This window comes from Micromonospora sp. NPDC049645 (genome assembly GCF_040675155.1).
GTDB lineage: Bacteria > Actinomycetota > Actinomycetes > Mycobacteriales > Micromonosporaceae > Micromonospora.
The window spans coordinates 1-113,772 of the sequence record NZ_JBFAOI010000005.1 but is presented as its reverse complement, the minus strand read 5'-3'; the positions used below and the strand labels follow the sequence as shown (position 1 = coordinate 113,772).

General features: G+C 72.2%; 105 protein-coding genes (1 of these 105 only partly in view). 45 read left to right on the top strand and 60 right to left on the bottom strand.

From position 1 onward, the window contains the following. Window positions 1-30: the start of a S1 family peptidase gene (locus tag AB0J33_RS14190; RefSeq protein ID WP_363613418.1), read on the bottom strand. The gene continues 831 nt to the left of window position 1, outside the view; only the first 30 of its 861 coding nucleotides appear in the window; it begins with the start codon at window positions 28-30; its stop codon lies beyond the left edge, outside the window. 171 nt (window positions 31-201) lie between these two features. On the opposite strand from AB0J33_RS14190, the gene AB0J33_RS14185 reads away from it, so the two are divergent. Then, on the top strand, window positions 202-1,389 hold the full coding sequence (locus AB0J33_RS14185) for a low temperature requirement protein A (RefSeq protein ID WP_363613416.1): 1,188 nt from the start codon (window positions 202-204) through the stop codon (window positions 1,387-1,389). 10 nt (window positions 1,390-1,399) lie between these two features. On the opposite strand, the gene AB0J33_RS14180 is transcribed toward AB0J33_RS14185, so the two are convergent. From AB0J33_RS14180 to AB0J33_RS14125, 12 genes are all read right to left on the bottom strand, one after another. Further along, window positions 1,400-1,972 (bottom strand): nucleosidase, encoded by a 573-nt coding sequence (locus AB0J33_RS14180; RefSeq protein WP_363613414.1) that lies wholly within the window; start codon window positions 1,970-1,972, stop codon window positions 1,400-1,402. Window positions 1,973-2,010: 38 nt separating this feature from the next. After that, complete coding sequence (locus tag AB0J33_RS14175) at window positions 2,011-4,824, bottom strand: Hsp70 family protein (protein ID WP_363613412.1); 2,814 nt, start codon at window positions 4,822-4,824, stop codon at window positions 2,011-2,013. Between the two features lie 102 nt (window positions 4,825-4,926). Then, entirely contained in the window at window positions 4,927-5,385 is a 459-nt protein-coding gene (locus tag AB0J33_RS14170) for a GNAT family N-acetyltransferase (RefSeq protein ID WP_363613410.1), read from the bottom strand. 105 nt (window positions 5,386-5,490) lie between these two features. Further along, window positions 5,491-6,042 carry a DinB family protein gene (locus tag AB0J33_RS14165; RefSeq protein ID WP_363613408.1) on the bottom strand — a complete coding sequence of 184 codons (552 nt, stop codon included), beginning with the start codon at window positions 6,040-6,042 and terminating at the stop codon, window positions 5,491-5,493. Window positions 6,043-6,169: 127 nt separating this feature from the next. Further along, entirely contained in the window at window positions 6,170-6,895 is a 726-nt protein-coding gene (locus AB0J33_RS14160; RefSeq protein WP_363613406.1) for a dihydrofolate reductase family protein, read from the bottom strand. Next, complete coding sequence (gene ribA, locus AB0J33_RS14155) at window positions 6,892-7,584, bottom strand: GTP cyclohydrolase II (RefSeq protein WP_363613404.1); 693 nt, start codon at window positions 7,582-7,584, stop codon at window positions 6,892-6,894. Before ribA ends, AB0J33_RS14160 begins: the two co-directional genes overlap by 4 nt. Before the next feature lie 58 nt (window positions 7,585-7,642). Beyond that, complete coding sequence (locus AB0J33_RS14150; RefSeq protein WP_363613402.1) at window positions 7,643-8,581, bottom strand: lysylphosphatidylglycerol synthase transmembrane domain-containing protein; 939 nt, start codon at window positions 8,579-8,581, stop codon at window positions 7,643-7,645. A 66-nt stretch (window positions 8,582-8,647) separates the two neighbouring features. Then, window positions 8,648-9,466 (bottom strand): class I SAM-dependent methyltransferase, encoded by an 819-nt coding sequence (locus tag AB0J33_RS14145; protein WP_363613400.1) that lies wholly within the window; start codon window positions 9,464-9,466, stop codon window positions 8,648-8,650. After that, window positions 9,463-10,509 (bottom strand): glycosyltransferase family 4 protein, encoded by a 1,047-nt coding sequence (locus AB0J33_RS14140; protein WP_363613398.1) that lies wholly within the window; start codon window positions 10,507-10,509, stop codon window positions 9,463-9,465. Before AB0J33_RS14140 ends, AB0J33_RS14145 begins: the two co-directional genes overlap by 4 nt. After that, on the bottom strand, window positions 10,506-10,904 hold the full coding sequence (locus tag AB0J33_RS14135; protein ID WP_363613396.1) for a 6-carboxytetrahydropterin synthase: 399 nt from the start codon (window positions 10,902-10,904) through the stop codon (window positions 10,506-10,508). The genes AB0J33_RS14140 and AB0J33_RS14135 overlap by 4 nt, the downstream gene beginning before the upstream one ends. A gap of 2 nt (window positions 10,905-10,906) precedes the next feature. After that, a complete protein-coding gene (locus AB0J33_RS14130; RefSeq protein WP_363613394.1) occupies window positions 10,907-11,890 on the bottom strand; it encodes a dehydrogenase in 984 nt (327 codons plus the stop codon). A gap of 195 nt (window positions 11,891-12,085) precedes the next feature. Then, complete coding sequence (locus AB0J33_RS14125) at window positions 12,086-12,682, bottom strand: helix-turn-helix domain-containing protein (RefSeq protein ID WP_363613392.1); 597 nt, start codon at window positions 12,680-12,682, stop codon at window positions 12,086-12,088. 76 nt (window positions 12,683-12,758) lie between these two features. Between AB0J33_RS14125 and AB0J33_RS14120 the strand changes: the two genes are divergently transcribed. Together AB0J33_RS14120 and AB0J33_RS14115 are read left to right on the top strand one after the other, a co-directional pair. Further along, on the top strand, window positions 12,759-14,333 hold the full coding sequence (locus tag AB0J33_RS14120) for a bifunctional NAD(P)/FAD-dependent oxidoreductase/class I SAM-dependent methyltransferase (protein WP_363613390.1): 1,575 nt from the start codon (window positions 12,759-12,761) through the stop codon (window positions 14,331-14,333). A gap of 256 nt (window positions 14,334-14,589) precedes the next feature. Then, window positions 14,590-16,272, top strand: coding sequence for a hypothetical protein (locus AB0J33_RS14115; RefSeq protein WP_363613388.1), 1,683 nt, complete (start codon window positions 14,590-14,592; stop codon window positions 16,270-16,272). 173 nt (window positions 16,273-16,445) lie between these two features. On the opposite strand, the gene AB0J33_RS14110 is transcribed toward AB0J33_RS14115, so the two are convergent. From AB0J33_RS14110 to AB0J33_RS14100, 3 genes are read right to left on the bottom strand one after another with little or no spacing between them, the layout of a single operon-like run. Continuing rightward, window positions 16,446-17,213, bottom strand: a complete 768-nt coding sequence (locus AB0J33_RS14110; protein ID WP_363613386.1) for a nucleotidyltransferase domain-containing protein — start codon at window positions 17,211-17,213, stop codon at window positions 16,446-16,448. Between the two features lie 40 nt (window positions 17,214-17,253). Then, window positions 17,254-18,594, bottom strand: coding sequence for a hypothetical protein (locus AB0J33_RS14105; RefSeq protein WP_363613384.1), 1,341 nt, complete (start codon window positions 18,592-18,594; stop codon window positions 17,254-17,256). 5 nt (window positions 18,595-18,599) lie between these two features. Beyond that, window positions 18,600-19,076, bottom strand: coding sequence for a hypothetical protein (locus tag AB0J33_RS14100; RefSeq protein WP_363613382.1), 477 nt, complete (start codon window positions 19,074-19,076; stop codon window positions 18,600-18,602). A 125-nt stretch (window positions 19,077-19,201) separates the two neighbouring features. Between AB0J33_RS14100 and AB0J33_RS14095 the strand changes: the two genes are divergently transcribed. Then, window positions 19,202-20,047, top strand: coding sequence for a copper resistance protein CopC (locus tag AB0J33_RS14095; RefSeq protein WP_363613380.1), 846 nt, complete (start codon window positions 19,202-19,204; stop codon window positions 20,045-20,047). Between the two features lie 247 nt (window positions 20,048-20,294). Beyond that, entirely contained in the window at window positions 20,295-22,700 is a 2,406-nt protein-coding gene (locus tag AB0J33_RS14090) for a ricin-type beta-trefoil lectin domain protein (RefSeq protein ID WP_363613378.1), read from the top strand. A 67-nt stretch (window positions 22,701-22,767) separates the two neighbouring features. Here AB0J33_RS14090 and AB0J33_RS14085 read toward each other — a convergent pair whose 3' ends face one another. Beyond that, window positions 22,768-23,727, bottom strand: a complete 960-nt coding sequence (locus tag AB0J33_RS14085; RefSeq protein ID WP_363613915.1) for a hypothetical protein — start codon at window positions 23,725-23,727, stop codon at window positions 22,768-22,770. Between the two features lie 171 nt (window positions 23,728-23,898). Beyond that, window positions 23,899-24,285, bottom strand: a complete 387-nt coding sequence (locus tag AB0J33_RS14080) for a DUF2267 domain-containing protein (protein ID WP_363613376.1) — start codon at window positions 24,283-24,285, stop codon at window positions 23,899-23,901. 181 nt (window positions 24,286-24,466) lie between these two features. Between AB0J33_RS14080 and AB0J33_RS14075 the strand changes: the two genes are divergently transcribed. The 4 genes from AB0J33_RS14075 to AB0J33_RS14060 all read left to right on the top strand — a co-directional run bounded on the left by AB0J33_RS14075 (window position 24,467) and on the right by AB0J33_RS14060 (window position 26,798). After that, window positions 24,467-24,799 (top strand): nuclear transport factor 2 family protein, encoded by a 333-nt coding sequence (locus tag AB0J33_RS14075; RefSeq protein WP_363613374.1) that lies wholly within the window; start codon window positions 24,467-24,469, stop codon window positions 24,797-24,799. A 32-nt stretch (window positions 24,800-24,831) separates the two neighbouring features. Continuing rightward, window positions 24,832-25,668: an oxidoreductase gene (locus AB0J33_RS14070; protein ID WP_363613372.1), complete on the top strand. Its 837-nt coding sequence runs from the start codon at window positions 24,832-24,834 to the stop codon at window positions 25,666-25,668. A 227-nt stretch (window positions 25,669-25,895) separates the two neighbouring features. Beyond that, the gene (locus AB0J33_RS14065; RefSeq protein ID WP_363613370.1) at window positions 25,896-26,315 is read left to right on the top strand and encodes an ATP-binding protein; all 420 of its coding nucleotides are present in this window, start codon (window positions 25,896-25,898) and stop codon (window positions 26,313-26,315) included. A 105-nt stretch (window positions 26,316-26,420) separates the two neighbouring features. Next, window positions 26,421-26,798 (top strand): nuclear transport factor 2 family protein, encoded by a 378-nt coding sequence (locus tag AB0J33_RS14060; RefSeq protein WP_363613368.1) that lies wholly within the window; start codon window positions 26,421-26,423, stop codon window positions 26,796-26,798. A 1-nt stretch (window position 26,799) separates the two neighbouring features. On the opposite strand, the gene AB0J33_RS14055 is transcribed toward AB0J33_RS14060, so the two are convergent. The 4 genes from AB0J33_RS14055 to AB0J33_RS14040 all read right to left on the bottom strand — a co-directional run bounded on the left by AB0J33_RS14055 (window position 26,800) and on the right by AB0J33_RS14040 (window position 31,089). Beyond that, window positions 26,800-27,330: a hypothetical protein gene (locus AB0J33_RS14055; protein ID WP_363613366.1), complete on the bottom strand. Its 531-nt coding sequence runs from the start codon at window positions 27,328-27,330 to the stop codon at window positions 26,800-26,802. A 40-nt stretch (window positions 27,331-27,370) separates the two neighbouring features. Then, entirely contained in the window at window positions 27,371-27,853 is a 483-nt protein-coding gene (locus AB0J33_RS14050) for a molybdenum cofactor biosysynthesis protein (RefSeq protein WP_363613364.1), read from the bottom strand. Between the two features lie 146 nt (window positions 27,854-27,999). Beyond that, window positions 28,000-30,102, bottom strand: a complete 2,103-nt coding sequence (locus AB0J33_RS14045) for a PQQ-dependent sugar dehydrogenase (RefSeq protein WP_363613362.1) — start codon at window positions 30,100-30,102, stop codon at window positions 28,000-28,002. A 39-nt stretch (window positions 30,103-30,141) separates the two neighbouring features. Further along, a complete protein-coding gene (locus AB0J33_RS14040) occupies window positions 30,142-31,089 on the bottom strand; it encodes a LamG-like jellyroll fold domain-containing protein (protein ID WP_363613360.1) in 948 nt (315 codons plus the stop codon). A gap of 132 nt (window positions 31,090-31,221) precedes the next feature. On the opposite strand from AB0J33_RS14040, the gene AB0J33_RS14035 reads away from it, so the two are divergent. Continuing rightward, window positions 31,222-32,256, top strand: a complete 1,035-nt coding sequence (locus AB0J33_RS14035; RefSeq protein WP_363613358.1) for a LacI family DNA-binding transcriptional regulator — start codon at window positions 31,222-31,224, stop codon at window positions 32,254-32,256. A gap of 15 nt (window positions 32,257-32,271) precedes the next feature. On the opposite strand, the gene urtE is transcribed toward AB0J33_RS14035, so the two are convergent. The 6 genes from urtE to AB0J33_RS14005 form a co-directional block, all read right to left on the bottom strand. After that, a complete protein-coding gene (gene urtE / locus AB0J33_RS14030; protein WP_112625517.1) occupies window positions 32,272-32,964 on the bottom strand; it encodes an urea ABC transporter ATP-binding subunit UrtE in 693 nt (230 codons plus the stop codon). After that, window positions 32,964-33,860 carry an urea ABC transporter ATP-binding protein UrtD gene (gene urtD / locus AB0J33_RS14025; protein ID WP_363613356.1) on the bottom strand — a complete coding sequence of 299 codons (897 nt, stop codon included), beginning with the start codon at window positions 33,858-33,860 and terminating at the stop codon, window positions 32,964-32,966. The genes urtE and urtD overlap by 1 nt, the downstream gene beginning before the upstream one ends. After that, complete coding sequence (gene urtC / locus AB0J33_RS14020; RefSeq protein ID WP_363613354.1) at window positions 33,857-35,044, bottom strand: urea ABC transporter permease subunit UrtC; 1,188 nt, start codon at window positions 35,042-35,044, stop codon at window positions 33,857-33,859. Before urtC ends, urtD begins: the two co-directional genes overlap by 4 nt. After that, a complete protein-coding gene (gene urtB / locus AB0J33_RS14015; RefSeq protein ID WP_363613352.1) occupies window positions 35,041-35,928 on the bottom strand; it encodes an urea ABC transporter permease subunit UrtB in 888 nt (295 codons plus the stop codon). The genes urtC and urtB overlap by 4 nt, the downstream gene beginning before the upstream one ends. 72 nt (window positions 35,929-36,000) lie before the next feature. Further along, window positions 36,001-37,245 (bottom strand): urea ABC transporter substrate-binding protein, encoded by a 1,245-nt coding sequence (gene urtA, locus AB0J33_RS14010; protein ID WP_363613350.1) that lies wholly within the window; start codon window positions 37,243-37,245, stop codon window positions 36,001-36,003. Between the two features lie 421 nt (window positions 37,246-37,666). Beyond that, window positions 37,667-38,749: a substrate-binding domain-containing protein gene (locus AB0J33_RS14005; protein ID WP_363613348.1), complete on the bottom strand. Its 1,083-nt coding sequence runs from the start codon at window positions 38,747-38,749 to the stop codon at window positions 37,667-37,669. A 96-nt stretch (window positions 38,750-38,845) separates the two neighbouring features. Here AB0J33_RS14005 and AB0J33_RS14000 point away from each other — a divergent pair, with 96 nt between their 5' ends. Beyond that, a complete protein-coding gene (locus AB0J33_RS14000) occupies window positions 38,846-39,514 on the top strand; it encodes a MarR family winged helix-turn-helix transcriptional regulator (protein ID WP_363613346.1) in 669 nt (222 codons plus the stop codon). A gap of 701 nt (window positions 39,515-40,215) precedes the next feature. Here the strand turns inward: AB0J33_RS14000 and AB0J33_RS13995 are convergent. Genes AB0J33_RS13995 through AB0J33_RS13970 form a run of 6 tightly spaced genes read right to left on the bottom strand, consistent with a single transcriptional unit; the run spans window position 40,216 to window position 44,736 of the window. Next, window positions 40,216-40,932 carry an urease accessory protein UreD gene (locus AB0J33_RS13995; protein WP_363613344.1) on the bottom strand — a complete coding sequence of 239 codons (717 nt, stop codon included), beginning with the start codon at window positions 40,930-40,932 and terminating at the stop codon, window positions 40,216-40,218. After that, window positions 40,932-41,714, bottom strand: a complete 783-nt coding sequence (gene ureG, locus AB0J33_RS13990) for an urease accessory protein UreG (protein WP_363613342.1) — start codon at window positions 41,712-41,714, stop codon at window positions 40,932-40,934. The genes AB0J33_RS13995 and ureG overlap by 1 nt, the downstream gene beginning before the upstream one ends. After that, entirely contained in the window at window positions 41,704-42,396 is a 693-nt protein-coding gene (locus tag AB0J33_RS13985) for an urease accessory UreF family protein (RefSeq protein WP_363613340.1), read from the bottom strand. The genes ureG and AB0J33_RS13985 overlap by 11 nt, the downstream gene beginning before the upstream one ends. Further along, window positions 42,396-44,099, bottom strand: coding sequence for an urease subunit alpha (locus AB0J33_RS13980; protein ID WP_363613338.1), 1,704 nt, complete (start codon window positions 44,097-44,099; stop codon window positions 42,396-42,398). Before AB0J33_RS13980 ends, AB0J33_RS13985 begins: the two co-directional genes overlap by 1 nt. Continuing rightward, the gene (locus AB0J33_RS13975; protein WP_363613336.1) at window positions 44,096-44,437 is read right to left on the bottom strand and encodes an urease subunit beta; all 342 of its coding nucleotides are present in this window, start codon (window positions 44,435-44,437) and stop codon (window positions 44,096-44,098) included. Before AB0J33_RS13975 ends, AB0J33_RS13980 begins: the two co-directional genes overlap by 4 nt. Continuing rightward, a complete protein-coding gene (locus AB0J33_RS13970) occupies window positions 44,434-44,736 on the bottom strand; it encodes an urease subunit gamma (RefSeq protein ID WP_091398934.1) in 303 nt (100 codons plus the stop codon). Before AB0J33_RS13970 ends, AB0J33_RS13975 begins: the two co-directional genes overlap by 4 nt. 385 nt (window positions 44,737-45,121) lie before the next feature. On the opposite strand from AB0J33_RS13970, the gene AB0J33_RS13965 reads away from it, so the two are divergent. Beyond that, complete coding sequence (locus tag AB0J33_RS13965; RefSeq protein WP_363613334.1) at window positions 45,122-45,931, top strand: hypothetical protein; 810 nt, start codon at window positions 45,122-45,124, stop codon at window positions 45,929-45,931. A gap of 55 nt (window positions 45,932-45,986) precedes the next feature. Then, complete coding sequence (locus AB0J33_RS13960; protein WP_363613332.1) at window positions 45,987-46,391, top strand: hypothetical protein; 405 nt, start codon at window positions 45,987-45,989, stop codon at window positions 46,389-46,391. A 22-nt stretch (window positions 46,392-46,413) separates the two neighbouring features. Here AB0J33_RS13960 and AB0J33_RS13955 read toward each other — a convergent pair whose 3' ends face one another. Then, a complete protein-coding gene (locus AB0J33_RS13955; RefSeq protein WP_363613330.1) occupies window positions 46,414-47,589 on the bottom strand; it encodes an LLM class flavin-dependent oxidoreductase in 1,176 nt (391 codons plus the stop codon). Between the two features lie 175 nt (window positions 47,590-47,764). On the opposite strand from AB0J33_RS13955, the gene AB0J33_RS13950 reads away from it, so the two are divergent. Genes AB0J33_RS13950 through AB0J33_RS13925 form a run of 6 tightly spaced genes read left to right on the top strand, consistent with a single transcriptional unit; the run spans window position 47,765 to window position 53,382 of the window. Next, a complete protein-coding gene (locus tag AB0J33_RS13950) occupies window positions 47,765-48,742 on the top strand; it encodes an aliphatic sulfonate ABC transporter substrate-binding protein (RefSeq protein WP_363613328.1) in 978 nt (325 codons plus the stop codon). Further along, a complete protein-coding gene (locus tag AB0J33_RS13945) occupies window positions 48,739-49,572 on the top strand; it encodes an ABC transporter permease (RefSeq protein ID WP_363613326.1) in 834 nt (277 codons plus the stop codon). Before AB0J33_RS13950 ends, AB0J33_RS13945 begins: the two co-directional genes overlap by 4 nt. After that, complete coding sequence (locus AB0J33_RS13940) at window positions 49,545-50,276, top strand: ABC transporter ATP-binding protein (RefSeq protein ID WP_363613324.1); 732 nt, start codon at window positions 49,545-49,547, stop codon at window positions 50,274-50,276. The genes AB0J33_RS13945 and AB0J33_RS13940 overlap by 28 nt, the downstream gene beginning before the upstream one ends. Window positions 50,277-50,290: 14 nt before the next feature. After that, on the top strand, window positions 50,291-51,697 hold the full coding sequence (locus tag AB0J33_RS13935; protein ID WP_363613322.1) for a selenium-binding family protein: 1,407 nt from the start codon (window positions 50,291-50,293) through the stop codon (window positions 51,695-51,697). Then, complete coding sequence (locus AB0J33_RS13930) at window positions 51,694-52,323, top strand: hypothetical protein (RefSeq protein ID WP_363613320.1); 630 nt, start codon at window positions 51,694-51,696, stop codon at window positions 52,321-52,323. Before AB0J33_RS13935 ends, AB0J33_RS13930 begins: the two co-directional genes overlap by 4 nt. 42 nt (window positions 52,324-52,365) lie before the next feature. Beyond that, the gene (locus tag AB0J33_RS13925) at window positions 52,366-53,382 is read left to right on the top strand and encodes a methyltransferase (protein ID WP_363613318.1); all 1,017 of its coding nucleotides are present in this window, start codon (window positions 52,366-52,368) and stop codon (window positions 53,380-53,382) included. A 90-nt stretch (window positions 53,383-53,472) separates the two neighbouring features. On the opposite strand, the gene AB0J33_RS13920 is transcribed toward AB0J33_RS13925, so the two are convergent. Next, the gene (locus AB0J33_RS13920) at window positions 53,473-54,324 is read right to left on the bottom strand and encodes an alpha/beta hydrolase (protein ID WP_363613316.1); all 852 of its coding nucleotides are present in this window, start codon (window positions 54,322-54,324) and stop codon (window positions 53,473-53,475) included. A 179-nt stretch (window positions 54,325-54,503) separates the two neighbouring features. Here AB0J33_RS13920 and AB0J33_RS13915 point away from each other — a divergent pair, with 179 nt between their 5' ends. From AB0J33_RS13915 to AB0J33_RS13905, 3 genes are read left to right on the top strand one after another with little or no spacing between them, the layout of a single operon-like run. Next, window positions 54,504-54,824, top strand: a complete 321-nt coding sequence (locus tag AB0J33_RS13915; protein ID WP_363613314.1) for a hypothetical protein — start codon at window positions 54,504-54,506, stop codon at window positions 54,822-54,824. Continuing rightward, the gene (locus AB0J33_RS13910; RefSeq protein WP_363613312.1) at window positions 54,818-55,105 is read left to right on the top strand and encodes a hypothetical protein; all 288 of its coding nucleotides are present in this window, start codon (window positions 54,818-54,820) and stop codon (window positions 55,103-55,105) included. The genes AB0J33_RS13915 and AB0J33_RS13910 overlap by 7 nt, the downstream gene beginning before the upstream one ends. A gap of 55 nt (window positions 55,106-55,160) precedes the next feature. Next, window positions 55,161-56,042 carry a metallophosphoesterase gene (locus tag AB0J33_RS13905; RefSeq protein WP_363613310.1) on the top strand — a complete coding sequence of 294 codons (882 nt, stop codon included), beginning with the start codon at window positions 55,161-55,163 and terminating at the stop codon, window positions 56,040-56,042. A gap of 272 nt (window positions 56,043-56,314) precedes the next feature. Here the strand turns inward: AB0J33_RS13905 and AB0J33_RS13900 are convergent, their stop codons facing one another. The 5 genes from AB0J33_RS13900 to AB0J33_RS13880 all read right to left on the bottom strand — a co-directional run bounded on the left by AB0J33_RS13900 (window position 56,315) and on the right by AB0J33_RS13880 (window position 60,638). Beyond that, on the bottom strand, window positions 56,315-56,899 hold the full coding sequence (locus AB0J33_RS13900) for a hypothetical protein (RefSeq protein WP_363613308.1): 585 nt from the start codon (window positions 56,897-56,899) through the stop codon (window positions 56,315-56,317). Between the two features lie 118 nt (window positions 56,900-57,017). After that, complete coding sequence (locus tag AB0J33_RS13895; protein WP_363613306.1) at window positions 57,018-58,241, bottom strand: exonuclease domain-containing protein; 1,224 nt, start codon at window positions 58,239-58,241, stop codon at window positions 57,018-57,020. A 9-nt stretch (window positions 58,242-58,250) separates the two neighbouring features. Beyond that, window positions 58,251-58,955, bottom strand: coding sequence for a DUF6218 family protein (locus AB0J33_RS13890; protein WP_363613304.1), 705 nt, complete (start codon window positions 58,953-58,955; stop codon window positions 58,251-58,253). A gap of 251 nt (window positions 58,956-59,206) precedes the next feature. Beyond that, window positions 59,207-60,445, bottom strand: coding sequence for a helix-turn-helix transcriptional regulator (locus AB0J33_RS13885; protein WP_363613302.1), 1,239 nt, complete (start codon window positions 60,443-60,445; stop codon window positions 59,207-59,209). Continuing rightward, window positions 60,432-60,638, bottom strand: a complete 207-nt coding sequence (locus AB0J33_RS13880) for a hypothetical protein (RefSeq protein WP_363613300.1) — start codon at window positions 60,636-60,638, stop codon at window positions 60,432-60,434. Before AB0J33_RS13880 ends, AB0J33_RS13885 begins: the two co-directional genes overlap by 14 nt. 177 nt (window positions 60,639-60,815) lie before the next feature. Here AB0J33_RS13880 and AB0J33_RS13875 point away from each other — a divergent pair, with 177 nt between their 5' ends. Together AB0J33_RS13875 and AB0J33_RS13870 are read left to right on the top strand one after the other, a co-directional pair. Continuing rightward, a complete protein-coding gene (locus AB0J33_RS13875) occupies window positions 60,816-62,174 on the top strand; it encodes a hypothetical protein (protein ID WP_363613298.1) in 1,359 nt (452 codons plus the stop codon). Between the two features lie 41 nt (window positions 62,175-62,215). Continuing rightward, on the top strand, window positions 62,216-62,749 hold the full coding sequence (locus AB0J33_RS13870) for an NUDIX hydrolase (protein ID WP_363613296.1): 534 nt from the start codon (window positions 62,216-62,218) through the stop codon (window positions 62,747-62,749). A 115-nt stretch (window positions 62,750-62,864) separates the two neighbouring features. On the opposite strand, the gene AB0J33_RS13865 is transcribed toward AB0J33_RS13870, so the two are convergent. The 3 genes from AB0J33_RS13865 to AB0J33_RS13855 form a co-directional block, all read right to left on the bottom strand. Next, on the bottom strand, window positions 62,865-63,788 hold the full coding sequence (locus AB0J33_RS13865) for an APH(6)-I family aminoglycoside O-phosphotransferase (RefSeq protein ID WP_363613294.1): 924 nt from the start codon (window positions 63,786-63,788) through the stop codon (window positions 62,865-62,867). Window positions 63,789-63,886: 98 nt separating this feature from the next. Continuing rightward, a complete protein-coding gene (locus AB0J33_RS13860) occupies window positions 63,887-66,274 on the bottom strand; it encodes a discoidin domain-containing protein (RefSeq protein WP_363613292.1) in 2,388 nt (795 codons plus the stop codon). Window positions 66,275-66,398: 124 nt separating this feature from the next. Further along, window positions 66,399-67,451: an NAD-dependent epimerase/dehydratase family protein gene (locus AB0J33_RS13855; protein ID WP_363613290.1), complete on the bottom strand. Its 1,053-nt coding sequence runs from the start codon at window positions 67,449-67,451 to the stop codon at window positions 66,399-66,401. 248 nt (window positions 67,452-67,699) lie between these two features. Here AB0J33_RS13855 and AB0J33_RS13850 point away from each other — a divergent pair, with 248 nt between their 5' ends. The 12 genes from AB0J33_RS13850 to AB0J33_RS13795 all read left to right on the top strand — a co-directional run bounded on the left by AB0J33_RS13850 (window position 67,700) and on the right by AB0J33_RS13795 (window position 80,950). Then, window positions 67,700-68,779 carry a sugar transferase gene (locus tag AB0J33_RS13850; RefSeq protein ID WP_363613288.1) on the top strand — a complete coding sequence of 360 codons (1,080 nt, stop codon included), beginning with the start codon at window positions 67,700-67,702 and terminating at the stop codon, window positions 68,777-68,779. Continuing rightward, window positions 68,772-70,328 (top strand): oligosaccharide flippase family protein, encoded by a 1,557-nt coding sequence (locus AB0J33_RS13845; protein WP_363613286.1) that lies wholly within the window; start codon window positions 68,772-68,774, stop codon window positions 70,326-70,328. The genes AB0J33_RS13850 and AB0J33_RS13845 overlap by 8 nt, the downstream gene beginning before the upstream one ends. Next, window positions 70,325-71,173, top strand: coding sequence for a class I SAM-dependent methyltransferase (locus AB0J33_RS13840; protein ID WP_363613284.1), 849 nt, complete (start codon window positions 70,325-70,327; stop codon window positions 71,171-71,173). Before AB0J33_RS13845 ends, AB0J33_RS13840 begins: the two co-directional genes overlap by 4 nt. Then, window positions 71,173-72,024, top strand: a complete 852-nt coding sequence (locus AB0J33_RS13835; protein WP_363613282.1) for a methyltransferase domain-containing protein — start codon at window positions 71,173-71,175, stop codon at window positions 72,022-72,024. The genes AB0J33_RS13840 and AB0J33_RS13835 overlap by 1 nt, the downstream gene beginning before the upstream one ends. Continuing rightward, the gene (locus AB0J33_RS13830) at window positions 72,024-73,079 is read left to right on the top strand and encodes a glycosyltransferase family 2 protein (RefSeq protein WP_363613280.1); all 1,056 of its coding nucleotides are present in this window, start codon (window positions 72,024-72,026) and stop codon (window positions 73,077-73,079) included. Before AB0J33_RS13835 ends, AB0J33_RS13830 begins: the two co-directional genes overlap by 1 nt. Next, window positions 73,076-73,333: a hypothetical protein gene (locus AB0J33_RS13825; RefSeq protein ID WP_363613278.1), complete on the top strand. Its 258-nt coding sequence runs from the start codon at window positions 73,076-73,078 to the stop codon at window positions 73,331-73,333. Before AB0J33_RS13830 ends, AB0J33_RS13825 begins: the two co-directional genes overlap by 4 nt. Next, window positions 73,326-74,486: a glycosyltransferase gene (locus tag AB0J33_RS13820; RefSeq protein WP_363613276.1), complete on the top strand. Its 1,161-nt coding sequence runs from the start codon at window positions 73,326-73,328 to the stop codon at window positions 74,484-74,486. The genes AB0J33_RS13825 and AB0J33_RS13820 overlap by 8 nt, the downstream gene beginning before the upstream one ends. Beyond that, a complete protein-coding gene (locus AB0J33_RS13815; RefSeq protein ID WP_363613274.1) occupies window positions 74,483-75,799 on the top strand; it encodes a hypothetical protein in 1,317 nt (438 codons plus the stop codon). Before AB0J33_RS13820 ends, AB0J33_RS13815 begins: the two co-directional genes overlap by 4 nt. Further along, on the top strand, window positions 75,796-76,725 hold the full coding sequence (locus AB0J33_RS13810) for a glycosyltransferase family 2 protein (RefSeq protein ID WP_363613272.1): 930 nt from the start codon (window positions 75,796-75,798) through the stop codon (window positions 76,723-76,725). The genes AB0J33_RS13815 and AB0J33_RS13810 overlap by 4 nt, the downstream gene beginning before the upstream one ends. 18 nt (window positions 76,726-76,743) lie before the next feature. Then, entirely contained in the window at window positions 76,744-77,943 is a 1,200-nt protein-coding gene (locus tag AB0J33_RS13805; RefSeq protein ID WP_363613270.1) for a glycosyltransferase, read from the top strand. Continuing rightward, complete coding sequence (locus AB0J33_RS13800; protein WP_363613268.1) at window positions 77,943-80,000, top strand: hypothetical protein; 2,058 nt, start codon at window positions 77,943-77,945, stop codon at window positions 79,998-80,000. The genes AB0J33_RS13805 and AB0J33_RS13800 overlap by 1 nt, the downstream gene beginning before the upstream one ends. A gap of 86 nt (window positions 80,001-80,086) precedes the next feature. After that, window positions 80,087-80,950, top strand: coding sequence for a TylF/MycF/NovP-related O-methyltransferase (locus AB0J33_RS13795; RefSeq protein WP_363613266.1), 864 nt, complete (start codon window positions 80,087-80,089; stop codon window positions 80,948-80,950). Window positions 80,951-81,031: 81 nt separating this feature from the next. On the opposite strand, the gene AB0J33_RS13790 is transcribed toward AB0J33_RS13795, so the two are convergent. Beyond that, window positions 81,032-82,027 carry an LCP family protein gene (locus AB0J33_RS13790; RefSeq protein WP_363613264.1) on the bottom strand — a complete coding sequence of 332 codons (996 nt, stop codon included), beginning with the start codon at window positions 82,025-82,027 and terminating at the stop codon, window positions 81,032-81,034. Between the two features lie 247 nt (window positions 82,028-82,274). On the opposite strand from AB0J33_RS13790, the gene AB0J33_RS13785 reads away from it, so the two are divergent. The 6 genes from AB0J33_RS13785 to AB0J33_RS13760 all read left to right on the top strand — a co-directional run bounded on the left by AB0J33_RS13785 (window position 82,275) and on the right by AB0J33_RS13760 (window position 88,160). Further along, window positions 82,275-82,424, top strand: a complete 150-nt coding sequence (locus AB0J33_RS13785; protein ID WP_363613262.1) for a peptidase — start codon at window positions 82,275-82,277, stop codon at window positions 82,422-82,424. After that, the gene (locus AB0J33_RS13780; RefSeq protein ID WP_363613260.1) at window positions 82,421-82,963 is read left to right on the top strand and encodes a hypothetical protein; all 543 of its coding nucleotides are present in this window, start codon (window positions 82,421-82,423) and stop codon (window positions 82,961-82,963) included. Before AB0J33_RS13785 ends, AB0J33_RS13780 begins: the two co-directional genes overlap by 4 nt. Then, complete coding sequence (locus AB0J33_RS13775; protein WP_363613258.1) at window positions 82,953-84,509, top strand: glycosyltransferase; 1,557 nt, start codon at window positions 82,953-82,955, stop codon at window positions 84,507-84,509. The genes AB0J33_RS13780 and AB0J33_RS13775 overlap by 11 nt, the downstream gene beginning before the upstream one ends. 6 nt (window positions 84,510-84,515) lie before the next feature. Beyond that, on the top strand, window positions 84,516-85,379 hold the full coding sequence (locus AB0J33_RS13770) for a choice-of-anchor P family protein (RefSeq protein WP_363613256.1): 864 nt from the start codon (window positions 84,516-84,518) through the stop codon (window positions 85,377-85,379). Between the two features lie 6 nt (window positions 85,380-85,385). Beyond that, entirely contained in the window at window positions 85,386-86,558 is a 1,173-nt protein-coding gene (wecB, locus tag AB0J33_RS13765) for a UDP-N-acetylglucosamine 2-epimerase (non-hydrolyzing) (protein ID WP_363613254.1), read from the top strand. A 126-nt stretch (window positions 86,559-86,684) separates the two neighbouring features. Then, on the top strand, window positions 86,685-88,160 hold the full coding sequence (locus AB0J33_RS13760; protein ID WP_363613252.1) for an acyltransferase: 1,476 nt from the start codon (window positions 86,685-86,687) through the stop codon (window positions 88,158-88,160). A 70-nt stretch (window positions 88,161-88,230) separates the two neighbouring features. Here the strand turns inward: AB0J33_RS13760 and AB0J33_RS13755 are convergent, their stop codons facing one another. From AB0J33_RS13755 to AB0J33_RS13740, 4 genes are all read right to left on the bottom strand, one after another. Then, window positions 88,231-89,439 (bottom strand): putative sulfate exporter family transporter, encoded by a 1,209-nt coding sequence (locus AB0J33_RS13755; protein ID WP_363613250.1) that lies wholly within the window; start codon window positions 89,437-89,439, stop codon window positions 88,231-88,233. Further along, on the bottom strand, window positions 89,439-89,585 hold the full coding sequence (locus AB0J33_RS13750; protein ID WP_363613248.1) for a hypothetical protein: 147 nt from the start codon (window positions 89,583-89,585) through the stop codon (window positions 89,439-89,441). The genes AB0J33_RS13755 and AB0J33_RS13750 overlap by 1 nt, the downstream gene beginning before the upstream one ends. 375 nt (window positions 89,586-89,960) lie before the next feature. Further along, window positions 89,961-91,835, bottom strand: coding sequence for an adenylyl cyclase (locus tag AB0J33_RS13745; RefSeq protein WP_363613246.1), 1,875 nt, complete (start codon window positions 91,833-91,835; stop codon window positions 89,961-89,963). Window positions 91,836-92,194: 359 nt separating this feature from the next. Then, a complete protein-coding gene (locus AB0J33_RS13740) occupies window positions 92,195-92,962 on the bottom strand; it encodes an alpha/beta fold hydrolase (RefSeq protein ID WP_363613244.1) in 768 nt (255 codons plus the stop codon). A gap of 59 nt (window positions 92,963-93,021) precedes the next feature. Here AB0J33_RS13740 and AB0J33_RS13735 point away from each other — a divergent pair, with 59 nt between their 5' ends. Next, window positions 93,022-96,060 carry a BTAD domain-containing putative transcriptional regulator gene (locus AB0J33_RS13735; RefSeq protein ID WP_363613242.1) on the top strand — a complete coding sequence of 1,013 codons (3,039 nt, stop codon included), beginning with the start codon at window positions 93,022-93,024 and terminating at the stop codon, window positions 96,058-96,060. A gap of 7 nt (window positions 96,061-96,067) precedes the next feature. On the opposite strand, the gene AB0J33_RS13730 is transcribed toward AB0J33_RS13735, so the two are convergent. The 9 genes from AB0J33_RS13730 to AB0J33_RS13690 form a co-directional block, all read right to left on the bottom strand. Continuing rightward, on the bottom strand, window positions 96,068-96,622 hold the full coding sequence (locus AB0J33_RS13730) for a dihydrofolate reductase family protein (protein WP_363613240.1): 555 nt from the start codon (window positions 96,620-96,622) through the stop codon (window positions 96,068-96,070). Between the two features lie 73 nt (window positions 96,623-96,695). After that, window positions 96,696-97,286: a hypothetical protein gene (locus AB0J33_RS13725; RefSeq protein WP_363613238.1), complete on the bottom strand. Its 591-nt coding sequence runs from the start codon at window positions 97,284-97,286 to the stop codon at window positions 96,696-96,698. A 17-nt stretch (window positions 97,287-97,303) separates the two neighbouring features. Next, window positions 97,304-99,151 carry a prolyl oligopeptidase family serine peptidase gene (locus AB0J33_RS13720; RefSeq protein WP_363613235.1) on the bottom strand — a complete coding sequence of 616 codons (1,848 nt, stop codon included), beginning with the start codon at window positions 99,149-99,151 and terminating at the stop codon, window positions 97,304-97,306. Then, a complete protein-coding gene (locus tag AB0J33_RS13715) occupies window positions 99,152-100,930 on the bottom strand; it encodes an N-acetylglutaminylglutamine amidotransferase (protein WP_363613233.1) in 1,779 nt (592 codons plus the stop codon). Window positions 100,931-101,029: 99 nt separating this feature from the next. Next, window positions 101,030-103,699 carry a carboxylate--amine ligase/circularly permuted type 2 ATP-grasp protein gene (locus AB0J33_RS13710; RefSeq protein ID WP_363613231.1) on the bottom strand — a complete coding sequence of 890 codons (2,670 nt, stop codon included), beginning with the start codon at window positions 103,697-103,699 and terminating at the stop codon, window positions 101,030-101,032. A 172-nt stretch (window positions 103,700-103,871) separates the two neighbouring features. Next, the gene (locus AB0J33_RS13705; RefSeq protein ID WP_363613229.1) at window positions 103,872-105,224 is read right to left on the bottom strand and encodes a cellulase family glycosylhydrolase; all 1,353 of its coding nucleotides are present in this window, start codon (window positions 105,222-105,224) and stop codon (window positions 103,872-103,874) included. 101 nt (window positions 105,225-105,325) lie between these two features. Then, window positions 105,326-106,192 (bottom strand): hypothetical protein, encoded by an 867-nt coding sequence (locus tag AB0J33_RS13700; protein ID WP_363613227.1) that lies wholly within the window; start codon window positions 106,190-106,192, stop codon window positions 105,326-105,328. A 135-nt stretch (window positions 106,193-106,327) separates the two neighbouring features. After that, a complete protein-coding gene (locus AB0J33_RS13695) occupies window positions 106,328-106,930 on the bottom strand; it encodes a dihydrofolate reductase family protein (RefSeq protein ID WP_363613225.1) in 603 nt (200 codons plus the stop codon). 114 nt (window positions 106,931-107,044) lie between these two features. Then, window positions 107,045-108,316: a GDSL-type esterase/lipase family protein gene (locus tag AB0J33_RS13690; protein ID WP_363613223.1), complete on the bottom strand. Its 1,272-nt coding sequence runs from the start codon at window positions 108,314-108,316 to the stop codon at window positions 107,045-107,047. Between the two features lie 119 nt (window positions 108,317-108,435). Between AB0J33_RS13690 and AB0J33_RS13685 the strand changes: the two genes are divergently transcribed. Continuing rightward, window positions 108,436-111,711 (top strand): BTAD domain-containing putative transcriptional regulator, encoded by a 3,276-nt coding sequence (locus tag AB0J33_RS13685; RefSeq protein ID WP_363613221.1) that lies wholly within the window; start codon window positions 108,436-108,438, stop codon window positions 111,709-111,711. 15 nt (window positions 111,712-111,726) lie between these two features. Here the strand turns inward: AB0J33_RS13685 and AB0J33_RS13680 are convergent, their stop codons facing one another. Both AB0J33_RS13680 and AB0J33_RS13675 read right to left on the bottom strand, forming a co-directional pair. Continuing rightward, entirely contained in the window at window positions 111,727-112,209 is a 483-nt protein-coding gene (locus tag AB0J33_RS13680; protein WP_363613219.1) for an SRPBCC family protein, read from the bottom strand. Continuing rightward, the gene (locus AB0J33_RS13675; RefSeq protein WP_363613217.1) at window positions 112,206-112,547 is read right to left on the bottom strand and encodes a metalloregulator ArsR/SmtB family transcription factor; all 342 of its coding nucleotides are present in this window, start codon (window positions 112,545-112,547) and stop codon (window positions 112,206-112,208) included. Before AB0J33_RS13675 ends, AB0J33_RS13680 begins: the two co-directional genes overlap by 4 nt. Window positions 112,548-112,655: 108 nt before the next feature. Between AB0J33_RS13675 and AB0J33_RS13670 the strand changes: the two genes are divergently transcribed. After that, complete coding sequence (locus AB0J33_RS13670; RefSeq protein ID WP_363613215.1) at window positions 112,656-113,633, top strand: aldo/keto reductase; 978 nt, start codon at window positions 112,656-112,658, stop codon at window positions 113,631-113,633. The last annotated feature ends 139 nt before the right edge of the window (window positions 113,634-113,772 follow it).

Here is a 113,772-nt window from a genome sequence, read left to right as displayed (position 1 = left end):
GACGAGGGCGGCCAGCGGGGAGCGACGCATCCGAACCTCCGAAGAGATCGAGCCTGGTGGATGCGGTCAAGCATCGCCCGGCGTCCGGCGCCGTGGCAACCTCCGTCCGCCCTCTTCCCCGATCGGCGGGGAATCGTCGATCCGGGGACGGGCCGCGCCGGTGCCGCCGATAATCCTCGGAGACACAGCGGGAGGCCGGGCATGACCACCGGAGGCACCGCGGCGCTGGTACGTCGTCTGGACGGGTCGACCCGGGCGACGCTGCTGGAGCTGCTCTTCGACGTGGTCTTCGTGGCCGCGCTCGCGCAGGCCTCGAAGCTCCTCGCCGACCAGGACTCCTGGACGCGCAGCCCGCCGGTGTTCCTGATGCTGACGGCGATCTGGTGGACGTGGTCGGTCACCTCCACCACCACGGAGTTCTACGACCCGCAGCAGCGCCCCATCCAGGCCATCCTGATGGTGGCCATGGTCGGCTCGGTCGGGATGGCGGCAGCGCTGCCGATGGTCACCGGAGCGCAGGCCACGGCCTTCGCCCTGGCCTACGTCGGCACCCACGTGGTACGCGGCATCGTCCTGGTCAGCACGTTGTACCGGCTGCGGCACCGCTCAGCCATGGCGAGAGCCACCCGGTTCCTGTTCTGGTTCCTGGTGTCCGGCGTCCTCTGGATCGTCGGCGCGGTGACCGAAGCCGGGAGGTGGTGGATCTGGCCCACCGCTATCGTCATCGACCTGCTCTCCGCGGCGGCGCGCTACCCCACACCGTGGCTCGGCCGTGTGCCTCTCGACCAGTACGACCGGACCACCGCCCACCTGGGTGAGCGGTACCAGCAGTTCGTCATCCTGGCCCTCGGCGACATCATCCTGGTGCCCACCCTGGAACTCAGCCGCAGCGAATTCGACCGCCTCAGAATCACCGCCCTGCTCTGCGCGTTCGCCATCATGCTGCTGCTCTGGCAGATCTACGTGTATCGGGCCGGCGAGTTACTCGAGACCGCGGCCGCGTCAGTGCCCGGCCGGTCCACCCGGATCGCTCCTTACACCCATCTGGTGCTGCTGGTCGGCGTGACCGTCACGGCGGCCTCCTTCGACCTGGTCGTCGACCGTCCGACCGGAACGACACCGACGCGGTGGCTCATGCTGATCATCGGCGGGCCGCTGGTGTTCGTGCTCGGCCGGGCACTGTTCGCCTACCTGCTGTCCTCCCGCGTGCCGTGGCGGCGGGTGTCGTCGCAACTGCTGCCCCTGCTGGTGCTGCCCTGGGCCGGCGGCTGGCCACCGGTGCTGGTCACCGCGATCGTGGCCCTCGCGCTGGCCGGGCACGTCCTGGTCCCGAGGGCCGGTGTCCGGGAAACCACGCGCGGGCTCAGACAGCGACGAGCCGCCCAATGACGTTCGGTGATCAGGCCAGGTGCCGGCCGGCCCACTCGGCGAGATCCCGGGCGCACGCGTCCACCGACTCCCGCCAGGACCGGGCCGCGCCCTCCCCCGCCTCGTCGCTGACCTGCTTGACCAGCCGGCACGGCACACCGGCCTGCGCGGCGGCCCAGGCCACCGCGTACCCCTCCATGTCGACCAGGTCGGCGCGCTGCGCCAACCGGTCGCGCTGCGCGTCGTCGGCCACGAAGGTGTCACCGGTGGCCAGCACCGCGCCCTCGGCCGCCAGCGACAGCGGCGCCCCGTACGTCTCGCCGGTGAGCGTACGCAGCAGGTCGGTGTCCAGGTCGTGCTGGAGCACGGTGGCGACCTCGTGGATGCCGGCCAACCCGGGACGCAACGCGCCGGCCGTACCCAGGTTGAGCAGCAGGGCGGGGCTCGGCCCGGCGGCCAGCACCGCGGCCACCGCGCTGGCGGCGTTCACCTTGCCCATGCCGGTCAGCAGGACCGGCAGCTCGGGCGGAAGGTAACGGGCCTCCTCCCCGACGGCGAGCACCACCAGCGGACGATCGGGCCGGACCGTACCTCGAAGATTCACCGGAGCATCGTACGAGCCGACCACGTGGGCCGTCGACGTCAGTCGTCGGTGAAGCGGTACAGCACGAAGTCCTTCTCCGCGCCGCAGGCGATCACGTGGGTGTTCCACGAGCAGGACGAGCTGCGCACGTCCTTCAGCTCACCCAGCTCATCGACCGCACCGGACCTGGTCCACACCCCGGCCAGTACCCGGTTGTCCGCGACCACGCTGGGGGCCTTGGCGAAGACCAGCAGGTTACCTTCGTCCAGGCGGACCGCCACTCCGCCCCGGTCCCGCAGCACCGGCTTACCGGCCGCGTCGAAGATGGTGACGGTCGGTTCCGGGGATCCCCGTTGGGCGAGCACCTGCTCACCCAGGGGGACCAGTTCCGTCACGCCCGGCGCCGACCACTGGATCGCGCGCTCACCCTCGGTGGCCGCCACCACCTCGGTGCGCTCGACGTCACTGTCCGGCACCTGTAACAGGCAGGCCCGGCGCTCGCCGCAGGCCACCAGCTCCGACGGGCGGTACTCGTCGTTCCCGGAGCGGTACAGCACCACCGGCTCGGCGTCGGAACCCAGGTCGTACGCGAGCAGCTGGTAACCGCCCTCGTTGGCGGCCACGTACAGCCGGTCTTCGTGGGCGACCACCAGGTCGTCGAGGTCGGCGACGCTCCCCCACTGCCGCAGCACCGCGCCGGATGCCATGTCGAGCAGCCGCACCGACCGGTCGGCGCCCACCTGGACGAGTCGCCGGCCCTTGCTCCCCCACGGATCGCGGGGCGTGCCGTCGAGGAAGGCCGGCCCGCCCGCCGCCGCGTCGGTGCCCACCGGCCGGACCACGGTGCGCCCGCCGATGTACCGGTCACGGGGGGTGGGTTGGGTCCACTTCGCCGAGCCGTCGGTCAGTCGCAGGCCGACCAGCTGGTCCGCGGCCCGGTCCACCAGCACCGCCGTCTCGTCGGCGAAGTAGACGTCGTCGTCACCGCGGACCGCGCGCTGCCAACGCTGCCCGCCGGTGCGACCGTCGAGGACGGCCAGCGGGCGCAGCGCGCTGTCGCCCGGCGCGTCGGCGAGGACCGCGACCGCACCGGGGACGGCGACGATCCGCTCCCAGTCGTCGGCCCGCACGTCGGTCTGCGCGCGCCACAGCTCACGGCCGTTGCCCGCGTCCACGGCCACCACCTCGAGCCGGTCGTCCGGCAGCGGGAACGCGAGGTAGGCCCGATCGTCGAGCACCGCCGTCCACATGTCGGCCGGCCGCTCGGCGCCGGCCGACGGCCGGGACAGCTCGCGCAGCGACCCGAACTCCAGATCCGGGTAGCGGTCCCGGGTCAGGTAGAGCGCTGCCGCGCTGGCCACCCCGGCCAGGGCCAGCACCGCGCCGAGCACCACCCATCGGGTCCGCCGCCAGCCGGGCGCAGCCGACGCCGCAGACGGAGAGCCGGACCAGCCCACCGCGGGGGGCGGCCCCGGCGGCGGGGACGGCGTGACGCCGGGCCAGCCCGGCCCCGCCGGCGGCGTCGATCCCGGCCGGGGCTGCGGTGGTACGACCGGCGCGGCGGCTCCCACCGGCGCGGGCGGGCTGCCGGGTCCCGGCGCGGGCGGGCCGCCGGGACTCGGCGCGGGCGGGCCGCCGGGACTCGGCGCGGGCGGGCTCACCGGACTCGGCGCGGGCGGGCTCACCGGACTCGGCGCAGGCGGCGGTCCCGCGTACGCCGGCACGGGCAGCGGCCGACCCAGCGGCAGGTCGGTCAGGGCACCCTCGGCCACCGGTAGCTCCGGCTGGTCCAGCACCGTCGGCGCGATCCCCAACTCGGCGTGCAGCATGCGGGCCACCAGCGGGATCCGTGACGACCCGCCCACGAGGAACAACCCGGCGAGCTGATCCGGGCCGAGACCGGCGGCGGCGATCACCTCCCGGGCCCGTTGCACCGCACGGTGCAGCAGCGGTGTGGCCACCCGCTCGACGTCGGCCCTGGTCAGCTGAACTGTCTCGGTCACTCCCGGCACCGCGACCGGTGCCACAGCAGACCGCGACAGGGTCTCCTTCGCACCTCGAACCTCGTCCCAGAGCCGCACCTGGTCGCGGCGCTGCGCCGGATCCGCCGGTCGGGTGAGCCGGGCCCACTGCGCGGCGTGCCGCTCACCGACCAACTCGCCCACCCGCCGCACCAACGCGGCGTCGAGGTCCAGGCCGCCCAGGTCCGGCAGGCCACCGTCGGCGACCACACTGAAGCCGGAGTCACCCCAGGGGTCGGCGCCCTCGTTGCGTAGCACCGCGACGTCGAGAGTCCCGCCACCGAAGTCGAACACGGCGATCGCGCCGCCGACCGGCACCGGCCGGTGCAGCACCTGTGTGTAGTAGCGGGCGGCGGCGACCGGCTCGCGCAGCAGGCGGGTGCCCGGCGGCGTCGGCCCGGCGAGGGTGTGCTCGGCGGCCTGTGGCCAGCCCGCCCGCAACAACGCGTCGGCGAGCACCTGTCGCCGCGTCGCGTCCCAGGCGGCCGGGCAGGTGACCACGGCCGGGGGCAGGAAACCCACGGCGCCGACCGCGGCCCGGGCGACCGCGCCCAACACCGCGGCGAGCAGGTCGGCCGGCGGGAACGCGCGGTCGCCGAGCAGCACGGTCGGCTCGTCCACCCGACGCTTCGGGTTCGCCTCGAATCGGGCCGGGTCCGCCTGCGCCAACCGGCGGGCGTCCCAGCCGGTGTGCAGGGTGCCGTCCGGGTCGGCGTACACGGCGGACGGACTGAGCGGTTGACCGTCCATCAGCAACGGCCGGGTCCGCCCGTCGGGCCAGCGCAGCACGGCGACCGTGTTGGACGTGCCGAGGTCGACACCGAGAGCGAAACCCTCGTGCTGGCCTGCCATTGCCCGATACCTCCGCCGCGACGAGGGGAACTCGATCCCGCATCGTACGCAGGCCGCGCCGCACTGCTGATCACTCGGTCCGGGGTGGTCGGCGCGGTCCGGTCAGTGGGTGGAGTGGACGCCCACCACCTCGTCCTCGCTGGTCTCCCCGGTCAGCTGGAACCCCAGCTTCAGGTAGAACGGCTCCGGGCCGTGCGGCCCCGGCTTCCACGTCGTGTAGACCCGGTCGTGCCCGCGTCGGCGGGCCTCGTCGCGGACGGCCTGCACCGCGAAGCGGCCGTATCCTCGGCCCTGCTGCCCGGCCGCGATGTTCAACCGCCACAGGCCCGAACGCCTGTCGTCCGGGTGGGCCGGGTCCCACACGATGTCGAAGAAACCCATCAGGAAGCCGACGATCTGGTCATCGTCGACGATCAGACGGGGCCACGCGACGTCGGGCTGCGCGTACGCCTCGGCGAGGGACCACGCGACCGGAGACGAGAACTTCTCCTGGTCGGGCCGCACGCTCAACCGGCACGCGGCCTCCACATTGTGTTGGGTGATCTTCACCAGTCGCGGCACGTCCGTCACCCTACCGATCGGGGTCTCGCAACAGGCGTGCTGTGCCACCTCGCCGGGCGGGCTGACCCGGCCGCTGACCGCACCGGACACCCTCGCCGCGCTGGCCTAGTGTCGAGCGGGCGGGCCGTCCGGGTCGGTCCGGGCGGCGCGGAGCAGCCGGAGCTGACCGAGCTCCGCGACGTTCTTCATCAGCTCCGCGTTGACCCAGCCGATCGTGTGCGTGACGGTGTGGTCGGTCTGGTCCGGCCAGGGGAACGTCGCGATGCGGTCGAGGTCGCTGTCGCTGAGCTGGTCGAGCAGACTGAGCCATTCGGCGCGCAGACCACGCAGCCAGGCGACACTCGGCTCGCCCGGGCCGGGCCAGGCGACGGCCGTGCGCGGCCGCCCCGATCCACCACGGAGATGGTCCATCGTCACGGTCCACCACCAGCCGACGTGCCAGGTGAGCCAGCCGATCGTCGGCACCGGGATCGGGTCGGGTTCGGTGTCGGCCCAGTCCGGGGTCCAGGTGCCGTCGCTGCTCTGCCGCACCGACCAGCAGTGCACGGCCGGTTCCCAGAGGAAGTCGGCGGGATCGAGTCGCTCAAGGTGATATTCGAAGAGCGCCCACGTCAGGTCGAACTGCCAGCGAAGGAGGGCCAGGGGCGCTACGGACATCGGGAAATCCTGTCGAAGCCCAACCCGGCCGTCCACCAATTAACCCCACCCCAACCCTCCCCGCCCGAACGGGTTGATCATGAGGGTGGCGGGTTCTACGGAGATCGAATCCCCGCCACCCTCATGATCAACCGGCCGGGCTGGTGGGGTTGGTGGGGCAGCGGGCGGAGAGGGCGTAGCGGAGCAGGACCACGTCGCCGATCTGGCGGGCCTCGGCCAGGCGGGCGCGGCGGCCCGGGTGCCAGGGGAAGCGACCCTCGCCGACGAACCGGGGCGCCCGGGCGTCACCGACGAAGAACGGGGCGACCACCAGGTGCAACTCGTCGGCGAGACCGGCGGCCAGGAACTGGGCGTGCACCGTTCCGCCGCCCTCCACCATCAACCGTCGTACCCCCCGGGCGGCCAGGTCGGCCAGCAGCCACCCCGGGTCGACGGGCTCCCCCGCGTTGACCACGGTGGCCAGTCCACCGATGCGTTCCCGGGTCTTCTCCAGCGCCCCGGTGGCGCAGTAGACGAGCCGAGCGGGTTCACCGGCGGTGAAGAACCGGGCGGTCGGGTCGAGGTCACCCCGGGCGGTCAGGGTGACCTTGGTGGGCGAGGCCGGTCGACCGGCGGCCACCCGCTCGGCCCGACGGGTCGCGGAGCGCACCAGCAGCCGAGGGTCGTCGCGGCGCACGGTGCCGGCGCCGACCAGGATCGCGTCGCAACTGGCCCGCACCGCGTCGACCCGGTCCAGGTCGTCGTCATTGGACAGCATCAACCGCTGCTCGGAGGCGTCGTCGATGTACCCGTCGATGGAGGCGGCGCAACTCAGCAGCACGTACGGCCGGGTCGGCTCCGGGGGGCAGCTCATCGGGAGACGGGCCAATGGGGAGTACGACCGGTGCCCAGCTCCGTCGCCTCGGCCGCCTCGACCTCGGCCGCCTTCGCCGCCTTCGCCGCCAGGTAGTCGGCGTTGGCCGGCGAGAGGAAGACGCTGGTGAGGACCCGTTCGGCGATGTCCACGCCCAGCCGGGTCAGCTGTTCGGCCTTGTCCGGGTTGCTGCTCAGCAGTCGGATGCGTGGCACGCCCAGGGTGGCCAGCATCTGCGCGGCGGCGCTGTAGTCCCGCTCGTCCTCGCCCCGGCCCAGCGCGACGTTGGCCTGGTAGGTGTCCAACCCGGCGTCCTGTAGCGCGTACGCGTCGAGCTTGGCGTACAGGCCGATGCCACGCCCCTCCTGGCGAAGGTAGAGCAGGAAACCGCCGGTCTCGGCGATCCGCTGCACCGCCTCGCGCAGTTGCGGGCCGCAGTCGCAGCGTTGGCTGCCGAACACGTCGCCGGTCAGGCACTCGCTGTGCGGGCGGACCAGTGGGGCCTCTCCCCCGGCGGCCAGCCGGTCCAGCGCACCGGCCCAGTCGCCGAGGCCGAGGGCCAGGTGCTCCCGACCGTCCACCAGGCCCTTGAACGTGAACACCCGCACGGTCGTGGTGTAGCCGTCCGGAAACGCCAGCGGCACCGTGACCTGCGTGCGGATCGTGGCAACCGGCAATGCTTCGGGCATGGGACTCCTTCGTCCAGCGCCGCCGCCGTCCGGCGACGCGTACCGTCTCACAACCGACTCAACAGCCGCCGCCGGACGCGGCTTCCCGGGCGGCGACCGGGTTCCGCCGCCGCCGCGCCAGCAGCACCGCGGCGCCGGGCAGGCTGGCCACCAGGATCAGTGCACCGTAGACGGTGGCGGTGGCGACCCCCTCGGCCGCGCTGAGGCCGGCCGCGCCGAACACCCACGCGGCCACGCCCTCGCGGGGCCCGAAGCCGGCGATGTTCAACGGTAGGCCCATGGCGAGCAGGGCGAGCAGCGTCAACGGCAGCAGTCGGGACAGCGGGGCGTCCGACCCGGCGGTGCGCGCCGCCACCAGGAAGGTGGCCAGGTGACCGGCGACCATCACCGCCGAGGCGACCAGCACCCCGAACCAGGTACGCCGCGCCAGCAGCCCGGACCGCACGTCCGCCACGGCGGTACGCAGGGGCGTCGCCCAGCGTGCCCCGCCCTCGTTCGGCAGGCCCCTGGCCAGCAGCACGGCGGCCAGCCCGGCCGCGACGAGCAGCGCGGCGGCGACCGGCAGGTACGGCCGGACCGGGGACGGGAAGGCCGCGAGCACCACCAGCGCGACGCCCAGCAGAACCACCTGCCCGGCGGTACGTTCCCAGACCACCGCGCGGATGCCCCGGCTGACGTCACCGGCGTCGCGGCCGTGGCGTACCGCCCGGTGCACGTCGCCGAGCACCCCGCCGGGCAGGGTGGCGTTGAGGAACACGGCCCGGTAGCAGTGCGCCACCGCGGTCGCCAGCGGCAGGCGTACGCCGAGGCCCCCGGCGACCAGGCTCCACCGCCACGCCGCGCAGACCGTGGTGAGCACCCCGATGACCAGCGCGGCGGCCAACGCGGGCAGGTCGATCAGTCGTACTCCGGCGAGGAACGGGCCGGTGCCCACCTGCCACAGCAGGACGGCGAGCAGACTCACCCCGCCGACCACTCGTGCCCAGGCCCAGAACATCGGCGCCGGCCCTCCCCTTGAAGATCGTCCACTTGCCCTAGTCCACGTACCCAGGGCGTGAACGGTTCATCCACCGGCGAGGATGTCACTGTGTTCGACCAGCACGGTGAGCCGGCCGGCCGCCGCGTCGGCCAACCGACGGCGGGCGTACGCCTCGGCCGGACCGGCGAGGTCGGGGCGCTGCTCGCAGGCCGCCGCGAGCCAGCCCCGGAACCACTCGGCGGCCAGGTCGGCCTGCTCCGGGCCGAGGCGCCACGGGCTCGGTCGTTCCCGCACGTCGATGTCGTGCCGGGTGAACGCGGCGAGGGTGGCGGCGGCGGCGTCCGGGCCGAGCAGTCGCCGGCCCTCGACGGTACGCCGCTGGTGGTCGTTGAACGCGGCCTCGACCGCCTCGTCGAGCGGGTCGGCCGGGGTGAGCCGGACCCGACCGGTCACCGAGAGGGCGAACAGGGTGGGCCGACCCGCGCAGGCGGCCACCACCCGTTCGATCTCCTCGGCGCTGAGCATGTCCAGCAGCGCGGACGCGGTGATCAGGGAAGCGTCGGCGAGGTCGGCGGCGGTCAGCCGGGTGAGGTCGCCGCAGCGGGTGCGTACGGTCACCGGGGCGCCGTCGGCGGCGCTCACCCCGGTCATGCCCTCGGCGGCACGGGCCAGCAGGTCGGCGTCCCGGTCGTGCAGCACCCAGCGCTGTGGCCCGGGCAGCCGGACGGCCAACCAGCGGCTCATCGAGCCGGTGCCGCTGCCCAGGTCGTGGATCACCGTCGGGGCGTCGCCGGTCAGCCGGGGGCGGACGACGTCCAGCAGGTCCTCGGCGCGCGCCGCCGCGTCGGCTGGTTCGCGCAACCGCAGCCAGTCGGCGAACGGCAGGGTCTCCTCGGCGGTCATTCCGCCACCTCCTTCAGCACGGCGGCCAGCAGCGCGGTGGTCCTCGGCCAGTCGGTCAGGGTGCCGCGCCGGGCGAGGGCGGCCCGCCGCAGTCGGGCGCGCAGCGCGTCGTCGTCCAGCCAGCGGGTCAGGGCGGCGGCCAGCGCGGCCGGGTCTTCGGGCGCAACCAGCAGTCCCGGCCGGTCACCGCCGGGCGCGTGGCCGAGCGCCTCGGGGAGACCGCCCACCTCGGTGGCCAGCACCGGCAGGCCGCGGGCCAGCGCCTCGGTGACGACCATGCCGTACGTCTCGCCCCTCGACGGCAGCACCAGCAGGTCCGCGGCGGCGTACGCGGCATCCAGCGCCGCACCGGTCAGCGGGCCGACCAGTCGCACCCGCTCGCCGAGGCCCGCGCCGGTCAACCGGTCGCGCAGCCGACGCACGAGGTCCGGCTCCCGGGTCAGCGAGCCGGCGCAGACCATCGTCCAGGATCGTCCGACCAGCGTGGCCAACGCGTCGACCAGCACGTCGTACCCCTTGTGCTGGGCGACCGCCGCGACGCAGAGTAACCGGTCGCCGGTCGCCGAGCCGGCGGCGGGCGGCGCGGGCCGCACCCCGGGCGGCGCGGCCCGGATCCGCTCGGCGAGCGTCGGGTGCCGGGCCATCAGGGTGCGCCGGGTCCACTCGCTGGTGGTGACGACGGCCCGCGCGCTGGTCAGCGCACGGGCCTCCGCCTCGTCGTCGAACGGCAGGTGCACCAGGATCACCAGGCGCAGCCGACCGGCGTGCGGGGCGAGCAGGTCCGGCACGGTCGAGGCGATCAGGCCGTCGATCAGCACCACCGCGTCGTCGGGCACGCCGGCGAGCACCCCGGCCAGCGTCGCCCGGTCGGCCGGGTCGGGGTGCGGCCACCCGCCGGGCACCGGATGCTCGTGGACCGACCAGCCGCGCTCGCCCAGCCCGGCGCAGATCCGCCGGTCGTAGGAGTTGCCGCCGCTGGGCGTCGCCGGGTCGTCGATGTCACCGGGCAGGACGACGTGCGCCGCCCGACCCGCATCGATCACAGCGACCGCTCGTAGCTCGCCCACGCGATGTGCGACTCGTGCAGGGTGACCGTGATGCCGGTCAGGTCGCGCGCGCCCGCGCCCAGCTCACCGGCGTGCACCCGGTCGACCAGTCGGTCCGCGACGGTGCGGGCCAGCACCTCGGTGGTGGTGTTCACCCCGGCGAACGCCGCCTCGTCGTCGAGGTTGCGGTAGGTCAGCTCGGCCAGCACGGCCCGCAGCTGCTCGGTGGCCAGGCCGATGTCGACGACGATCCCGTCGGCGTCCAGGTCGGGTCGGCGGAACGTCGCGTCCACCACGAACGTCGCGCCGTGCAGGCGTTGGGCGGGCCCGAACACCTCGCCCCGGAAACTGTGGGCGATCATCATGTGGTCCCGAACGGTCACGCTGAACACGGTCACTCCCCGTCGTCGTAGGTGATGAGGTGGCAGAGGGCGGGCAGCTCACCCGAGCTGAGTCGGGCGAGCACGTCGGGCAGCTCCGCGAACCGGGACGCGCCGGTGATCAACGCGTCGAAGGCCGGGTCGTCGAGCAGGTCCAGGGCGAGCGCCAGCCGGTCGGTGTAGCTGCGCCGTCCCCGTCGGGCGGGTGCCACCATGCCGACCTGGCTGCTGCGTACGGTGAGTCGACCGGAGTGGAACGCCCCGCCCAGCGACACCTGCACCGGCCGGTCGCCGTACCAGCTCAGCTCGATGACCGTGCCCTCCGGCGCGAGCAGGTCCAGCGACTGTTGCAGCCCGGCGGCGGTGGCGCTGGCGTGCACGACCAGGTCCCGGTCGCCGCTGGCGTCGGCCGGGCTCGCGAAGTCGACGCCGAGCGCACCGGCCACGCCGGCCCGGCGCGCGTCGGTGTCGACCAGCTCGACCCGCACGCCGGGAAACCGGGCGAGCAGCGCCGCCACGCAGCAGCCCACCATGCCCGCGCCGATCACGGTGACCCGGTCACCGACCAGCGGCGCCGCGTCCCACAGCGCGTTGACGGCGGTCTCCACCGTGCCGGCGAGCACCGCCCGGGCGGCCGGCACCCCCTCCGGCACCGGCACCACGGCGCTCACCGGCACCACGTACGCGCTCTGGTGCGGGTGCAGGCAGAACACCGTCCGGCCGCGCAGGTCCGGGGGGCCCTGCTCGACCACCCCGACGCTGAGGTAGCCGTACTTCACCGGGCCGGGAAAGTCGCCGTCCTGAAACGGGGCGCGCATCGCGGCGTGCTGGTCGGTGGGTACCCGGCCGGCGAAGACCAGCGTCTCGGTGCCCCTGCTGACCCCGGAGTAACTGGCCCGGACCAGCACCTCGTCCGGCCCGGGTTCGGGCAGCGCCACCGGCCGGATCTCGGCCGCTCCGGGTTCACGCACCCAGCAGGCGTACGCCTCGCGGATCACCGTCGCGCACCTCACCTCTGCTCCGGGCCGAACCGTTCGGCCATCTCGGGTCCCGGGTCGGGTCGTCGATCATAAACACGGAGGTACGGCGCGCACAGTTCGAAGCAGGCCGGTCCGGCCCTCACGGCACGAGGTCACTGATGCCGGGGTGTCCCGACGGCGAGGATGCCCCCGATGCCATGCGGTCGGAGGTGGTCAGCCCTGCTTCTCGCCGGTGGCGGGGCGGGCCCGGACGTGCAGCCGCTCCCCCTGCGGCCCGAAGAGACTGAGAGCTTCGGCGGTGCCCGGGCCGGGGTTGAAGAAGAGATGCGGGATACGGGTGTCGAACTCGGCCACCTCGCCCGGGGTGAGCGTCAGATCACGGTCGCCGAGCAGCAGGCGGAGCCGGCCGGAGAGCACGTAGAGCCACTCGTACCCCTCGTGGACCTGCGGGACCCGACCCCCGGCGGACGGGTCCGGCGGGAAGATCTGCTTGAACGCCTGGACGCCGCCCGGTCGGCGGGTCAACGGCAGGTGCGTCACGCCGTGGATGACGATGGGTTTGGGGCGTACCCGGGGGTCGCCGGTGGCGGGGGCGTCGACCAGTTCGTCAAGCGCGACCTGGTAGGCCCTCGCCAGCGGGAGCAGCAACTCCAGGGTGGGCCGACGACTGCCGGACTCCAGCCGGGACAGGGTGCTCACCGAGATGCCGGTCAGGTCGGCGAGTTGGGTCAGCGTGGTCCCGCGTTGGTGACGTAGGGCACGCAGCCGGGGGCCGACGGCCGCCAGCGCGGCACTGTCCTCGTTTGCCATAACGGCAAGGATAGTTGCCACCCTGCCGGTGGCGACGGATGGTGGGCGCAGCCGACGACGCACGAGGGAGATACCGGTGGACGAGAACTACGACGTGGTGGTGGTGGGCGGCGGCGCCGCCGGGCTCAGCGGGGCGCTGGCGCTGAGCCGGGCCCGACGGTCGGTGCTGGTGATCGACTCCGGTGAGCCGCGCAACGCGCCGGCCGACCGGATACACAACTACCTGGGCCGGGAGGGGACGCCGCCCGGCGAGCTGCTCGCGGTCGGGCGGGCCGAGGTGGCCGGGTACGGCGGGCAGTTCCGCGCCGGGCGGGTACGGACGGCCACCCGGGACGACGACGGGTTCCGGCTGAGCCTCGACGACGGGGAGTCGGTGCGGGCCCGGCGGCTGCTGGTGACCACCGGGTTGACCGACGAACTGCCCGACGTGCCCGGCCTGGCGCAGCGGTGGGGGCGCGACGTGCTGCACTGCCCGTACTGCCACGGCTGGGAGGTGCGGGACCGCCGGATCGGCATCCTGGCGACCGGGCCGCTGGCCGTGCACCAGGCCGAGATGTGGCGACAGTGGAGCCCCGAGGTGCTGCTCCTGCTGCACGACGCCCCGGCGCCGGACGCGGAGACCGCCGAGCGGCTCGCCGCCCGGAGCATCGCGGTGGTGCCGGGCCCGGTCGCCGCGGTGGAGGTGACCGATGACGCGCTGACCGGCGTACGGCTCGCCGACGGTCGGGTGGTGGCGCTCGACGCGATCGTGGTGGCGACGCGGCTGACTCCCCGCGCGGATCTGCTGGTGGGGCTGGGGCTGGCCCCCGAGGAGGTGACGATGGGTGAGCACGTGATCGGTGCCCAGATCCCGTCCGACGGCACCGGCGCGACCACCGTCGCGGGGGTCTGGGTGGCCGGCAACGTGGCCGACCTCCGTGGTCAGGTGATCACGTCCGCCGGGGCCGGCCTGAACGCCGCAGCCGCCATCAACGCCGATCTCACCGCCGAGGACACCCGCGCGGCGGTGGCCGCGTACCGGCAGTTGCGGGCCACCGCGTTCGAGGAGCCGGCGTGGGAGGAGCGTTACCAGTCCCGCCCGACGGTGTGGAGTGGACGGCCGAACCCGCAGTTGGTCGCCGAGGTCGCGGACCTGACCCCGGGACGCGCGCTGGACGTCGGCAGCGGCGAGGGCGCGGACGCGGTGTGGTTGGCCGAGCGCGGCTGGCGGGTGACGGCGGTGGACATCTCCACCACCGCGCTGGACCGGGCCGCCGCGCACGCCGACACCGTCGGCGTGGCCGACCGGATCGAGTTCACCCACGCCGACCTGCGCGACAAGCCGCCCACCGAGGAGGCGTACGACCTGGTGTCGGCGCAGTTCATGCACCTGCCCGTGGTGCAGCGGCGGGAGTTGTTCGGCCGGCTGGCCGCGGCGGTGGCGCCGGGCGGCGTCCTGCTGATCGTCGGGCACCATCCGTCGGATCTGTGGACGTCGGCGCGCCGGATGCACATGCCGGACATGATGTACACCGCCGAGGACGTGGCCGCCGATCTGGACCCGGCCGACTGGGAGGTGCTGACGGCCCAGGCCCGTCCCCGTCCCGCCACCACCCCCGACGGCGAGGAGATCACCCTGCACGACGCGGTCCTCGTCGCCCGCCGTCGTTAGCAGCCGTCCCGCGCCCACCGCGACGACCTGCGTCGATCATGGAGTTGTCCGGGATGACAAAGGTGGTGGAGCACCACCTTTCCGGCACCGCGAGTCCATGATCGGCGCGGGATCGGGGGAACGCGGGCCGACAACGTGAGAGGTGGTGGGGCAGGACTTCGCATGAGGTCCGCGCGGCGGTAGCGTTGCGCCACACTGACGGCCCGCGGGGCAGGCGACCGCCGACCCTGACGCCCGATCGTACGGAGGATGGTGCATGTCCATCGGCGCTGAGCCGCACGCAGCACGCGACGATGCGGCCTCGCGGCCGAGCTTCGAGCTCGCCCTGCGCGGCTACGACAAACGCCAGGTGGACCGGCACCTGGAGCAGCTCGACGGTCAGATCGCGATGCTCAGCGGAGAGCACGGCCGATCCGCCGTCCGGGTCCGTGAACTGACCGCGGAGGTACAGCGGCTGCGTGCCGAGTTGGCCGAACTTCAGGAGCAACCCGTGCAGGTGGACCGCGCCTCGTTCCATGACCTGGGCCCGATGGTCGGCGAGATCATGGCACTCGCCGAGAAGCAGGCCGCGATGATCACCGAGTCGGCCACCGACCGGGCGAACGAGCTGCGCAGCGAGTCCGAGCGGATCCTCGCCGACACCCGTGAGCGCGCCGCGCAGGCACGTCAGGACCTGGCCGAGGAGCTGGCGGCCCGGCGGGCCGAGCAGGAGCAGGCGCACGAGGAGCGGCGCACCCTGGCCGAGGCGGAGCTGACCGCGATCCGCGAGCACGCCGAGCAGCTGCGGGCCGACGGTGAGGCCGCCCACGAGCGCGCCCAGCACGAGGCCAAGCGGATCACCGAGCAGAGCGCGCAGCAACTCAACCAGACCCGGGTCGCCGCCGACGCGCTGATGAAGTCGGCCCGTACCCAGATCCAGCAGGAACTCCAGTCGGCCCGCGCCAAGAACCAGCAGGAGATGGCGCAGTGGCAGGCCAACGTGGAGCGCGAGGTCAACGAGAGGCGCACCGCCGCCGAGCAGGACATCGCCGAGCAGCAGGCCGCCGCCGAGCAGGAGCTGGCCGAGCAGCGCAGCGCGACCGAGCAGCAGATCGCCGCGCTGCTGGCCGAGGCGCAGCAGCACGTGACCGAGCTGCGCAACCGCGCCGACGAGCAGGCCGCCAGCCAGCAGCAGCAGATCGCCGCGCTACAGAAGGAGCTTGACGAGCGCCGGCAGGAGGCCGCCGAGCTGCACGCCGAGCTGGACACCGGCCGCCAGCAGCTCGCCGAGATCCGCCAGGAGGGCGAGGCACTGGAGAACGAGCTGTCCCGGATGCAGCAGCGGCTCAGTGAGGTCCGCCGGGACCTCACCGCCGAGAACGCCCGGCTGGACGAGGCCCGTCGGGCCGGGGACTCCGCCGAACGGCACGCCAAGGAGGTCCGGGCCCGCGTGCAGCGGGAGGCGAAGCGGGTGGCCGACCTGGCCGCCGCGGCGGTGATGGCCGCGGCCGCCGGCGGTACGGAGACCGCCGAGTACCCGATGGTGGGGTCCCGCTCCGGCGCCGACCGGTCGGCCCCGGACCGGGTGAGCGTCGAGCGGCTCACCGTGGACCGCGTCGGCGTCGACCGGCCGGCCGCGGAGCGACCCGTCCTGGACGACACGGACGCCGATCCCGCCACTTCCGACCGCGCACCGGTCGGCAGCGGCGGCACCGACCGCGTACCGGTCGACAGTGGCCCTGCCGACCGGAACCCGGCCGAGCGGGCGAACGGCGAGCACGGTGGCGCGCCGGCGGTGCCGGACGATTCGGTCACCTCCGACCGTACGGCGGCCCGGGAGGTCGAGGCCGACGACGCCGAGCCGACCTTCCCCCGGCGCCTCGACACGGACACACCGACGCCCGTGCCGTTCCTGGCCTTCGGACAGCCGATCAGCGAGAACGGCGCCGCCCGGCACTGACCTCGGCTGCACCGCACGGCGGTCCTGTGGTGCGGTGATCGACTCGGGTTCCTTGAAGGTGGCGTGTCGGACACCGCCGGAGAGCGCGGTTTCCGGGAACCCGAGTCGATCAACACGCGCGGGCGATTCCGTGCCGAATCCACTGAGCGCCGGTAAAGCCACCCGCGTAACGGCTACCCGGCGATCTCGTCGCGTACCCGCTGCTGGAAGGCGCGGGCCTGCGCCCCGGTGGGCGGCGGCCCGCCGCGCCGCGCGGCGACCGCCCGGACGATCACCTCGGCCCGCTCGCCCGCGTCGATGAGCCGCTGACCGGCTGCCACCTTCGCGAGCCAGACGCCGTCACGGTGGCGCACCAGCGACCGGCAGGCGCCGAGCACGGCGTCCTCGGTGCCGGGTGCGGGCTGGTCGTCCGGCGGTGTCGGTAGCGCCAGCCACCAGGTCAGCGCCTCGACGAGCAGCCGGCGCAGGTCGTGCGGGGCGAGGTCGGCGAAGACCTCCCGCGCCGGCGGCCCGAGCAGCGGCAGCCCGCTCTGGTGCAGGATGCTGCGGTCGAGGCCGTACCAGAAGCGGCCGTCCGCGACCGGGCGGTCGGCGGGGTCGAGGGTGCGGCGGAACGTCATGCCGGCCCCGGTGTTGAGTTCGACCTCGAAGCCGGGTTCCGGGGTGCCGGAGGCGGCCACCTTCCGGTCGTAGGCGACCAGCTCCAGCCCGCGCGCCGGGCAGGGCAGCGCCTCGTGCCGCAGTCGCGCCACCAGTGCCCGCTTGGCCTCGTCGGTGAGCGGCCCGGCGCTGACCAGCGCCACGTCCACGTCGCTGCGGCCGGCCTGGTACGCGCCCAGCCCCACCGAGCCGGCCGCGTACGCGCCGACCAGGTCGGCGCCGAGCACGTCCTGGGCGGCGGTGACCACGGCGTCGAGGTAACGCTGAAGATCGGAGTCCACGACCGGCCATCATGACGCACGAGTGGTCAGCCGGGTGGGGCTACCCCGCGTAGAGCAGCAGCAGACCGGCGACGGTGTAGGCGACCATCAGCGCCAACAGCGGGAGTTGGCCGGCCACCGCTCGGGCCCGGGGGAACAGGTACAGGGCGCGGTCGTGGGCGAGCAGCGTGCCGAGCAGGTGCCCGAGGATGATGACGGTGATCTGGAGGGTGGCCACCCCGGAGGGCGTGACCAGCTCGGTGTGCGGTTCCCAGTCGGCGGTGCCGAACCAGTTGGCGCCGGTGCCCAGCGGGTCGGAGAGCAACGCGACGGTGCGCTGGCCCTCCAGGATCAGCAGCGAGTAGTAGTGCGCCACCACGTACCCCACCGCGATCGGCACGATCGAGTGCGCGATCTCGCCCGGCACCTGACGGGCGTCGGCCGCGCCGGTGCGTCCGATGCGCGCCGCGGCGCCGGTGGCGGCGAGGTACGCCACCGCGACGGCGGCGATGACGAGGCTCAGCCCGGCGCTGCCGGTGACCGCCGGGTGCAGGCCGTTCTCCTGGCTGAAGCGCAACCAGCCGGGCGCGTTGGAGAGGCTGTCGTACATGGTCGAGCCGAGCAGCACGATCACCACGGCGACCAGCCCGGGGCGGGGCCGCAGGCCGGCGATGCCGTCGAGCGGGTTGCGCCACACCAGCACGCCGTCGGCGGCTCGGCCGAGTGGGGCGAGCTGACCGACCAGGGTGCTGTACGCCTCGAACGGGTCGGCGCGGTCGAACCAGCTGGCACCGAACAACACCGCCCCGACCAGCAGGACCGTCGCGTACCCGGCCAGCCAGGCGGTGATGACCGGCAGGGTGGCCCGTTGCGGGGCGACCAGTTCCAGCCAGAGGAACCCGAACAGGGTGACGGCGGCTGGCCACCATCCCACGCTGTCGGGCAGCTCACGCAGGCCTCGGTTCGGGTCGCGTCGGGCGGCCAGCGCCGCGAGCAGGTGCACCGTGCGCAGCGGGTTGACCGCCCGCCAGACCGGGCCGAACAGCAGTGACAGCGGGGCCAGCCCGACCCAGAGCAGGACGTAGAGCGCGCCGGCGGTGGGGTTGTCCGGGGTGTCCGGGCCGCCCAGCAGACCGAGGCAGAACCAGCCGCCGGCGAGCAGCCCGAGCCCGCGCAGCACCCACCGGAACGCGGGCGCGTCGACGAGCCGGGCGAGCCAGCCCGGCACCGGGCGGCCACCGGTCGCGTCCCGATCGAGTCGGGGTTCGCGCCAGAGCAGGCCCAACGCGAGGAACGTGACGACGAGGGTCAGTGCGGCGGCGACGACGAGCTGCGGCAGCGTGATCGGCAGGTCCTGGCGGCCACCGACGCCGTGTGCCAGCAGCGCGGGAGCGGTCGTCATGCCGCTCAGCGGACGACGAGCTGGAACAGCACCAGCCCGCTGTCGTGCGTCTCCACCTCGAACAGGCCGGTCTTGTCGGCGCGGAACTCCACCGAGCCGGGCGTGCCGGCGGGCAGTCGCGCGCCCAGGTCGTAGCCGTGCACGTGCAGTTCGTCGGCCACGTCGGAGGTGACCGTGATCCGGACCAGCTCGCCCTTACTGACGGTGACGCGCCCGGTGGGCGGATCGACGCGTCGTTTCGCGATCGTCACGGTGATCTGCTGGTCGACCGCGGGGGTGCTGGCGGCGGCGCTGGGTGTGCCGGTGGGCGTCGCGGCCGGCGTGGTGGCGGCGGCGCTCGTCGGGGCGGCGGACGTCGGCGTCGTCGAGGGGGTGGCTACCGAGGGGTCGTCGTCCTGCCCGCAGCCGGCGAGGAGCAGGGCGGTGAGCGCGGTGGCGGCGAGGGCGGCGGAGGTGCGGGCGACGGGGGTACGGACGAGCACGGGCGGACTCCGAACGACGCGAGGGGGGACGGTTGTCGAATTGATCGTCGGGGAGGAGAACTCTACGTCTTGTTCGGCGACGGGGAAATGACCATGATGAACGAATGCGATCGAGGCTGGTCACTGTGCGTAAGGTCCTGAGTCGTGGCGTGGCGGCGCTGGCGGCGACCCTGGTGGTGTCGCTGGTACTGCCGGTCGCCCCGGCGTCCGCGCACGGCCAGTTGGCGACGTCCACCCCACTGACCGGCACCGTCGTCCGCCAGCCGCTGACCCAACTGGCGTTGTACTTCACCGAGAAGCCGGCCGCGAACGCGCATTTCGCCATCACCGGCCCGAACGGGTCGCGGGTGGACAACGGCTGGTCCTACGGGGAGCCGAAGCGGCTGGACAAGCCGGTCACCGAGTACTTCATGGTCAACGGGGTGTTCGAGCCACGGCTGTACCACACCGGCTTCCCGGCCATGGTGACCGTGGCGCACTGGCCGGCGAAGGGCCGCTACACGGCCAGTTACCTCTCGGTCGCCTCGGACGGCGAGGCGGTGCGCGGCGACGTCACGTTCGACTACCAGGGGCCAGGCACCGCGGCTCCGGCCGGTTGGACGGCGCCCACGGCGGGGCCGGATCCGGCGCTGGTCGCCCAGGCCGAGAGCGAGGGCTCGGCGGATCCGGTCGCCAGCGGCAGCCCGGTCGGCCCCACCGACGCCCCGCCGAGCCAGCCGGTGGGCGCCACCGAGGAGCAGGGCGGCGGTGGGTTCCCGGCCTGGCTGCTGCCAGCTTTGATCGTCGTCGTGGTCTCCGCGATCGTGTTGGTGGCGGCCCGCCGTCGACCCCCGTCGCGGGGGGCCGCCACGGCGGGCCGCCGACCCGACAGGGCGGCGGGCAGGAGCGGCGCCGCGACCCGCAAGGGGACAAACCCGACGAGGAAGACCGGCAATCGGAGCGGTGGTCCGGCGCGACGCGGACGGCGGTAGGGCCCCGCAGGACCCGGCATTCCTCGCGTACCGCCTCGAACTTTCGCACAGACATCGGGAACTTTTGATGTATCGAGGCGAAGCCATGGACAGCCCAATCGAAACGCCTTAATGTCTCGACCCATCCACCCGGTGTTTCCGCACTGTCACTCGTCGGCGTCGAGGACGTTACGGAGCCGGGCCGACGGCCATCCTCACCGCTGCTCCACGCCGGCCGTCGGACACTCCACTGCCTCCTGGAGGAACGATGGGCACACGCCTGCTACGCCGACTCCACCATCCCGTCCTGGGTGCGCTGGCACTCGTCCTCGCCACCGGCCTCTGGGCCGTCCCCGCCACCGCCGCCCCCGCACAGGAACCGGGCGTCACGCTCCGCGTCTTCGACGTGCAGGTGCCGCTGTCGGAGCTGTGCACGCTCAAGCCCGCGCAGACCCCGAACGTGGACAAGCTGATGTCCACCATCAACTGGACCTCGGCGGCCGACTTCGGCTTCGAGGACAACTTCGTCTCGCAGGTGCTCGGCAACATCACCACCACCCAGGCCGGCAGCTACACGTTCCGACTCAGCAGCGACGACGGATCCAAGCTGACGATCGACAACACCGTCGTGATCAACCATGACGGTCTGCACGGCGCGACCCCGCCCAAGGAGGGCACGGTCACCCTCACCGCCGGCCTGCACCCGCTGCGCATCGACCACTTCGAACGCGGCGGCGGGCAGCAGATCACCCTCGAGTGGAAGACCCCCGGCTCGTCGACCTTCGTGGTCGTACCGAACTCGGCGCTGAGCACCGACGCCGGCGTGGTCCGGGTGACCGCGCCGGGGCGCAAGGAGTGCGAGGGGGTCACCGACTCCCCCGGTGACGGCCTGCCGCTGACCGGCGTGCACCCCGGCTACACGCTGACCAACCTGCGGCCCAGCGGCTTCCAGCCGAAGGTCACCGGCATGGACTGGCTGGCCGACGGCCGCCTCGTCATCTGCACCTGGGGCGGCAGCGACCAGTCCGGCACCTCCCAGGACGGCGAGGTCTGGATCCTCGGCAACACCGGCGGAGCGACAGGTCCGGGCACCGTGACCACCAAGAAGATCGCCGGTGGCCTGAAGGAGCCGATGGGGCTCAAGGTCGTCGACGGGGTGGTCTACGTCTCGGAGAAGCAGCGGTTGACCCGACTGGTCAACACCGGCGGCGACGAGGTGGCGGAGCGCCTGGACACCGTCGCCACCTGGCCGTACGGCGGCAACTTCCACGAGTTCGCGTTCGGCCTGCTCTACCAGGACGGGTTCTTCTACCTGAACCTGTCGGTGTCGATCAACTCCGGCGGGGCCACCACCAACCCGCAGCCGGCCGCCAACCGGGGCACCACCCTCAAGGTCAACAAGGACACCGGGGCGGTCAGCTACGTCGCCGGCGGCCTGCGTACGCCGCACGGCATCGGCTGGGGCCCGGAGGGCGGCATCTTCGTCACCGACAACCAGGGCGGCTGGCTGCCCTCGTCGAAGCTCGTGCACGTCAAGCAGGGCCGGTTCTTCAACCACTACACGAACCCGGCCGGCCCGTTCGACACCGCCCCGGTCACCCCACCCGTGCTCTGGATGCCGCAGAACGAGATCGCCAACTCGCCCAGCACCCCGCTCTACCTGACCAGCGGCAGGTACGCCGGCCAGTTCGTCATCGGCGACGTGACGTACGGCGGCCTGCAACGGGCGAACGTGGAGAAGGTCAACGGCGAGTACCAGGGCGCCCTGTTCCGGCTCACCCAGGGCCTGGAGGCGGGCGTCTCCGAGGTCAACATCGGCCCGGACGGCGCGATCTACGTCGGTGGGCTCGGCGCGGGCGGCAACTGGGGGCAGACCGGCAAGCTGTCGTACGGCCTGCAGAAGCTCACCCCGAACAGCACCACCGCGTTCGAGATGCTCGCGATGCGGGCCACCACGACCGGCTTCGAGGTGGAGTACACCCAGCCCGTCTCGGCGGCGACCGCCGCCGACCTGGCCACGCGTTACAAGGTCAAGCAGTGGCGGTACGTGGCGACGTCGAACTACGGCGGACCGAAGGTCGACGAGGAGACGCTGACCGTCACCTCGGCCACCCTCTCGGCGGACGGCAAGAAGGTCACCCTCGCGGTGGCCGGGCGCAAGGCCGGGCGGGTGGTGCACCTGCGCTCGCCACGCCCGTTCACCTCCACCAGCGGCCAGTCGCTGTGGAGCACCGAGGCGTGGTACACGCTCAACTCCATTCCGGGCAGTCCGCCACCGCCGGTCGGCGGCACCATCACCGGTGTCGGCGGCAAGTGCCTCGACGTGGACAACTCGGGGACCGCCGACGGCACGAAGATCCAGCTCTGGACCTGCAACGGCACCGCCGCGCAGTCCTGGACGCGGGTCGGCGACACGTACCGGGTGCTCGGCAAGTGCCTGGACGTGGACAACGGCGGCACCGCCAACGGCACGAAGGTGCAGCTCTGGACCTGCAACGGCACCGGCGCGCAGGTCTGGCAGCCGCAGTCCGACGGGTCGATCCGCAACCCGCAGTCCGGCAAGATCCTGGAGGCCGCCGGTGGTGGCACCGCCGACGGCACCCAGATCCAGCTCGGCACGTACGCGGGCGGCGCGCACCAGAAGTGGGTGGTCAGTAGCGGCGTGACCGGCTGACCTCGGACGAGGGGCGTGGTCTGACCGGCGGGTCAGGCCACGCCCCCGACGTGGGAGGACCGGACGCTCAGCGGAACAGCACCGGCCGATTCCCCCGCGCGCCGACCAGCTGGCCCCGAATGTTGATGTCCTCGATCAGGTCGGTCTCCCGCACGCCCCGACTGGTCAGGTCGGTCATCACCCCGTCGCGCCAGAGGAACGGGTGCCACTGGGCGGTGGTGGTGCTGAAGCCCAGCACCACGCCCCGGTCGTTGATCGCGGTGGCGCGGCTCCAGTCGCCACCGAGCGTGCCCAGGTCGGTGAGCGTCCCGTTCTGCCAGCGGAACGCCCGCCCGTTGGCCGTCCCCACCACCTGGCCCCGGTTGTTGACCCCGAGGGCCTCGTCGCCGATCTGGGTGAGCAGGCCGTCGCGCAACCGGCCGCCGACGCAGGTGCACGGGTAGTCCTGCGGCGGCACGTTGAACCCGCCCACCACGTCCCCGGAGTTGTTGAAGTCGCTGGTGAACTCGTAGAAGTACTCCCGGCCCAGGTCGGTGAAGACGCCGTCGCGCCACAGGAAACGGTGCGGCATGTCGCCCGCCGGTTCGCTGGTGCCGAGCACCTGCCGGCGGTCGTTGACGCCGATCGCCACGCTGTTCTCCCCGCCCAGGGTGCCCAGGTCGCGGAGCTGACCGTCACGCCAGAGCACGGCGCGGGCCAGATAGTCCGGGCCGAAGGAGGTGATCGCCACGTCGCCGAACTCGTTGACGTCCACGGCGGTGGAGTCCGTGTCGCCGGGCAGCACGCCCAGGTCGGTGATGACACCGTGGCGCCACCGCACGGCATGCCGGGCGCCGCTGGCGACGGTGCTCCACCCGACGATGTCGCCGCGGTCGTTCATCGCCGTCGCGGCCCCGTCTCCTCCGCCCAGAGTGCCGAGGTCGACGACCCGGTAGCGGGGCGGGGACGCGGCGGCGGGAGCGGGAGCAAGGGTGATCAGCGCGACGATGGTCGTCGCTGCGGTCAACAGGGGACGCGGGGACACCATGGACGCCACGGGACGCTCCTCGGATCGGAGCGGCGGCGACCCGGCGGGCGGGCACGACGGGCCGGCACCACTGCGCGTTCGATCGGTAACGCACAGTAAACCGGCGTCGCCGCCGTACGCCAGGGACCGAACGGTCACCGATGCCCGCGCGTCCGGCGGTGGAGGTGGCGGTCAGGGGCCGTGCGGCAGCGGCTGCGCCAGTGCCCGCAGGTCCGCCGGAAGTTGGGCCAGGGCGTCCTCGAACTCCCGGTGCCCGACCACCCGGTGCATCGTCTGGAGCACCGCGCGGGCGCCCCGCTCGGCGGCCGGCCGGTCGAGCCCGGCGCGGTCGGCCACCCGCCGCAGGAACTCGTCGTAGCCGAACGCCTCCGGCGGCTCGGCGGCCTTGACCAGCAGCGGGCTCAGCTCGTCGGCCAGGTGCGGGGCCAACGCGCCCGCCTCGCCGCCGGAGAGCCGCTCGGTGAGGGTCCGCAGGACCGCCTCGGTCAGCGGGCGTGCCTGCTCCGGCGAGACGCCCGCCCGTGCCGCAACCTTGTCGACGAACCCCAGCTCGGCCATGCCCCCGCCCTTCGCCTTCGGAAACGCGTGGCTACCCGGGCCCACCGGCAGCAAACCCGGCAGCCGGGGGCGGGATCGTTCTGCTGGTTGCTCCGCGCGGTGCCGCCCGCTTCTCGTACGGTGAGATCGAACCGGGAACCCGGCGGCTGCCCCACGGCGGCCCCTGCCGCAGGAGGAGCAGATGGCCCTCGACCTGCCCGACGTGATCGACCGGTACTTCCGGGCCGTCAACGACCGGGACCTGGACGCCTTCGTCGCCTGTTTCGCGGACACCGCGAGGGTCGCCGACGAGGACCGGCTGTACGACGGGCGGCCCTCCATCCGCGCCTGGCGGCAGAAGACGATGGACGCCTACTCGTACACCGCCGAGCCGGTCCGGGTCACCTCGCAGGCGGGCGATTCGTACCTGGCGATCACCCGGGTGTCCGGCGACTTTCCCGGCAGCCCGATCGAGCTGCGGTACCGGTTCACGCTGCGCGACGGCCTGATCGGCGCCCTGGACATCCGGCCCTGACGGGGCCGCTCCACCGACCCGAGGGGAACCCCGTGCCGCGAGTGTGGCTCATCACCGGCTGCTCGCGTGGTCTCGGCCGCGCCCTCGCCGCGGCCGTCCTGGCCGACGGCGACCACGTGGTGGCCACCGCCCGCAACCCGGCCCAGCTCGACGACCTGGTCGACCGGCACGGTGACCAGGTCCGCGCGGTGGCCCTCGACGTCAACGACCCCGCCGCCGCCCGAGCCGCCGTACGCACCGCCGTGGACACGTTCGGACGTCTCGACATCCTGGTCAACAACGCCGGGTACGCCGACGTCGCCGCGATCGAGGACATCGCCGAGGACGACTTCCGGGCGCAGATCGAGGCCAACTTCTTCGGGGTGGTCAACCTGTCCCGGGCCGCCCTTCCAGTGCTGCGCGAGCAGGGGCGCGGGCACATCGTGCAGATCTCCAGCGTCGGCAGCCGGGTCGCCAGCACGGGTCTGGGCGCGTACCAGGCCGCCAAGTGGGCGGTCAGCGGCTTCTCCGCGGTGCTCGCCAAGGAGGTCGAGGCGTTCGGGATCCGGGTCACCACGATCGAGCCGGGCGGGCTGCGTACCGACTGGGCCGGCTCGTCGATGAACGCCCTGCCGATCAGCGAGCCGTACCGACCGGGCATCGACCCGGCCGTGCGGCGACTACGCGAGGCCAGCGGCACCCAGCCCGGCGATCCGGCCCGCGCCGCCCAGGCGATCATCCGGATCACCCGGGTCGACGACCCGCCGCTGCGGTTGCTGCTCGGCGCCGACGCGGTGGCGGGCGCCTCGGCGGCGGCCGAGGCCCTCGCCGCGTCCGACGCGCGGTGGCGGGAGTTGAGCGAGTCCATCAGCTTCGACGCCGCACCCTGACCGGCTGCGCGGCCGGACCGACGAGGTGTGGTCGGGCCGGCTCGCGGATGATCGACCGCCGAACGGAGGAGACGGCCGAGGGGTCGGCGGGTGACATGATGTGGCGACAACCGCTGTCGCGACGAGAAGGGTTCCGACTGCCCGATGGCGCACTTCGAGGCTCGCACGTCCACGGCACCCGAGCGGATCGCGGTGACGCTGACCAGCGACCCGCACCCGGCGGGCTGATGCCGGGCGAGCGACGGGAGACCGTGGCCGAGCAGAGTGTCTCCACCCCGGTCGCGGACACCATGGCCTACCAGGTCGCGACGGACGTGCGCGCGCTGCGCGCCTTCGTCAGCGCCGGGGCCCTGGCCCGAGGGCTGTCCGCCGAACGGGTGGAGGTGCTGACGCTGGCGGTCAGCGAGCTGGCCAGCAACACGTTGCAGCACACCACCGGCGGCGGTTGGGTGCGGCTCTGGGCCGAGCCGGGCCAGCTGTTCTGCGACGTCGTCGACCATGGGCCGACGCGGGCGTTCGGCCGCAGCATGCCGTCGGCCGACGCGGTACGGGGTCGCGGGCTGGCCATCGTGGAGCAGATCTGTGACGAGGTCGCCGTGCTGTCCAGCCCCGAGGAGACCGTCGTACGGATCCGCCTGAGCCTGTGACCCGTCGGCGGCGATCCGCGCCCACGCGGGCCGCGCCGGCTGCCACAATGCGGACAGCCCGGGACGACGGTGACACCGGGTCGACCCGACCGGGAGGACGCCACGATGCCGGACAGCGCACGCGAGGCAGAGCTGCTCGACGCCGAGCGCACCCTGCAGGCCGCCCAGCGGGCCGGCGACGTCGCCGCCCTCGACCAGCTGCTGGTCGACCAGTTGCTCGCGATCGGCCCGGACGGGCGTACGCACACCAAGCAGGACGACCTGGCCGCGCGCCGGGAGCGCCGCTCGGTCGTGGAGGAGCTGGTCGAGGAGGAGCTGGACCTGCTCGTCATCGGGTCGACCGGGGTGACGTTCTTCCTGGGTCGGGTGTCCGGCGTCTTCGACGGGGCGCCGTTCGCGGCACGGCTGCGCTACACCCGGACCTGGGTGCACGACGACCCGCACGGCTGGCGGGTGCTGGCGGCGCACATCAGCCCGGTCTGACTCAGCCCTCGTCCTCGTCGTCGTCCTCGTCGAGCAGACCCTGCTCGTCGAGGAACGCGAACCACCGGTCGTCCGCCGGGGTCAGCTCGGCGTAGCCCGGCCCGAGCAGGTAGTAGTCCACGAAGGATTCCAGGTCGGGGGCGAGCTCCTCGAACGCGTCGGACAGGAACCACTCGGTGCCGTTCGGCGGGAAGTACCAGATCGCGCCCGTGCCACGGTCCATGAAGATCGGCTCGTCGCTGCGGGTGCCGACCACCAGCCAGCCGGCCCGGTCCTGCGGGATCGACGAGAAGTCCGGCGCGTAGTCGAGGTGGTACTGGACCCCGGCGAGGGTCGACGAGGACGCCAGCTCGACCCGACCGGCCCGCAGCCCGTCGGCCACCAGCAGGAGATCCCGCAGGTCGGCCGGGAGCCCCGGCGGTACGGCATCGATGCCCGCCCCCTCGCCGAACTCGGCGTACGCCAGGCTCTCCGGCAGATCGGCCAGATCGGCCCGCAGCTCCTGGATGAGCTGCCGCAGCTCCGGGTTCACCGCACACCTCCGTACGGACGTGGACCGCCGATGGTCGCCCTCATGCGGGCACCCGCTCGACGCTGACCTCGATCGGGCCGACGCGCAGAGTGCCGTCGTTGAGGGGTGTGCAGCGGATGCCGCCGGTGGTGCGCAGCGCCTTCCAGGCCCCCGGGCCGACGGTGACGTCCATCCAGGCGCACGGCCGGGCCGCGCGGTTGACCCGCAGGCTGACCGGGCCGTCGCCGGAGTCCAGCACCAGCACCCTGCCGATCAACTCGTCCACGGCGATCCCGGTGGTGAGGATGTTGCGCCGCACCTCGGCCAGGCCGCTGCCGGCCGGCAGCGACTCCTGGGCGATGACGGTGACGCTGGCGTCGCGGTGCGCCGGCTGGCCGAAGTACCGGTCGCCGACGATGCCGAGGTCGGCGCGGATCCGAACGGTGTCGACCAGCTCACCGGGTGGCGCCGGCGCCGGGCCGTCGGCGGGCCGGCCCAGGAAGCGGTGCACGGGCGAGGCCAGCAACTCGACGATCTCCGGCATGCCGGAATTCTACGGAGGGGACCGGGGCCCGTGGGCCAGGTCGGCACAGCGCGCCGCCGGGCGCCGGGCATCGCGACGGGACGAGTGCGGCACCCGCGCCGGTGGGGACGGCGGAGTGATCCCGCCCTCCCCACCGCGACGCCGGCTCAGGCCGGTGTGCCGGTGACGGTCAGGTGGCGCAGTCGGCCCACGTTGTCGAACGAGCCGAAGCCGACCCGTCCCGAGCCGAACGTGGTGTCCTTCGCGGTGAGCAGCGGATCCCGCTGCCCGTCGACGTAGACGGCGATCTCGCCGGTGGCCGGCAGGTGCACCACCCGGACGCGATGCCAGTTGGCGTCGGTGATCGCCGGGTTGGCGCCGCGGGACCGGCCGTTCCACTGGTGGTCGATGCGCTCCCGGTCGGCGTTGTCGACCTTGAAGATGCCGTTGTGCGGATAGATGGTGTTGTCGGTGGAGAGGTGGGCGTAGTAGAACTCGGTGTCCGAACGCCACCCGAAGACGATGATCACGTCGCGGTTGCTGACCTCCACCGGCGTGTCGAGGCGTACCTGAGCGTCGACCTGCACCGACGACCAGGCCGGGCCGGCGGTCAGCACGGCGTACTCGAAGGGCCGGCGCGGGCCCGGCCGGCTCTCCCCGGCCTCGGCCAGGATGACCTGGTCATGGGGGAACTGCCACTTGGCCGGCGTCACCGGCGCCCAGCTCGCGGCCCCGGCGGTGCGGCGCAGGGTGGTGTCCCCGACGTCGCCGCTGGCGAACTCCCTGGTGCCGGTGACCTTCCAGACCTTTCCGTTGGCCTTGGCGACGAGATAGAGCTCCCCGGCCGCGTCGGTGCCGAAACGCAGGTCCACCCGGTTGGGGTCGCCGGGCGCGCCGGGCGCGGACAGGTCCCGCATCCGCACCGGGGCGCCCGCCGCGTCGAAGAGCGCGAGCTGGTGGATCGTCGCCAGCTCCCGGCCCCGACGCATCTCGTTCGCCTCGGTGTAGAACACCCGGCCGTCGACCAGGTCACCGAAGACGTACTTGCCGCGCAGCGCGGGCAGCGCCCGTCCCCGGTAGACGAACCCGCCGGCCACCGCGACGCCGACATCGTCGGTGCAGTTCCAGCCGGCGGCGGGGTCGTGGTCGTACGCGGCGACCGGGTAGGTGTAGCCGTAGCTGGCGTCGTCGGCGGGCAACGGGAGCAGCCGGTCGCAGGGGTTCGTGGCCGTCCTGTCGAAGACGAACGAGCCCTCACGCTCGCTCCAACCGAAGTTGTCCCCGGCGCGGACCTCGTAGATCGCCTCGACGGCGTGTTCACCGATGTGCCCGAGGTACATCCGGCCGGTCGCCCGGTCCCAGCTGAACCGGTGCGGGTCGCGGAAGCCCACGGCGTAGAGCTCGCCGAGCGCGCCGGCCCGGCCGACGAACGGGTTACCGGGCGGGATGCCGTAGCGACCGTTGGCGGAGTTGGTGCCCCGGGGGTCGATGCGCAGCAGCTTGCCGTGGGGCAGGGCCAGGTTCTGCGGGTCGGTGTTGCGGGCGCCCTGGCCACCGTCGCCGACGGCGAGGTACAGCAGGCCGTAGTCGCGGTCGTGGCGCTTCGCAGTGGGGTTGAAGTTGATTTCCTGGATGCCGTGCACCTGGCCGCCGAAACCGATGCGCAGCACCTCGCGGTGGGTACCGGCGAAGGTGGCGGCGCCCGGGTCGGTCGCCGTCCACTCGGTGATGACGCCGTGGAAGAGCGTGTTGGGCTGGGCGAAGTCCGGCGTGACGGTCGTCGTCGACGCCAGCTCGGTGTGGATGGTGTAGAACCGGCCGTTCACCCCGAACTCCGGGTGGAAGGCGACGTACCCGAAGCCCTGGCCGAGCCCACGACCGGAGAAGAACCGCGGCGCGAACGTCGCCGCCACGTCCAGGTAGACGTGCGGTACGCCGTCCTCGACCAGGTAGAGGCTGCCGTTGAGGTCGGGCACCGCCCGCCGGCCGGAGCCGTCGGGCAGCTCCATGATGGTGTTGATCCGCGCGGTACGCATGAGGCGCGCGTCGGTCGGCGCCGGTGTGGGGTACGACTGCGGGAAGCTGGCGTACTCGCTCAGGACCAACCCGAGACGGGACTGGACCGGCATCTCGGGGATCGGGTCGTAGACCGCGTCGGCGGCCCGAGCGGGCGTGGCGACCAGTGTGGACAGGATCAGCACGAGGGCGGTGAGGCCGGCCCTCACGGTGGGCCGGCGGACTGTGCCGGCGCGGCGGTGCAGGGTGCGCACGCGTGTCTCCTTCTCGGTGGGACGGTGCCGAGGGGGTGGTCAGCGGGCAAGGTGGCGGTACTGCCTCCGCACGTCGTTCGCGGAGACCACGCTGTCGAGGAACATCAGGCCGTCCATCCGGCAGTCGCACGGGTTGCGTTCCAGGCTGTCCTGGGGGAAGCTGCCGCCGATCTTGATGCCCCGGGGGTCGGACGCGGTGGTCAGGTGCGGGCCGGGCCCGGCGACCAGCCACGGGTCGTCGGTGCGGGTGTAGAAGCCGTCCACCGGCTCGCCGTTGCGGTAGAGGGCGAGCGCACCGGTGTCGAAGTCGAAGGTGGCGGCCAGGTGCACCCACTCCCCCACCGGCAGCAGCTCGCGCCAGTCCCGGGTGGCGGCGAAGGTCTGCGAGTTGCCGCCGTCGAGCCGCCGGCCGAGCGCGACCAGGCGCAACTGCCCGTCCACGTCGATCAACTCCAGCAGCGCGCGGACGCCGTGGCCGTCGGAGTCGCCGGTCAGCACCCCGGCCAGCCCGATGGCGTTGTACCGGTCGTCCGGGTCGGCGGTGGTGGAGTTGGGTAGCGGGCGATCCATGTTCAGCTTGAACCAGCCCAGCACGGTCGTTCCGGCGGTGGCGCTGAACGCGCGCAGCGTCCGCACCCCGCTGGCCGACCAGGTGCCGGCCTTCCAGTCGTCGTTGCCCGCGACCGTGGGGTCGACCTGTCGGGTCTGCAACGCGTTGCGGCTGCCCCGGTAGGCGCGGTCCGGCACCCGCATGGCGGCGCCGCCGTTGACCAGCTCGATCTCGGTGCCGGAACGCCCCTGGTCGCGTTCCAGGGCGCGGTCGCCGGGCACCGGGTGGTCGAAGTCGTACGCGGCGACCAGGTGCGCGCGCAGCGCCGGGTGGACGTCGTGCGCGATGCTCCGATCCGCCTGCGCCGGTGGCGCGCCCGCGCCGGTCAGTGCGCCGATCGCCAGGAGGGAGACGGCGACTCGTCGGGCCCTGGACATGGCTGTCACCTCGTTTCGCGGCACTCGGGTGCCGGTCACGTAAGCGCTTACGTAAGCGCTTTCGTACCCTAGGCTTCGATCAACGTCACTAGCAATAGATCGGGTGACATAAATGTTTCCGGGGAGTTGCGGATGCCCAGGGCCAGCCAGCGGCCGCGCCTCGTGGACGTCGCCGAACACGCCGCCGTCTCGTTGGCGACCGCCTCCCGGGCCCTCGCCGGCCGGCAGGGGGTCAGTGCCGAGGTGGCCGACCGGATCCGGCAGATCGCACGGGAGCTGGGCTACGTGGCCAACCCGTACGCCCGCACCCTCGCCAGCGGGGCCAGTTCCACCGTCGGGCTGATCGTCCACCAGATCGACGACCCGTATTTCGCCGAGATCGCCGCCGGGGTCATCCAGTTCGCCGCCGAGCAGGGGCTGCTCGTGCAGATCTGCCAATCCGGCCGGGACCCCGGCTACGAGCTGCAACAGCTGCGCCACCTGATCGCCCAGCGGGTCGGTATCGTCCTGATCAGCGGTTCCGGCTACGACGACCCACGGATGGAGGTGGCCGCCCGCGCCGAGCTGGCCGCGTTCCAGGACCACGGCGGACGGGCAGCGGCCATCGGACGACACGCTCTCGGCATCGACGCCGTCCTACCCGACAACGAGGCCGGTGGCTTCGCGCTCGCCCAACATCTGATGGACCTCGGGCACCGACGGCTCGCCGTCGCCGCGGGCAGCACCGGCCTCACCACGGTCGCCGACCGGCTGGCCGGAGTGTCGTCGGCCCTGCGGCAGCGTGGGCGCTCCCCCGCCGACCTCGCCGTCGTGCACGGCGACTTCACCCGTGCTGGCGGGCGCGCCGCCACCGAGCAGATCCTCAACGATCACCCCGAAACGACGGCGATCATCGCACTCAACGACGCGATGGCCATGGGTGTGCTGTCGACGCTGCGAGCCCGACGGGTGCCGGTGCCCGCGCGGATGTCCGTCGTCGGCTTCGACGACGTCTCCGTGGCGGCCGACCTCGCACCCAGCCTCACCACCATCCGCCTGCCGATGACCGAGATGGGACGCGCCGCACTCACCCTCGCCCTCAAGCCGCGCACGACCCGCCCGCGCCGCCGCCCCACCGGTCACCTGCTGGTGGTGCGTGACTCGACCGGCCCCGCGCCGAAGACCTGACCGACTCGCCGGCGATCAGACCGCTAGGGCCGCCCGGACCTCCCGTTCCGCCGTGACACCCCCGTCGCCGTGCGAGGTGACCCGGCCGGACTCCAACACGTGGTAGCGGTCCGCCACCCGCAGCGCGAAGCCCAGGTGCTGCTCGACGAGGAGCACACTGAACCCGGACTGCCGGGTCAGCTCGACGATCCGCTCCTGGATCTCCGCAACCACCGACGGCTGGATGCCCTCCGTCGGCTCGTCGAGCATCAGCAGCCGCGGCCGGGTGATCAGGGCACGGGCGATGGCCAACTGCTGGCGCTGCCCGCCGGAGAGCAGCCCGGCCCGACGCCGCAGCAGCGGGCGCAGCGCCGGAAACAGGTCCAGCACCTCCGCCGTGGCCACCGCGCCGTCGCGCCGGCCGTCGGCGACCAGTCGCAGGTTCTCCGCGGCGGTCAGGTGCGGAAAACACTGCTGACCCTGCGGGACGTACGCCATCCCCCGCGCCACCCGCTCGTGCGGCCCGGCGCGGGTGACGTCCTCACCGTCCAACTCGACCGTGCCGGCACTCGGGCGCAGCAGCCCGGCCGCCACCCGCAGCAGGGTGCTCTTGCCCGCGCCGTTGTGCCCGAGGACGGCGGCCACCCCGTCGGGCGGGACCGCCAGGTCGACCCCGTGCAGCACCCGGGAGCGCCCGTACCCGGCGTGCACCCCGCGCAGCGTCAACATCATGCCTCCAGGCCGGTACGGGCCGACCCGGCGTCGACCGGGTGGCCAAGGTAGACCTCCTGCACGCGCGGGTCCGCCTGAACCTGCGCCACCGTGCCCTCGCTGAGCACCCGGCCGGCGTGCAGCACGGTGACGCTGCGCGCGAACCGGCGCAGGAAATCCATGTCGTGCTCGATCACCACGACCGTGCGGTCCCGGCTCACCGTCTCCAACAGGGCGCCGGTGGCGTCGCGTTCCTCGTGGCTCATCCCGGCGACCGGCTCGTCGAGCAGCAGCAGCCGCGCGTCCTGCACCAGCAACATGCCGATCTCCAACCACTGCTTCTGACCGTGCGCGAGGGTCCCGGCGAGGTGCCCGGCCCGGTCGGCCAGGCCGATGGTCTCCAGTGCCGCGGCGATCTCGTCCGGGACACCCCCGCGGCGGCGGGCCAGGGTCGCCCAGCTGCGCCGGGCGCCCGCCGCGATGTCGAGATTCTGCAACACCGACAGCTCCTCGAAGACCGTCGAGGTCTGGAAGGTCCGCCCGATGCCGAGCCGGCTGATCCGGTGCACCGGGCGGCCGAGCAGTTCCTCGTCGCCGAAGCGGACCGAGCCGGTGGCCCGGACCAGGCCGGTGATCGCGTCGACCAGTGTGGTCTTGCCGGCACCGTTCGGCCCGATCAGGAACCGGATGTCGCCGGCGGGCACCTCCAACGAGACGCCGTCGACCGCGGTGAACCCGTCGAAGCTGACCCGCACGTCACGGACGGACAACCCATCCAACCGCTCGGTGCGTTCGCTCATGCCGTGCCGGCTGGGCATGCGCTCATGGCCCTCACTACGCTCGGTGCGTTCGCTCATGCCGTGTTGGCTGGGCATGCGCTCATGGCCCTCGCTGCGCTCGGTGCGTTCGCTCATGCCGCCGGCACCTCCGTCCGCTCGGTGCGTCGTCGGCCCAGCGACAACCGCCCGCGCCGCACCGACCGCGCGGCGGCGTCACGGCGGCGGGTCAGCGCCCACAGCGACGCCAGGCCGCCGGGCAGGAACGCCACCACGACCACGAAGAGCAACCCCTGCAGGTACGTCCAGGTGCCCGGGAAACGCTCGGAGAGGGCGGTACGCGCCCAGGCCACCGCCACCGCGCCGAGCACCGGGCCGAGCAGGGTCGCCCGACCGCCCACCGCGACACCGATGACGAACTCGATCGACGGGACGATGCCGATCAGGGCGGGCGAGATGATGCCCACCGCCGGCACGAACAGCGCCCCGGCCAGCCCGGCCATCCCCGCCGCGACGACGTACGCCACCAGCTTGACCGACGCCGGGTCGTAGCCCAGGAAGCGGACCCGTTCCTCACCGTCGCGGACCGCCACCAGCAGTTCGCCGTAGCGGCTGTGGATGAGCTGGCGGGCCAACGCGAGCAACGCCAGCAGCGCCCCGGCGATGATGAAGTACACCATCCGTTGGTTCACCGGGTCGTCCAGGTCGTAGCCGAAGAAGCCCTTGATGTCGGTGAGCCCGTTGGTGCCGCCCGTGGTGCCCTGCTGGCCGATCAGCAGGATCACCATCGCGGCGGCGAGCGCCTGACTGAGGATGGCGAAGTACGCGCCCCGGACCCGGCGGCGGAAGACCAGCGAGCCGAGCCCGAAGGCGACAGCCATCGGCAGCAGCACCGTGGCCGGCAGCGCGAACCACGGGCTGGCGAACGGCCGCCACCACAGCGGCAACTCGTCGAGTTGCCCGTACAGCTGCATGAAGTCGGGCATCCCACCCGGGCCCGCGTCGGCGAGCTTGAGGTGCATGGCCATCGCGTAGCCGCCGAGGCCGAAGAAGACACCCTGGCCGAGGGTGAGCATCCCGCCCCGGCCCCAGGCGATCCCGATGCCGACCGCGACCATGGCGACGCACAGGTACTTGGCGAGCAGGGCCAGCCGGAAGTCCGACAGCACCAGCGGGGCGACGGCGAACAGCAGCGCCGCGCCGAACGCGAAGCCGGCCGCCGTCCGCAGCCGTGAATGGCCGGCGGGCCGACCCGGTGGTGTGGCGCCGCCGGGCGCCGGGCGGACGGCGGTGTCGGGCGGCGCGGGGGTGACGGCGGTCATGCGAGGCTCCTGGTCCGCAGGGTGAACAGGCCCTGTGGCCGCCACTGGAGGAACGCGACGATCGCCACGAACACGATCACCTTGGCGACGCTGAGGGTGGTCAGGTACTCCCCGGTGGCCTGGAGCACGCCGAGGGCGAAGGCGACGATCACGCTGCCCTTGAGCTGGCCGATCCCGCCGACCACGACGACCAGGAAGGCGTCGATGATCAGGTTGGTGCCCATGGTCGGGCCGATCGGGCCGAGCAGGGTGAGGGCCACCCCGGCCAACCCGGCCAGGCCGGAACCGATGAAGAAGGTCGTCCGGTCGACCCGGGAGGTGGCGATGCCGGACACCGCGGCGAGGTCGCGATTCTGCACCACCGCGCGGATGCGACGCCCGAGCGGGGTCAGTCGTAGCGCCAGGGTGAGCGCCGCGACGGCTGCCAGCGCCAGGGCCAGGATGAACAGCCGGTTGTTGGCGATGGTCAGCCCGCCGGGCAGTGCCACGTTGCCGGTGAGCAGCTCGGGCGCGCGGGTCTGCACGTTCGGGCTGCCGAAGACGTCCCGGGCCAGCTGTTGCAATATCAGCGACACACCCCAGGTGACCAGCAGGGTGTCCAGTGGTCGGGCGTAGAGCCGCCGGATGAGCAGCACCTCCAGCAGCACGCCCATGGCGCCGGCGACCACGAACGCCACCGGCAGCGCGACCACCAGCGACAGGCCCGCGCCGGTGATGCTCTGTTGCAGGACATAGGTGGTGTACGCGCCGGCCATGATGAACTCGCCGTGCGCCATGTTGATCACGTTCATCTGGCCGAAGGTCAGCGCGAGGCCGAGCGCGATGAGCAGCAGCACCGCACCGATGCTGATGCCGGTGAAGAGTTGACCGAAGAGGACTGTCACGGTGGGTACTCCGAACTGCTGGTCGGGTGGCCCGGGCGGAGCGCGTCGCGCAGCCCGCCCGGGCCGGCGTCGTCAGCTCAGGCCGCTCGCCCACGGGTAGGTCTTGAGGTACGGGTCCGGCGGCACCGGCTTGCCGGAGTTCCACACCTCGGTGATCAGACCGTCCACGCCGATCTTGCCGATCCGGGCGGTCTTGGCGATGTGCTGGGTCTTGCCGTCGACGGTGACCAGGCCCTCCGGCGCCTCGAAGGTGATCCCGTCCGAGGCGGACCGGACCTTCTCCACGTCGAAGGCGCCGGCCTTCTCGACCATCGCCTTCCACAGGTACACGCCGACGTACGCGGCCTCCATCGGATCGCTCGTCGGCTTGTCCGCGCCGTACTTCGCCTTGTACGCGGCCACGAACTTCGAGTTCGCCGCGCCCGGGGTGGTCTGGTAGTAGTTCCAGGCGGTCAGCTGTCCCTCCAGGTACTGGGTGCCGATGCCCTTCACCTCTTCCTCGGCGATCGACACCGACACCACCGGCATCGCGGCGGCGGTCAGGCCGGCCGACTTGTATTCCTTGAAGAAGGCCACGTTGCTGTCACCGTTGAGGGTGTTGAACACCGCGTCCGCCCCGGACGATTTGACCTTGTTGACGATGGTGCCGAACTCGGTGGAGCCGAGCGGCGCGTAATCCTCGCCCAGCACCGTCATCCCGTTCGCGGCCGCGTACGCCTTGATGATTTTGTTGGCGGTACGCGGAAAGACATAGTCGCTACCGACCAGATAGACCGACTTCGCACCCTGCGACTTGAGGTAGTCGAGCCCGGGAACGATCTGCTGGTTGGTCGTGGCTCCGGTGTAGAAGATGTAGGGCGACTGTTCCAGACCCTCGTACTGCACCGGGTAGAACAGCAACGCCTTGTTCTTCTCGAACACCGGCTTGACCGCCTTGCGGCTGGCCGAGGTCCAGCAGCCGAAGACGGCGGCCACCCGATCCTCGGAGATGAGCTTCTCGGCCTTCTCGGCGAAGGTGGGCCAGTCGGAGGCGCCGTCCTCACCCACCGGCTGGATCTTCTTGTTGAGGACACCGCCGGCCGCGTTGATCTCCTCCACGGCGAGCATGATGGAGTCGCGGACGGTGACCTCGCTGATCGCCATGGTCCCGGAGAGCGAGTTGAGCAGGCCCACCTTGACGGTGTCGCCGGAGACGTCGGCGGTGACGCCGGTCGCGCCGCCCTCGTCGGTGGTCTTGCTGCCGCACGCGGTCATCGCGGCCGCGGCGACCAGGGTCATGGCACCCGCCAGGATGCGGCGGCCCCGGAATAGTGACATCTACTCTCCCTGCGGTGCACTCAAGTAGCGAAAGGACGGTCGGTGCGGTCCGATGGAGCTGACGGAGGCGATGCCGAGGTCGACGGGTGGACGCCGCGCAGGGGCACCGGATCGGATATGGGCAGGGAAAGCGTCGACCGGCATGATTGCGCGGGTGTTTCCCAGTCCTTAATTGACTGTTTCCGAGAGGCCGCCGGGGGCGCGCACGAAAAACGGCCGACACCGTTGGGAGGAAATGGTGTCGGCCGTTCGGAAAGACGCAGAATAAGTGCCACCACAATAGTCGGCGGACGAATCCGTCGACGGTGGGCGCACAGTGCTGACATCCGACCCAGAGGTCAGATACTTCACGCAGGAAGCATCTTATTGCGGGATCGGGTGGCGCTGTCAAGGGCCCGTGGGCCGGCTGCTGGTCCCGGGTTCAGAGCTGGGCGAGCACGGTGAAGTCGAGCCCGTCGGCCTCGGCCAGGTAGATACGTTGACGCACGTGCCGTTGACGCAGCCGCAACCGGCCCCGCGGCCCGTGGTAGGCCACCGTGTCAGCGGCCGTCTCGATGGCCCGTACGTCGAGGGTGCGGGCCCGGCCGATCAGCGCCGCGAGCAGCATGACGCCCTCGTAGCAGGACTCCCCCAGACTTCCCAGCGGCGGTGCCTCCACCCCGAACCGCCGGGCGAACTCACCGTGGAAGTCGAGATTCTCCTGCGTCACCAGGCCGGCGAAGAAGCCCGCCGTGCTGTAGAGCCGCCGGGTCGCGCCGGCACCGCTGGCCAGCAGCATGTTCTCGTCCATCAGGGTGCTCAGCCGCAGGCAGCGTTGGTCCAGACCGGATCGGGCGAACGCGCGGTTGAACCGCACCGCGTCGGCACCGACCAGCAGCATCAGCACCGCGTCCGCGTCACTGTGCTCGATGCGGCGCAGCACCTCGGTGAAGTCGTGCGCGTCCAGGGGCAGGAAGTGCCGGCCCACCACCTGCCCACCACCGCGTAGCGCGTACCGCTGGGCCGCCCGCGACGTACGGCGCGGCCACACGTAGTCGTTGCCGACCACGAACCAGCGACGCACCCCCTGCTCCTCGGTGAGCAGCCGCATCGCGGGCCACAGTTGGGCGTCCGGCGTCTCGCTGGTCAGGAAGACCCCTTCGGTACGCTCACCGCCCTCGTAGAGTGCGGTGTAGACGTACGGCACCCGGTGCGCGACGCGGGGCGCCAACGCCTGGCGCACCGAGGAGATGTGCCACCCCGTCACCCCCTGCACGGCCCCCACCGACACCAACGCCTCGACCTCGGCGGCCACCTCGGCCGGCGGTGCGCCACCGTCGACCGGCACCAGCCGCACCTCCCGGCCCAGCACCCCACCGCACCGATTGATCTCCTCGACCGCGAGTTGTGCGCACAGCTCGCAGGTGGGCCCGAACATGCCAGCCGGCCCGCGCATCGGGTAGACCAGCGCGATGCTGACCACGGCACGGTCGACGGTCAGCCACGGCGGTGCCGGCGCGGACATGAGCACATGATTGCCCGGCCCACCACGGAAGACCAGCGTTCACCACGGACCGGGACGACTCGCTACCATGGCAGGGCCACCGGACCAGGGGGTTTCATGTCAGACGTGCCCGGGGCGCCAGCCGACCTGCTGCGCTCGCTCACCCGCGCCGAACGGCTCCTCTCCCGCCGGTTGGGCGCCGTCCTGGCCGACGACGCGCTGAGCATCGAGGCGTGGCGGGTGCTCTGCCTGCTGGCCGACGGTCAGGGCCACCCGATGAGCGAGGTGTCCGTCGAGGCGTCGCTGCCGCCGGGCACCCTCACCAAGCTGGTGGACCAGCTGGTCGACCGCAACCTCGTGTTCCGCCGGATCGATCCGATCGACCGCCGACGGATCCGCGCTTATCTGACCGTTCGGGGCCGCCGTGAGCACGCCCGCCTGGACGAACGGGTCCGGGCCAGCATCGCCGAGCTGGCCATCCCGGGGCTGCGCAGCGCGGACCTAGGCGGCGTGGAGCCGGGCAACGCGGGGCGGGACCGCACGGAGCCGGGCAACGCGGACCTGGTCAGGCCGGACCTGAGCAGTGCGAAGCCGGGCCGCGCGGACCTGAGCAGCGCGGCGAGCAGCAAGCCGGGGACGTCAACGGCCGCTGACCTGGTGAGTCAGCTCGATGACCTGATCGACCGCCTCGACCCCGCGCGCCGCCAGGACCCCGCCAGCCGCCACGACCCGGTCCGCCGCGCCGATCGCGTCGATGCCGGCGTTGCCGTCGGCCCCAACGGCTGACACGCCCAGCAGCATCCACTGCTGACTCTGCAGCGGCCGGCGGGCGGCGGCCGGCAGCGGCCGGCGGGCGGCGGCCGGCAGCGGCCGGCGGGCGGCGGCCCCTCGCTGCAGGGACGCGGGCACGGCTGGTCAGGGCAGGGCGGTGGTTGGGGCAGCTCCGGGCACGGCATTGCTGGGCCGGCACGACAAGCGGGCCGCTTCTCCACGCCGGACCGGCACCTTGGCAGGGGCGCCTGGTCATCGTGAGCCGGCACGACTCGGGCTCGGGCTCGGGCGACGGCTCCGGCTCCGGCTCCGGCTCCACGCAGTTGGTCGACTGTCAGCATCAGAGGCACCGCCCCTGAGAGCGTTATGCCTGTGAGTCATACTTATGCCTCACAGGCATAACGCTCATGAGCACGACGGTCCCCGGGACGAGCCGCCCGACCAGCAGGCGGGCCGGGCGCATCGCGTGGTCGGCATTCCCACAGCCATCGGACACCGCATCCCGCCGACCTGACCACGACGCGGGTCAGGCCGGGCCGCTCGGTGGACGCCACGCCGGCCATCACGACGAAGACGTGGTCTGCGGGACGAGCGGTCCGGCGCCGCGTGACCAACGCCGCCACAGCCAACACGGCCAGCGGCCAACGCCGCCACAGCCAGCACCACCGCGGCCAACGCCGCGACAGGCAGCGCGGCAGCGGCCGGTGCCGGTGCCGCTAGGGCGTGAGGTGGCCGCGCAGGGTGTGCGCGTCGGAAGCGGTGGCGGTCCACAGTGTGGCGGGCCCGCCGGCCAGTGGCAGCCGAGCGACGCTGGCCTCGGCAGTGGCCGGTTCGGCTGGCCGGGACGGGTCGACCACCAGCAGCGATCCGGTCGCGTGGGCGCCGCCGAGCACCGCGGGGCCGGCCCAGCCGGGCGCCTGCGGCCCCACCGCCAGGGATTGGCGCAGCAGTGGTCGACCCGCGTAGTCGACCTGGGTGTGCACGACGGCGCCGCCGGGCGCCTCGCCGTACCGGCCGCAGATCAACTCGTCCCGCCACAGCAGGCTCGCACCGGCGGCCAGGTCGATCCGGGACTCGGCGAGGTGCGCACAGCCGGCCGCCGCGACCAGCTGTTCCGGCAGCCAGTGCAGCGTGGCACCGGCGTGCACGACCGCCCGCACCGCCATCCGGGAGACCGCAGCCGCGCGACCCGGTAGGGCGATCGACGCGGCGACGCTGTGTACCCGGACGGCCGCGCCCGGCCCGACCTCGATCTCCAGGCGCAGGTCGTCCCCGGCGAGCGGGCCGGCCGCCCCGCCGACGAGGTACACCGTGGCCACCCCAGCGTCGGCTGGGGTTTGGCGCAGCAGCAACGGCGTTTCGCCGTGCAGCTCGACCAGCGCCGTGCCGCCCCGACCGTCGGCCCGGGCGACCAGGCGGGCGAGCGCTCGCATCAGGCCGGGCCGACCGGCGCGGCGAGTGGGTGCAGGGCGGCGTGGTGCGCCAGCTCGTGCCGGATCCAGTTTGCGACCGACGTGGCCGTGGGGTCTCCCACGATGGACAGGAAGAGGGTTGGCAGATCACCACGTCGGGCCCGCGCGTCGCGATCCATGACGGCGAGGTCGGCGCCCACCATCGACGCCAGGTCGGTCTTGTTGATCACGAGGAGGTCGGCGGCGGTGACCCCCGGTCCGCCCTTGCGGGGCACCTTGTCCCCGCCCGCCACGTCGACCACGAAGATCTGCCGGTCGACCAGCCCACGGCTGAAGGTCGCCGTGAGGTTGTCCCCACCGCTCTCCACCAGGACCAGGTCCAACGGGCCGACCGCCTCGGCCAACTCGTCGACGGCGTCCAGGTTGGCGCCGATGTCGTCGCGGATCGCCGTGTGCGGGCAGCAGCCGGTCTCCACCGCGCGGATCCGGGCAGGGTCCAGAACCCCGGCCCGTCGGAGGAAGTCGGCGTCCTCCGTGGTGTAGATGTCGTTGGTCACCACCCCGAGCCGCAACTCGTCGGCGAAGGCCCGGCACAGCGCGGCCACCAGGGCCGTCTTGCCGGACCCGACCGGGCCGCCGATGCCGACCCGAAGGGCGCGGCCCGCGCGGGCCAACGGCGGATGAGGGTCCACCCCCGGCTCCGGATGGGTGTGCGGAACGTTCTCGTCGTGGGGTGGGGTGGCCGGCGGCGTGGTCGGCTCGACGGCGGGCACAGCGCTCGGCACAACGGTGTCAGGACGCAAAGAGACGCACCTCCCAGGTGGCATGGATTTCGGCATGGATGTCGGCTAGCGGAGCGGCGGCGGCCGGCAGCCGCTCCGGTGGGTCATCGGCGGCCCGCGCCGCGTCGGCAGCCGTCTGGTCGCAGGAGTCGGCCAAGCCGACCAGCAGGGCCTGGACCCGGTACGGGTCGAGGCCGAGCAGACGTACGCCGGCGCTGGCCACCCCGGTCAGCGTCCCGTACGCGGCGATCGTGGCGGTCTCGACGCGGGACAGCCCGGCCGCGGCGCAGAGCAGCCCGAGCACCAGCGGTTGGTGTGCCCCGCCGGGCGTCGCGGGCAGGTCGGCGAACGGCGCTGCCGGCCAGATGGCACGGCCGGCGCGTAGCAGCGCGCGCCCCTGGCGGCGGGAGACCGCCCGCAAGGCGGGAGCCGCGGTACGGGCGTCCAACTCCGCGTCGAGCCGAGCCAGCGTCCCCGGCCGTAGGGCGGAGTCGGCCAGCACCGCCGCCCGGTGGGCCGCCGCCGCGAACGCCGCACCGACCAGACCGGCGGTGGCCAACCGTCCGGCCAGGAACTGCTCCAGGGTGGCCAGGTCGCTGACCCGGCCGGCGGCGACGGCCGCCTCCAGACCACCGGAGTGCGCGTGCGCACCGGCCGGGAAGCGTCCGTCGGCCAACAACAACAGCAGGCTCGGCGTCGCCATCAGAAGAGGAAGTACCGCTGGGCCATCGGCAGCCGGGTCACCGGGTCCGGCTCCACCACCTGGCCGTCGATCCGGACGGTGAACGTGTCCGGGTCCACCTCGATGCGCGGCATCGCGTTGTTCTCCGGCAGGTCGGCCTTGCCCCGCGAGCGTACGTCGCTCACCGGCACCACCCGGCGGCGCACGTCCATGCGGAGCCCGGCGTCCAGCGCCGCCGGAGCCACGAAGGCCAGGCTGGTGGCCGCTGCCGCCGCGCCGTACGCCCCGAACATCGGCCGCGGCAGCATCGGCTGCGGTGTCGGGATGGAGGCGTTGGCGTCGCCCATCTGGGCGTACGCGATCATGCCGCCCTTGAGCACCAGGTGGGGTCGGACGCCGAAGAACGCCGGGTCCCAGAGCACTAGGTCGGCGAGCTTCCCCGGTTCGACCGAGCCGATCTCCCGCTCCAGCCCGTTGGCCATCGCCGCGCAGATGGTGTACTTCGCCACGTACCGTCGGGCCCGGTGGTTGTCCGCGGCCCCGTCGCCCGGCAGCGCGCCGACCCGGTCCTTCATCACGTGCGCGCTCTGCCAGGTCCGCGTGATCACCTCGCCGACCCGGCCCATCGCCTGCGCGTCGGAGCCGATGATGGAGATCGCGCCGAGGTCGTGCAGCAGGTCCTCGGCGGCCATCGTGGACGGTCGGATCCGGCTCTCGGCGAAGGCCAGGTCCTCCGGCACGGACGGGTTGAGATGGTGGCAGACCATCAGCATGTCCAGGTGCTCGGCCAGGGTGTTGGCGGTGTACGGCCGGGTCGGGTTGGTCGACGACGGCAACACGTTCGGTTCACCGGCCACGGTGATGATGTCCGGCGCGTGCCCGCCACCGGCCCCCTCGGTGTGGTACGAGTGGATCGCCCGCCCACCGATCGCCCGCAGGGTGTCGGCGACGAAACCGGCCTCGTTGAGCGTGTCGGTGTGGATCGACACCTGGACCCCGGAGGCGTCCGCCACCCGCAGGCACGCGTCGATCGCCGCCGGCGTGGTGCCCCAGTCCTCGTGCAGCTTGAACCCGCCGGCACCGGCCCGCAACTGTTCCCAGAGCGCCTCGGTGGAGACGGTGTTGCCCTTGCCGAGCAGCAGCACGTTGACCGGCATCGTGTCCAGTGCCTCGTGCATCCGGGCCAGGTGCCAGGCGTTCGGGGTGACCGTCGTCGCCCGGGTCCCCTCGGCCGGCCCGGTGCCGCCGCCGACCAGCGTGGTGATGCCACTGGCCAGCGCCTCGGTGACGATCTGCGGGCAGATGAAGTGCACGTGGGTGTCGACCGCACCGGCGGTGAGGATCCGCCCGTTGCCCGCGATCACCTCGGTAGCCGGGCCGATGACCAGGTCGGGGTGGACGCCGGGCATGGTGTCCGGGTTGCCGGCGCGGCCGAGTGCCACGATCCGCCCGTCGCGCAACCCCACGTCGGCCTTGACAACGCCCCAGTGGTCCAGCACCACGGCACCGGTGATCACGGTGTCCAGTGCCCCCTCGGCGCGGGTGGCCCGGGACTGCCCCATCGACTCGCGGATGACCTTGCCGCCGCCGAAGACCGCCTCGTCGCCGCCCACACAGTGGTCGGTCTCCACCTCGATCAGCAGGTTGGTGTCGGCCAGTCGGATCCGGTCACCGGTCGTCGGCCCGTACAGGTCGATGTAGCGGTCCCGCCGCACGGCGCTCACCGCGCCGACCCGTCGACCGCGTCCGGCGACGGGTCCAGCGGCCCCGCGCACTCGCCGCGCAGACCCGGCACGACGCGTGCGCCGCCGAGCGGTACGAGATCGACGCTGCGGCTGATGCCCGGCTCGAACCGGACCGAGGTGCCCGCCGGCACGGCGAGCCGCTGCCCCCAGGCCGCGCCCCGGTCGAACGACAGCGCCGGGTTCGACTCGGCGAAGTGGTAGTGCGAGCCGACCTGCACCGGGCGATCGGCGGTGTTGACCACGAGCAGGGTGGTCACCGGACGACCCACATTGATCTCGACCGGGTCGGCCGCCGGCAGGATCTCCCCCGGGATCACGGGATCGGGTGGTGCACCGTCACCAGCTTGGTGCCGTCCGGGAACGTCGCCTCCACCTGCACCTCCCTCAGCAGCTCGGGGATGCCGTCCTGGACGTCGTCGCGACCGAGCACCGTCCGGCCGGCCGACATCAGGTCGACCACCGACCGGCCGTCGCGGGCCCCTTCGAGGAGGAACGCGGTGATCACCGCGACGGCTTCGGGGTAGTTGAGGCGCAGGCCGCGTTCGCGGCGGGCGCGGGCGACATCGGCCGCGACGTGGACGAGCAGGCGGTCCTGCTCGTGCGGGCTGAGGAACACGGGGCTCTCCCGGTGGGTCGGCGTGCCCCGGCTCGTCGTCGGCTCGACACGGAGCCACTCCCGGGCACCAGGACCCGAGGGGACGAGCTGGGAGTCACACGACCGCCGGGTCACCGCCGACGGGGCGACCCGGGACTCCACCATCCCGGCCCGCTCGACGGGCAACCGGCGGTGTCGGGTCGGATGCGGACCGCACCGCCCACCGCTGAGCAGACCGTAGAGGATCGCCACCGACCGAGGCAACAGTCCGGCGCGGAGTGCGCTCGTACCCGCGTGTCCTGATCCGGGGTGGCGTGCGGGCCGGTGAGAGCATGACCTGGGCGGACTTTCCGTCGTCCCGGACTGGCTGCGGCCGACCGGGCTCTGGCCACTGGGGAGGGACCCGATGCAGGAGTCAACGCCCGCGGCGAACGGCGACCGCGAGCGGCGGCTGCGGACGCTCACCGTGGTCGGGGTGGCCGCCAACGTCCTCGGTGTGGTCACGGCGGTGGAGAGCGTGCTGCGCCGGGACGCGCTGCTGATCGCCCTCGCCCTCACCGCGGTGCTGCTGCTCGGCGGGTTCTGGTTCTGGTACCAGCAAACCAGGCTGGCGGTCGCGCTGCTCGCGCTCGGCTGTGTGCTGCTCGGCGGTGTCGTGGCGACACAAGTCGGCCGCCGGTCGGCGCCGCCGCCCGTCGCCGGTGGCACCTCGACGCCGACACCGGGCGGCGCCTCCCTGCCGAGCACGACCGCTACCCCGAGCGTGGGGTCCTCTCCGACGCCGGCCACTCCGACCGCCATCGGTACGGCAGTGGTCGACCCGGACGTGCCGCGCGTCCTCGTGGACCGCAGCGTGGTGCTGCCCCGCACCGCGGCGATCGATGTCGACCGGCCGGATCAGCAGGTCGTCGCGAAGCACACCGACGGGGCCACCGACGGGCTCGACCTGTACCACGACTGGGGGCAGGTGCGCTCGGACAACATCCAGGTGGCCAACCCGCCGAACGTGTACCAGTACTCCGGCGGCAACCCCGGCCGGGCGTACCCGGTCTGCGCCGTCGACGGCTCCGGGTCGGCACGGGCGTCGTTCACGCCGGGGGCGGACTTCTGCTTCCGTACCTCGGAGGGGCGCGTCGGGTTCGCGACCATCACCCAAACCCGCGACGACCAGGCATTCGTCGTTCATGTAGTGGTCTGGGACGCCACCGGCGTCTGAGGTTGGGCACGGAACGGCTGTTCCGGTGCGGGGGTTCGCCGGGCATGATCGCCGGATGACGGCGACGAGGGGTACGCGCGCACTGCTCGGTGTTCTGTTCCTGGCGGCGGCCACGGTCGGGACCTGGCTGCTCTGGCTCGGCTGGGACGACGAGTACACGGTCGACGCGCAGACCGGCGCGAGCAGCGGCCCGTACGAGGCGTGGCAGGTGATCGGTTGCGTGCTGACGCTCGTGCTGCTGGCCGCGCTCGCCGGGACGCGACTCAGCCCGTGGCTGGCGGCGGCGGTGATGACTGTGGCGTTCACGGCGGTCTGGTCGTGGCGGGCCGCGTCGACCGACGACAGCGGGTTGTGGGTGGTCGGGGGGATTCTGGTGCTGGTCGGGATGGCCGTCGGCAGCGCCCTGGTGAGCCTCGCCGGGCGGCGGGTCGGCCGACGGATGGCCGGCCGACCCGCCTAGCCTCGGCGGCGGCACCGGCCGGTCAGCGGGCGGCGACGGGTTCCGGCGCGGGCGAGCCGGCGAACGGCACGTCGACCTGCTCCGGTGCGCCCTGCGAGCCGTCCGGGTGCCGCCACAGCCCTCGGTCGCGCAGGATCGGCAGCACGCCCTCGCCGAACCAGTACGCCTCCTCCAGGTGTGGGTAGCCGGAGAGGATGAACTCGTCGATGCCGAGTGCGTGGTATTCGGCGATCCGGTCGGCGATCTCGGTGTGGCTGCCCACGAGCGCGGTGCCGGCCCCGCCACGGACCAGCCCGACCCCGGCCCACAGGTTGGGGGCGACCTCCAGGCCGTCGCGGGAGCCGCCGTGCAGGTCGAGCATCCGACGCTGCCCCTCGGACTCGCTGCGGCGCAACCCCTCCTGCACGGCCCGGATGTCGGCCTCGGCGATCCCGTCGAGCAGGCGGTGGGCCTGCGCCCATGCCTGCTCGGCGGTGTCCCGGGCGATGACGTGCAACCGGATGCCGAACCGCAGCTCCCGCCCGGCCTCGGCGGCGAGTGCGCGGACCCGGTTCAGTTTGGCGGCGACCTGGGCGGGCGGCTCGCCCCAGGTGAGGTAGACGTCGCTGTGCCGCACCGCCACCGGAAGGGCGGCGGCGGAGGACCCGCCGAAGTAGACCGGCGGCACCGGGTCGGGCAGCCGGTGCAGGCGCGCCTGTTCGACGCGGACGTGGGCGCCGGTGTGGTCGACCGTCTCGCCGCGCCACAGGGCGCGCACGACGTGCAGGAACTCGTCGGCCCGCGCGTACCGGGCGTCCTTGTCCAGGAAGTCACCGTAGGCCCGCTGCTCCGCCGACTCGCCGCCGGTGACCACGTTGAGCAGCAGACGGCCCCGGGACAGCCGCTGGAAGGTCGAGGCCATCTGGGCGGCCAGCGTGGGGCTGGTCAGTCCGGGCCGGAAGGCGACCAGGAACCTGAGTCGCTCGGTGACCTCGGTGAGCATCGCGGTGCTGAGCCAGGCGTCCTCGCACCATGCACCGGTCGGGGTGAGCGCGCCGACGAAGCCGAGTTGCTCGGCGGTGCGGGCGATCTGCCCGAGGTAGGCGACGCTGGCCGGGCGGGCGCCGCCGGCGGCACCGGTCGGTACGCCGTGGCCCCCGCCGACGATGTCCCGGCTGTCGCCGTTGGTGGGCAGGAACCAGTGGAAGGTGAGGGTCATCGCGGCTCTTTCCTTCGGCGGGCGGGTCGGCGCACGCGGTGAGGCGGGCACCTCCTGAGGGGTGGGACGATCCCGCCGACAGCCTACCCATAAAACCTATCGGGTTAGTAGGCTACTGCCGGCGCCGACACCTCTCGATGCGCCGCCATCCGCCTGCCCGACCCGAGGAGCCGCCATGCCCACCCCATCGACGAGCCGCCCCCCGCGCCGCCGCGTCCTGACGGCCGCGCTCACCACCGTGGCGCTGCTCGCCACGGCCGCGGTGAGCGCGTGCGGCGGGCCCGCCGACGCGGGCGGCAGCACAGGCAAGCTCCGGGTCGGCTACCAGCGCTTCGGCGGGCTGAGCCTGGTCAAGGCGCGCGGTGCCGCCCCGGACGTGCAGTGGTCGCTGTTCGAGAGCGGCCCGGCGCTCACCGAGGCGCTCAAAGCCGGCTCCATCGACATCGGACAGGTCGGCGAGGCACCACCCGTCTTCGCCGCCGCCGGAAAGATCCCGTTCTCCATCATCGGCACCTCGGCGCCGATCCCGCAGGGTGAGGCCGTGCTGGTCAAGGCCGACCGGGGCTACCGCAGCTTCGCCGACCTGAAGGGCAAGACGGTGGCCCTCAACAAGGGGTCCAACGTGCACTGGCTGCTGGTCCGGCTGCTGGAGGCGAACCACATGACCCTCAAGGACATCCAGGTCAAATACCTCAAACCCGCCGAGGGTCGGCCCGCGTTCGACGGTGGCCAGATCGACGCCTGGGTGATCTGGGACCCGTACTTCGCCCTGGCCGAGCAACCCGGCGTCCAGGTGCTCGCCGACGCGACCGGCCTGGCCAGCAACCGCGAGTACGTCCTGGCCGCGCCCGACGCGGTCGACAAGCGGTCGGACGACGTCCGGGCCTTCCTCCAGCGCTACCGGGAGGTGACCGACTGGGGCATCGCCAACCCCGAGGAGCGGGCCAGCACCCTCGCGCCGGAGCTGAAGATCCCGCAGGACGTCACCAGCCGCGCCCTGGCCCGCAGCGCCAAACCCCTCGCCCCGGTCACCCCGGCCATCGGCGACGAGCTTCAGGCGATCACCGACAGTTTCGTCGCGCTGGAACTCATCCCGGGCCCGGTCGACCTGCGATCCCGGGTCGACGACCGGTTCAGCGCGGTGTTCCAGTGAGTCGTACGACGCTCGTCGAGGCGCCCGACGAGGTCAGCGTGGCGACGCCGGTCGTACCCCGTCGGCAGCGGCCGGCCCGGCGGTGGTGGCGGCTGGTGAGCCCGGCGGCGCTGGTCCTGGGTTGGGAGTTGGCCGCGCGGACCGGGCTGCTGGCGGCCGAGAAGCTGCCCGCGCCCAGCGACGTGCTGGTTACCGGGTGGCGGCTGAGCCGGGACGGAACGCTCGGTATCCACCTGCTGGACTCCCTCACCCGGGCCGGGGCGGGCCTGCTGATCGGCGGTCTGCTGGCCCTCGCCCTGGGCACGGCGGCCGGGCTGCTGCGCCTCGGCGACGACCTGGTCGACCCGCCGGTGCAGATGGCCCGGATGCTGCCGCACCTCGGCCTGGTGCCGCTGCTGATCATCTGGGTCGGCATCGGCGAGTCACTCAAGATCAGCCTGGTGGCTCTGGGCGCGTTCTTCCCCATCTACTTCAACACCTACGCCGGCATCCGGGACATCGACGAGCGACTGGTGGAGGCGGCGCGTACCTGTGGTCTGGGCCAGGCCGCCCGGCTGCGCCACGTGGTGCTCCCCGGCGCGTTGCCGTCGCTGTTTCTCGGTCTGCGGCTGGCGATCGGGGCGGCCTGGCTCAGCCTGGTCGTCGGCGAGCAAGTCAACGCCCAGACCGGGATCGGCTTTCTGATGATGGAGGCGCGGGAGTTCAGCCAGACCGACGTGGTGGTGCTCGGCCTGCTCGTCTACGCCCTGCTCGGACTGATATCCGACCTTGCGTTGCGCGTGGTGGAGAGGAGGATGTTGACATGGCGTCGCGGACTGCGGGCCACCTGAGCGCAACCGAGCCGGTGTTGACCGCGCACGCGGTGCACCGGGCTTTCGGGCCGACGGTCGTGCTGGCCGGGGTCGACCTGACCATCGCCCGCGGCGAGGTGGTGGCCCTGCTCGGCGGCAGCGGTTCCGGCAAGAGCACGCTCCTGCGCATTCTCGCCGGCTTGGACGGCGAGGCCGGCGGGTCGAGCGTCGTGCACGGCACCGCCGCGGTGGTCTTCCAGGAACACCGGTTGCTGCCGTGGAAACGCGTGGCGGAGAACGTCGGGCTCGGGCTGTCCGGCGCGGACGGCCCGGGCCGGATCCGCCGGGCGCTGGCCGAGGTCGGCCTGGCCGAGCGGCACCGCGCCTGGCCGGCGGAGTTGTCCGGCGGGCAGGCGCAGCGGGTGGCCGTGGCGCGGGCCCTGGTCCGCGAACCGGACCTGCTGCTGCTCGACGAGCCGTTCGGCGCGCTGGACGCGCTCACCCGACTGCGGATGCAGATCCTGCTGCGCCGGCTACGCGCCGAGCACGGCTTCGCGGCCCTGCTGGTCACCCACGACGTGGAGGAGGCGCTGCTGCTCGCCGACCGGGTCCTGCTCCTCGACGGGGGCCGCATCGCCGCGGAGCTGCCCGTCGACCTCGGCCCCACCCGTACGCCGGACGACCCGGCCTTCGGCGCGCTGCGCCGCCACCTGCTCGACCGACTCGGCGTTCCCACCACCTGACGAGTGGAGCTGTGATGACCCGCTGGACCCCCGATCCCACGTTCTACCCCTCGCCCCGCGAGGCGGTGACCGCACCGGCGGAGAAGCTCGCCTACGTGGCGGCCTTCGACCGCACGGCCAGCCGTCCGGACGCCATCGTGGTGCTGGACACCGACCCCGACTCCCCCGACTACGGCCGGGTCGTCGGCTGGACCGACCTGCCGTACGTCGGTGACGAGCTGCACCACTTCGGGTGGAACGCGTGCAGCAGCGCGCTCTGCCCGACCGCCCCGCACCCGCACGTCGAGCGGCGCTACCTGATCGTGCCCGGCCTGCGGTCGTCGCGCATCCACGTGCTCGACACCCAGCCGGACCCGCGTCAGCCGCAGGTCGTCAAGGTGATCGGGCCGGAGGAGTTGGCGAAGCGGGCCGGCTACTCGCGGCCACACACCGTGCACTGTGGGCCGGACGGTATCTACCTCTCCGCCCTCGGCGGCGCGGACGGCGCGGAGGGTCCGGGTGGCATCGCGATCCTCGACCACACCACGTTCGAGGTACGCGGAGCGTGGGAGGCCGACCGGGGGCCGCAGTTCCTGGCGTACGACGTGTGGTGGCACCTGACCCAGGACGTGCTGGTCACCAGCGAGTGGGGCACCCCGTCGATGATCGAGGACGGCATCATCGGTGAGTTGTTGCTGGGTCGACGCTACGGGCACGCCATCCACTTCTGGGACCTGGCGAAACGCCGCCACGTGCAACGGGTCGATCTCGGTGACCAGTACCAGATGCCGCTGGAGCTGCGGCCGGCGCACGACCCGACGAAGTCGTACGGGTTCGTCGGGGTGGTGATCAGCGTGGAGGACCTGTCCGCCTCGATCTGGCTGTGGCACCGCGACGGGGACGCCTGGGCGGTCACCAAGGTGATCGACATTCCGGCCGAGCCGGCCGACCCGGCGGTGCTGCCCGACCTGCTCAAGCCGTTCGGGGCGGTGCCTCCGCTGGTGACCGACATCGACCTGTCGGTGGATGACCGGTTCCTCTACGTCTCCTGTTGGGGCACCGGCGAGCTGCGCCAGTACGACGTCAGCGACCCGCTGCACCCGGTGCAGACGGGCTCGGTGCACCTCGGCGGGATCGTCCGCCGCACCGCACACCCGTCCGCACCCGACGAGGCCCTCGCCGGTGGCCCGCAGATGGTGGAGGTCAGCCGGGACGGCCGGCGGGTCTACGTCAGCAACTCCCTCTACGGCGCGTGGGACGACCAGTTCTACCCCGACGGGGTGGGCGCCTGGTTGGCCAAGCTCGACGTGGACGTGGACGCCGGTGGGCTCACCCCCGATGAGCGGTTCTTTCCACACGGGGAGGAGTTCCGGGGCCTGCGGGTGCACCAGACCCGATTGCAGGGCGGCGACGCGTCCTCCGACTCGTACTGTTTTCCGTGACCGTCGCGACCCTGGCGACGCTCGCCGCGCTCGGTGCGTTCCATGGTCTGAACCCGGCGATGGGGTGGTTGTTCGCGGTGGCCCGGGGTTTGCAGGAGCGCGACCGGTGGGCGCTGCTGCGCGCCCTGCCGCCGATCGCGGCGGGGCATCTCGCCTCGGTGGCGATCGTCGCCGCGCTGGTCACCGCGACCCGCTCGGTGACGGCGAGCACCGCCCTCGCGGTGGTCGGCGGCGTGCTGCTTGTCGCGTTCGGGCTGTGGCGGCTGCTCTCCGAGCGGCACTTCCGCTGGGCGGGGATGCGGCTGTCCGCGGCGCAGCTGACCGGCTGGTCGTTCCTGATGTCGTCGGCGCACGGCGCGGGGCTGATGCTGGTGCCGGTGCTGGTGGCCGAGCCGGTGCCCGGGGGTCACTCCGGGCACCTGGCCGCCGCGCCGGTGGGTGCGCTGTCCGGGCTGGCGGCGGCGGGGGTGCACACCGTGGCGATGCTCGGCACGGCCCTGGTCATCGCGCTGCTGGTCTACCAGGTGCTCGGGGTCGGGGTGTTGCGTCGGGCGTGGTTCAACGTGGACCGGCTCTGGGCCGGGGTGCTGGTGGCCGCGGGGTTGGTGACGTTGCTACGGGCCTGACCGTCCATCGTGGAAATACCCGAACTGTGCTTTCATGTCGGCATGATCACTCCGACTCCCCTCATGCGCCTCGTGGCCGGCGTGTGGGGGTTCAAGACCCTCGCGGTCGGCGTCGAGCTCGGCCTCTTCACCCGGTTGGCCGGCGGGCGGACGATGACCGTCGAGCAGGCCGCAGCCGAGTTCGGGCTGCCCGAGCGGCCCGCAGACCTGTTGCTGGCCGCCAGCGCCTCGCTCGGCCTGTTGGAGAAGGCCGGTGACGGTTACCGCAACTCCGAGTTGGCCGAGCAGTTCCTGGTCGAGGGTCGCCCGTACTACTTCGGCGCGCAGGTCCGCTACTCGGACCTGCGTACCTACCTGCCCTGGCACCGGATCGGCGAGGCTTTGCGCACCGATCGCCCACTGACCTGGGATCCCGAGGCCCAACAGTCGATGTTCGACACCGCTGACCCGGAGATGCTGGCGCAGTTCTGGGACGCCATGTTCTCCACGTCCAGCTTCACCGCCAGCGCGTTGGCCGACGCGTACGACTTCTCCGCGCACCGCCGGCTGCTCGACGTGGGCGGCGGGGCGGGGGCGTTCCCGATCGAGTTCTGCCGACGCCTGCCCGACCTGCGGGCGACGGTCCTGGACCTGCCGCACGTCTGCGTCCGGGCCCGGGAGCGGATCGCGGAGGCCGGCCTGACCGGGCGGATCGACGCGGTGGCCGGTGACTTCCTCGCCGATCCGGCGCTGCCGGGCGGGCACGACGTCATTCTGCTCAGCATGATCCTGCACGACTGGGACGAGCCGACGAACCGGGCCCTGCTGGCCCGGTGTCATGCGGCGTTGCCACCCGGCGGGGCGATCGTCGTCTGCGAGCTGCTGCTCAACGACGAACGCACCGGGCCACCGGAGGCGGCCCTGATGGGGATGAACATGCTCGTCGAGACCGAGGGGGGCCGGAACTACTCGGGTGCCGAGTACGCGGCCTGGCTCACCGACGCCGGCTTCGTCGACGTGCGGACGGTGCCGTTCGAGGCGCCCGGGGCCAACGGCGCGGTGGTGGCCCGCCGGGCCTGACCGACGACGACACCCGGCCCCGGTGCGAACCGTGGGCCGGGTGTCGCGGCGCCGTGCTGGCGCTGGCGTCCGATCGGCTACCGGTACGGGTCAGGCGCGAGCCTTGGCCGGCTGCTTCATGAAGTCCATGACCGCCTTGTTGATCTCGTCGGCGTGAGTCCACGGGATGCCGTGCGGCGCGCCCTTGAGTGTGATGAGCTGGGCGGTCGGCATCATCGGCCCGAGCCGCTGACCGGTCACCGGGTAGGGCAGCACCCGGTCCTGGTCGCCCTGCACGATCAACACCGGAATGTTGATCTTCGGCAGGTCCGGGCGGAAGTCCTCCTGCCAGGCGTCCACGCTGTCGTGGGTGGCCTTACCGGAGGCCATCGCGCCGATCTGCCAGTGCGCCCGGTACGCCTCCTCGCTGACCCGCTTGCCCATGTTCTGGTCCGGGTTGAAGAAGGCGTCGCAGAAGGACGTCAGGTAGGCGAAGCGGTCCTTGATGATGGCGTCCTGGAAACCCTTGAAGAGGCTCCGGTCGACGCCCTCCGGGTTGTCACTGGCCTTGGCCAGCATCGGTTGCAGCGGGCTGAGCAGCACCGCCCGGCTCACCCGCTGGGAGCCGTAGTTGCCGAGGTAACGGACCACCTCGCCGGTGCCCATCGAGTGACCGATCAGGGTCACCTCGTTGAGGTCCAGCTCGGTCATCAGCACGTCCAGGTCGGCCGCGAACGTGTTGTAGTCGTACCCGAACGCCGGCTGGGCGGAGTTGCCGTTACCGCGCCGATCGTAGGTGATCGTCCGGTATCCGGCGTTGAGCAGCGCGCGGGTCTCCTTCTCCCAGGTCGCGCCGTTGAACGGGAAGCCGTGGATCAGCACCACCGGCTTACCGGAACCGTGGTCCTCGTAGTACAGGTCGATGGGCGCGGAGTTTTCCGTCCCCACGGTGATGAAAGGCATGTTTTTCTCCTGCTCCGGTTTCGGGCTGTCGGACGCCCCGCGCTTTCCCGTCGGGTCGGCGGATATGCCGGCCACCGCAGGCCGACCGGCACACCCCGCACACCGCGTCAGCCATCGACATTTATCGACCCCATGGGTAGGCTCGCCGGTAGGAAAGTTTCGGCGTACGGGAGGTGGGCATGCCCCGACGAACGCGCGCGACAGTCGCGGTGTCGGCCATCGCGGCGGCCACGGTCGCGCTGGGTGGCACACCGGCGCACGCCGACCCGGTGGTGCCCCGGCACGCCGTCGTGGTCTGCCAGAGCGCCAGCTTCTACGCCAACTACGACTCCGCCGGCGGACCCACCGGCCTCAAGCGCACCCTGGTCTACGGCAACAAGATCGGCCACACGCCGGGGGCGCACCCGGTCTACAACGGGTGGGCGGCCTCGTTCGACTTCGGTCCCAACGACTGGGGCTACCTGCGCGCCGAGTGCATCGGCGGGTACGACTCATGGTGACCCGACGTCGGGCACTCGCCGGCCTGCTCGCGGGGATCGCCGCCGCGACGGTCGCGCTGCCCGCCCCCGCGCAGGCCGCCAACGGCACGATCGGCCAACGGGAGACGGTGTGCGCCAGCGACCTGTTCGTCCGCACCCAACCCAACGGCGCCTGGATGGGCACCCTCTACCAGGGTCAGACGTTCCTGGTCGAGGGTCCCCGCAGCGGCGGCTACGTCTACGGCTTCGCCTACGGGCACATCAACCGGCGCGGCTGGGTGCAGGACGGCTGGTTCTGCTGACCGCGTCCACGGACAGGGGTGTCCTGATCGGGCCCCGACGGCCTAGCCTCGGGTGGTGAGCCTTCCGCCCCGCCTTCGGGCTGTCAGCGACCTGCACGTCGGGCACCCACTGAACCGGGCGTTCGTGCAGGATCTGCACCCGGACAACGACGGCGACTGGCTGCTCGTCGCCGGTGACGTCGCCGATTACTTCGCCGACATCGAGTGGGCGCTCGGGCTGCTGAGCAGCCGGTTCGCGCGCGTCGTCTGGGCACCGGGCAACCACGAGCTGTGGACGCCGCCCCGCGACCCGGTCACCCTGCGCGGCGAGGAGCGCTACCGCGAGCTGGTCCGAATGTGCCAGCGGCTGGGGGTGCTCACCCCGGAAGACCCGTACCCGGTGTGGGACGGCGACGGCGGCCCCGCCACCATCGCCTCTCTCTTCGTGCTCTACGACTACACGTTCCGGGTGCCGCAGGCGCGTACCCAACAGGAGTCGCTGGCCCTGGCCTACGAGGCGGGTGTGGTGTGCACCGACGAGGCGCTGCTGCACCCCGACCCGTACCCGAGCCGGGAGGCGTGGTGCGCGGCCCGGGTCGCCGAGACCGAACGCCGGCTGGCCGAGTGTGATCCGGCGCTGCCGACGGTGCTGGTCAACCACTACCCGCTGGTGCGCGACCCCACCCACATCCTGCGGTACCCGCTGTTCGCCCAGTGGTGTGGCACCGTCCGCACCAGGGACTGGCATGTGCGCTTCGGCGCGTCCACGATGGTCTACGGGCACCTGCACATCCCCCGCACCACGTTCCACGACGGGGTGCGCTTCCAGGAGGTCTCCCTCGGCTACCCCCGCGAGTGGCAACGCCGAAGCCCGGTGCCCGACCCGGTGCGCACCATCAACCCGGCCGACGACCTGCGCCACCGGCTCGCCGATCAGCCGCCGCCCGTCAGCTGGTGATGCCCACGAGCGTGGCCAGTCGCGCCACGCCGGCCGGCGCCGGCTACGCGCGGGCAACATCGGCTCACGGTACGCGCCAACGGCCGACACCGAACTTCCGCTGACGCGACACCGTCCGCGTCCACCAGCGCGCGAGCAGCCCCGCGCAGATCACCCATCTGGCAGTACGCCCTAGCGGCATCGACCAGGTAGGCACCCCGATACTCGGCCGGCAGCCGCCGCGACGCCTCCCGCCGCACGATAATCCAATGCCTGCGAATTCGTCCGATTTATCACTCAGCTGGGGTGCCTGCAACCTCGTCCAGATCCAACCCAGTCGACTTACCTTGGTCCTTGCTCCACTGCCAAAGAGCCCTGTCCAACGTCCGCAGGTCGGTCCCTACGCGCTTGGTTAGCGCAGCACACACCTGCAGATAGTGCGTGTAGTCCGGCTCTCGGTCCAGCTCACCTTGGGCCCGTAGCGTCTCAATCGCCCGGTAGTCAATCACGGTAAAGATCGACGGCTCCCAGACCGTGAGTAGAGCGCTCGCGATCGGCACACCGACACCTTCGAGCAGACAGAGGACTCGGTGCTGCAGGCGCTCAGGTGCTGCGAGCGCAATACGCGTCAGCTCCTTGATGTCGCTGTCGCTGTTACGGCCGATATACGTCGTCGACCGTGGACTCTTCCAGCGGACCACGTCCAAGAGATCATCGCGGTTGTAGTATCCCCGCTCGGCGACGGCCGGCCCAACCCGACCGAATACGTCACGTTCCCGCGGTCTCACCCGGTATCGCTCACTCCAAAACAGCACGAACTCACTGGTAATCGCCGCTCCCGTGCCACCGCCAATACCAAACTGAGGTGCCGCACGCATCGCCACTCCTTCGATCAGTTTGAGTAACGGGGAGGTCGCTCGCGCAGGTCGGATCGCGCTCGGCAACGTCCGCGCGATCGACTTCGAGCCTCCCCCATTTCAAAGGTTTCGGCCATTCCTAAGTCGCTCCGATGCTGAGCCCGGCCAGCATGTTCTGGTAGGCGGCGGGATGAACGATCGGGATGCCGTACCTACGAGCCACCGTGGCCTTCCCCGACATGGTGTCTGGATCCGCCGCTATGAGGAGCCGCGTCTTCTTAGTGACGCTGTCGTCCACGAGGAGACCCGCTTCCCGTGCCGCTTCCTGCCACTCAGAGCGCGGTGGTTCCATAGCACCGGTGAAGACGACCCGGTCACCCGGTTGCAACCGCCATCCATCGGGGCGGCGCTGGTGCGGAAATTCGATAACAGCGCCGGCCAACGCCCCGTCGACGTCTGATCGTTGGAGGCCGAGCAACTCGGCTACCTCGTCCAGGTCGTGTCGTTCGGTAGTGGTCAAGACACCGTCCTCTAGCGCAACGTCCGCCAGGCTCGCCAGGTAGGCCCGGTGTAAGTGCTCGACATCGACGCGGGCGAGCCCGAGGGTCTCTGCCGTAGCGACAAGTGCGTCTGCTTCTGTCGCCGAAACGTGCCGGTCGAGGAGCGCCTGATCGAGGAGGGCCAGGTAGGTGTCTCCGCTGGGCTCATGCAACCGTGGCAGTCGGTCGACCAACCGAGCGAGGAAGTGCTGTTCCCGCTGACCCGCTTCGCGGCGCTGAACGGCCACCACGGAGCCGGCGGCGATCGGGGGCCACGGGAGTCTCGCAGCTGCCGTTGCGGTGGCCGCCCAGGGGGGCGGGCTACCGGCCACTTGCAGGTAATAGCTAAACAGCTTGGCGGCGGCGCGGGCGTCATGCAACGCCGAGTGCGCCTGGTGCGGAGGCAGTCCGGCAAGGCGACAGCAGTCACCGAGGCTTCGACCGGCCGATGGCAGGAAGTGCGAGGCCAGCCGCATGGTGCAGAGACCGGGCACCTGGTCGATCGGAGCGCCGAGCCCGACACGCCGATATTCGGCGTGCAGAAACCGGGCGTCGAAGGTCAGATTGTGAGCGACCAGGACCCGGCCGCGCAGCAAGCCGGCGAGGTGGCCAGCAACCCGATCAAAGCCAGGGGCCTTTCGCGCTTCCGCAGCTGTGATGCCGTGAATGTGCTGTGGACCAAGATCTCGATTCGGGTTGACTAGGCTGCACCACTCGTCGGTGATCCGACCAGCCTCATCGAGGTGCACGACGGCCACTTCGACGATCCGATCGTGCCAGCTGGTACGAAGGCCGGTGGTTTCGAGGTCAATAACTGCGTACACGAGTACCCCTTACGCCGATACCACGGAGTTGTCGCCAACGGCCTTACGCAGTCGCGCCAGCCACAGCGGCGGCAGCGGTTGCGGCTCACCCAGCGACCGCAGGTAGGTGCGGCGGTAGCGCGCCTGCTCGGTGTCCTGCCAAAGCTGAGCTGTTCTTGCGACAGCGGCAGTCAACGTCAGCGCCGTCGCCGCGACCGGGGAGACGGAGGCGAATCGATCCGTGATCGCCCACGTGACAAGTTGCTCTTGATCTGGCATCTGCGTTGGCCAAGCGAGCGGAGCGATCTTCGATTTGACGCGCGTTCTGTGCTGCTCCACCGCAAGCGAGTAGGTGGACCGATGTTCACTGATTTCTTTCAGCAGCTCAGGGATGGGGAGGATGGTGCCTCGAAGCTTGGAGAGCAACTCGGCCGGGACGACTTCGGTGATCCTCTCCAGGACACCAGTGGGTGCTTCGATGTCCCAGCCGATCAGGCATCGGCCCTGCAAATTCCACATGATTCGACGGAGTTGCCCGGGGTCCTGTTCGATGTCGTCGAAGCCAACTACCCATGCCCCACCGGCCAGTCCGGTCGGGCCAAGGCGCCACACCGCCAAGGCTTCGCCACCGTCGCTGCCTGGGCCGACAGCCAGCACCGCGTGGCCTCGCACGCCGGGCACGTAGTCGATTGGTATCGACAGATCGTTTGCAGGTGCCTCCACGCCGATGCTCATACGTATCCTCAATAGTCGACAGCGGGGTGATCAACGTAATGTCCCCCGACGAGAACCAAAGCCAACTATTTGGTCCGTTCTGCCACCCAGACGGCACACCGGATCTGCACCGAGTGTCCACTCTCAACTTTGGCTGGCTGTCCGAACGGCCTGTAGTGGTCGCTACGGGTCCCGGCAATGAGTAGGATCGTTTCGAGAAGCAAGACAAAGGACGTAGATGTTGGTCGTACGTCGGGATGAAGGCCGTTCGGTTAGCTGGTGATGCCGACGAGCGTGGCCAGTCGCGCCACGCCGGCCGGCGCCGGCTGCGCGCGGGCAACATCGGCGATCACGGTACGCGCCAACGGCCGACACCGAACCTCAGCCGGCGCGAAGCTGTCCGCGTCAACCAGCGCGCGAGCAGCCCCACGCAGGTCACCGATCTGGAGGTACGCCCGCGCGACGTCGATCAGGTAGGCCCCCCGGTACTCGGCCGGCAACCGCCGCCACCCCTCCCGCCGCACGATCGTCGAGTGCCGTCGCAGCGCCTCGGTGGCGTCATCCCGTTGCGCCACCACCACCCGCGCCAGCTCCACGGCGACCGACCCGAACCCGGTGTAATGCGGGTCGTCGTACCCCCTCAGGCTTGCGGCGACCCCCGCAGCCCGCTCAATCAGCTCCTCGGCGCGGCGGTGCTCACCGCAGCCGGCAGCAGCAAGCGCAGCCTGGAGCAGCAACGTCCCACCCACCGCCCACTCCCCCGCCGACCTCTGCCGTGCAAGCGCACCCCGGCCCCGTTGATCATGAGGTTGGCGGGCGATTTGATCTCCGTGAAGCCCGTCAACCTCATGATCGCCGAGGCGAGGTGGGGATGGGAGGATGCGGTTCGCCGCAGTCAGGGTCGCGGTTAGGGCTAGGCGGTCGCGGTTTGCGGCGCGGAGCGCCTGGGCTACCGCGATGGTTGCTGTCCCCGCCAGGATCGGGTCATCGGCAGCGGTGGACATCGCGCGATCGGCGGCCAGCCAACCGAGGTCGGCCTCGCCGAGCTTCACCAACAGCGACGAAGTGATCCGGTACGCCTGCACCAGCAACTCCGGCTTCCGCGCGCCCTGGGCGGCGTCGAGCAGCCCCGGCAACACCCGCACCAACTGCCCGTAGTGCGCGTGCTGGTAGGTCAACCAGGCGTATCCGACCTGCCTTCTCAGCTCCTCCGTCTGCGGTGGAGCCTGCGCGATGTCGTAACGGGCGAGCGCGGCCCGGAGGTCTTCCACCCCGTCCGGCGGGCCCGCCGGAGTGCTGCGCTGCTGGCCGAGCAGCACCTCCGGGTCAACCCGCAGGACGTGGGCCAACTCCTGGACCACCGAATAGCGATCCAGGGAACGCACGCCCCGCTCCACCTTGTCCACCCAACTCTTCGACCTCCGCAACCGATCCGCGAGCATCTGCTGCGTCATCGACCGCCGCACCCGCCACCGCGCCACCCGCCGACCGACCGGCTCATCGCTGGTCACGCCGCCACCGCCGGTCCGGGACCGCACGGGTGGTGTCGTCAACCGGTACGCGATCCGCCTCGGCCTGAGCCAGGAGACGCTGCTTGGCAGCCTCCCGCTCGACCGCCTCGGACTGCTCGCCTCTGCTCGTCGACTCGTCGCCTTGCATGCCCACCTCCATCAGCCGGTGCCGGCGATTGGACTTCGCCGGCACCTAGGACTCCTCCAACCACCGAAGCTGGCTGCCGAGCGGCGGACCAGGTGGCGAGCGATGCGTGCGGTTGCGCTGTTCAGGACGTGGGTTGCGCGGGGTTGCGCGTCTCCCCGTAGGACCGCATCAACCCATAGGGTCGTCACTAGGTGTATTTGGATGATGGCTGGAGGCGAGACCATGGCGCGACTGGTGACGAATGCGGCGTTCGAAGGATTGCTGCTCGCCGCCGGCTACGGCAATGCGCACGCCGCCTTCGCTCGCCAGCTCAATCACGCCGGCCGTAACCAGGGCACCTGGCGGTATGACGCAGCAAGCGTCTACTGGTGGTTACGGGGTCGCCGGCCCGGGGAACACGTCCAGGCCGCCATGGCCGAGACTCTGACCCGCAAGCTCGGTCGCTCCGTCGTCGTCGCAGAGCTAGGATTCGGCGCGGCCGACAACATCGGGATGTACAACTATCCCGCGTCCGTCGATGGCGCGATCGATAACGCAGAGCAGCTCTGGACGAGGCTCGCCAAGCAGCTCAACCCACAGGTCAGCGGGGCATTCGACAGCGGCAAAGCGCTAGAAGCGGCGCTCGGTTGGCGGTATGACTTGCCCGACGAGACGATGAGCAGAAGCGGCCGACAGCAGGTCACCTCCGCCGACGTTCAGTCGCTGTACGCGCTGGTGGACCACTTCACCGAACTCGACCGACGTCACGGCAGCGGCTCTCGGCACACCCGGGCGCTCATGGCCGACTTCCTCGCACGGCAGGTCGCGCCTATGCTGCACGGCACTCACACCGATGCCGTTGGGCGCGAGCTTATGCGCGCAGCCGCGACACTTTGCGGACAACTCGCCTTCATGTCGTACGACGCGGGCGAACATGCCGCTGCCCAACAACACGTGACCGTCGCCTTGCGGCTCGCCAAAGCCGCCGACGACCGCTTGTACGGCGCTCACCTGCTGGCCAACCTCGCTACCCAGGCCGTGCACCTGGGCCACTCCCGGGACGCGGCACGGCTCGCCGAAGCGGCCATCGACGGGGCAGGGCGTGCGCCTGCAGCCGTGCTCGTTCGGCTGCACGCGACTGCCGCCACCGCCTACGGACAGTCAGGCGAGCGGCGTGGCTGCCAGCTCGCGCTGGCAAAAGCCGAGCGCGCTCTCGACCGCGCAGGCGCAGCTTCGGGCCCACGTTGGGTCACCTATTTCAGCCCAGCCCACCTTGCTGGGGCCGCATTGAGGTGCCTCGGCGACCTACAGCTGTATTCGCAGGCCCTTGACCATGCTCACGACGCTCTTACGCTTGCCAGCGAGAACGCTCGGACGCGCGCCCTGCACACCGCTCTCATCGCCGTGACGCATGCCCGCGTTGGGGACACCGACGCCGCGTGCATCTGGGGCCGGAAACTGGCACAGCACGCCTCGGGCATCCATTCGGCGCGTGTTCGACAACGCGTCCGCGAACTGACTGCAACGCTGAGCCCTCAGCAGGCGTCGCCCCAGGTCAACGAAGTCCTGCATGGCCTCGCAACCCTGCCGACAGCCGCCTAGCGCGAGACCCCCACCTGGACCCGTCCGCTAGCGTCAGCAAGGTGACCTGGACGGAGCCTGCCACGTGGTACGCCAACCTGGCTTCCTTCTACGCCGCCGCCGCTGCCTTCATCACCGACCCGGCGGGCAACGTGCTGCTCGTCAAACCCACGTACCGCGACCACTGGACCTTCCCCGGTGGCTATGTCGACGAGGGCGAGTACCCGCATGACGCCTGCGCACGTGAGATCCGAGAAGAGTTGGGGATCTCTGTGGCGGTGGGCGACCTTCTCGTAGTGGACTGGGCACCGCCCGCCGGACTGCGGCCACGCGCGATTGTCAGCTTCACGTTCGACTGCGGGTCCATCGCCGGCTTCCATGGTCTCGATCTACCCGGAGATGAGTTGGAGGACGTCGCCTTCTTCTCGCCCCGAGAGGCCGAACAGCGTCTTCCCGACAACGTCGCCACAAGAGTTCGTGCGGCGATGAGGGCACGTGATCTGCGCGCTCCGCTGTACCTTGTTGGCGGCTCGGCAGTCCCACTGCCATTTGCCGCTGGAGCAGAGAACGAAGCAGGGACCCGGTCTCAGTCCTGATCAAGGTCTTGAAGTGGACGCTGTTGGAGGCCGTTCGTTGACCTTGGTGGTGGGTGGCGTTTGACGGCCTGTCGAGGGCCTTCGGGGTGGGACGCTGTGCAGCCCACCCGATGCTTCAGTGCTTCGCTAGCGCTTCGGCCACGGCAATCTGGGAGCGGGCGATCTCGGTCCGCCCGTCCTCGATGTCCCACAGGGTGTTTTGGAGAAGCCGGGCCAGGGTCCACCCGGCCGCCCTTCCCTGGTCCAGCTCCAGCGCTTCGGTCATGAGGTCGAAGCGCCGCCGGACCACCCGCAGCGCGTCACCGGTGGCCTCGACCCGCTCCCAACCGGTGTCCAGGGCCGGCCACAGGTCGAACCCCGGGTCGCCGACCAGTGGCTCGGGGTCGATGGTCAGCCACGGTTCGCGTTCGGCGGCCAGCACGTTCTCGTAGTGCAGGTCCCAGTGCAGGAGGCGGTCACCGGGCTCGCCCAGCAACTCGGCGACGGCCGACGCCCAGCCGCGCAACCGGCTGCGGTCTTCCGGATCGGTCAACGAGTCGACGGCAGAGGGAACCTCCTCCACCATGGCCCCGGCGATCTCACCCAGACCACGCAGCCCCGCGGGCGCCGGAACGGAGTGCAGCCGGGCCAGCAGCCCGGCGAGGATGCGCATGGCCGCGTCGTCGTCCTCGACCGACTCCAGCGTGCGCGAACCGTCCAGGCGTTCCAGCAGCATGGTGCTGCTCGCCGCGTCGTGGTCGAGCAGCCGCACCATGCCGTCCCCGTTCCAGGCGCGCAACCCGATCAGCGCGGCCGTCGTCTCTTCCCGGGGCATCTGGAGCTTGAGCGCGGCCCGGGTGCCGTCCGTGCGCAGCACCGGCACCACGAGGGATGCCTCCCCGGAGTGGATGCCGCCGTCCCTCTTCAGCTCCCAGCGGTCGAGGCACTGCTTGACGAGAGCGGGAAGTCCGGCGACCCAGGCGCGCCCCTCCTCGCCGTTGCTCCTGCTGTACGACTCGGCCAGGGCGTCCGGGACGTGGATGCTATCCGGCGAACTCATCGGAAGATCCTCACACACGGGAGAGAGTTTGCCGCCGCGGGCGTCCGCTCGACGCGACGGGCGGCCACCGCTCCCCCGGTGGCCGCCCCCACGCCCGGTCAGCTGGCGTAGACCTCCAGGGTCGACAGCTGCCCAGCCGGCCACCCCGTGTTGCCGGTAACGGTGATCCGCACGTAACGCGCCTGCGCGGCGGTAAACGTCAGCGACACCTGATTACCGCTGGCCGGGTCGAAGGCCCGCCCCGCCGATCCGACGAGGGTGCCGAAGCTCGACCCGTCGGTGCTGCCCTGCACGGAGAGCGTCTGCGTCCGAGCGCCCCAGGCCGACGAGGGCGGCAGCTTCAACACCACCCGCCCGACCGTGCGCGCGGAGCCCAGATCGACCTGGACCCACTGCGGGAACGCGCTGTTGGCGCTCTCCCAGTAGCTGTTCGCGTCACCGTCGACCACGTTGCCCGACCCGTAGCTCTGGACGTGGCTGCTCTCCGACGTGGACCGACCCCGCGCGAGGTCGGAGTTGGCCGCCGCGTCCGTGGTGACGGTGACCGCGTTGGACGCGCCGGAGGTGTTGCCGGCGGCATCGCGGGCGGTGACCGTGAACGTGTACGCAGTGGACGCGCTGAGCCCGCTCACGGTCGCCGTGGTGCCGGTGACGGTGGCGACGACGTTGCCGCCCTGACGTACCTGGTAACCCGTCACGCCGGTGTCGTCGGTGGCGGCCGTCCAGGACAGGGACACGCTCGTCGACGTCTTGCCGGTCACCGTGAGGCCGCTCGGCGCGGTCGGCGGGTTGTCCGGGACGGTGCTGCCGGCGTACACCTCGACCTGGGCGAGTTGGGCGGCCGGCCAGCCGGTGTTGGCGCTGATGCTGAGGCGGACGTAGCGGGCCGTGGTGGTCGTCAGCGTGCGGGTGACGGTGTTGCCGGTGGCCGGGTCGAAGGCGAACGCGGAGGCCCCGGCGATGGTCGAGAAGCTGCTGCCGTCGACGCTGCCCTGCACGGTGATGGTCTGGGTGCGCGCGCCCCAGCCGGTGGGCAGCCGCAGCACGAGTTTGTTGACCTGGTGGCTGGCGCCGAGGTCGACCTGCCACCACTGCGGGAAGGAGCCACCACCGCTCTCCCAGTAACTGCCGGCGTTCGAGTCCACCGCGTTCGACGCGGGGAACCCGCTGCCCTGGCTGCTGGCCGAGGTGGGTCGGCCGGCGGCCAGGTTGCCGCCGGTTGGTGGCGGGGTGCCGACCATCGGCGGTGTCGGGCGTACGGCGGTGAGGGCGAGTTGCCCCTTGAGCATCCGGCCGCCGTCGCCGGTGATCCGCAGGTAGTAGTCGGAGGAGCAGGCCACGCCGTCCTCGTCCAGGGCCCGGATGTTCGCGCCGGCCGGGGTGGTTGCCTGGGTCTCGGACGTCTTGGCGATCTGGTTGCCCTCGTTGTACTCGTCGAACATGGACACGTACAGGCCCTGGGAGCCGAGCCGGACCATGTTGTAGATGTGCCGCCAGTAGAAGTCGCCGTGCTTGCGGTGCCCCCCGGCGAGGTCGCCGGGCATCACACAGGGCAGGTAGTCGATGCCGCGCGCCGCGCAGTCGGCCATGTCGCCGACGTTGACGTTGTTGTAGTACGAGTCCAACTCCTCCACGGTCCTGGCCCGGTAGACCATCCACGGTGAGATCGCGTGGAAGGCGTGGTAGACGTCGAGGAAGCCGGGGCGGGAGTCCTCGATGCCCTGCCGCCACCAGGTCGGCACCCCGCCGATGACGTAGCAGCCCTGCGCCTTGAACCAGTTGATGACCTCCAGGCAGGGCCCGGGGGTGAACGGGCGGCTGGGCTCGCTGAAGCCGAAACCCCAGATGCAGACGACCGGTTTGCCGTTCTGTCGGGCGTACGCGGACGACGCGGTGTGCGCGGCCATCTTCGTCGTCCAGTCGGTCTTGATGTCCGCCTGGAAGCTCAGCCAGTCGGTGACGTCGTACATGATGTAGAACTTGCGGTTGTACCGCTCGGCGGCGGAGCGCACCTTCTGCGTCATGGCGTCGCGGGTCGGGCCCTCGTCGCCCATCGGGTTGAACCGTTGCAGGGCGGCGGTGTCGCAGCCATACTCCTGCATCCACCGGAAGTGGGTGTCCACCGTCTGCTGGTCGTACGAGGAGAAGAGCGTCGCCGGCTGGCCGTTGCCGAGATTGGGGTACGCGGTGGGGTAGCTGCGGGTGTACTCGCGCATGTCCGGCCAGGACACGATCGTGGTGTTGGCGGGCGAGGGCGGCTGGAAGCGGTCGCGGCTCCAGTGCCACCATCCACCGATCGGCGCCCCGTCGCCGGGGGCACTGAACCAGCCCTGGTAGCCGACCGTCACCTTGCCGACCACGTCCCCGGGGGGACTGGCGGCCTGCGCGGGGCTGGCCAGGGTGCTGAGCAGCTCGGTGGTGGAGGCGGTGGCGAGGGCGGACCCGGCCAGCACCGATGTGACGAACCTGCGGCGGGAGACCGCCATGAGGACCACTCCTTCGGGACGGAAGGCATTGACGGCCATCGTGGCAGCAGTGGATGCCGACCCGCAAGAGTTAGACTGATCGATGAAAATCCCGATCAGATGACGGGAATTACCCGCTGCTTCGTCAGTGGCTGAGGGCCTGCTCCAGCGCCCGCGCCGGGGAGAGGATCTGACTGCCGGCCTGGCGGCGACGGGCGTCGCGCACCGTCATCCGTACGCCCTGGGTGAAGCCGACCTTCGGGTACCAGCCGAGCAGCTCGCGCGCCTTCCTGGTGTCCAGCGCCATGTGGCGCACCTCCCCCGGCCAGGGCAGCGGTTCGTAGCGGGCCGCGTTGCCGACGCCGGACGCCTCCCGGACGGTGTCGTACACCTCGTTGACGCTGGTCTGCCGACCGGAGGCGATGTTGACCAACCCCACCCCGGGGTGGTGACAGGCGGTGGCCACCGCCTCGGCGACGTCGCTGACGTGGATGAAGTCCCGGGTCTGCGTGCCGTCGTCGTAGATCACCACCTGCCGACCACCGAGCAGGGCGTCGGCCATCAGGGACACCACGCCGCAGTCGCTGCCCTCCTGTCGGGGCCCGTAGACGTTGCCGAACACCATCGAGGTGTACGGCAGGCCGTGCTGACGCCCGTACCAGTCGAGATAGTGCACACCGGCGGCTTTGCTGATGCCGTACGGGCTCACCGGGGCAATCGGATGGTCCTCGCGGACCGGCAGGTCGTGGGCGGCGACGTTGCCGAAGATGGCGGCGCTGACCGCGTTGATGACCAGCCGTACGCCGGCGCGGGCGCAGGCGTCCAGCACGTTGACGGTGCCGAACACGTTCACGTCGGCGTCGTACAGGGGTGAGCGGCGGGCCGTGGGGACGTTCGGCTGGGCGGCGAGGTGCACCACCACCTCCGGCTGCCACTGGTGGATGACCTCGACACCTTCCGGCGTACGGATGTCACCCGAGACGACGTCCGCCTCGGTCAGTCCGCCGTACGCGGCGTCGGCCAGGTTCTCGACCCGGCCGGTGGAGAAGTTGTCGAGCACCCGGACCTGGCTGCCCATCAGCATCAGCCGGGCGACCACGTGGCTGCCGATGAAGCCGGCGCCTCCGGTCACCAGAACGCGCCGGGGCGTCAGGTCCGGCGGCGGGTCGGCACCGGCGGCGGTAACGGGCAGGTCCATCTGGAACTCCTTGAACGGCGGGGCTGTCGGCCCGCAGCGGCAACCGGACGGCCGGGCACGACCGTAACCCACCAAATCACCATCAAACGGACGTTTCGCTTAACCCTCGTGGAAGGTATGCGAGGTTCATGGCAAGAAGTCCCTTTTTTACCTATCCGGGGCTATTGGTGCTTTTGTCACGAGTAACTTACTCCCGGGGTGCTGGCCGGCATGCCCGTTGAGCACCCGACGGAGAGGAGGTCGGCGCGTTGAAGAAGACCCCGAGTCCCGTCATCGCGGACATGTCTCCGCTGCCGGACAACACCAGTGGAACCGCGCACGACCTCGCCACCGCACCCGGGCCAGCGGCACACCAGAGCCCCGAGATCCCGGTGCAGCTCCAGGAGTTGTTCGCTCGTCACGAGCGGACCGCCCGGTCGGATCACCACGGGCGGCGAGCCCGGGTGGTGGTGTTGGAACCCACCGACGCGGCCACCGCACCCGACCGCCTCGACGACGAGTTCGACGTGGCCGTCCGGATCCCGGTGCCGGCCTGCGCCGACGAGCTCGCGCGACTCCTGGCCCGCGTCCGCCCCCGGCTCCTGCTGCTCAAGCACTCCCTGGAGAGCATCGACGACCGCATCATCACCAGCTGCGTGAGCGCCGGCGTCGAGATCATGGTGCTGGCCCGACCCGTCTACGGCCTGCTGCGGGCACCCGCCATGGCGCGCTTCGGTGGACTGCCGTGGATCCGCCTTGGATCGGGCGCCGGTCGGCCACGCGGCGAGCGGCTGAAGCGGTTCTTCGACCTCAGCATGATCCTGCTCAGTGCCGTCGTGGTGCTCCCCAGCATCGCGGTGATCGCCGCCGTCGTCTCGTTCACCGGCCCGCCGTTCTATCTCCAGCAACGCGTCGGCGCGGGCGGCCGGCTGTTCCGGGTGGTCAAGTTCCGGACCATGCGGGTCGGCGCCGAGCAGGCCACCGGCCCGGTCCTGGCCCTGCCGGACGACGTCCGGATCACCCGACTCGGGCGCTGGCTACGACGCTCCCGGCTGGACGAGTTGCCCCAGCTGTGGAACGTGCTGCGCGGCGACATGAGCCTCGTCGGGCCCCGCCCGGAACGCCCGGAGTTCATCGCCGGCTTCGCCCGGCTGCCCCACTACGACCTGCGGCACCTGATCCGGCCGGGGTTGACCGGCATCGCGCAGCTCACCGGCGGATACGCGGCCACCGTCGAGGACAAGCTCCGGTGTGACCTGTTCTACCTCAACTGCCGTTCGATGCGCGTCGATCTGGCCCTGCTCCTGCTGACCGTCGTCGAGTTGTTCCGGGGGTTCCCCCGTGGCTAGTGCGACCCACGCGGTCGAGAGCCGGGTCACCCGCAACACCGCCAGCATGCTGGCCGCGCGAGTGGTCATGGCCCTGTCCGGGCTGATCTCGGTACCGGTCATCTACCAGCGGCTCGGACCCCGGGAATTCGGGATCTGGGTGGTACTCGCCGGGCTGCTGGCGATGGCCGCCCTGATCGACCTCGGACTCGGCTCCGCCCTGGTGCGCGAGGTGGCGCGGGCCGAGAGCGCGGCGGACCGGGACCTGGTTCGTCGGCTGCTCGGGCTGGGGCTGGGTTGGGCGGTGCTGCTGGGCCTGCTCATCCTGGGGGCGCTCGCCGCCTGCTGGCCGTGGCTCACCGGGCTGCTGCGCCTCGGCGACCTGGCCGACGAGGCGTGGCAGGCCACCCTCTGGCTGATCGTCGGGCTGGTGGCCGGTGCCGTCGAGCTGCCCTGGCGGGCCGTGCTCGAAGGCAGCCAGCGCTACGGGTCACTCGCCGCGATCAGCGCCGGCACCGCGATCCTCGCGGCAGCCCTCGCCATCCTGGTGGTACGCCTCGGCGGCGGCCTGGCGGCGTTGGCCGCCTCGGCCGCCGCGATCCGTACCCTGCTGCTCGCCGCGACCACCCACCGCCAGTGCCCGGACCTGTCCCCGCGGTGGGGACGAACGCAGCGGGCCGACATCCGCCGCATCGGCGGCTACGGCCTGCGCGTGCAGGTCTCCAGCGGCGCCGGCATGGTCAACGTGGAACTCGACCGCCTCGTCCTCGGCGGCGCCTTCGGGCCCGCCGTGGCCGGCGGCTTCGACCTGGGCAGTCGCCTGCTCAACCTGCTGCGCCTGCCCCCGGGTTTCGCCCTCATCGTGCTCTTCCCCGCGGCGGTCGCCCGCACGGTCAACCTCGGCACCGGCTGGCTGGACCGGTTCTACCTGGCCGCCACCCGGTACCTCGCGCTGTTCCTCGCCCCGGCCACCGCCGCCCTGATGGTGAGCGCCGACCCGCTGGTCCGGCTCTGGCTGGGACACCAGGTGCCCTGGGCCGCGGCGAACATCATCATCCTCGCGCCCGCGTACGCCCTCAACCTGATCACCGGGGCGGCGACGATCGCCGCCCGCGCCGCGGGCCGACCCGGGCTGGAGACGCGGTACGTGCTGCTCTCCGTCGTCCTCAACCTGGCCCTGACCGTGCCACTGCTGCTGCTGTGCGGGCCGCTCGGCGTACCGCTGTCGACCGCCCTGGCGGTGGTGCTCAGCACCGGGTACTTCCTGGTCAGCTTCCACACCGCCACCACCCGGCCGCTGGCCCCACTGGCGCGGGCCGTCTGGCCACCGCTGGCCGCGGCGGTCGCGGCCGGGCTGGTCACCACGGCGGCCAGCCGGTTCCTGCCGAACGGCCCGGGACGACTCGACGCCGCCCTCGCCGTGTCCACCCGGGCCGGTCTGACCCTGCTCGTCGCCGGCACGCTGCTGGCCGTCGGCGGACACGTGGGCGCGAGCGACCGGATGCGGCTGCACCGACTGCTGCGCGCGCCGGCGGCCGTGCTGTCGCCCAGCACGGGAGGCCCGCGATGAGCGTCGACAACCGCACCTCGCGGTGCCTGGTGTGCGGGCCCCGGCAGGCCCACCGACCCCACCTCGGCGGGCTGCTGCGCCGCTGCGAGGGCTGCGGTCTCGGCTGGACCGCGCAGGAACAGTCCGAAGAGGACGGGCGCTACGACGAGGACTACTTCGCCGCCGGTGGGTACGACGACTACTTCCGGGCCGCGCCCCGCCGGTTCGAGGCAAACCGCCGGCTGCGGTGGCTGCTGTCCACCGTCCGCCCCACCGTCCTGCTCGAAGCCGGCTGCGCCGGCGGCTACTTCCTCGAAGCAGCCCAGCACGCCGGCATCACCGCCAGCGGCATCGAAGTCAGCCACGCCGCCGCCACCTTCGCCCGCGACCACCTCCACATGCCCGTCCAACAGGGCTACTTCGAAACCATCGCACCCACCCGCACCGCCGACGTCGTCTGCGCCTTCCACGTCCTCGAACACGTCGAAGACCCCCGCGCCTTCCTCCACGCCGCCCACACCGCCCTCACCCCCGGCGGCTGGCTCGCCCTCGAAGTACCCAACATCGCCTCCGCCGCCGCCCACCGCCTCGGCACCGACTGGCCGGGCCTGCAACCGCGCTACCACCGCTGGCACTTCACCCCGGAAACCCTGATCCGGCTGGTGACCGACCTCGGCTTCGAGGTGGTCCGGCAGGACACCACGGTCTTCCGCTACTACATGCCGCTCGCCTACCGACTGCGGCACGTACGACACCTCCTTCCCGCCGACCTGATCGGGCTCCGCTCACCACGGCTGACCCACCCACGCCTCGGCGACCTGCTCCGGGTGATCGCCCGAGCGCCACGAACCAGACGGAGTACCTGATGAAACTGGATGGGATCGAGCTGGTCCGCTGCCAGCTGTGCGGCCGCGCCGGTGGACACTCGCCGACCCTCGACGACCTGCTGTGGAGCTGCCCGGACTGCGGCTTCGTCTGGACCGCCGGCGACGCCCCGGCACCCGAGGAGCTGTACGACGAGGCCTACTACACGACCGACGGGTACCGGGACTACTTCGCCTCCGCGGTGCAACGCCGGTTCGAGGCGAACCGGCGGCTGCGGTGGCTGCTGTCCACCGTCCGCCCCACCGTCCTGCTCGAAGCCGGCTGCGCCGGCGGCTACTTCCTCGAAGCAGCCCAGCACGCCGGCATCACCGCCAGCGGCATCGAAGTCAGCCACGCCGCCGCCACCTTCGCCCGCGACCACCTCCACATGCCCGTCCAACAGGGCTACTTCGAAACCATCGCACCCACCCGCACCGCCGACGTCGTCTGCGCCTTCCACGTCCTCGAACACGTCGAAGACCCCCGCGCCTTCCTCCACGCCGCCCACACCGCCCTCACCCCCGGCGGCTGGCTCGCCCTCGAAGTACCCAACATCGCCTCCGCCGCCGCCCACCGCCTCGGCACCGACTGGCCCGCGATCGCGCCGGAGTACCACCGCTGGCACTTCACCCCGGACACGTTGAGCCGGATGCTGGTGGAGTCCGGGTTCCGGGTCATCTCCCACGACACGGTCTTCTCGCGGTTCTACTGGCGCCCCGCCGCGCGGCTGCGCAACGCGCGCGACCTGCTGATCGCCGATGTGGCCGCCAGCCGCTCCCCCCGGATGACCCACCCGCAGCTGGGCGACCTGCTGCGGGTCTTCGCCCGGCGCGACGACCGGGCGGTGTCCTGATGGGCACGCCGCTGTTGTCGGTGCTGCTGGTCAGCTGGAACACCCGCGAGCAGACCCGGCAGTGCCTGGAGTCGTTGGCCGCCACCGCCGACGCCGACCTGGACTACGAGGTGGTGGCCGTCGACAACGGTTCGTCCGACGGCTCGGCCGACCTGCTCGCCGACCAGCCCCGGGTCCGCCTGATCCGCAACAGCCACAACAGCGGGTTCGCCGCCGCCGTGAACCAGGCGTACCGCCGGGCGAACGGGCGGCTGATCCTGCTGCTCAACAGCGACATCCGGTTCCACCCGGGCGCGCTGTCCCGGATGATCGACTATCTGCGGGAGCGGCCGGACGCCGCAGGGGTCAGCCCGCTGTACCTCAACCCGGACGGCAGCTTCCAGCAGCACTACGTCCAGCAGCCCAGCTTCGCCGCCACCATCGCGCTGGTGACCGCGCTGCGGCGGCTGCCCGGGTTCCGCCAGGCCCTGCACCGGTTCCAGATGCGCGGTGAGGACTTCAGCCAGCCCCGACAACTCGCCTCCGGCAGCTGCATGCTGCTGCGCCGGGAGGTGCTCGGGCAGCAGACCATCTTCGACGAGACGTTCCCCGTCTACTGGAACGACGCGGTCCTCGCCCGGCAGCTCGACCAGGCCGGCCACCAGCTGTGGATGCTGCCGGACGCGGTGGTGACGCACAGCCGCGGGGCGTCCTGCCGGCTGCTCGGGCCGACCATCCGCTTTCGGCACCTGCTGGGCAGCCTGGTGGGGTATCTGCGGATGACCCAGCCCCGCTACCGGCTACCGGTGTTCCGGGCCGTGCTGCTCGCCGACCACCTGGTCAAGCGACTCTTCGGTCGATCCGTTCAACTGGGCCTGCCCAACCTGCTCGCCGCGCTGCGCGGTGACGTCGGCCCGCTGCCCGACGGCGACACCCCCGCGACTGGGTGGTGCTGTTCAGCCGTACCCGTTGGTCCGTCGACGGGCATCCGGCGGTGCTGTCGCAGGTGGCACCCGGGCAACGGTTGCTCTTCGTCGACCCGCCGGGACGCCGGCCGCGCTGGCGGTGCGAGGTGACCCCGGTCGGCTCCGCGGCCTGGCACGCCGTCGCACCGACGGCGCTGCCGCTGGGCGACGCCGTGCCGCTGGTCAACTGGATCAACCGGCGGATCGCGGCCAGCGCGCTGCGGGGTTGGCTGGACCGGCACGCCGGCGCACGCCTGCTGCGACTCGACGACGAGCGCGCCCACGGTGTGCTGGGCCGCCTCGGCGAGGACGAGTTGCTACCCGCCGGGGCACCCCGGCCGATGGAGCGGTCGGGCCGTGGCTGAACACACCACCACCCTGCAACCGGCGGCCCCGGCCGTCGTCCCGCCCGCCGGCCGGGACTGGGTGGTCGTCTTCAGCGGCACGCCGTGGGCGAACGGCGCACACCGTCAGCACGCGCTGGCCCGCGAGCTGACCGTCGACCACCGGGTGCTCTTCGTCGACCCGGCCGGGCACCTCCCCCGCTGGCGCGTCGGAATCCGGCAGGTGGCCGCCGACCTGTGGCAGTGCGCCGGGCCGGCGCTGCTGCCGTTCGGTCGGCACCTACCCCCGGTCAACCGGGCCAACCGCTGGCTGGCCGCGCTGCTGCTGCGCCGGTGGTTCCGGCGGCAGGCCGCCACGGTACGACTGCTGTGGCTGGACGAGGACCTGGCCGCGCCGGTCGCCGCCCGGCTGGACGCGTCCGCCGTCGTGTACGACGCCACCGACCTGGACTGGACGTTCACCCGACCCTGGAACCGGTGGCACCTGCGCCGTGCGCTGCGCCGCGCCGTCGACGCCGCCGACCTCGTGCTCGCCTCCTCCAGCGCGCTACCGGACCGGATGCCCCCCACCGACCCGGCGCCGGTGGTGCTGGCCAACGGCTGCGACCCGGATCGCTTCTCGCCGGACGGTCCGGTCGCGCCCTGGTTGCTCGGGTTGCGCCGACCGGTGATCGGCTACAGCGGGGCGGTCGACACCCGGGCCTTCGACGCGGAGCTGGTCGCCACCGTGGCTCGGGCCCATCCGGAGTGGACGTTCCTGCTGATCGGCCCGTCCACGCGGGCCGGCCGCGCTCCACTGGCCGGTTTGTCCAACGTGGAGCTGCTCGACGCCGTGCGCTTCGCGGACGTCCCGGGCATCCTGCGGGCCTGCGACGCCACCATCATCCCGTACCGGGTGGGCGGGCTCGTCGACTACGTGCACCCGAAGAAGTGCTACGAGTACCTCGCCCTCGGCAAACCCGTCGTCGCGACGCCACTGCCGGCGCTGCGCGCCCTGGCCGGCACCATCACCCTCGCGGCCGACCCGGCGAGTTTCGGTGCGGCGCTGGCCGACGCGCTGGGCCGCCCCGACTGGCCGCACGACGTGGCCCGACGCCGGGCGGTGGCCACCCGCAACAGCTGGTCGGCGCGGGGTGTGCAGCTGCGTTCCCTGTTGGCGGGGCTGCCGCGATGAGAGTGCCGATCGTCGCGCCCGGTGTGCTGCTCGCCGGCGCCGCCCTGGGCGCCGTGGTGACCGTGGTGACGGTGCTGCCCGGACCGGTCGGTCTGGCCGCCGCCATCGCGGTGCTGTGTGCCGGGGCGTTCCTGCTCTGGCCCTGGGCCGTGCTGCCGGTCGGCATCATCGGCGGCGCGGTGGTCGGCGCGCTGCTCAGCGGCGGTGACGTGCGCGGTTACATCGCGGTGAAGGTGCTGCTGCTGGCCGCCGGGGGCGCCGCGCTGGCCGTGCGGCACTGGCTCGGGGTGGAGACGGCCCCCCGGCGCACCGTCGCCGACGTGGGGATGCTGGGTCTGATCGGCCTGACCGTCGTGGCGGCGACCTACGGCCTGGCCGTCGGCAACCTCCCGGCGGAGGTGCTGGTCGCCGCGTACCAGGTGGCCACGATCCCGGTGTACTTCTTCATGGCCACCCACACCCTCACCTCGTCCCGCCGCATCCTGGCCGCCGGCATCCTGTACGTGGTGCTGGCCGGGGTCTTCACCGCCATCTCGGTGGCGGCGCCGGGGCGGCACGGCGGCCTCATCACCCTCATGGCGATCCCGGCGCTGATCTGGATCGCCGGCCGGGTGCGGGGTTGGCGTCGAGCCGGAGCCTTGCTGCTCGGCGGGTTCTTCGCCGTCGACGTGCTGCTCGCGTCGTACCGGGGAATCTGGCTCGCCGCCGCGCTCACCGGGCTGATCATGCTGGTCCGCGGGGGCCGCACGGTCCGGACCGGGCTGGCCGCCACCGCCGCCGCCGCGATCGCGGTGGCCGCGGTCCTCGCCCTGCAACCCGGGGTACGAGAGCGGGCCGGCGAGATCGCCAAGGGGTTCGAGCAGTCCGCCGGTTACCGCGGGGTGGAGTCCGAGGTGGGCCTGGGTGTCTTCGCCGACCAGCCACTGGTCGGGGCCGGCCTCGGCCAGACCACGCCGGACATCTACCTGTCCGGCTTCACCTTCACCGACGTCGGGCCGGTGTACCACGCCTTCTACGTCACCCTGCTCGCCAACCTCGGGCTGGTCGGCCTGCTGGTGGTGCTCTGGCCGATCCTGCGTGCCATCCGCGTCGGCCTGGGCAGTCGGGACGGGATCACGCTGCCGTTCGCGGCGCTGTCCTGCGGTTTCCTGGCCGCCGCCCTCTTCGCGGCGCCGACCGACGGGCACTGGGAGCTGGGTCTGCTACCCGCGCTGACCCTCCTCACGGCACACCACGAGGGCGCACGACTGCGGCGTTTCGCCCGGCCAGCGCTTCCGCGCGGCGCCCTGACCCGAACCGGAGTCGCGGCATGAGAGCAGCCGACGCCACCGCCGTGGTGGTCACCCACAACTCGCAGCGGCAGATCGTGGCCGCCCTGAGCGCGCTGCGGCAGGCGCAGATACCGGTGCGGTTGGTGGACAACGCCTCCACCGACGGCACGGTCGACCTCGTCCGGCGCCGCTTCCCCGAGGTGGACGTCATCGCCAGCGCGACGAACACCGGCTTCGCCAGCGCCGTGAACCGGGCCGCGGCCGGGGTCGACACCGACGTCGTGCTGCTGGTCAACCCGGACTGTGTGGTCAGCCCCGGCACGGTGGCGGAACTCGTCCGGGTCATCCGCGACCGACCGTCGGTGGGCATCGCGGGGCCACGGCTCATCGACGCGCACGGCCGGATCGCGATCAGTGCCCACCGGTTCGAGTCGCTCGGCACCGTGCTGGCCAGCCGCTTCGGTGGGGCGCTGGTGCCGGTCTCGTTCCGGCGGCTGCTCAGCGGGCGGCAGCGCCGGGCCGCGTACGACGCCTGTGTGCGTGGCGCACAGCCGGTGGCCGTGGACTGGCTCTCCGGCGCCTCCCTGGCGGTGCGTCGCGAGCTGTTCCGGGCGGTCGGTGGCCTCGACGAGGGCTACTTCCTGTACTACGAGGACGAGGAGCTGTGCCTACAGGCGGCCGGGCACGGCGCCGAGGTGCTGTACGTGCCCTCGGTGACCGCCGTGCACAGCGGTGGCGCGAGCAGCTCCGACCCGGCCTGGATCTGGCCGCACCTGTACCGCAGCATGCTGCGGTTCTTCGCCCGCCACCGCGCCGGCACCCTCGGCGCCGTACGCGGTGCGGTGCTGCTGCGCGCGCTTATCGGTATCGGACTGGCCGGGGCGCGAATGCCGTGGCAACCGCGCGCCGGGACGGCCCGGCTGCGGGCCTGGACCCGCGTCGGTCGCATCGCGGTCACCCCGACCTGAGACGAGAGGAGGAGCGTGATGCACGTCCTGACAACGGTCGTCGGCAAGCGCACCGAACACTGGACGGACCTGTTCGACGTGCTGTGCGAACAGCCGGACCTGACCCTGACCGTGCTCGCCGCGGACGTGTCCCCGGCGACGCGACGCGAGCTGGCCCGGCTGGCCCGTCGGCACCACCGGCTGCGGTACCACGTCGTTCCGCACCTGCTCGGTGAGTCGTTGACCGGGCACATGGCCTCGGTGCTGTTCCGGCTGCCCGGCCAGCACGACGTGACCACCGCCCGCCCGGACGTCCTGCACGTCATCGGCGAGGCCACGTACCTCACCACCTGGCAGGCCCTGCGGCTGCGGCAGCGCTGCTGGGCCGGGGTGCCCACCACGTTGTACGCCGTGCAGAACGTGGTCACCCGGCTCCCGGTGCCGTTTCCCCGGATCGAGCGACAGTCCTACCTGTCCGTCGACCACGCCTTCCCGATCACGCCCGCCGCGCTGAACGTGCTGCGGATCAAGGGTTACCGGGGGCCGGCGACGATCGTGCCGCTCGGCGTGGACACCCGGCTGTTCCGCCCCCTGCCCACCGATCCGGCCGCGCACCCGTTCACGGTCGGGTTCGTCGGGCGGTTCGAGCCGCACAAGGGCGTGGTCGACCTGTTGCGCGCCGCCGAGCTGATCGACTGCGACGTGTCGCTGGTCGGCGACGGCAGTCTGAGCGACGAGGTCGACCGGGCCGCCGCGCGCCGCCCCGGCCGGGTCCGTCGGCACGGCTGGGCCGGGCACGCCGAGCTGCCCGCGCTGATGAACGGGATGGACGTGCTGGCGATGCCGTCGGTCGAGGTGGTGCAGCGCAACACCCTGCCGTGGATCGGCATCCCGTTGCGCGAGCAGTTCGGTCGGGTGCTGGTCGAGGCGATGGCCTGTGGCGTACCGGTGGTGGGCAGCGACGTCGGCGAGATTCCCCACGTGGTGGGCGACGCCGGTCTGGTCTTTCCGGCCGGCGACGTCCTCGCGCTCGCCACCCGCCTCGCCCGGCTGCGCGACGACCCCGCGCTCGCCGGGCAGCTGGCCAACCGGGGGTTGGCCCGCGCCGGCGCCGAGTTCGGCTGGGACCGCATCGCGGACACCCTCTGCACGACCTGGCGCGGACTGCGGTCCCCGACCCGGTCCCTTCGCACATCGCCCGCTGAGACCGGGCACCCAACCAGAGAGGCGATCGCCTGATGAGCGCGTCGATAGATGTCAAAGGTCTGCTCGGTGTCTCCTGGCGCCGGGTGGGCGTACCGTTGCTCGGTCTGTGCGCGGGCCTGGCCGCCGCCCAGGGGGTCACCCAACTCCTCCCGGCGCGCTACGAGGCGCAGGCGTCGGTGCTGGTCAGCGCCGAGCAGACCGACGAGGACCGGCCCGCGGATCTGTCCCTCGCGCAGAACCTCACGCCCACCATCGCCCGGCTGGTCGGGTCCCGGGAGGTCGCGCTCGAGGCGGCGCGCTCGTTGCAACTTCCCGAGCGGGCGGTGCTCGGTCACGTCAGCGGCGAGTACGAACTCGGTCTACAGATCATCACCGTGCACGCGAGTGCCGGTACCGGTACGCAGGCCGCCGCGATCGCGAACGCCGCCTCGCGCGCGGTCAGTCAACAGTTGGGTCGGCTGAACATGGGCGGCTCCACCGGCATCAACGCCCGGGTGCTCGACACCGCCAGCCCGCCGACCCGGCCGGCCTTTCCGAAGCCGCTGCTCAACGGCGTGCTCGGGGCTCTGGCCGGACTGTTGGCCGGTTGGGGGGCCTCCATCCTGCGCGATCGGTTCGACAGCCGGCTACGCGACGTCCGCCAGATCGAGACCCGCCTGGGTCTCCCGGTCGTCGGGGTACTGCCGAAGCTGCCGCGCCGCTTCGCCCGCCATCACGCCGCCGCGCTGTACGCCCGTACCGATGTCAGCGACGCCGTGCGTGCTGTGATCTCGACGCTCAGCGTGCTCACCGCTCCCCTGCCCCGTCGTCGACTGCTGGTCACCAGCGCCCACGACGACGACGGCAAGGCGTTGGTGACCGCCCTGCTCGGTCTCGGCATGGCCGACGAGCACTGCCGGGCCACGCTGGTGGACGGGGCGGTACGCGACCCGGTGCTGTCGGGCCACTTCCCGGAGGCGCCGCACACCTGGCAGCAGGTGCTGGCCCAGAAGTGCCCGCCGGTGCGCCTGGTCGACTTTCCCACTCTGACCGTGCTGCCGGCCGAGCCCCGCGAGGGCGCCGACACGGAGGCCCTGCACGAGCTGGGTGGGCTGCTCAACGCGCTGGGCGAGGACGAGGACTGCGTGATCGTCCACGCGCCGCCGATCCTGGCCGGACGGGAGATCTCGGCGTTCGCCCAGCACGCGGACGGCGTACTGCTGGTCGTGCGGGCCGGCCGGACGAACCTGGAGGACGGCACCCGGGCGGCCCGGCTGGTGCAACAGCTCGGGCTTCCGCTGGCCGGTGTCGTGGTGATCGGTGCGGTGTCCCGGACGGACCACCGGCCGGGCAGCGAGCAACCGGCGCTGGCGCCGAGCGCGGCCCAGGACGCCCTGGCGCTGCCGGCCACCAGGGCGGGCGCCCAGGGCGCGGTCATCCGTGAGCTGGTCAGCGCCCTCGTCGAGGACAAGTCCGGCACACCCGGGCGACACCGTCGGCAGACCTCGGGTGAGCCGGGCGCGGCCGGCAGAACGGTCGAGGGCACGGCGGTCGAACGCAAGCCCGTCGAGCGCAGGCGGGTCGAGAGCGCCAAGACCGAGCGTCAGCCGGCGGAGAGCAAGCCGGTCGAGCATCAGCCCGTCGAGAGTGAGCCGGCCGAGCGTCAGCCGGGCGAGAGTAAGCCGGTCGAGGGTACGACCGTGGAGCGCACCCCGGTCGGCACCGTGCCGACACCCGCCGAGTCGCCGGCCGAGTCGACTCGGATCGAGGATGCCATCACCCAGCCGAACCCGCGGGTGACCGATGTCCCGGAGCGGCCCGAGCGGATGCCGACGCCCACCGCCTGGCCCGAAAACGCGGCTCCACCCTGGGGTGGAGGTCCCGCCGTGGTGGGCGTCCTCGGCCGACCGCTGGCTCGGCCCGAGACGGTCCGCGTGCCGCCAGCGGCGGAGGCGTCCCCGGACGCCCCGGTGGCCAACCTGGCGGACCGCTGGCCGGTCTTCGGGCAGGAGCTGCTGGCCGCCGGCCGGTCGAGCGCGGAGCAGCCGTCCACCGGGTCCGTCGTCCTGCGACGGGCCGTGGCCGTCGGAGACGGCGAGCGCTGGGGCTGATCACGGCCGGAGCGACGATCGGCGGCCCGTCCGCGACGGGCGGTCCGTCCAGTCGGCTACACACGACACCGACAAAAGATAGGCCGATGAGTGAGATGTTGGTACCGACACAGGCGTCCGCGCCGTCGCTGGACGACCCCCGCGCGCTCTACTGCGACCTGCTCAAGAAGGCGCTGACCCGGTACGTCTTCCGCGAGACGTGGATGCGCTACCAGCCACGCCAGGGTTCCCTGCACGGCCGGATCCTGCAGCGGGGCCGGCACCTGCTGCAACGCAAGGGGCTGGAGCTGGTGCTCCAGTTCCCCTTCGACGCGGAGGCGCGGGCCACCGGCCGGGACTGGCCGCCGGAGGCCGACACGATGATCGGGCTGCGCCGGTTGGACAACCTGGAGCGGTGCGTCAAGGACGTGCTGGAGCGGGGTGTCCCCGGTGACCTGATTGAGACCGGTGTGTGGCGCGGCGGGGCGGTCATCTTCATGCGCGGGATGCTGCGCGCCTACGGAGACCGGGACCGGACGGTGTGGGTCGCCGACTCCTTCCGCGGCCTGCCGAAGCCGGCTCCGCACCGGGTCGAGGACGTCGAGGACGCGCTCTGGCAGGTGCCGTTCCTGGCGGTGTCGTCGGAGCAGGTGAAGGCGAACTTCGAGCGGTACGGGCTGCTCGACGACCAGGTCCGGTTCCTCAAGGGCTGGTTCTCGGACACCCTGCCGGACGCGCCGGTGGAGCGGATCTCGGTGATGCGTCTCGACGGGGATCTCTACGACTCGACCATGGTGGCGTTGCGCTCGCTCTACCCGAAGCTGTCCGTCGGCGGCTACGTGATCATCGACGACTACCACGCGGTACGCGGCTGCAAGCAGGCCGTCGACGACTTCCGGGCCGAGCACGGCATCGTGGACGAGCTGCACCAGGTGGACTGGACCTGCCGCTACTGGCGCCGCTCGCGCTAACGTCCCGGCCCTACGGCGACGGCGGGTGGGAGGTCCACGGACCACCCACCCGCCGTCGCCGTGCCGGGGGTGTGCGCCGGTTCAGTTGGCCGGCGGTGTCTGCGGGCTCGCCGTCAGCCACTGGGCCACCCGGTCCTCGCGCAGAGCGGTGAAGAGCGCCGGCGCCCGGACCTCGTCCAGCCGCACCGAGGAACCGGCCGGAGTCTGCAGGTTGGCGTCGCTGAAGGGCACCGTGACGAACTGGACCGTGTCGGGCTTCACCTTGCGCAGCGCGAGGGCCAGGTCGGTCAGGTTCAGGTCGCGGTCGACGACCAGTGACTCGGCCGCCGTGGTGAGCACCCGGTCGAGGCGGGTCGGGCTGGTGAGCAGGCTCATCGCGGTGACCCGCTCGGCCAGGGCGCGTACCACCAGCTGCTGGTGGTGGATACGACCGAAGTCGCCGCCGGGCACGCCGTGCCGCTGCCGCATCAGGTCGTCGGCGGCCTTGCCGTCCAGGTCGTGGCAACCGGCGGGCCAGGTGACGCCGGTGTCCGAGGACGTGACGGTGTACGGCAGGCAGACGTTGATCCCCTCCACCGCGTCCACGAGCTTGCGGACCGCGGCGAAGTTCGCCACCAGCACGCCGTCCAGTGGCAGGCCGGTGAGCTTGGCGACCGTCTCGGCGGCCAACGCGGCCCCGCCGAACGCGAACGCGGCATTGATCTTGTTGGGACCGCCGGCCCAGACCTCCCCCGCCGCGGGCACCTCGACGTAGCTGTCCCGCGGGATGGAGACGACGGTGGCCGCGTCCCGCGCGGCGTTGACGTGCGCCAGCATGATGGTGTCCGACCGCTGCCCGGGGTAGAGGGCCTGGTCCGGCTCGCCGTCTCGGGAGTCCGACCCGAGCAGCAGGAGGTTGAGCGGTCCCGACTCCCATCGGCGGTCGTCGTGCGGGGCGGCGCCCCGACCGAGGATGTCCTCGCGCTGCACCCGGCTCTCATACCGGTGCTTGAGGCCGAAGCCGACCGTGACGAGGCCCGCGCAGAGCACGGCGAGCACCACGAGCAGGCTGAGGCCCGCCTTCTTCCAGCCCGCCATCGCCCGCCACCTCGACGTCGCCGGCGGGACCGCGCGGCGGGGGGAAACCGGTCACCATCTTGACCACCTCTGCACGAACCGTCAGGACGGCTGAACCTGTTGCGGGGCAAGGGATGCAGCCGTCCGTGCCACCCTTCCCGCCCACCCAGGAAGCATTTAATCACTCTTTAGGGTTTATATGCTTCTTTATCCTCTTTGCCCGATTCGTCGGTGCCATTCTGGCCTTCGAGTTAGCTAGGGGGTTGGCATGTACGGAGTACCTACCAAGGGGCCACACATCGGCGGTGGCCTGGCCGCGACCGGGTTCGCCATTCAGTCCTGGTTGCTGGTCGGCGTCGGCCTGGTCGTGCTGGGCGTGGCGCTGTGGCTCGTCGCCATGTTGGGCCGCGAACGATGACGGTTTCCCGACGCGGATCGTGGTTGCGCGCCGGCGCCGGCGGCCTGATCGGAGTCGCCGTCGCCGTCGCCACGCTCTGGCGCTGGCACGACATCGCCAGCGCCGAGGCGTGGCTGAACGCTCACCTCGTCAACGCCGTCGGGTTGGCGGACACCAAATCCATCGGCGCCGCCGTGATCTTCCCGCTGGACGAGCGCTGGGTCGGTTTCATGGTCTCCAGCGGCTGCTCGGTGGCCATGCTGCTGATCCCGCCGACCGTGCTCGCGTCGACGTTGATCGGGTTCCGCCGCATCTCACTGACGCGTGGACTGAACGCGCTGGCGATAGCCGTCGTGCTGCTGGTCACGGTCAACCAGATCCGACTCGGCGCGGTGGTGGTCTCGATGCAGACCTGGGGCTTCAAGCTGGGCTACGAACGCAGTCACGTGCTGATCGGCTCGGTGATCACCACCGCCGGCCTGATCGCCGTCACGATCCTGTTCGTGATCCTGGTCAGCCGGACCAAGCGGATCTCCGGGACGGTCGCCGGTGTCCACTGAGACGCAGTCCCTCGCCCTGCTCAACACGGCGGCGTTCCTGCTGTGCGTCAGCTTCTGCGCGTACGTGCTGAGCATCCTGGTCTTTCACTTGAAGAGCGGGCGCAGCCGGGGCGGTAGTCCGGACGGCTTCGACTGGCACATCATCGTGCCGTGCCGCAACGAGGCGTCGGTCGTCGGCGACACCGTGCGGCGGCTGCTGTGCGACTTTCCCCAGGCGATCGTCTGGTGCGTCGACGACGCGTCCGAGGACGGCACGCTGGCCGAGCTGGCGGCCTTCGCCGACCAGCCCCGGGTACACGTGGTCCGGCGTCAACTGCCGGACGCGCGGCAGGGCAAGGGCGCCGCGCTCAACGCCGCCTGGCGACGCATCGAGCAGTCGTTGCCCGCCGACGCGGACCGTACCCGGGTGATCGTCGGCGTGCTGGACGCGGACAGCCGACTCGACCCGCAGGGGCCCGTCGCGCTCTCCGGCCGCCAGTACTTCGGTGCGGCGGAGGTCGGCGCCGTGCAGGTGGAGGTGCGGATGCTCCAGTGCGCGCCGCGCCGGTACGCCCAGCCGACCGAGGTCAGCCGCTGGGGACGGCTGCTGATCCGGCTACAGGACATGGAGTTCCGGGCACCGATCGCCGCCATGCAGTCGCTGCGTCGGCGTACCGGCAGCGTCGCGATGGGTGGCAACGGGCAGTTCACCCGGCTGTCCCTGCTCAACGAGATCGCCGACCAGCACGGCACCCCGTGGCACGGCGCCCTCCTGGAGGACTTCGAGCTGGGCCTGCACATCCTGCTGGCCGGCGGGCGCACCGAGTACTGCCCGGAGAGCTGGGTGGCCCAGGAGGCGTTGACCCGGATCCGCCCGCTGGTGCGGCAGCGCACCCGGTGGGCCCAGGGGTCGATGCAGTGTGGCCGCTACCTCGGCCGGGTGCTGCGCTCGTCGCGCATCGGCAATTCCGCCACCCTGGAGATCGCCCACTTCCTGGCCGCGCCGTGGACCCAGCTGCTCGGCACGCCGGTCTACCTCGCCTGCCTGGTGGTGATGTCGTACTACATCGACAACACCGCCGGTGGACTTGGCGGCTGGTGGAGTAGCGGCGGCTGGGGCGTACCCCCGCTGGTGCTCGTCTTCGGCATCGGACCGTTCGCCCTGTGGGGCATCGTCTACCGGAGCCGCTGCGAGCCGCACCTGTCGGTGTCCAAGGCCCTGCTGCTCGGCGTCTGCCACTGGCTGTACAGCTACGCCCAGTCGCTGGCCGTCTGGCTGGCCTTCGCCCGCATGGTGACGGCCCGCACCGACTGGCAGAAGACCGCCCGTGCCGCCGATCCGCAGCCGCAGCCGGCCCCGGCTCGGGCCGTGGGCCGAGTGGCCGTCGGACAGACGGCCGTGGGTCGGGCCGCCGTGCCGCCACAGCCGCGCCGGATGCAACCCGCACGCCGGTCGGGCCGCAAGGACGGACCACGGTCGATCCGGCCGCCCCGCCACCTCAGCCACCTGACGCACCTCACCACCCCCACCACAGACCGCCCCGCAATCGCCCACATCAGAAAGTAGACATCTATGCCACGAGTTAGATCCGGCCTCGCCCGCACCGCTGCGGTGCTGGCCGGTGGCCTCGCCATGGCCGTCCTGGCGGCCTCTCCGGCAATGGCCGACACCTCCCAGTCCTCCGCCTCGGCGCTCCGGATCAGCCTGCTCGGCGGCGGCCTCGCCAGTTCCGGCACCGCCTCGGCCACGAACGACGGCACCACCGAGTCGATCTCCGGTAACCAGAATCCCCCGCTAAGCGTGCTCGGTGCGCAGACCGTCATCACGGCGGGTGTGCTGAGTCAGAACGTCCGCGCGTTCAACGACGGCACCTCGGCGGCCTGCGCCGGGGTTCTCGGCCCGAGCGGCACGATCACCATCGGTCCCGGCGGTTCCTGCATCGTCACGCCGGGCACCGGGGTGACGCTGACCCTCGGGACCAGCGGCGTCGCCACGATCTCACTGGTCGCGGACGCCATCTACTCGTCGTGCACCGCCACCAGCAGCCCCTCGGCGACGGGCACCGCGACCCTGCTCAACGCCCGGATCGTCTCGACGACCCTGGGTGTGGAGACGACCCTGCTCAACCTGCCGGCAAACCCGGCGCCGAACACCGGACTGAACGTTCCAGGGCTGATCAACCTGACGCTCAACGCCCAGTCCAGCTCGGGCGTGGGTCAGCTCAGCGTCACGGCGCTGAACCTGACGGCGCTCGGTGGAGCGCTGGCCGGGGTGACCATCGGTACGTCGAGCTGCGGAGCCAACGCGGTCGCGCCCCCCATTCCAGTGATCCCGCTCGCCGGGGCACCGATCGCGCTCGGTATCGGCGCGCTCGTGGCCGGCACCACCGGCGGGTTCTCGCTCTACCGGCGTCGCCGCGCGGCTGCCCGGAGCTGACCCGACATGTGTGCGAGCAGGTCGACACCGCGAGAGGTCCTGATCCTGGCCGGCACCAGGCCGGAGGGAGTGAAGACCGCGCCTCTGATCCGCCGTCTCCTCGATGATCCGAGGTTCACGGTCCGGGTGGCGGATACCGGCCAACAGCCGGGACGCGTCGCCGAGGCTCTCGCCCCGTTCGGACTCCGCCCGGAGGTGAGCCTGTGCCCGCAACGGCGTACCGGCTCGCTCGCCGAGCTGGCGGCGGCCCTGCTCACGGGGATCGACGACCTGCTCACACACCACCGTCCAGCGGCGGTCGTGGTGCAAGGGGACACCACGACCGCCCTGGCCGGCGGGACGGCCGCGTTCTGGCGGCACGTCCCGGTCGTACACCTGGAGGCCGGGCTGCGGACCAACGACCTGGACCGGCCGTTCCCGGAGGAGGCCAACCGGGCCATGCTGGCCCGGATCGCGGCACTGCACCTGGCGCCGACCCGCGCGGCGAGAGCGAACCTCCTCGGTGAGGGCATCCGTTCCGGTGCGATCGTGGTGACCGGCAACACCGTGGTGGATGCCCTTCAGGACCTCGTCGCGCGCGGCGCGTCCCCGGCACCGGCCTGGGTCGACCCGACCCGCAAGCTGGTGGTGGCCACTGTGCACCGTCGGGAGAACTGGGGCCACGGGGTGGCCGCCACGGTGGACGGGCTCCGCCGCCTGGCCCGGCAGTGCGCCGATGCCCAGATCGTCATGGTCACCCACCCGAACCCGCAGCTCAGCGCGGAGGTCACCGCGGGTCTGGCGGGCATTCCCAACGCCCGGGTCAGCCCACCACTGCCCTACCCGCAGATGATCGGGCTGCTGCGGGTGGCCGATCTGGTCGTCACCGACTCGGGTGGGCTCCAGGAGGAGGCCGCCACCCTGGGGGTGCCGTTGTTGGTCACCAGGGACACCACCGAACGACCGGAGGCCCTGATGCCGGGGCGCGGCGAGCTGGTGGGCACCGATCCGGAACGGGTGCTGTCGGCCGGGCTTCGTCACCTCGCCGCGGGGCGGGCCGCCGCGGTCGGGTCACCGTTCGGCGACGGGCGGGCCAGCGAGCGATCCGTCGTGGCCATGGCGGGGCTGCTGAACGTGCCGGCCCGTCGTCTGGTCCAGACCCGTCGCCGCAGCGCCGCTCCGGTCACGCGACTCGGCTGATACCGACAATCATGGAGTTAACCGGGCAAATATCCCTTTTCCACTGATACTTGGTTCATCGAGGTGCCGATCGGCAGCGATCCGATCCCTCGGTCCGAACAGGTCAGTGATCGAAGGAGTCGTCAGGTGCAGGCGTGGTTCAACGGGCAACGGTCCCCGACTCTGCAGGGCAGATACTCGGCCCAGCACAACGCCTTCGGCGTCCTTCGCCTGGCGATGGCCTGCGGCGTGATCATCGCGCACGCCGGCCCGCTCGGCTTCGGCCAGTCGAACGTCGGCGCGGCCACCTTCGGCCGGCAGAGCGATCTCGGCACCATGTGCCTGTACGGATTCTTCCTGATCTCCGGATACCTCATCACCGACAGCGCGTTGCGCTCCACCCTGCGCCAGTACGTCCGCGCCCGTCTGCTGCGGGTCTTCCCCGGGCTGTGGGTCTGCCTGCTGGTCACCGCGTTCGTCTTCGCCCCGCTGGCGGCGCTCTACGAGAACGGCAACCTGCACGGGTTCTGGGGTCACCCCGAGGGGCCGTTCGACTACCTCACCACGAACTTCCTCGCCTCGATGGAGCAGTTCCCCATCTCCGGCCTGCTGGCCGACACCCCGTACGGGCTGATCGTCGGTGGGCCGAGCGCGTTCGACGGAGCACTGTGGACGCTGCGGTACGACCTTGCGTTCTACGGGATCGTCGGCATCCTCGTGGTGACCTCGGTGCTGCACCGGGCGCCTCGCGCGGTGCTCGTCCTGACCTCCGTCTGTTACGCGCTGATCCTGCGGGACTTCTTCACGGCACCGACCTGGAGCTCCCGGCCGCCACAACACGGCGCGATCGGGCCGTTCCCGCTGCTCGGCGCGTTCGCTGCCGACTGGACGCTGATGCTCGGCTTCCTGTTCCTGCTCGGTGCCGCCGCCCGCCTGTACGCACACCGGATTCCGATGACCTCGCGGTTGGCCGTGCTGGCCGGTGTCGCGATGGTCGGCTCGCTGTGGCTGGGCGGGTTCTTCGCGATCGGTCTGCCGGCGTTCGCCTACCTGGTGCTCTTCGCGGCGGTCGCGCTGCCGAAGCGGCTGTCCGTCATCGGCCGACGCCACGACTACACGTACGGCATCTACATCTACGGCTTCCCGGTGCAGCAGATGATCGCCCTGCTCGGCGGCGCCCGCTTCGGGATGGTCGGCTACATCGTGCTGAGCCTGCTCGGTGCGCTGCTGTTCGCCGTCCTCTCCTGGCACCTGGTGGAACGGCCCGCCCTCGGGTTCAAGACCGGCAGCGGGCGCGCACGGCACCGGCGCGCGGGCCGCGTGGCCGTCCCACGCCCCACGCTGATCCCGACCCCGGTGACCGTCGCGGGCGCCGAGGCACGCGCCGGCACCACACGGCACAGGGCCGGCGCCCGGCACAGCAGATCGACGAAGGTCGCCCCGGCCGCGACGACCGCGCCGCGCCGCACCAAGCGGCCCATCGAAACGGCGCCCGCGTTCCTGGCGGCGCCTGTCCGGACCAAGAAGGACCTCTCGTTCATTCCGGTGACGACGCCGACCGCGCACACCCGATCGGGTGGGTCGCACCGGGCGCCGACCACCGCGACGACGCCACCTCGGTGACCTCGGTGGGGCCGGAGCCGGCGTGGCTGCGGCCCCACCACCGCCCGCGAATGCGGGCCGACCGGCCGGCTCAGGCCGAGAAGTTGCGGAACAACAGGGACGCCAGGCCCAGCGCCAACGCCAGGTTGAACACGGTGGCGCTGGCGAACACCGCCACCGGCCGCCAACCGGCCTCCCGCAGCGACGCGACCCGGACCTCCAGACCGATGCTGACGAAGGCCAGGATCAGGAACAGCACGCGCAGGTCGTTGACGATGGCGATGGTGGCCTTGCCGTCCGCGCCGGCCGCGTCGAGGTACCAGGTGGCGATGACCGAGGCCGCGATGAAACCCAGAACGAACTTGGGGAACCGCGACCACAGCTCACCGAGGCCCGGTCGGGCCGCGCCGGGCCGCCGTTCCACCCGCAGGGTGAAGTACGCGGTGAGCGCGACCGCGACCACGCCCATCAGGGCGTTCTGGGTGACCTTGACGATGCTGGCGATCTGGAGCGCCTCCTCACCGGCGAGCGCCCCGGCGGCGGTCACCGCGGCCGTGGTGTCGATGTTGCCGCCGATCCAGGCGCCGGCCACCGCGTCGGAGAGCCCGAACACGTCGGCCAACCAGGGCAGGACGAAGATGGACGGCAGCGCGAAGACGATGACCAGACTTGCCGTGTAGGCCAGCTGCTCGCGGCGCGCGCGCACCGCGCCGGCGGCGGCGATCGCCGCGCTGACCCCACAGATCGACACCGCCGACGCGAGCAGCGCCCGCAGCTTGTCGTCGAGGCCGAACCGTCCGGCCAACCACCAGGTGAACAGGAAGACCCCGCTGATCAGCAGGATCGCCTGGGCGATCGCCGGGCCGGCGGCGCTGGCGATGACGGCCAGGTTGATCGACGCCCCCAGCAGCACCAGACCGGTCTTGATGAAGAACTCGGTCCGGAACGCGGCGGCGATCCGGTCCCGCCACCCGAGCAGGGTGACCGCGACGTTGCCGAGCAGGCCGAGCAGGATCGCGTAGACCGGGTATTCGATCGCCGCACCGATGTCCTCGACGGCGGTGCCCTCGGCCCAGGCCGGAACGTTCTGCTCCAGGTAGCGGGTGAGCGCGGCGAGACCGACCACGACCAACAGCCCGAGCGTCGTCCAGGCCCAGAACGCCCGGTCACGGGTCACGCCGGCAGGGTCGGCTGGATCCGCGGTGGTCGACCGACTGGCGGGCTCGACCACGTCGTCGTCGACGTGGGTGGCGTCGGCCGTGCCGCGCTCCTGGCCCGCGCGGGTCACGTCGGCGGTCATCAGGGCACCAGCCCGGCGGGAATGGCACCGAGCAGGACCAGCGCGAGCAGGGTCAGGCCGAGGACGGTCGCCATCCAGTCCTCGTTGAACGCGAGCCGGGACTCGCCGGCCGTCGGTGCAGTGGACGATGGCTGATCGGATGTCATGGCGTACCTCCATGGTGGTGAACCGGTCCGGCAGCGCCGGATCGGTCGGGAGTGCGGTGACGAGCGTGCCGAGCCACGCCGGTGAGCCGGGGTTCACGAGGCGACGTGCGATCCGGCAATGCGGCCGGAGGAGGAATGCGGGGGTGCGCCGCTCAGTCGGTGGCCGGTGCGCCCGGACAGAGCTCGCTGGCGGTCCGCATCAGGTCGACGACCCGACGCGAGGTGAGGAGCGGACCAACCGGCATTCTCCTATTTTCCTAGCGACACGATAGGAATTCAAGACCGTGGACGCGGATTCTCCGCGCCGCACCCCACCACGGACGACGGGGCCGGAGCCATCGCCGGCTCCGGCCCCGTCGGTACGCGCGGAATCCGCTACGAGGTCGGGTACTGGTTCAGGTAGACCGGAGCGCCGACCTTGGTCATGTCGGCCGCGTCGCCGACGCCGTTGACCACGTGGTCGATCGTGCCGGCGCTGAGGTTGACGGTCATGACGTGGTGCAGCCGCACACCAGGCCGGTTCGGCACCTCGAAACCGTTCTCGGTGTGGATCGACGGGTTGTTCTGGTTGAAGACGTACACCCCGCCGCCGTGCAGGGTGTGGTGACGGACCCCGTCACCGACCTTGTACCCGGCCCAGCCCTCGACCGCGCCGTTCATCCAGTCGGCCTGCGTCGGCGGGTCGTACGGCAGCTCGTTCTGGTAGAGGATCGTGGTGCCGTGCTCGCCGTTCCACACCGTGTTGTAGCGCTGGAAGTGCTCGACGAACAGCCCGGTCGCGGTCACGTGGTCGCCGTTGATGACGGCGCCGTAGCGACCGGTGTTGGTGCGCCAGCGGTCGGTGTCACCGTTGACGCCCTCGGTGAAACCCTCGACGCCGTGATCGCCGCGCCACACCCAGGTGTGGTCGATGAGCACGTTGTCGCTGTTGACCTCCAGTGCGGTGTTCGTCCGCCCGATGTGCGGGCCACCGACCCGGAAGTACACGTCGGAGAGCGTGGTCGGGTTGTGCGGGCTGCTCGCGTTGTGGCCGTGCTGGCGGCCGACCCGCAGCAGGACCGGCGACTCGACGGTGCCGGCGTCGATCGTGACACCGGCGACGATCACGCCGGGCACGCCGGCGACGTCCAGCGGAATCGCGCCGTTCACGGCGGTGAGCGTGGCGTGCCCGATCCCGAGCACCACCGTGTCCGGACGCCGGACCTCGATGCTGCGCGCGATGTCGTACGTGCCGGGGGTCAGCAGCAGGTGCTTGCCACGCGCCAGTTGACTGTTGATGACACGCACCGGGTCGGACGGCTTCGCGATGAAGAAGTCATCGATCCCGATGGTCCGCCCCGGCGTCATGCCGTCGGCCCACGAGACGCCCCGGCTGTCGCGCTGGGCGGCGGGCACCCGCACCTGGTAGCGACCCTTACCGTCGACGAAGAGGTACGGCTTCTCCCGGCTGACCGGGGTGGTCTCCAGGGTGGTGTACGGCGGGTCGGGGAAGGTGGCGTCGTCCGGCGCGCCCTCGACCCCCGCGAACACCTGGTTCCACACCGCGTTGGACCAGCCGCCGATCTCGCTGTTACGGGTGAGCCACTGCTGCTGCGAGCCGTTCGTCGTCGCCGGCAGCCGTGAGTCCGCGATGAACCCGCCGCTGGCGAACTGCGGGCCGGCGGTGCAGTAGTCCATCAGCGACAGACCGCCGCCGCCGATGTTGAGCCGACGCATCGACACCGCCTGGGAGACCGCCCAGAAGTTCGCCGACGACCGGCAACCGTCCTGACCGGCCGCGTTGATGGTGAGCGAGAGGTTGGACAGGGTGCGCCAGAAGTTGACCAGGGCGAGGCAGTTGCCGGTGCCGCCGTCGGCCAGGCAGCGGTTGTAGACCTCGATCTTGCCGTTGACGGTGACGTCGGTGGGCGAGGCGCCCAGGCCGGACACCTCGGTGTAGTAGCCGACCTTGGCCTGCAACGGCTGCTCGGCCGTGCCGTAGGTGCCCGGCTTGAACAGATAGGCGTGCCGCTCGGTGCCCATCTCGTTGTCGACCTGCCGGGCGTGCGCCGCGTCGAGGGTCTGCTGGATCTCGCCGACCGGCATGGCCGGGTCGAAGATCGTCACGTTCGGGCCGAAGTCGGGGGCGTCGTGCGTCGGACGACCGGCGGTGGCCGCCGTGCTGGTCATCGTGGTGGCGGTGGTCAACAGCAGAGCGAGAAGGAGGGTACGGCCGGTTCGCCGGCGTACGCCTCGGGACGGAGCTGTCATGTGGTTCGTCCTCTCCGCTGGCCGGAGCTGATCCCGACGCAGCTGGGGCGGTGAGAGCGCTCTCTTGCCCTTGCGACCGGAGGTTGGGCCGGGCCGAAGGGGTCGACATGTTTCTACCCGTTAATCCGCCCCACCGCCACGACCAGACCGCCGAACTTCACACGGCCAGAGAAGACCACCCCCCGGGTTACCGACGCCGGCGCTCCACTGCCGACCCGAGTTCACACAAGCCAATCCCCCGCGATCTTGCACTTTCTGTCGCCGTCACGCGGCTTTCGCGCCTTATGTCGCCGCAGAAAACGCAAGATCGCGAAGGGGGGTCGGGGCGCGGGGCGCGGGGCGAGGGGCGCGGGGCGCGGTTAGCGGTTCGGGTCGGCCTCGGTCAGGAACTCGTCGATCATCGGGGCCAGCCAGTCGGCGCGCTGCGGGATCGAGGTGTGCGTGGTGCCGGGCAGGATGGCCAACCGGCAGGCCGGCAGACCGGTCAGGTCACCGGGCACCGCGCCGCCGAGCAGCCGGAACATCAGCACCGCGTGCTCGGGTTGGACGATGTCCGCGTCGGCCAGCACGATCATGGTGGGTGCGGCCAGCGCACGGATCTGCTCGGGCGTCCACCGCGGCAGGTTCGCGTCCAGCACCTTCATCTTGGTGACCAGGCCGGCCCAGCCCGCCGGGTCCGGCGCCGTCCGCAGGTACTCCTCGTGGAACTCCGAGCCGTGCAGATGCTCCGGTTGCAGGTCCTGGATCCCGTCGAGCAGCCCGGGGTGCAGGCCGTCCTCGTCGAAGCTCACCGAGGCGAGCACGAGGCGGCCCACCCGGTCGGCGTGGTGGGTGCCGAGGCGCAGCGCCACCGCCGCGCCCAGGCGCCAGCCGTACACGTCGGCCCGCGCCACGCCCAACCGGTCGAGCAGCTCCACGACGTCGGCGGCGAAGTGCTCCACGGTCAGCGGCCGGTCCACGTCGGGGGTGTGGCCGTGGGCCTGCAACTCGACGGCGATCACCCGCCGGGTCTTCGCGAGGAACGGCAGGATCGTGCCGAACGACGTGCCGATGCCGGAGAGTGCGCCGTGGATCAGCACCAGCGGGCGACCCGCGCCACTGCCATGCGCTTCGGAGTAGATGTCCATGCCCACACGGTGCGCTCGCGCGCTTACGGTCCGCTTCAGGTCGCCTTACCGGCGCTAGGATGACCGCCGTGCAATTCGGGGTGCTCGGGCCGCTCGCCGTGACCACGGACGCCGGCGAGCCGGTGGTGGTGCCCGGCACGAAGGTGCGGGCGTTGCTGGCCGACCTGTTGACCAACCGCAACCAGGTGGTCTCCGCGGACCGCCTCATCGACGACCTGTGGGGTGACGACGCCCCCGCCAACCCGGCCGGCGCGCTCCAGGTGCGGGTGTCGCAGCTGCGCAGGGCGCTCAACGACGCCGAGCCGGGCGCCCGCGACCTGATCGAGTCCCGGCCGCCCGGTTACCTCCTGCGGGCCGACGCCGTCGACGCGGACCGGTTCACCGACCTGAGTCGCAGCACCGACGTCGAGCGGCTGACCGAGGCGCTCGCGTTGTGGCGCGGCAACGCGTACGCCGACGTGGCCGACGCCGAGTTCGTCCGTGCGGAGGCGGCCCGCCTCGCCGAGCAACGCCTCGTCGTGCAGGAGCGGTTGGCGCAGGCCCGGCTGGCCCGGGGTGAGCACGACCTGGTGGCCGCGGACCTCAGCGAGTTGGTGGCCCGGCATCCACTGCGTGAGGGTCTGCGGGCGGTGCAGCTGCGCGCGCTGTACGCGGCCGGCCGCCAGTCCGAGGCGTTGGACAGCTATGCCGACCTGCGGGAACGGCTCGCCGAGGAACTGGGCCTCGACCCCGGCCCGGAGTTGGTCGCGCTGCACCGCAGCATCCTCGAACAGGACGCGCGCCTCAGCGCCCCACCGAAGGCGGCGCTCATCCGGAACAGCCTGCCGGCCCAGCTCGACGAGTTGGTCGGACGGGCCGAGGCGCTCGCCGAGCTGCGCGCGCTGCTGACCCGGCAGCGGCTGGTCACGCTGGTCGGCCCGGGGGGTGTCGGCAAGACCCGACTGGCCACCGAGACGGCCCGCGCACAGTCGTTCCCGGACGGCGTCCAGCTGGTCGAGCTGGCGCCGCTGCCGGCCGGTGACGCCCGCGTCGCCGAACAGGTGCTCGGCGCCCTGGGCGGCTTCGAGGCTGCCGGCACCAGCCTGTCCCCCGCCGACCGGGTGGTCACGGCTCTGCGGCACCGGCGGTTGCTGCTCGTGCTGGACAACTGCGAACACGTCGTCGAGCCGGTCGCCGAGCTGGTCGCCCGGATGCTCCGTGACGTGCCCGGCGTGAGCGTGCTGGCCACCAGCAGGGAGCCGCTCGGGTTGACCGGTGAACAGCTCTGGGAGGTACCCCCGCTGCCCGTGCCGGACGGCGGTGACCTGGATGCGGTCCGGCGCTCGGCGGCGGCCCGGTTGTTCGTCGCCCGCGCCGCCGCGCAGCAACGCGGTTTCCGCCTCGACGGGCAGAGCGCGGCGGCGGTGGCCCAGCTCTGCCGTCGCCTCGACGGTCTGCCGCTGGCGCTGGAGCTGGCCGCGACCCGGGTCCGTGCGCTGGGAGTGCGCGGGGTGGTGGACCGGCTCGACGACCGGTTCCGGTTGCTCAGCACCGCGCAGCGGGACGTGCCGCCGCGGCAGCGGACGCTCACCGCGGTGATCGCCTGGAGCTGGGATCTTCTGGACGAGACCGACCGGGTGGTGCTGGCCCGACTGGCGGTGTTTCCGGACGGGTGCACCCCGGAGGCCGCCGAACACGTCTGCCGCACCGACCTGGACGCCCTGTCTCGGTTGGTGGACCGGTCGCTGGTGGTGCTCGACGACTCCGGCGCGGCCCCGCGCTACCGGCTGCTCGAATCGGTGGCCGCGTTCGGCCTGGAGCGCCTGACCGACGCCGACGAGGTACGCGCGCGGCACGCCGCCTACTACACCGAGCTGGCCGAGCGCGCCGACGCCGGGCTGCGCGGGGCTGACCAGCCGCGCTGGCTGGCACAGCTGGACGCCGAGACGGCGAATCTGCGCGCCGCGCTGGTCCACGGCGGTGGGCTGCGGCTCGCCGTCGCACTGAGCTGGTACTGGTTTCTGCGTGGCCGGCTCACCGAGGCACGGCGAGCCCTGTCGACGCCCGGCGACCCGACGCAGGAGTCCCGGGCGGCGGCGTGGCGGGTGGGCTTCGCGCTGTTGCGGGGCGACGCGGTCCCGCCGTCGGAGGTCCGCGCCGCGGTGGCCGGCGACCCGGACGGCCGGGGCGCCTGGTTCGCGGCCAACGCGGCGACCGACCACAGTGACCTGGCCCTGGCGGCGGAGCTGCTGCCCACCTCCACCGACCGGTGGACCGAGGCGGCGGTGCTCACCACCCGTGCCAAGATCGCGCACGTGCTCGGCGACCAGGCGGCGCTGGAGCACGCGGCGACCCGCAGCGCCGCGCTCTTCGCCGACCTGGGCGACCAGTGGGGAAGGCTGCAGGCGACCGAGTGGGTGGCGGCGTTGGCGGAGATGCGTGGTGCGCACGAGCGCGCCGCCGCGCTGCACCGCGACGGGCTGCGCTGGGCCGAGGAGCTGGGGCTGTGGCCGCAGGTCGGCACCGAGCTGGCCTGGCTGGCCTGGCTCGCGGTGCAGACCCGCGACTACCCGCAGGCCCGCGAGTTGGCCGAACGCGCGTACCAGCTGGCGCTGGAGCACGACGCGCCGAACGCGCTGGTCTTCGCGGAGCTGAGCCTCGGGCTGGCGGCCCGCCGAGACGGCAAGCTCGACCTGGCCACCACCCACCTCGGCAACCTCGCCGAGCGGGGACGGGCCGAGGCCCAGCCGGCGCTCTACCTGCCGCCGGTTCTGGTCGAGCTGGGCCACGCGGTCGAACAGGGCGGTGACCCGGACGCCGCGTTGGCCCTGCACGTCGAGGCGTTCGAGGTCGCCGAGGCGATGGCCGCGCCACGGGACGCGATCTACGCCCTGGAGGGAATGGCGTCGGCGCTGCACGACCCGGAGACCGCCGCCCGGTTGCTCGGCGCGGCGGCCGCCGCACGGCTCGCCACGCAGGCCCCACCCGCGCCGGCCGAACGCGACGAGATCGAACGGGTGACCGACCGCGTTCGCGCCGTGCTCGGTGGGGAACGCTTCGAGGCGCTGGTCGCCGAGGGCACGAAGCTGAGCCCGGGCGCGGCCCGGGCCCAGCTCTGAGCAGTGCTCAGACGGTCGCCTTCGGCCGGTACGAGGCGACGATCACGCCGCTCTTGTGCACCCGGGTGTCGACCAGGTCGAACGACGCCTTGAAGTCGGTCAGCGGCGCCGTCACGCTGGCCGCGCCCTCCAGCACGGGGTGGATCCAGAACCGGACCTCGTCCACCAGGCCCGCCCGGATCAGCTGCGCGGTGACCGAGCCGAAGCCGTACTGGATGATGTTCCTGCCCTCCTGGGCCTTGAGCGCGGTGACCGCCTCGACCAGATCACCCGGGAGCACCTCCGTGTTGTTCCAGGTGGGGTTGGTCAGGGTGGTGGACGCGACGTACTTCTTGACGTTGTTGAAGTACGCGGCACCGGTGTTCGGGTCGCTCTCGTCCTGCTGCGGCCAGGCGACGGACATGCCGTCGTAGGTGACCCGGCCGATCAGCATCGCGTCCGCCTCGTCGGTCTGCTCGCCGGCGAGGCTCCGGGCCTCCTCGTCGAAGTACGGCGCGGTCCACATCGGGTTCTCGATGACGCCGTCGAGGGTGATGTAGGTCGAGTTGACGAGCTTGCGCATCGGTATCTCCTGGGTGTCGGTCGTGTTCTCCGGTGACAGCCAGAACTCTGCCGGCGCCCGCTTACGATTCGCTTCAGGTGCCCTTACCCGCGTCGTCGGCCGGGCCCTTACCCGCGTCGTCGGCCGGGCCTGGAGCCGGGTCGGCCAACGGGATCGGCAGCGCCTGCGGGGTCACCGTGCCGCCGCCGGTCGAGTGGGCCGGGGCGGGACGGTCACCGACGCGGCTGTGCAGACGCCCGCGCCCCGCCGGTCCGGCCCGGCGGGTCACCTCGACGGTCACCAGCCACACCGGCGGCGCCGGCGGGTTGAACCGCCCGACGCCCCACCGCACCCAGATCGGAATCCGGCCGGCATCCGCCTCCGCGCGCAGCTTCTGCACCGTACGGGCCCGGTCGGTGTGGTCGACCTCCACCACCACCGGCGGGCCGTCCGGGCGGGCGCACGCCACGTCGAGGACCGAGTGCCGCTGCTGGAGCGGCGGCGGCAACGGCAACACGCTGGGCGCGCGCCGGTAGACCCGCCAGCGGTGGGCCTCGGCCCACCGCACCACCGAGTCGATCACCTGGGCGGTGACCCCGTCGGTGTCCAGGTCGACGAAGGTCAGCTCGGCCAGCCAGCGACCCAGGTCGGCGGCCAACCGTTCGCCCTGCGCCGCGACCTCCACCGGCGCAGGATAACGCCTCAGCCGGCGACGCTCGCCGTCGCGGCGAGGTGCTCGGCCAGCCAGGCGGTGGTGGCCGTACGGGCCGCCTCGGCGTTGGCCCGCCCCAGGAAGTCGTGCCCCTCCCCCGCGAGCACCAGGTGCCCGTGCGGCACGCCCCGGGCGGCGAGCGCCCGCGCGACCTGCGTCGACTCGCCGGCCGGCACGTTGGTGTCGTTGGCGCCGTGGATCAGCAGCACCGGCACGTCCAGCCGGTCGATGTGGGTCAGCGGCGAGAGGTCGCGCAGCAGGTCCGCGTCCCGCTGCGGATCGCCGTACTTGCTGACGGCGGCTGCGGCGATCCACGGCTCGGTGCCGGCGAAGAAGGTCCGGAAGTCGGAGATGCCGCACTCGGCTACCCCGGCGGCGAACAGCCCGGGGAAGTTCACCAGCACCGCCAGGACCAGGTAACCGCCGTAGGAGCGGCCGAGGCAGCCGAGTTGACCGGGCCGGGCGACGCCACTGTCGACGAGGAAGTCGGCGCAGGCCGCCACGTCGGCGATCGCGCCGTACCGGCCGGCGAGGTTGTCGGCGGCGACGAAGGTGCGGCCGAACCCGGACGATCCGCGGACGTTTGGCGCGAAGACCGCGACGCCCTGCGCCACGAGGGCCTGGAACAGCGGGTTGTAGCCGGGACGCTCCTGCGCCTCCGGGCCTCCGTGCAGGCTGATCGCCGTCGGCCAGGGGCCCGGCCCGCTCGGGCGGTACAGCCAGCCGGAGAGCGGCAGCCCGTCGCGGGCCCGCAGGTCGACCAGTTGCGGCGCGACACCCGCGTCGTCGGTACGCGGTCCGGCGGCCTCCGACCGTAGCGGACGCGGCGCCCCGGTCGACGGGTCCACCAGCCACACCTCCCGGGGCTGCACCGGCCCCTGCGCGGTGAGGCAGAGCAGGCCGCCGTCGGCGGCGAAGACGGCATCCCCGATCACCTCACCGGGCGCGGCGACGGCCCGCTGCACGCCGCTGGCGAAGTCGAGCAGGCTCAGCTCGCTGCGCCCGCCGTAGGTGTTCCACAGCAGCGCCCCACGGTGCCCGTCCGCGCTCGGCGCGACGTGCTCCAACTCGGCGTCCGGTCGCCCGGCCAGCCGGGTCGGCGGCTGATCCGGTCGGGTCAGGTCGACCCGCACCAGCGCGGCCAGCTCCGAGTACGCGTCGGTGCGGGCCAGCACGCTCGTGCCGTCCGGGCCGAACCACCCCTGGTCGGTGCTGCCTCGCCCGGTGTCCGGGAGCAGCCGCCGTCGTACGCCGGTCACCACGTCGAGCAGCTCCAACCAGCGGGCGTTGCGCGGACCCCGGCGCAGCAGCGCCACGCCGGCGTCCGGGGTGACGTCCAGGAGGGTGAGGAGGTCACCCTCGGCGAGCACCCGCCGGTGGCCGGTGGCCGCGTCGACCAGGAGGGCCTGCCCGCGCTCGTCGGTCTCGGTGACCGCCAGCAACGCGCCATCGGGCAACCACCCGGCCAACGCGGCGCTGCGGCGGCCGAACCCGGCGACCTGGTGTCGAGCCGTACCGTCCGGGCGCAGCACCCACAGCTCGGTGCGGGGCGCACCGCCGGGGGCCACGACGCAGGCCAACCACTGGCCGTCCGGCGACCAGCTCAGCGCGAGCACCGGCTCGTCGCCGACGGGCAGTGCGACGGCCGCGCCCGCGCCGACCTCGCGGACCCAGACGCCGGGCGTGCCGGCCCCGGCGGCGAGGAACGCCACCCGACGACCGTCCGGGGACGGCGCGGGGGCGAACTCCTCGCTCACCGGTGCCGGCGAGTACACCGGCCGGGGGTTCGTGGGTCGGGCCCGCCGGGTGGTGCGCGGCGCCTCGGTCCGTACGCTCATCTAAACCCCGATCCGCTGCAACCAGAGCTCCAGCAGCCCGAGCTGCCAGAGCGCGTTGGAACCCAACGTGGTCCGCTGGGCGTTGGGCGCGTCCAGCAATTCCTCCAGGTAGTCCTTGCGGAACAGGCCCCGCTCGCGCGCCGGTCGGGCGGTCAGCGCGTCCCGCACGTCGTCGAGCAGCGGGCCGGAGAGGTGCCGGATGGCGGGCACCGGGAAGTAGCCCTTCGGCCGGTCGATCACCTCGTCCGGGACGATGCCCCGACTCGCCGCCTTCAGCACACCCTTGCCGCCCTGCGCCAGCTTCAGCGCGGGTGGGCAGGCGGCGGCCAGCTCGACCACCTCGTGGTCGAGAAACGGCACCCGGGCCTCCAGCCCCCAGGCCATCGTCATGTTGTCGACCCGCTTGACCGGGTCGTCGACAAGCATCACCAGGCTGTCCAGGCGCAGCGCCGCGTCCAGCGCGGTGTCCGCGCCGCGCCCGCCGAAGTGCGCGGCGACGAACTCCATGCTCGCGTCGTGGTCGAGCATCCACTCGGGCGCCAGGTGCCCGCCGAGCGCGTCGTGGCGACGGTCGAAGAACACCCGGGCGTACGCCTCGACGGCGTCCGCGCGGGCCACGTTCGCCATCGGCGGGTACCAGTCGTAGCCGGCGAGGATCTCGTCGGCGCCCTGCCCGGACTGCACCACCGTGATCCGCTGCGAGACCTCCTCGGAGAGCAGGTGGAACGCGACGCAGTCGTGGCTGACCATCGGCTCGCTCATCGCCGCGATGGCCTGGTGCACGGCGGGGACGAACCGCTGCGCGCCGATGCGGATCTGCTGGTGGTCGGTGGCGAAGTGGCGGGCCACCAGGTCGGAGTAGTGGAACTCGTCGCCGCTCTCCCCCGCCGCCGCCTCGAAACCGATGCTGAAGGTTGCCAGCCCGGTCTGACCCTGCTCGGCCAGCAGGGCGACGATCAGGCTGGAGTCGAGACCACCGGAGAGCAGCACGCCGACCGGCACGTCGGCGACCATCCGTCGGCGTACGGCGGTGCGCATCGCCGCCATGAGCCGTTCCTGCCACTCCTGGGTGGACATGGCAGCGGCGGCGGCCCGGTTGAACTCCGGCCGCCAGTAGGTGGTGTCGGTGCTCCGGCCGTCCGCGGTGATCACCCGCACGGTGGCCGGCGGCAGTTTGCGGACCCCGGCGAGGATCGTGCGCGGCGGCGGCACCACCGAGTGGAAGCTCATGTAGTGGTGCAGCGCCACCGGGTCGAGGTCGGTGTTCACGTCACCGGCGGCGAGCAGCGCCGGCAGGGTCGAGGCGAAACGCACCCGGCCCGGCCCCTCGGCCAGGTAGAGCGGTTTGATGCCGAGCCGGTCCCGGGCCAGCACCAGGGTGTGCGTGGCCAGCTCGACCAGGGCGAAGGCGAACATTCCGTAGAACCGCTCGACGCAGGCCGTCCCCCATTTGTGGTACGCCTTGAGGATCACCTCGGTGTCCGAGGTGGACCGGAAGGAGTAACCGGCGGCGATCAGCTCGTCGCGCAGCTCCCGGTAGTTGTAGATGCAGCCGTTGAAGACCATCGCCAGGCCCAGCTCGGGGTCGATCATCGGCTGGGCGCCCGCGTCGGACAGGTCGATGATGCGCAGCCGGCGGTGCACCAGGGCAAACGGTCCCTGCTGCCACCGGCCCTCGCCGTCCGGGCCCCGGGCGGCCAGGACGGGAAGCATCCGTTCGACGGCGGCCACGTCCGGTGGCGCCCCGTCGAGGCGGAACTCGCCTCCGATACCGCACATGGCACGCCCCTCTCATCGGCTCAAGACCGCTCGGGCCGCTGACCGGTCCAGGCTTGGCGGACCGGGTTGCGTCCCGATGACGGGTGGGTCAAGCGTGGGTTACACCGGTGGTTCGTCGGCTCCCCCGAGCAGCCAGGTGTCCTTCGACCCACCGCCACGCGACGAGTTGACGATCATGCTGCCGGCCGGCGCCACCCGGGTCAGCGCCACCGGCGCGACCTCGGCGGTGTCACCGAGGAACACGAACGCCCGCAGGTCGACGTGGCGCGGGGCGAGCGCCGTGCCGTCGAAGACCGGGTGGGTGGTCAGCGCGACCATCTCCTGGGCGATCCACCGGTGCGGGGCCGCGAGGATCTGCTCCCGGACCGCGTCCAGCTCCTCCGCCTCGGCCCGGGGGCCGATCACCACCCGGTCGCCGCCGTACCCGTCGACCGGCTTGAGCACCAACTCGTCGAGCCGGCCCAGCACCTCGCCGCGCTGCTCGGGCAGCCCGCACAGGTACGTCGGCACGTCGCCCAGCAACGGCTTCTCGCCCAGGTAGTACTCGATCAGCCGGGGCACGTACGCGTACAGCGCCTTGTCGTCGCCGACACCGTTGCCCAGCGCGTTGGCGAGCGTGAGTCGCCCGGCGTGCACCGCGGCGAGCAGCGGCCAGCCCAGCGGCACCCCGTTGGCGCCCGGCGCGTGCAGCAGCGCCTCCTCGTCCATCCGCAGGTAGATCACGTCGACCTCACGGCGGCAGCCCTCCCGGACCAGCCGCACCCGGCCCTCCTCGACCAGCAGGTCACTGGTCTCGGTCAGCGGCACCCCCATCTCGTCGGCGAGCAGCCGATGCTCGAACCACGCCGGATCACCCGGTCCGCTGCTGAGCACCACCACGGCCGGGTCGTCGGCCGCGGCGGGCGCGGCGGCGACCAGGGCCCGGTACAGCATCGCCGGCGTCTCGTCGGCGGGCAGCAGATCGGCCGGCACCGGCAGTTCCGGCAGCACCGCCTGGGTCAGCCGACGGTTCTGCACCGCGTAGCCGATCCCGGAGGGCACCCGCAGGTTGTCCTCCAGCACGTACCAGCCGCCGTCCGGGTCCCGCACGAGGTCGGTGCCGGACACCTGGGCGCGGGTGTTGCGCCGGCCCATCAGCGCCCCGGTCGGACGCAGCCCGGGTGAGGACTCCACCACCCACGCCGGCACCACGCCGTCGGCCACCACGGCCCGGTCGGCGTAGACGTCGCGCAGGAACGCGTCGAGGGCGCGGGCGCGCTGCACCAGGCCGCTGCGCAGGGTCCGCCAGTCGTCCGCGGGCACCACTCGCGGCACCAGGTCGACCGGGAAGAGTCGGGTGCTCGCCTCACCGGCCACGCTGAACGTCACCCCCCGGGCCCGCTGCTCCTCGTCCCGGTCGTGCTCCCGCTGGCGCAGGGTTGCGGCGCCGAGCTGGCGCAGGGCCGCGAGCAGCGGGGCGTACGCCGGCTGCGGCCCGGCCGGTCCGAAGACCTCGTCCCCGGCGTCGGCGTACGTGGGCAACGCCGGCGGTGTCGGCGCACCGGGCAGCGGCCCGCGGACCCGGCCCCGGGTCTCGTCGAGCAGCAGGTCGACCACGTCGGCCAACCGGCCACGCCGCTCGTACGCCCGCCGCTGCCGGGCCGCGGAGCTGCCGCGCTCCAGCGCGTACCGGGTCAGTTCGCTGACCTGCTCCCAGTCTCCGGTCGCCGCCAACTGCGGGCGCAGGTCGGTCACCAGGCGGCGGAGGGCCTCGGCGGCCGGCACCGGTCGGGCCGACCGGGGCAGGTCGAGCAGGTCACCTTCCAACCCGGAGCGGGCCGCCCGCCACACGGCGGCGCGTAGCACCGGTGGCCGTACGGCGGTGCGCTCCACACCGGCGCGCAGGGCGGCGACCTCCCGCCGGACGATCGCCCGGAACAGGCCGGTGAGCAGGACGATGGTCTCCACGTCGGCGTTGGCGTCGGTGATCCGTAGCTCCACGGTGGGCACGTGCGCCGACGGCCGGACATCGAAGTAGATCATGGCGGGGTCGGTGATGGTCTCGGAGGAGATCAGCTCGGCGACCAGCGCCTCGTGGTCGGCGGCGCTGCTCACCTCACCCGGGTCACCAGCGGTGGGCCAGCGTTGCCAGACCAACGACCGGACGCTGGCGTAACCGCTGTCCTGGCCCATCCAGTACGGAGAGCTGGTGGAGAGGGCGAGCAGCACCGGCAGCCACGGCTGGACCCGGCGGGTGACCGCCACCGCCAGGTCGCGGTCGGAGACGCCGACGTGCACCTGCGCGCCGCAGATCAGCTGCTCCCGGGCGAGCAGCTGGTACTCGTCGAGCATCCGGCGGTAGCGGGAGGTGGGGGTGACGCTGGGGTCGCCGTCGGCGCGCAACGGCACCGTACCGGCCGCCACGATGCCCAGCCCGGCCCGGTCGGCGACCTGGACGGCCGCCTGCCGCAGCCGGGTCAGCTCGGCGCGGATCTCGTCCAGGGTGCGGCAGACCGCGGTGTTGGTCTCCACCACGCTGCGGTGCAGCTCGGCGGTGAACGAGGCCGCCGGCAACCGGTCCAGCAACTCCCCGGCCCGGGGCACCAACTCGCGGGTGTGCAGGTCGACGACGTGGAACTCCTCCTCCACACCGATGGTCGCCAGGTCCGCCGGGTCGCCGTCGTCCAGCCCCGGAGCCGGGTCGGTGCGGGGGGTGGGCAGGATCCGGCCGTTGCCGGACCGGCCCACCGGCCCGTCGTACGTCGGCGCGTTCGTGGTGTTGTCGGCCATGGTCACCCCGGTTCGCGTGTCGGTGGTCTCGACTGTCCGACGAGCGTTCCCAGGGTCGGTACCGGGGGTGTTTCCGGCGCATTAAGGGTTTGGTGATGTCGGGGCCTCCCGCCGGCCCGGACACCCCGACATCGACGATGCCGGGCCGATCACCATCGGACAGCGGCCGGGGTCACCGCATGTTCGCCACCACGAACGGCGCGTGGCCGTGCAGGTAGTTGGTCCACCCGCCGGTCACCGGCGCACCCGGGCTGAGCAGGTTGGTGGTGTCAGTGCCGACGTCGAGCTTCCAGGCCGTCCAGGAGATGCCGTTCTGCCTCATCCAGTCGATCCAGGACTGCGCCTCCGGCAGGCAGGCCCGGCCGTCGAGGCCGCCGTCGGCGTTGCTCGCGCCCCACTCGGTGACGAACAGCGCCAGCCCCGCGCGGATCGCCGCGTCGCCCTTGGCGCGCAGCGACGCCCCGTGGGTGCAGGAGTAGAAGTGCAGCGTGTACATCAGGTTGGTGCCGGTGACGGGGCTGGCCGCCGCGACGTCCACGTCCTGCGACCAGGTCGGGGTGCCGAGCACGATGATGTTGTCCGGGTCGGCGGCGCGGATCGCGGACACCACCGCCTGGTGGTACGGCTTGATGACGGTGGTCCAACTCACCTGGAGCGGCTCGTTGTAGGGCTCCCAGATGACGTTGGGCAGGTTGCCGTAACGGCGGGCCAGGTCACCGAAGAACGCCACCGCCTGGGACTGGTTGTTCTGCGCCTCGTGCGCGTGCCAGTCGACGATCACGTACACCCCGGCGGTGACCGCGTTGTTGATGATGGTCTCCACCTGCGCACGCGCCTTGGCCGGGTCGCTGAGGTACGCGCCCGCCGGCTCCACGCCCATGGCCGCGCGGATCACCTGGAGGTTCCAGTTGTCCCGCATCCAGGTCAACGCGGAGAGGTTCTCGGCGTACGGGGCGGTCTCCCAGTTGAGCCACATGCTGCTGATGCCGCGCAGCTGCACCCGGGCCCCGGACCTGTCGCACATCGTCGTGCCGCAGACCCGCAACTGCCCGTACCGCTCGACCGGCGTGCCGGTGGTCGGGGGTGGGGTGGTCGGGGGCGGGGTGGTGGGCGGCGGGGTGGTGGGCGGTGGGCCGCCGGCGCAGGACGCGCCGTTCACGGTGCAGTTGACCGGGGTGCCGACGCCGTTGACGAGGAAGCCGAAGGAGGCCGAGGCACCGGCGGCGAGCGTCCCGTTCCAGGACACGTTGGCGAAGGTGTAGTGGTTGCCGGAGGTCGTCTGCTGCGTGTTCCACGACTGGCTGACGGTCGAGCCGGCCGGCAGGTCGAATTCGACCCGCCAACCGGTGATCTGTGCGGAGGTGTCGTTGGTGACGGTGAACTGCCCCTGGTAGCCACTGCCCCAGTTGTTCGTCACGGAGAACACGGCGGTCGCCGCGCTGGCCGGTGTGGCGGCGACCGCCGCCACACCGCCGGCGAGCAGGCCGGCGACGGCCAGAGTCGTGACAAGTCTCAGTGTGCGCATGGTGAACCCGCTTCGGATCGACGGTGGTGGTCTGAGGCGGGGCGGCGCCTTCGCGCACGATATCGATCAATGCCGATGCGGGCAAGGCGGCGTCGGCCGGGTCAGCGCCGCCGCCACCGGAAAAGACGGGCACCGGCCGCACTCCCCGTGGGCACGCCGTCGCGGCCCAGCAACTCGGCGGCCACGCGTAGGTTCTGGGCGGGCTGTTCGGCCGCCGACCCCAGCAGCTTCACCAGCCGGTTGCCCAACGCCAGCATGACGCCCGCGCGCTCGACGTCGCCGGTCATGGCCAGGCACCGGGCGTACACCCCGTAGGTGTCCGCCATCTCCCGGAGGCTGAGCGGACGGGCCGGGTCGAGCAGCGCCTGGCGTAGTTCGCAGGCCCGTGCCGCCGCCAGCGCCGCGTCCCGGAGCCCGTCGGCCGACGCGGGCCGGGTGAGGTGCCGGTGCAGCAACGCGGTCGCCTGGTGGTGGTACGCCGCACCCAGCGCCCGCCGGGTGCGGGGTCCGGCCGACGGCGGGGCCCCGACGGCGGCCAGACCCACCGCGACCGCCCGGCCGAGCAACTCCCTGCGGGTGGCCGGCTGACCGGCGGTGAACGCCACCTCCGCGAGATCCACCAACGCGGTGACCAGCTCCGCGAGCGCCTCGTCCCGGGGCGCGGCCGTCACCTCGCCAACCTCGGCGGCCACCGCGTCGTGCACCCGCTCGAAGATCGCCACCGCCTCGCCGCCGGGCGCCATCGCCTCGGCGGCCCGACCGTGTGCGGCCAGCAGCATCCCGCGCCGCCGCAGCGCCCGCGCCAACTGCTGCCGGTCGTGACGACCGGGGCGACCCGGCCCCTGCGCCGCCTCCCGGTAGGCGTCGATCACCCGCAGCCACAGGCGGTCGGCCTCCGGCCAGTCATCCCGTCGCCGCGACCACTCCCGCGCCTGCTCGAACAGCCTGGCCCGCTCGTCCGGTCCCACGCCCCGCACCGCCCTCCACACCGGCCACCCGCAGCCCAGACAGTGACCAACGTCGATTCTACGGGTCGGCGGCGCGAGCCGGTCCGCGACCGGCGTGACGGGGACCGGCCTCGACCGGGCCGGCCCCCGTGGCGTTCAGGACTCCCGGCGTACCCGGTAGGCGAGGTGGGTGACCCCGTCGCCCTCGACGACGCGGAACGGACCGTCCAGCTGAAGGGGCGCGATCTTCAGATCGGCGAAGAGCGGTACGCCGGCGCCGAGCAGGACCGGAACGAGGTCGACGTGCACCTCGTCGAGCAGACCGGCCTCGACGACCTGGGCGGCGATGGTGCCGCCGTTGACACCGACCTCCTTGTCACCGGCGAGCGCCGTCGCGCGGGCGACGGCGCTCTCGATGCCGTCGGTGACGAACACGAAGGAGTCGCCCTCCGGCTCCCAGCCCTCCGGCACGCGATGCGTGACCACCACGACGGGGACGTCCATCGGGTGCCGGCCACCCCACCCGCCGGTGATGTCGAAGAGCCGCCGGCCGACGACGAGCGCGCCGGTCCGCTCGGTGAGAGCCCGCAGGTGCCGGGCACTCGCGGCGGAGGTCCGAAAGGTCATCTCGGGATGAGCCGTCGGCGTCTCGACGTCGCCGTTGGCGTACCACTGGAAGAGGTGTTCGAAGCCACCGTGGGACGCGTCCGCGATGTAACCGTCCAGCGACATCGTCGCGCCGGTCGTCACCTTCGTCATCGATCCACTCCTTGCTCGGTGCTGGGTCAGCCTGGCGGTGGGACCGGCTGTGCCCGGCCCTCACCCCATGGTCGAAGCCGGCGCGACCGTCCTCGACACGTCCGGCGAAACTTCTCAGCGGATCCGTGCGGCGACGGCGGCAGCGGCAGCGGTCGCCCCGGCGTCGTTGAAGTGCAGGTGGTCGCCGTGGTCGTACGCGGGCCGCAGGGCGTCCGGGTCGGCCGGGTCGGCGAGGACCCGGTCGAGGTCGACCACGGCGTCGTACTCGCCACCGTCGCGGATCCAGCGGTTCACCTCGTCGCGGACCTTCTCGTTGGGCGGAGTGTCGTAGCCGGTCGCGTTCTTCATCGGCGGCATCGTGACGCCGATGACGGTGACCCGCTCGGCACGGGCGGCCCGGATCAGCGTCCGGTGCCCGTCGATGAGCTGGGCAGCGGTCACCACCGGGGAGGCGCCGCATCCGAAGTCGGGGTAGCCACCGCCGCCGATGTCGTTGATGCCGATCAGGACCACCGCGACGCGCACGCCGGGTTGCCCGAGCGCGTCGCGCCGGAACCGGGTGACGCCCCGCTCGCCGTAACACGTCGAGTCGGCGAGCAGTTTGTTGCCGCCGATCCCGGCGTTGGCGACGGCCAGCGGGCGCCCGGCGCCGACCAACTGCTCGGCCAACTGGTCCGGGTAACGGTTGTCGGCGGCGGGAGTGGAACCGTAGCCGTCGGTCTGTGAGTCGCCGAAGGTCACGACCGTGCCCCGGGTGCGGGGCGACCCGGCGACGTCCACGCCGGCCAGGTGGTACCAGGACTGGCTGGTCTCGCCGGTGAACGCGGCGGCACGGTGATCGAAGCGGTGGTCACCCGTGGCGCGGTAGGTGCTGGTGAGCCCGCTCTGGTGGAACGTCGCCGGGCCGGTGGGGCCGGCGAAGTACAGCGTGACGGTCAACGCCTCCAGCGCCCGTACCGGCAGGGGCACCGGATCGGAGGTCAGCTCGGCTCCGGCGGGCACGGTGGTCGACCGTCGGTGGTCGAAGGTGATCGGAAGCAGGCTGCCGGGTCGCACCGCCGCACCGGAGGTGGGACGGCCGACGGTGGCGCCGGTCAGTCGCAACGGTTGGCTGCCGTACCGGTTGGACAGTCGGATCCGGATGAGGGAGCCGGCCGCGCTGACCCGGACCACCTGTCGTACCGACTGGTCGGCGAAGCCGGGTACGGACCAGTTCGGGCCGTCCCAGTCGTTGCCCGGCACGGGGTGGTGGTGCGCCGTCGACCAGGCCGCCGACCAGCCGCCCGGGCTGTCCCGCCCGGTGGTCGTGGCGCTCGCCGGGACGGCCGGCACCAGCAGGAGCAGAGTGGTGAGTACGGGGACGACGCGGCCTGTCGACAGGTTCATGGGAGTATCCCTTTCGGATCTGCGGTGGGTGTTGCGACGTGGTCCACCCTGCGCCGACCGCCTTACCGTTTCTTTACGCTGTTCTCTCCCCCGGCGGGTGGGGTCGTATCCTGGCCGCCATGCGGTTCGGGGTGCTGGGCCCGTTGACGGTGTGGACCACGCGCGGCGCGGTGGTCGCGGTTCCCGGAGTGAAGGTTCGGACCCTGCTCGCCGCGTTGCTGCTGCACGACGGGCAACCGGTGCCGGCGGATCGGCTCATCGACTACCTGTGGGGCGACGCGCCGCCGACCAACGCCGCTGGAGCGCTGTCCGCCAAGGTGTCCCAGCTGCGTCGGGTGCTGGCCGACGCCGAGCCGGGCGCCCGGGAACTGGTGCGGTCGCCGCCGCCCGGTTACCGGATCCTCGTCGATCGCGACGATGTCGACGCCGGCCGGTTCCAGCGGTTGGTGTCGGAGGCTCGCGGTGCCCAGGACCGGCGATCCCGCGTCGCGCTCTTCTCGGCGGCGCTCGCGCTGTGGCGGGGGCCCGCCTTCGCCGACTTTCGCGACGCGTCGTTCACCACCGCCGCGGTGGCGGGGCTTGAGGAGCAACGGCTCCTCGTCAGCGAGGAGTGTCTCGACGACCGGCTGGCGCTGGGCGAACACGCGGAGGTCGTCGGTGACCTCGGCGATCTGCTGGCCCGGCAGCCGCTGCGCGAACGTGCGCGGGGGCTGCACATGCTCGCCCTGTACCGGGCCGGGCGACAGTCCGAGGCGTTGAACAGCTACGACGAGCTGCGGGTCCGGCTCCGCGACGAGTTGGGGCTCGACCCCGCGCCCGAGCTGGCCGCGCTGCACCGGCGCATCCTCGCCCACGATCCGACGCTCGCCGTGGCGGAGGCGCCCGCGAGCACGGGCCGCCCGGCCGCCGGGACGGCCGTCCCCGCGCGGACGAACCTGCCGACCCCGTTGACCGAGCTGATCGGCCGTGAGACCGACACCGCCGAGTTGGCCAAGGAGTTGGAGCGCAACCGCCTGGTCACCCTCACCGGAATCGGCGGCGTCGGTAAGACCCGGCTCGCACTGGAGGTCGCTCGGACGTCCGCGTTGGCAGCCGGGGCGTCGCTGGTGGAGCTGGCCGGCATCGAGCGGTCCGACGCGCCCGACCTGGTGGACGCGTTGGCGGGCCTGGTGCTGGCGGTACTCGACGTCCGCGACGCCGCCGAGGCTGGCACGGCGAGCACGCCGGTGGACCGGCTCACCCGGGTCCTGGGCGACCGTCGGCTCCTGCTCGTGCTGGACAACTGCGAGCACCTGGTGGAGCCCGTCGCGGAGCTGACCGCCGCGCTGCTGCGGGCGGCACCCGGGTTGCACGTGCTGGCGACCAGCCGCGAGCCGCTCGGGCTGGCCGGCGAGGTGGTGTGGGCCGTACCGCCGCTGCCGGTGCCCGACACGACCGGCGGGACGGATCTGACCACCCTGGAACGCTCCGGCGCGGTACGGCTCTTCGTCACCCGGTCCGCCGCGGCCGACCGGGGTTTCGTGCTCACCGCCGAGAACGCCGTGGCCGTCGCCACCCTGTGTCGCCGACTCGACGGGATTCCGTTGGCACTGGAGTTGGCGGCCACCCAGGTTCGCGGGCTGGGCGTGCAGGGTCTGGTCGCCGGGCTCGGCGACAGGTTCCGGTTGCTGGGCGCCCGGCACCGGGGCGTACCACCTCGGCAGCGGACGCTGCTGGCGATGCTCGACTGGAGTTGGCAGCTGCTCACCGAGGCGGAACGGGTGGTGTGGCGGCGGCTGGCCGCGTACGCCGACGGGGGTGGCATCGACGCGGTGCGGGCGGTCTGCGCGCCCGACGGCGTGCCCGCCGCGAGCATCGCGGATCTACTGGCCCGTCTCGTCGACCGGTCGTTGGTCGTCGTCGCGCCTCGCGACGGTACGCCGCATTTTCGGCTGCTGGAATCCGTCGCCGCCTTCGGCGTCGACCAGATGCGCGCGGCCGGTGAACTCGACCAGGTCCGCTCCCGGGCCCACCGCTACCACGCCGATCTGGCCGAGCAGGCGCAGCACCAGCTGCACGGTCCGGGTCAACGCCGCTGGTTGCGGCGGCTCGACGCCGAGTCCGCCAATCTGCGGGGCGCGCTGGACGCCGCGGTGCGTCAGCGCGACGGGGACCTCGCGCTGCGCCTGGCCAACGCGCTGAGCTGGTACTGGTTCCTTCGCGGCCGGTTCACCGAGGCGCGGCGGCGGCTCCGGGCGGCGCTGGACTGCCCGTCCGACGGCGGCGCCGCCCCCCGCTCCCGGGCCGTGGCCTGGCATCTCGGGTTCGCTCTCCTGTCCGGCGACGTCGTGGACTGGCCGGCGCGCCACCGCGCGGCCATCGAGGGGTACGCGGACGTCGACGACCCGCAGGACCGCATCCGGGCGCAGTGGTTCCTGGCCTACGCCGAGGTGGACCTCGGTGACGTGACGGCGACCGGTGAGCTGCTCGACCGGGTCGTGGCCGAGGCGCGGCTGCTGGGCGACGAGTGGGTCCTGGCCGCCACGCTCGGTCTGCGTGCCAAGCACGCGCACACCCGGGGGGACGGTCCGGCGGTGGCACGGGACGGGGCCGAGAGCGCGGCGTTGTTCCAGCGGCTCGGTGACCGGTGGGGGCTGATGCAGGCCACGGAGTGGCTCGGCGCCCAGGCGGCTCTGGCCGGTGACTACGAGCGGGCCGATCGGTTGTACCGGGAAGGGTTCCGGGTGGCCGAGGACCTGGGGTTGTGGTTCGAGATGTCCGGCCAGCTCTGCTGGCTGGGCTGGGTGGCGCTGCAACGGGGTGACTACCCGAAGGCGTGGGAGCTCTGCGCTCGGGGGCTGCGGCTGGCCACCGAGCAGGGCTCTCCGCTCGGCATCGTGTTCGCGGAGCTGTGTCTCGCCGCCGCCGCGCGGCGGGAGGGCAGCCTCGACACGGCAGAAGCCCACCTGCGCAACCTGTTGGACGCGGCCGCGCGGCAGCAGGACGGACCGGGACAGCCCCTCTACCTGACCGGGGTCCTGGCCGAGCTGGGGTACGTCGCCGAACTGCGCGGTGACCCGGCGGCGGCGCTCGGTTGGCACCTGCGGGCCGCCGATGTCGCGGCGGAACTCGGTGCCGACCAGGACCCGTGGCAGGTCCTGGTCGGCGTGGCCGCCGCCGGTGACCGCCCGCGGGATGCGGCCCGGTTGCTCGGAGCGGCGGCGGCGAACCGGGAGGCGGCGGCGCTCCCGCTGGCCCCGGCCGATCGACCGGACGTGCAGCGGGCGACTGCCCGGGCCGTGGCGGCGCTGGGGGTCGACGACTTCGCCGTGGCCTACGAGCAGGGGCGACGACTGTCGCACGAGGACGTCCGGCGACTCGTCCGCCACGCGGGCGTGGCGGCCGTGCGCGGCTAGCCGGGGCTGTGCTGGTCAGCCGGCCTTGACGAGATCGACCAGTTGGTCCAGCGCCGCGCCCCAGCCCTCGTGGAAGCCCATCTCCTCGTGCGACTTCTTCGCCGACGCGTCGGCGTGGATCGCGACGGCGGTGTACTTCGTGCCGGCGCCGTCCGGCTCGATCCGGACCACGGCGGTGAACGGAAAGCCGTCCTCGGTGACCTGCGGGCGGAACCCGGGGCCGAGGGCGGAGGTGAAGACCAGCGTCGAGCCCTCATCGACCGCCAGGATGCAGCCACTGCTCGGGAACTCCTGGCCCTCCGGCGAGCGCATGGTGGTGTCGAACCGGCCGCCGGGCCGCAGGTCGATCTCGCAGGCGACGGTCGACCAGGGCTTCGGGCTGAACCACTGCATCAGCAGCTCGGGTGTGGTCCAGGCTCGCCAGACCAGCTCGGGTGCCACGTCGACGCGGCGCTCCAGGACGAGGTCGAGTTCAGGGTTCACGGTGTAGACGGTCATCGTTGTTGCTCCTTGAGGTCGTAGAGAAGCGAGTCGAGCTGGTCGAGGCGTCGGGTCCAGCGCGCCCGCTGCGCGGCGAGCCAGCTGTCGAGGTGTTCCAGTGGTTCGGGTGCGAGCCGATAGGTGCGCACCCGGCCCTGCTTGTCCGACGTCACCAGGCCCGAGCGTTCGAGGACGTGCAGGTGCTGGGTGAACGACGGCAGGGCCATGTCGAAGGGACGGGCCAGCTCACTGGTCGTGGCCGGCCCCTGGGCGAGGCGCTCCACGACCTGGCGGCGGGTGGGGTCGGACAGCGCGTGCAGCACACCGTCGAGCGTGCCCCCCACTTGCTTAGCCATGTGCCTAACTATGCCGGCAGGACATCACTTAGGTCAAGTCCTAAGTGATGTCCTGCCGGGCCCGCCTCGGCGGTGCGGGTCGGTCGCCCCGGTCGTAGCGTGGGGCACATGCGAACCACCACGCTGGGCAGCGCCGGCCCCGAGGTCGGCGTCATCGGCCTCGGCTGCATGGGCATGAGCCACGGCTACGACATCACCGGCCCTCGCGACGACGACACCTCGATCGCCGTCATCCGACAGGCACTGGACCTGGGCGCGACGCTGATCGACACGTCGGACGTGTACGGGCCGTACACCAACGAGGAGTTGGTGGGGCGGGCGCTGGCCGGCGGCCACCGGGAATGCGCCGTGCTGGCGACGAAGGTCGGCCTGGTGGCCACCTCCCCCACCGGCGGCCCCGGCAACTCCCCGAAGATCGGCAACAACGGCCGCCCGGGGCACATCCGCGCGGCCATCGACGACAGCCTGCGTCGGCTCGGCACCGACCACGTCGACCTCTACCAGTTGCACCGGGTCGACCCGGAGGTGCCCATCGAGGAGTCCTGGGGCGCGATGGCCGAGGTCGTGGCGGCGGGCAAGGCTCGGCAGATCGGGCTCTCCGAGGTGACGGTCGCCCAGATCACGCGGGCCCAGGCGGTGCACCCGGTGGCGTCGGTGCAGTCCGAGCTGTCACTGTGGACGCGCGACCCGTTGACCGAGGTGTTGCCGTACTGCGCCGAGCAGGGCATCGCCTTCCTGCCGTTCTCCCCGCTCGGTCGCGGTTTCCTCACCGGCCGGTTCGCCTCGTTCGACGACCTGCCCGCCGACGACTTCCGGCGTGGCCTGCCGCGCTTCCAGCAGGACGCGCTGCGCGCCAACCTCGCCATCGTCGCCCGGGTCCGGGAGATCGCCGACCGGGCGGGCGTCAGCCCCGCGCAGGTCGCGCTGGCCTGGGTGATCGGCCAGGGCGACCTGGTGATTCCGATTCCTGGCACCAAGACCCCAAAGTACCTGGTGGACAACTGTGCCGCCGCCGACGTGCGGCTGGGCGCCGAGGACCTGGCCGACCTGGACGCGCTGCCCGCACCCGAGGGTGGCCGCTACTGAGCCTCCGGCGGCCCGGCACCACGCGGCCGGGGCCCCCCCCCCCCCCCCCCCCCAAACCCCCCCCCCCCCCCGGCGGGGGGGTAGGGAGAGTGGGTTTGGTGGGGGGGTTTGTATGGGGTGTGGGGGGGGGAGGTATAAA

Bases quoted from the DNA above. Each gene is read 5' to 3' on its own strand.
- AB0J33_RS13855 (WP_363613290.1), bottom strand. From the start codon at position 67,451: ATGGACCTGCCCGTTACCGCCGCCGGTGCCGACCCGCCGCCGGACCTG.
- AB0J33_RS13790 (WP_363613264.1), bottom strand. From the start codon at position 82,027: ATGGCGGGCTGGAAGAAGGCGGGCCTCAGCCTGCTCGTGGTGCTCGCC.
- AB0J33_RS13795 (WP_363613266.1), top strand. From the start codon at position 80,087: ATGAGTGAGATGTTGGTACCGACACAGGCGTCCGCGCCGTCGCTGGAC.
- AB0J33_RS14165 (WP_363613408.1), bottom strand. From the start codon at position 6,042: ATGTCCGTAGCGCCCCTGGCCCTCCTTCGCTGGCAGTTCGACCTGACG.
- AB0J33_RS14005 (WP_363613348.1), bottom strand. From the start codon at position 38,749: ATGTCCGCGCCGGCACCGCCGTGGCTGACCGTCGACCGTGCCGTGGTC.
- AB0J33_RS13805 (WP_363613270.1), top strand. From the start codon at position 76,744: ATGCACGTCCTGACAACGGTCGTCGGCAAGCGCACCGAACACTGGACG.
- AB0J33_RS14050 (WP_363613364.1), bottom strand. From the start codon at position 27,853: ATGCCGGAGATCGTCGAGTTGCTGGCCTCGCCCGTGCACCGCTTCCTG.
- AB0J33_RS14160 (WP_363613406.1), bottom strand. From the start codon at position 6,895: ATGAGCTGCCCCCCGGAGCCGACCCGGCCGTACGTGCTGCTGAGTTGC.
- AB0J33_RS13785 (WP_363613262.1), top strand. From the start codon at position 82,275: ATGTACGGAGTACCTACCAAGGGGCCACACATCGGCGGTGGCCTGGCC.
- AB0J33_RS13900 (WP_363613308.1), bottom strand. From the start codon at position 56,899: ATGCGTGCGGCACCTCAGTTTGGTATTGGCGGTGGCACGGGAGCGGCG.
- AB0J33_RS13690 (WP_363613223.1), bottom strand. From the start codon at position 108,316: ATGAACCTGTCGACAGGCCGCGTCGTCCCCGTACTCACCACTCTGCTC.
- AB0J33_RS13830 (WP_363613280.1), top strand. From the start codon at position 72,024: ATGGGCACGCCGCTGTTGTCGGTGCTGCTGGTCAGCTGGAACACCCGC.
- wecB (WP_363613254.1), top strand. From the start codon at position 85,386: ATGTGTGCGAGCAGGTCGACACCGCGAGAGGTCCTGATCCTGGCCGGC.
- AB0J33_RS14145 (WP_363613400.1), bottom strand. From the start codon at position 9,466: ATGACCGCCGAGGAGACCCTGCCGTTCGCCGACTGGCTGCGGTTGCGC.
- AB0J33_RS13685 (WP_363613221.1), top strand. From the start codon at position 108,436: ATGCGGTTCGGGGTGCTGGGCCCGTTGACGGTGTGGACCACGCGCGGC.
- urtA (WP_363613350.1), bottom strand. From the start codon at position 37,245: ATGTCACTATTCCGGGGCCGCCGCATCCTGGCGGGTGCCATGACCCTG.
- AB0J33_RS13840 (WP_363613284.1), top strand. From the start codon at position 70,325: ATGAGCGTCGACAACCGCACCTCGCGGTGCCTGGTGTGCGGGCCCCGG.
- AB0J33_RS14185 (WP_363613416.1), top strand. From the start codon at position 202: ATGACCACCGGAGGCACCGCGGCGCTGGTACGTCGTCTGGACGGGTCG.
- AB0J33_RS13960 (WP_363613332.1), top strand. From the start codon at position 45,987: ATGACGGCGACGAGGGGTACGCGCGCACTGCTCGGTGTTCTGTTCCTG.
- ribA (WP_363613404.1), bottom strand. From the start codon at position 7,584: ATGCCCGAAGCATTGCCGGTTGCCACGATCCGCACGCAGGTCACGGTG.
- AB0J33_RS13810 (WP_363613272.1), top strand. From the start codon at position 75,796: ATGAGAGCAGCCGACGCCACCGCCGTGGTGGTCACCCACAACTCGCAG.
- AB0J33_RS13950 (WP_363613328.1), top strand. From the start codon at position 47,765: ATGCCCACCCCATCGACGAGCCGCCCCCCGCGCCGCCGCGTCCTGACG.
- AB0J33_RS13715 (WP_363613233.1), bottom strand. From the start codon at position 100,930: ATGTGCGGTATCGGAGGCGAGTTCCGCCTCGACGGGGCGCCACCGGAC.
- urtD (WP_363613356.1), bottom strand. From the start codon at position 33,860: ATGAGCGAACGCACCGAGCGCAGCGAGGGCCATGAGCGCATGCCCAGC.
- AB0J33_RS13750 (WP_363613248.1), bottom strand. From the start codon at position 89,585: ATGACATCCGATCAGCCATCGTCCACTGCACCGACGGCCGGCGAGTCC.
- AB0J33_RS13860 (WP_363613292.1), bottom strand. From the start codon at position 66,274: ATGGCGGTCTCCCGCCGCAGGTTCGTCACATCGGTGCTGGCCGGGTCC.
- AB0J33_RS13670 (WP_363613215.1), top strand. From the start codon at position 112,656: ATGCGAACCACCACGCTGGGCAGCGCCGGCCCCGAGGTCGGCGTCATC.
- AB0J33_RS13780 (WP_363613260.1), top strand. From the start codon at position 82,421: ATGACGGTTTCCCGACGCGGATCGTGGTTGCGCGCCGGCGCCGGCGGC.
- AB0J33_RS13925 (WP_363613318.1), top strand. From the start codon at position 52,366: ATGATCACTCCGACTCCCCTCATGCGCCTCGTGGCCGGCGTGTGGGGG.
- AB0J33_RS13920 (WP_363613316.1), bottom strand. From the start codon at position 54,324: ATGCCTTTCATCACCGTGGGGACGGAAAACTCCGCGCCCATCGACCTG.
- AB0J33_RS14175 (WP_363613412.1), bottom strand. From the start codon at position 4,824: ATGGCAGGCCAGCACGAGGGTTTCGCTCTCGGTGTCGACCTCGGCACG.
- AB0J33_RS13875 (WP_363613298.1), top strand. From the start codon at position 60,816: ATGGCGCGACTGGTGACGAATGCGGCGTTCGAAGGATTGCTGCTCGCC.
- AB0J33_RS13995 (WP_363613344.1), bottom strand. From the start codon at position 40,932: ATGCGAGCGCTCGCCCGCCTGGTCGCCCGGGCCGACGGTCGGGGCGGC.
- AB0J33_RS13710 (WP_363613231.1), bottom strand. From the start codon at position 103,699: ATGGCCGACAACACCACGAACGCGCCGACGTACGACGGGCCGGTGGGC.
- AB0J33_RS14065 (WP_363613370.1), top strand. From the start codon at position 25,896: ATGCCGGGCGAGCGACGGGAGACCGTGGCCGAGCAGAGTGTCTCCACC.
- AB0J33_RS14035 (WP_363613358.1), top strand. From the start codon at position 31,222: ATGCCCAGGGCCAGCCAGCGGCCGCGCCTCGTGGACGTCGCCGAACAC.
- AB0J33_RS14040 (WP_363613360.1), bottom strand. From the start codon at position 31,089: ATGTCCAGGGCCCGACGAGTCGCCGTCTCCCTCCTGGCGATCGGCGCA.
- AB0J33_RS13675 (WP_363613217.1), bottom strand. From the start codon at position 112,547: ATGGCTAAGCAAGTGGGGGGCACGCTCGACGGTGTGCTGCACGCGCTG.
- AB0J33_RS13955 (WP_363613330.1), bottom strand. From the start codon at position 47,589: ATGACCCTCACCTTCCACTGGTTCCTGCCCACCAACGGCGACAGCCGG.
- urtC (WP_363613354.1), bottom strand. From the start codon at position 35,044: ATGACCGCCGTCACCCCCGCGCCGCCCGACACCGCCGTCCGCCCGGCG.
- AB0J33_RS14085 (WP_363613915.1), bottom strand. From the start codon at position 23,727: ATGGTGTCCCCGCGTCCCCTGTTGACCGCAGCGACGACCATCGTCGCG.
- AB0J33_RS14000 (WP_363613346.1), top strand. From the start codon at position 38,846: ATGTCAGACGTGCCCGGGGCGCCAGCCGACCTGCTGCGCTCGCTCACC.
- AB0J33_RS13965 (WP_363613334.1), top strand. From the start codon at position 45,122: ATGCAGGAGTCAACGCCCGCGGCGAACGGCGACCGCGAGCGGCGGCTG.
- AB0J33_RS13730 (WP_363613240.1), bottom strand. From the start codon at position 96,622: ATGCGCAAGCTCGTCAACTCGACCTACATCACCCTCGACGGCGTCATC.
- AB0J33_RS13815 (WP_363613274.1), top strand. From the start codon at position 74,483: ATGAGAGTGCCGATCGTCGCGCCCGGTGTGCTGCTCGCCGGCGCCGCC.
- AB0J33_RS14115 (WP_363613388.1), top strand. From the start codon at position 14,590: ATGTCCATCGGCGCTGAGCCGCACGCAGCACGCGACGATGCGGCCTCG.
- AB0J33_RS14125 (WP_363613392.1), bottom strand. From the start codon at position 12,682: ATGGCAAACGAGGACAGTGCCGCGCTGGCGGCCGTCGGCCCCCGGCTG.
- AB0J33_RS13695 (WP_363613225.1), bottom strand. From the start codon at position 106,930: ATGACGAAGGTGACGACCGGCGCGACGATGTCGCTGGACGGTTACATC.
- AB0J33_RS13985 (WP_363613340.1), bottom strand. From the start codon at position 42,396: ATGGCGACGCCGAGCCTGCTGTTGTTGTTGGCCGACGGACGCTTCCCG.
- AB0J33_RS13800 (WP_363613268.1), top strand. From the start codon at position 77,943: ATGAGCGCGTCGATAGATGTCAAAGGTCTGCTCGGTGTCTCCTGGCGC.
- AB0J33_RS13910 (WP_363613312.1), top strand. From the start codon at position 54,818: ATGGTGACCCGACGTCGGGCACTCGCCGGCCTGCTCGCGGGGATCGCC.
- AB0J33_RS14060 (WP_363613368.1), top strand. From the start codon at position 26,421: ATGCCGGACAGCGCACGCGAGGCAGAGCTGCTCGACGCCGAGCGCACC.
- AB0J33_RS13890 (WP_363613304.1), bottom strand. From the start codon at position 58,955: ATGAGCATCGGCGTGGAGGCACCTGCAAACGATCTGTCGATACCAATC.
- AB0J33_RS13940 (WP_363613324.1), top strand. From the start codon at position 49,545: ATGGCGTCGCGGACTGCGGGCCACCTGAGCGCAACCGAGCCGGTGTTG.
- AB0J33_RS13680 (WP_363613219.1), bottom strand. From the start codon at position 112,209: ATGACCGTCTACACCGTGAACCCTGAACTCGACCTCGTCCTGGAGCGC.
- AB0J33_RS13935 (WP_363613322.1), top strand. From the start codon at position 50,291: ATGACCCGCTGGACCCCCGATCCCACGTTCTACCCCTCGCCCCGCGAG.
- AB0J33_RS14150 (WP_363613402.1), bottom strand. From the start codon at position 8,581: ATGTTCTGGGCCTGGGCACGAGTGGTCGGCGGGGTGAGTCTGCTCGCC.
- AB0J33_RS14080 (WP_363613376.1), bottom strand. From the start codon at position 24,285: ATGGCCGAGCTGGGGTTCGTCGACAAGGTTGCGGCACGGGCGGGCGTC.
- AB0J33_RS14090 (WP_363613378.1), top strand. From the start codon at position 20,295: ATGGGCACACGCCTGCTACGCCGACTCCACCATCCCGTCCTGGGTGCG.
- AB0J33_RS13915 (WP_363613314.1), top strand. From the start codon at position 54,504: ATGCCCCGACGAACGCGCGCGACAGTCGCGGTGTCGGCCATCGCGGCG.
- AB0J33_RS13740 (WP_363613244.1), bottom strand. From the start codon at position 92,962: ATGGACATCTACTCCGAAGCGCATGGCAGTGGCGCGGGTCGCCCGCTG.
- AB0J33_RS14075 (WP_363613374.1), top strand. From the start codon at position 24,467: ATGGCCCTCGACCTGCCCGACGTGATCGACCGGTACTTCCGGGCCGTC.
- AB0J33_RS13720 (WP_363613235.1), bottom strand. From the start codon at position 99,151: ATGAGCGTACGGACCGAGGCGCCGCGCACCACCCGGCGGGCCCGACCC.
- AB0J33_RS13835 (WP_363613282.1), top strand. From the start codon at position 71,173: ATGAAACTGGATGGGATCGAGCTGGTCCGCTGCCAGCTGTGCGGCCGC.
- AB0J33_RS13770 (WP_363613256.1), top strand. From the start codon at position 84,516: ATGCCACGAGTTAGATCCGGCCTCGCCCGCACCGCTGCGGTGCTGGCC.
- urtE (WP_112625517.1), bottom strand. From the start codon at position 32,964: ATGTTGACGCTGCGCGGGGTGCACGCCGGGTACGGGCGCTCCCGGGTG.
- AB0J33_RS14105 (WP_363613384.1), bottom strand. From the start codon at position 18,594: ATGACGACCGCTCCCGCGCTGCTGGCACACGGCGTCGGTGGCCGCCAG.
- AB0J33_RS13755 (WP_363613250.1), bottom strand. From the start codon at position 89,439: ATGACCGCCGACGTGACCCGCGCGGGCCAGGAGCGCGGCACGGCCGAC.
- AB0J33_RS13705 (WP_363613229.1), bottom strand. From the start codon at position 105,224: ATGCGCACACTGAGACTTGTCACGACTCTGGCCGTCGCCGGCCTGCTC.
- AB0J33_RS13745 (WP_363613246.1), bottom strand. From the start codon at position 91,835: ATGACAGCTCCGTCCCGAGGCGTACGCCGGCGAACCGGCCGTACCCTC.
- AB0J33_RS13865 (WP_363613294.1), bottom strand. From the start codon at position 63,788: ATGAGTTCGCCGGATAGCATCCACGTCCCGGACGCCCTGGCCGAGTCG.
- AB0J33_RS13735 (WP_363613242.1), top strand. From the start codon at position 93,022: ATGACCGCCGTGCAATTCGGGGTGCTCGGGCCGCTCGCCGTGACCACG.